The 81,420-nt window shown below is 66.1% G+C and carries 76 protein-coding genes and 1 pseudogene; 41 read left to right on the top strand and 36 right to left on the bottom strand.

The window, feature by feature from the left end:
* The coding region (locus PY310_RS16605; protein WP_275213968.1) for a phage holin family protein at positions 1 to 181 on the bottom strand (181 nt) is incomplete at its 3' end.
* Positions 178 to 1,113 (bottom strand): hypothetical protein, encoded by a 936-nt coding sequence (locus tag PY310_RS16600; protein ID WP_275215573.1) that lies wholly within the window; start codon positions 1,111 to 1,113, stop codon positions 178 to 180. The genes PY310_RS16600 and PY310_RS16605, both read right to left, overlap by 4 nt.
* A 364-nt stretch (positions 1,114 to 1,477) precedes the next feature.
* Between PY310_RS16600 and PY310_RS16595 the strand changes: the two genes are divergently transcribed.
* Complete coding sequence (locus PY310_RS16595; RefSeq protein WP_275215572.1) at positions 1,478 to 1,954, top strand: MarR family transcriptional regulator; 477 nt, start codon at positions 1,478 to 1,480, stop codon at positions 1,952 to 1,954.
* A gap of 90 nt (positions 1,955 to 2,044) precedes the next feature.
* Here the strand turns inward: PY310_RS16595 and PY310_RS16590 are convergent, their stop codons facing one another.
* Positions 2,045 to 2,617: an MOSC domain-containing protein gene (locus PY310_RS16590; protein WP_275215571.1), complete on the bottom strand. Its 573-nt coding sequence runs from the start codon at positions 2,615 to 2,617 to the stop codon at positions 2,045 to 2,047.
* Positions 2,618 to 2,743: 126 nt separating this feature from the next.
* Between PY310_RS16590 and PY310_RS16585 the strand changes: the two genes are divergently transcribed.
* The gene (locus PY310_RS16585) at positions 2,744 to 3,553 is read left to right on the top strand and encodes an IclR family transcriptional regulator (RefSeq protein WP_275215570.1); all 810 of its coding nucleotides are present in this window, start codon (positions 2,744 to 2,746) and stop codon (positions 3,551 to 3,553) included.
* Between the two features lie 129 nt (positions 3,554 to 3,682).
* Here the strand turns inward: PY310_RS16585 and PY310_RS16580 are convergent, their stop codons facing one another.
* Positions 3,683 to 4,912 carry an aromatic ring-hydroxylating oxygenase subunit alpha gene (locus PY310_RS16580; RefSeq protein ID WP_275215569.1) on the bottom strand — a complete coding sequence of 410 codons (1,230 nt, stop codon included), beginning with the start codon at positions 4,910 to 4,912 and terminating at the stop codon, positions 3,683 to 3,685.
* A 75-nt stretch (positions 4,913 to 4,987) separates the two neighbouring features.
* A complete protein-coding gene (locus PY310_RS16575; protein WP_275215568.1) occupies positions 4,988 to 6,178 on the bottom strand; it encodes an NAD(P)/FAD-dependent oxidoreductase in 1,191 nt (396 codons plus the stop codon).
* Between the two features lie 248 nt (positions 6,179 to 6,426).
* Here PY310_RS16575 and PY310_RS16570 point away from each other — a divergent pair, with 248 nt between their 5' ends.
* The 5 genes from PY310_RS16570 to PY310_RS16550 all read left to right on the top strand — a co-directional run bounded on the left by PY310_RS16570 (position 6,427) and on the right by PY310_RS16550 (position 13,799).
* Complete coding sequence (locus PY310_RS16570; protein WP_275215567.1) at positions 6,427 to 6,777, top strand: bifunctional 3-phenylpropionate/cinnamic acid dioxygenase ferredoxin subunit; 351 nt, start codon at positions 6,427 to 6,429, stop codon at positions 6,775 to 6,777.
* Between the two features lie 31 nt (positions 6,778 to 6,808).
* Positions 6,809 to 8,707: a BCCT family transporter gene (locus PY310_RS16565; protein WP_275215566.1), complete on the top strand. Its 1,899-nt coding sequence runs from the start codon at positions 6,809 to 6,811 to the stop codon at positions 8,705 to 8,707.
* A 9-nt stretch (positions 8,708 to 8,716) separates the two neighbouring features.
* Positions 8,717 to 9,679, top strand: coding sequence for a formyltetrahydrofolate deformylase (gene purU / locus PY310_RS16560; RefSeq protein WP_275215565.1), 963 nt, complete (start codon positions 8,717 to 8,719; stop codon positions 9,677 to 9,679).
* A 37-nt stretch (positions 9,680 to 9,716) separates the two neighbouring features.
* The gene (locus tag PY310_RS16555) at positions 9,717 to 12,224 is read left to right on the top strand and encodes a GcvT family protein (RefSeq protein ID WP_275215564.1); all 2,508 of its coding nucleotides are present in this window, start codon (positions 9,717 to 9,719) and stop codon (positions 12,222 to 12,224) included.
* A gap of 159 nt (positions 12,225 to 12,383) precedes the next feature.
* Positions 12,384 to 13,799, top strand: coding sequence for an HNH endonuclease signature motif containing protein (locus PY310_RS16550; protein ID WP_275215563.1), 1,416 nt, complete (start codon positions 12,384 to 12,386; stop codon positions 13,797 to 13,799).
* 162 nt (positions 13,800 to 13,961) lie between these two features.
* Here the strand turns inward: PY310_RS16550 and PY310_RS16545 are convergent, their stop codons facing one another.
* Both PY310_RS16545 and PY310_RS16540 read right to left on the bottom strand, forming a co-directional pair.
* Positions 13,962 to 14,933 (bottom strand): matrixin family metalloprotease, encoded by a 972-nt coding sequence (locus PY310_RS16545; protein WP_275215562.1) that lies wholly within the window; start codon positions 14,931 to 14,933, stop codon positions 13,962 to 13,964.
* 130 nt (positions 14,934 to 15,063) lie between these two features.
* The gene (locus tag PY310_RS16540; RefSeq protein WP_275215561.1) at positions 15,064 to 15,348 is read right to left on the bottom strand and encodes a DUF427 domain-containing protein; all 285 of its coding nucleotides are present in this window, start codon (positions 15,346 to 15,348) and stop codon (positions 15,064 to 15,066) included.
* 308 nt (positions 15,349 to 15,656) lie between these two features.
* On the opposite strand from PY310_RS16540, the gene PY310_RS16535 reads away from it, so the two are divergent.
* Both PY310_RS16535 and PY310_RS16530 read left to right on the top strand, forming a co-directional pair.
* On the top strand, positions 15,657 to 16,784 hold the full coding sequence (locus PY310_RS16535; protein WP_275215560.1) for a metallophosphoesterase family protein: 1,128 nt from the start codon (positions 15,657 to 15,659) through the stop codon (positions 16,782 to 16,784).
* A 116-nt stretch (positions 16,785 to 16,900) separates the two neighbouring features.
* Positions 16,901 to 17,935, top strand: coding sequence for an LLM class flavin-dependent oxidoreductase (locus PY310_RS16530; protein ID WP_275215559.1), 1,035 nt, complete (start codon positions 16,901 to 16,903; stop codon positions 17,933 to 17,935).
* 28 nt (positions 17,936 to 17,963) lie between these two features.
* Here PY310_RS16530 and PY310_RS16525 read toward each other — a convergent pair whose 3' ends face one another.
* Positions 17,964 to 18,887: an AraC family transcriptional regulator gene (locus tag PY310_RS16525; RefSeq protein WP_275215558.1), complete on the bottom strand. Its 924-nt coding sequence runs from the start codon at positions 18,885 to 18,887 to the stop codon at positions 17,964 to 17,966.
* Between the two features lie 309 nt (positions 18,888 to 19,196).
* On the opposite strand from PY310_RS16525, the gene PY310_RS16520 reads away from it, so the two are divergent.
* The 7 genes and pseudogenes from PY310_RS16520 (at position 19,197) to PY310_RS16485 (ending at position 25,324) form a co-directional block, all read left to right on the top strand.
* Complete coding sequence (locus PY310_RS16520; protein ID WP_275215557.1) at positions 19,197 to 20,543, top strand: ABC transporter substrate-binding protein; 1,347 nt, start codon at positions 19,197 to 19,199, stop codon at positions 20,541 to 20,543.
* 26 nt (positions 20,544 to 20,569) lie between these two features.
* Positions 20,570 to 21,538 (top strand): carbohydrate ABC transporter permease, encoded by a 969-nt coding sequence (locus PY310_RS16515; protein WP_275215556.1) that lies wholly within the window; start codon positions 20,570 to 20,572, stop codon positions 21,536 to 21,538.
* Positions 21,535 to 22,463 (top strand): annotated as a pseudogene (locus tag PY310_RS21675) (carbohydrate ABC transporter permease). The gene PY310_RS16515 and the pseudogene PY310_RS21675 overlap by 4 nt, the downstream one beginning before the upstream one ends.
* A 36-nt stretch (positions 22,464 to 22,499) precedes the next feature.
* Positions 22,500 to 23,576: an NAD(P)-dependent alcohol dehydrogenase gene (locus PY310_RS16500; RefSeq protein WP_275215553.1), complete on the top strand. Its 1,077-nt coding sequence runs from the start codon at positions 22,500 to 22,502 to the stop codon at positions 23,574 to 23,576.
* Between the two features lies 1 nt (position 23,577).
* The gene (locus PY310_RS16495; protein ID WP_275215552.1) at positions 23,578 to 24,237 is read left to right on the top strand and encodes a PfkB family carbohydrate kinase; all 660 of its coding nucleotides are present in this window, start codon (positions 23,578 to 23,580) and stop codon (positions 24,235 to 24,237) included.
* Positions 24,132 to 24,551 (top strand): carbohydrate kinase family protein, encoded by a 420-nt coding sequence (locus tag PY310_RS16490; RefSeq protein WP_275215576.1) that lies wholly within the window; start codon positions 24,132 to 24,134, stop codon positions 24,549 to 24,551. Before PY310_RS16495 ends, PY310_RS16490 begins: the two co-directional genes overlap by 106 nt.
* A complete protein-coding gene (locus PY310_RS16485) occupies positions 24,551 to 25,324 on the top strand; it encodes an oxygenase MpaB family protein (protein ID WP_275215551.1) in 774 nt (257 codons plus the stop codon). Before PY310_RS16490 ends, PY310_RS16485 begins: the two co-directional genes overlap by 1 nt.
* 161 nt (positions 25,325 to 25,485) lie before the next feature.
* Here PY310_RS16485 and PY310_RS16480 read toward each other — a convergent pair whose 3' ends face one another.
* The 7 genes from PY310_RS16480 to PY310_RS16450 are packed head-to-tail and all read right to left on the bottom strand — an operon-like array spanning position 25,486 to position 35,049.
* The gene (locus PY310_RS16480) at positions 25,486 to 26,298 is read right to left on the bottom strand and encodes a bifunctional allantoicase/(S)-ureidoglycine aminohydrolase (protein ID WP_275215550.1); all 813 of its coding nucleotides are present in this window, start codon (positions 26,296 to 26,298) and stop codon (positions 25,486 to 25,488) included.
* Between the two features lie 14 nt (positions 26,299 to 26,312).
* Positions 26,313 to 27,626, bottom strand: a complete 1,314-nt coding sequence (locus tag PY310_RS16475) for a DUF6986 family protein (protein ID WP_275215549.1) — start codon at positions 27,624 to 27,626, stop codon at positions 26,313 to 26,315.
* A 3-nt stretch (positions 27,627 to 27,629) separates the two neighbouring features.
* Positions 27,630 to 29,243 (bottom strand): malate synthase A, encoded by a 1,614-nt coding sequence (aceB, locus tag PY310_RS16470; protein WP_275215548.1) that lies wholly within the window; start codon positions 29,241 to 29,243, stop codon positions 27,630 to 27,632.
* Positions 29,244 to 29,294: 51 nt separating this feature from the next.
* Positions 29,295 to 30,203, bottom strand: coding sequence for a factor-independent urate hydroxylase (gene pucL / locus PY310_RS16465; RefSeq protein WP_275215547.1), 909 nt, complete (start codon positions 30,201 to 30,203; stop codon positions 29,295 to 29,297).
* Positions 30,204 to 30,219: 16 nt separating this feature from the next.
* Positions 30,220 to 31,068 carry a xanthine dehydrogenase accessory protein XdhC gene (xdhC, locus tag PY310_RS16460; protein ID WP_275215546.1) on the bottom strand — a complete coding sequence of 283 codons (849 nt, stop codon included), beginning with the start codon at positions 31,066 to 31,068 and terminating at the stop codon, positions 30,220 to 30,222.
* A 1-nt stretch (position 31,069) separates the two neighbouring features.
* Positions 31,070 to 33,538 (bottom strand): xanthine dehydrogenase molybdopterin binding subunit, encoded by a 2,469-nt coding sequence (gene xdhB, locus PY310_RS16455; protein WP_275215545.1) that lies wholly within the window; start codon positions 33,536 to 33,538, stop codon positions 31,070 to 31,072.
* Complete coding sequence (locus PY310_RS16450) at positions 33,538 to 35,049, bottom strand: xanthine dehydrogenase small subunit (protein WP_275215544.1); 1,512 nt, start codon at positions 35,047 to 35,049, stop codon at positions 33,538 to 33,540. Before PY310_RS16450 ends, xdhB begins: the two co-directional genes overlap by 1 nt.
* A gap of 76 nt (positions 35,050 to 35,125) precedes the next feature.
* Between PY310_RS16450 and PY310_RS16445 the strand changes: the two genes are divergently transcribed.
* Complete coding sequence (locus PY310_RS16445; RefSeq protein ID WP_275215543.1) at positions 35,126 to 36,106, top strand: aldo/keto reductase; 981 nt, start codon at positions 35,126 to 35,128, stop codon at positions 36,104 to 36,106.
* A 15-nt stretch (positions 36,107 to 36,121) separates the two neighbouring features.
* On the opposite strand, the gene uraH is transcribed toward PY310_RS16445, so the two are convergent.
* Together uraH and uraD are read right to left on the bottom strand one after the other, a co-directional pair.
* Positions 36,122 to 36,460 (bottom strand): hydroxyisourate hydrolase, encoded by a 339-nt coding sequence (uraH, locus tag PY310_RS16440; protein ID WP_275215542.1) that lies wholly within the window; start codon positions 36,458 to 36,460, stop codon positions 36,122 to 36,124.
* Positions 36,457 to 36,954: a 2-oxo-4-hydroxy-4-carboxy-5-ureidoimidazoline decarboxylase gene (gene uraD, locus PY310_RS16435; protein WP_275215541.1), complete on the bottom strand. Its 498-nt coding sequence runs from the start codon at positions 36,952 to 36,954 to the stop codon at positions 36,457 to 36,459. The genes uraH and uraD overlap by 4 nt, the downstream gene beginning before the upstream one ends.
* Positions 36,955 to 37,237: 283 nt before the next feature.
* Between uraD and PY310_RS16430 the strand changes: the two genes are divergently transcribed.
* A complete protein-coding gene (locus tag PY310_RS16430; protein ID WP_275215540.1) occupies positions 37,238 to 38,611 on the top strand; it encodes an MFS transporter in 1,374 nt (457 codons plus the stop codon).
* Between the two features lie 55 nt (positions 38,612 to 38,666).
* Complete coding sequence (locus tag PY310_RS16425) at positions 38,667 to 39,440, top strand: 1,6-dihydroxycyclohexa-2,4-diene-1-carboxylate dehydrogenase (protein ID WP_275215539.1); 774 nt, start codon at positions 38,667 to 38,669, stop codon at positions 39,438 to 39,440.
* Here the strand turns inward: PY310_RS16425 and PY310_RS16420 are convergent.
* Positions 39,397 to 40,170 carry an alcohol dehydrogenase catalytic domain-containing protein gene (locus PY310_RS16420; RefSeq protein WP_275215538.1) on the bottom strand — a complete coding sequence of 258 codons (774 nt, stop codon included), beginning with the start codon at positions 40,168 to 40,170 and terminating at the stop codon, positions 39,397 to 39,399. The genes PY310_RS16425 and PY310_RS16420 overlap by 44 nt on opposite strands.
* Positions 40,171 to 40,477: 307 nt before the next feature.
* Positions 40,478 to 40,675 (bottom strand): hypothetical protein, encoded by a 198-nt coding sequence (locus tag PY310_RS16415; protein ID WP_275215537.1) that lies wholly within the window; start codon positions 40,673 to 40,675, stop codon positions 40,478 to 40,480.
* Positions 40,676 to 41,090: 415 nt separating this feature from the next.
* Between PY310_RS16415 and PY310_RS16410 the strand changes: the two genes are divergently transcribed.
* The 4 genes from PY310_RS16410 to PY310_RS16395 all read left to right on the top strand — a co-directional run bounded on the left by PY310_RS16410 (position 41,091) and on the right by PY310_RS16395 (position 44,264).
* Positions 41,091 to 41,423, top strand: coding sequence for an ArsR/SmtB family transcription factor (locus tag PY310_RS16410; protein WP_275215536.1), 333 nt, complete (start codon positions 41,091 to 41,093; stop codon positions 41,421 to 41,423).
* A 12-nt stretch (positions 41,424 to 41,435) separates the two neighbouring features.
* Complete coding sequence (locus tag PY310_RS16405; RefSeq protein ID WP_275215535.1) at positions 41,436 to 41,936, top strand: SRPBCC family protein; 501 nt, start codon at positions 41,436 to 41,438, stop codon at positions 41,934 to 41,936.
* Positions 41,937 to 42,043: 107 nt separating this feature from the next.
* A complete protein-coding gene (locus tag PY310_RS16400; protein WP_275215534.1) occupies positions 42,044 to 42,571 on the top strand; it encodes a hypothetical protein in 528 nt (175 codons plus the stop codon).
* 4 nt (positions 42,572 to 42,575) lie between these two features.
* The gene (locus PY310_RS16395; RefSeq protein WP_275215533.1) at positions 42,576 to 44,264 is read left to right on the top strand and encodes a long-chain-fatty-acid--CoA ligase; all 1,689 of its coding nucleotides are present in this window, start codon (positions 42,576 to 42,578) and stop codon (positions 44,262 to 44,264) included.
* Between the two features lie 140 nt (positions 44,265 to 44,404).
* Here the strand turns inward: PY310_RS16395 and PY310_RS16390 are convergent, their stop codons facing one another.
* Both PY310_RS16390 and PY310_RS16385 read right to left on the bottom strand, forming a co-directional pair.
* Positions 44,405 to 45,046 (bottom strand): NADPH-dependent F420 reductase, encoded by a 642-nt coding sequence (locus tag PY310_RS16390; protein ID WP_275215532.1) that lies wholly within the window; start codon positions 45,044 to 45,046, stop codon positions 44,405 to 44,407.
* A 111-nt stretch (positions 45,047 to 45,157) separates the two neighbouring features.
* Complete coding sequence (locus PY310_RS16385) at positions 45,158 to 45,877, bottom strand: molybdate ABC transporter substrate-binding protein (RefSeq protein WP_275215531.1); 720 nt, start codon at positions 45,875 to 45,877, stop codon at positions 45,158 to 45,160.
* A 232-nt stretch (positions 45,878 to 46,109) separates the two neighbouring features.
* On the opposite strand from PY310_RS16385, the gene PY310_RS16380 reads away from it, so the two are divergent.
* Entirely contained in the window at positions 46,110 to 46,703 is a 594-nt protein-coding gene (locus PY310_RS16380) for a DnaJ family domain-containing protein (protein WP_275215530.1), read from the top strand.
* 51 nt (positions 46,704 to 46,754) lie between these two features.
* On the opposite strand, the gene PY310_RS16375 is transcribed toward PY310_RS16380, so the two are convergent.
* Entirely contained in the window at positions 46,755 to 48,908 is a 2,154-nt protein-coding gene (locus tag PY310_RS16375) for a transglycosylase domain-containing protein (RefSeq protein ID WP_275215529.1), read from the bottom strand.
* Between the two features lie 224 nt (positions 48,909 to 49,132).
* Between PY310_RS16375 and PY310_RS16370 the strand changes: the two genes are divergently transcribed.
* Positions 49,133 to 49,771, top strand: a complete 639-nt coding sequence (locus tag PY310_RS16370) for a PadR family transcriptional regulator (protein ID WP_275215528.1) — start codon at positions 49,133 to 49,135, stop codon at positions 49,769 to 49,771.
* 24 nt (positions 49,772 to 49,795) lie between these two features.
* On the opposite strand, the gene PY310_RS16365 is transcribed toward PY310_RS16370, so the two are convergent.
* The 6 genes from PY310_RS16365 to PY310_RS16340 all read right to left on the bottom strand — a co-directional run bounded on the left by PY310_RS16365 (position 49,796) and on the right by PY310_RS16340 (position 56,636).
* Complete coding sequence (locus tag PY310_RS16365; protein WP_275215527.1) at positions 49,796 to 51,520, bottom strand: CocE/NonD family hydrolase; 1,725 nt, start codon at positions 51,518 to 51,520, stop codon at positions 49,796 to 49,798.
* The gene (locus tag PY310_RS16360) at positions 51,513 to 52,481 is read right to left on the bottom strand and encodes an MBL fold metallo-hydrolase (RefSeq protein WP_275215526.1); all 969 of its coding nucleotides are present in this window, start codon (positions 52,479 to 52,481) and stop codon (positions 51,513 to 51,515) included. Before PY310_RS16360 ends, PY310_RS16365 begins: the two co-directional genes overlap by 8 nt.
* Positions 52,478 to 53,410, bottom strand: coding sequence for an alpha/beta hydrolase (locus PY310_RS16355; protein ID WP_275215525.1), 933 nt, complete (start codon positions 53,408 to 53,410; stop codon positions 52,478 to 52,480). Before PY310_RS16355 ends, PY310_RS16360 begins: the two co-directional genes overlap by 4 nt.
* Positions 53,411 to 53,415: 5 nt before the next feature.
* Complete coding sequence (locus PY310_RS16350; RefSeq protein ID WP_275215524.1) at positions 53,416 to 54,558, bottom strand: FAD-dependent monooxygenase; 1,143 nt, start codon at positions 54,556 to 54,558, stop codon at positions 53,416 to 53,418.
* 61 nt (positions 54,559 to 54,619) lie between these two features.
* Positions 54,620 to 55,573, bottom strand: coding sequence for a phosphotriesterase family protein (locus PY310_RS16345; protein WP_275215523.1), 954 nt, complete (start codon positions 55,571 to 55,573; stop codon positions 54,620 to 54,622).
* 52 nt (positions 55,574 to 55,625) lie between these two features.
* The gene (locus tag PY310_RS16340) at positions 55,626 to 56,636 is read right to left on the bottom strand and encodes a phosphotriesterase family protein (protein ID WP_275215522.1); all 1,011 of its coding nucleotides are present in this window, start codon (positions 56,634 to 56,636) and stop codon (positions 55,626 to 55,628) included.
* A 246-nt stretch (positions 56,637 to 56,882) separates the two neighbouring features.
* On the opposite strand from PY310_RS16340, the gene PY310_RS16335 reads away from it, so the two are divergent.
* Genes PY310_RS16335 through PY310_RS16315 form a run of 5 tightly spaced genes read left to right on the top strand, consistent with a single transcriptional unit; the run spans position 56,883 to position 61,867 of the window.
* Positions 56,883 to 58,610 carry an MFS transporter gene (locus PY310_RS16335; RefSeq protein WP_275215521.1) on the top strand — a complete coding sequence of 576 codons (1,728 nt, stop codon included), beginning with the start codon at positions 56,883 to 56,885 and terminating at the stop codon, positions 58,608 to 58,610.
* 56 nt (positions 58,611 to 58,666) lie between these two features.
* The gene (locus PY310_RS16330) at positions 58,667 to 59,839 is read left to right on the top strand and encodes a cytochrome P450 (RefSeq protein ID WP_275215520.1); all 1,173 of its coding nucleotides are present in this window, start codon (positions 58,667 to 58,669) and stop codon (positions 59,837 to 59,839) included.
* A complete protein-coding gene (locus PY310_RS16325) occupies positions 59,836 to 60,030 on the top strand; it encodes a ferredoxin (protein ID WP_275215519.1) in 195 nt (64 codons plus the stop codon). Before PY310_RS16330 ends, PY310_RS16325 begins: the two co-directional genes overlap by 4 nt.
* Entirely contained in the window at positions 60,027 to 61,214 is a 1,188-nt protein-coding gene (locus PY310_RS16320; protein ID WP_275215518.1) for an NAD(P)/FAD-dependent oxidoreductase, read from the top strand. Before PY310_RS16325 ends, PY310_RS16320 begins: the two co-directional genes overlap by 4 nt.
* Before the next feature lie 38 nt (positions 61,215 to 61,252).
* On the top strand, positions 61,253 to 61,867 hold the full coding sequence (locus PY310_RS16315; RefSeq protein WP_275215517.1) for a TetR/AcrR family transcriptional regulator: 615 nt from the start codon (positions 61,253 to 61,255) through the stop codon (positions 61,865 to 61,867).
* Positions 61,868 to 61,870: 3 nt separating this feature from the next.
* Here PY310_RS16315 and PY310_RS16310 read toward each other — a convergent pair whose 3' ends face one another.
* Together PY310_RS16310 and PY310_RS16305 are read right to left on the bottom strand one after the other, a co-directional pair.
* The gene (locus tag PY310_RS16310; RefSeq protein WP_275215516.1) at positions 61,871 to 63,214 is read right to left on the bottom strand and encodes an ammonium transporter; all 1,344 of its coding nucleotides are present in this window, start codon (positions 63,212 to 63,214) and stop codon (positions 61,871 to 61,873) included.
* A 287-nt stretch (positions 63,215 to 63,501) separates the two neighbouring features.
* On the bottom strand, positions 63,502 to 63,738 hold the full coding sequence (locus PY310_RS16305) for a DUF2630 family protein (protein ID WP_275215515.1): 237 nt from the start codon (positions 63,736 to 63,738) through the stop codon (positions 63,502 to 63,504).
* A 101-nt stretch (positions 63,739 to 63,839) separates the two neighbouring features.
* Between PY310_RS16305 and PY310_RS16300 the strand changes: the two genes are divergently transcribed.
* From PY310_RS16300 to PY310_RS16275, 6 genes are all read left to right on the top strand, one after another.
* Entirely contained in the window at positions 63,840 to 64,238 is a 399-nt protein-coding gene (locus PY310_RS16300; RefSeq protein WP_275215514.1) for a DUF3592 domain-containing protein, read from the top strand.
* A gap of 63 nt (positions 64,239 to 64,301) precedes the next feature.
* Positions 64,302 to 68,012: a nitrate reductase subunit alpha gene (locus PY310_RS16295; RefSeq protein WP_275215513.1), complete on the top strand. Its 3,711-nt coding sequence runs from the start codon at positions 64,302 to 64,304 to the stop codon at positions 68,010 to 68,012.
* Entirely contained in the window at positions 68,012 to 69,718 is a 1,707-nt protein-coding gene (gene narH, locus PY310_RS16290) for a nitrate reductase subunit beta (RefSeq protein ID WP_275215512.1), read from the top strand. Before PY310_RS16295 ends, narH begins: the two co-directional genes overlap by 1 nt.
* On the top strand, positions 69,715 to 70,335 hold the full coding sequence (gene narJ, locus PY310_RS16285; RefSeq protein ID WP_275215511.1) for a nitrate reductase molybdenum cofactor assembly chaperone: 621 nt from the start codon (positions 69,715 to 69,717) through the stop codon (positions 70,333 to 70,335). Before narH ends, narJ begins: the two co-directional genes overlap by 4 nt.
* Before the next feature lie 2 nt (positions 70,336 to 70,337).
* The gene (gene narI, locus PY310_RS16280; protein ID WP_275215510.1) at positions 70,338 to 71,189 is read left to right on the top strand and encodes a respiratory nitrate reductase subunit gamma; all 852 of its coding nucleotides are present in this window, start codon (positions 70,338 to 70,340) and stop codon (positions 71,187 to 71,189) included.
* Between the two features lie 39 nt (positions 71,190 to 71,228).
* Positions 71,229 to 72,455 carry an MFS transporter gene (locus PY310_RS16275; protein ID WP_275215509.1) on the top strand — a complete coding sequence of 409 codons (1,227 nt, stop codon included), beginning with the start codon at positions 71,229 to 71,231 and terminating at the stop codon, positions 72,453 to 72,455.
* Between the two features lie 15 nt (positions 72,456 to 72,470).
* On the opposite strand, the gene PY310_RS16270 is transcribed toward PY310_RS16275, so the two are convergent.
* From PY310_RS16270 to PY310_RS16260, 3 genes are all read right to left on the bottom strand, one after another.
* Complete coding sequence (locus tag PY310_RS16270; protein ID WP_275215508.1) at positions 72,471 to 72,809, bottom strand: DUF202 domain-containing protein; 339 nt, start codon at positions 72,807 to 72,809, stop codon at positions 72,471 to 72,473.
* Positions 72,810 to 72,812: 3 nt separating this feature from the next.
* On the bottom strand, positions 72,813 to 73,235 hold the full coding sequence (locus tag PY310_RS16265) for a YidH family protein (protein ID WP_275215507.1): 423 nt from the start codon (positions 73,233 to 73,235) through the stop codon (positions 72,813 to 72,815).
* Positions 73,236 to 73,332: 97 nt separating this feature from the next.
* Positions 73,333 to 73,716 carry a YnfA family protein gene (locus tag PY310_RS16260; protein WP_414004237.1) on the bottom strand — a complete coding sequence of 128 codons (384 nt, stop codon included), beginning with the start codon at positions 73,714 to 73,716 and terminating at the stop codon, positions 73,333 to 73,335.
* 233 nt (positions 73,717 to 73,949) lie between these two features.
* Here PY310_RS16260 and PY310_RS16255 point away from each other — a divergent pair, with 233 nt between their 5' ends.
* The 3 genes from PY310_RS16255 to PY310_RS16245 all read left to right on the top strand — a co-directional run bounded on the left by PY310_RS16255 (position 73,950) and on the right by PY310_RS16245 (position 76,586).
* Positions 73,950 to 74,153: a hypothetical protein gene (locus PY310_RS16255; RefSeq protein ID WP_275215506.1), complete on the top strand. Its 204-nt coding sequence runs from the start codon at positions 73,950 to 73,952 to the stop codon at positions 74,151 to 74,153.
* Positions 74,154 to 74,287: 134 nt separating this feature from the next.
* Entirely contained in the window at positions 74,288 to 75,385 is a 1,098-nt protein-coding gene (locus PY310_RS16250; protein WP_275215505.1) for a ferredoxin reductase, read from the top strand.
* A 13-nt stretch (positions 75,386 to 75,398) separates the two neighbouring features.
* Entirely contained in the window at positions 75,399 to 76,586 is a 1,188-nt protein-coding gene (locus tag PY310_RS16245) for a fatty acid desaturase family protein (protein ID WP_275215504.1), read from the top strand.
* Positions 76,587 to 76,688: 102 nt separating this feature from the next.
* Here the strand turns inward: PY310_RS16245 and PY310_RS16240 are convergent, their stop codons facing one another.
* Positions 76,689 to 76,946, bottom strand: coding sequence for a metal-sensitive transcriptional regulator (locus PY310_RS16240; RefSeq protein WP_275215503.1), 258 nt, complete (start codon positions 76,944 to 76,946; stop codon positions 76,689 to 76,691).
* Positions 76,947 to 77,101: 155 nt separating this feature from the next.
* On the opposite strand from PY310_RS16240, the gene PY310_RS16235 reads away from it, so the two are divergent.
* Positions 77,102 to 78,502: an MBL fold metallo-hydrolase gene (locus PY310_RS16235; RefSeq protein WP_275215502.1), complete on the top strand. Its 1,401-nt coding sequence runs from the start codon at positions 77,102 to 77,104 to the stop codon at positions 78,500 to 78,502.
* Between the two features lie 117 nt (positions 78,503 to 78,619).
* A complete protein-coding gene (locus PY310_RS16230) occupies positions 78,620 to 79,900 on the top strand; it encodes an MFS transporter (RefSeq protein WP_419095508.1) in 1,281 nt (426 codons plus the stop codon).
* Between the two features lie 20 nt (positions 79,901 to 79,920).
* Here PY310_RS16230 and PY310_RS16225 read toward each other — a convergent pair whose 3' ends face one another.
* Together PY310_RS16225 and PY310_RS16220 are read right to left on the bottom strand one after the other, a co-directional pair.
* A complete protein-coding gene (locus tag PY310_RS16225) occupies positions 79,921 to 80,757 on the bottom strand; it encodes an alpha/beta fold hydrolase (RefSeq protein WP_275215501.1) in 837 nt (278 codons plus the stop codon).
* Positions 80,758 to 80,885: 128 nt separating this feature from the next.
* Positions 80,886 to 81,083 carry a hypothetical protein gene (locus PY310_RS16220; protein ID WP_275215500.1) on the bottom strand — a complete coding sequence of 66 codons (198 nt, stop codon included), beginning with the start codon at positions 81,081 to 81,083 and terminating at the stop codon, positions 80,886 to 80,888.
* Between the last annotated feature and the right edge of the window lie 337 nt (positions 81,084 to 81,420).

The raw sequence follows: 81,420 nt of genomic DNA, 5'->3' as shown, positions 1-81,420 counted from the left end.
TGCCGCCGCCTTTGCCGGTTTTGGTGGCGGATTCTTTGAGTTCGGCCTTGGCGAGTTCGACTTCCTGGCGCATCAGGGTGGACAGGTCGCGGGTGACTTCTCCGAGCAGGTCACCGAGCGAGGTGTTATCCGCCTTCACATGCGCCTCCGAGGGAGGCGGCTCCGGAATGTGGTTACTCACAGGTGGCGTCCTTCCCCTTCAGCGTCCGGGTCCGTGGACGGACGGCGCGCAGGATCATCGAACGTGGGCTCACCGAAGGCCGGTTCGCCGTACGGGGGCTGGGCCGCACTCGGCTCACCGTACGCCGGCTCACCGAAGGCCGGTTCGCCGTACTCGGGCTGGGCGGCACCCGGCTCACCGAAGGCGGGCTCGCCGTAGGTGGGTTCGGCCAGACCCGGATGGCCCACGGCGGGCTCGTCATAGAACGGCGCACCAACTCCGGCCGCTACGCCCGGCTCGGTTACGGCCTGTCCGGTTAGGCCCTGTCCGGTGGTTGGGTATGCCGCGGGGTAGCCGGGCTGCTGGACTGATGGGGTGGAAGTCCCGGTGGAGGCGGGGGCGCCGGCCTGCAGGCTGCGGCCCAGGCGTCCCGCCAGCACACCTGCGCCTGCGGCAAGCAGAAGGAAGGTGCCGGGGCGGCGGCGGGCGAAGGTCTTGACTTCGTCCAGGAGTGATCCGGGATCGCGGCCGTCAAGCCACGACGCCACGGAATGCGACCGGTCGGCGGCCTGGCGCACCAGGTCCGACGCCACGCCCGGCTCATGGGAGGCGTCCGCCATGGCGCGCAGTTCGGTGGAGATGGAACGCATCCCCTCCGCTACTTTCTGCTGCTGCGTGCCGGCCTGGCTGGTGAGGTCCGATTTGGCCTGGTCCAGGAGGTCCCGGGCGTTCGTCTTCACTTCGGCGGCTACGTTGGCAGCCTCCGTCTTGGCTGTTTCAGCCACGTCCTGTGCCGCACCAGCTGCCTGGTTGGCCACGCCTGAAGCCTCTGTTTTGGCGGCGTCCGTTTTTGATGCGGTGCCACCGGGTGCTCCGGCCGGCATGGCCGGGGCCGGGTCCCCGTACTGGTCGAGGGTCGACGGCGATGTCTGGGGCCATTGGTTCTCAGTCATTTGTCGCTCTCTTTCGATGGATCACGTTCTCAATGGATCGCTCTGGCGAGATTGCCGGCGGGGGCCGGCTCGGAACGAATAGTAAGCAAGATTATTATTCGATACTAAGCACACTTGCCATCCGCTTTGCAAGGGCTGGTTTTTCCCTCGCTGCGGATCCGGGCAGGGGAGTGGGGTCATCCGGGAGGGAATGCAGCCGATGCCTGACGCGAATTGCGGGCCAGCTTGCCAAGGGGATGATAAGCATGCTTATTGTAGGGGCGTGAACCATGCGTAATCCGCCGACGACGTGCACCGCCGTCGAAGGCACAGACAGCATCGACGTCACTGCGTCGTGTGAACGTCAGAGGCAAGGACGGTTCAGATGAAGAGCAATTCAGAGAGTGATATCCGGGATGGCTACCGCCTCCTCGTCTTGGCAGCACGGTTATTGCAGCGCCGCCAGGATGAGGTGTTGGCGCCCTTGGGGCTGACCCGGGCCGCGGCCATTGCCATGGGCGGCCTCGCTAACGGGCCCCTCAACCAGGAGCAGCTGGCAACATCCATCCATGTCAAAAGCCAGACCATAGGCAGGGTTTTGGAGCGACTCCAGGCTGCGGGCCTGGTCACCAGGACACGCCACCCGCGGGACCGCCGCCAATTCACCATTGGGCTCACGGACGAGGGCCGCGCCCTGCTGCAGTCCGCCCGTGATGCGCAGGCCAACGCCTTCCCCGCCGACGCCCAGGGGTGGCTAAAGCTCCGCACGGAACTTAACAGATTCGTGGACAGCCTGCAGAACCCCGTCTCCACCCCGCCCCGTTCAGCCTCAGGGATGCCCAGTCAATGGGCCAACAAATGACAGGTCCGGCAGGACGGGCAGGCGGCCACTAACCCGCTCCGGGCATTCCTTAAGGCAGCCGTCATTCCACCTGGCGGCCTCACGCCTTCCCTAAGGAAGCCGTGACGCCTTCAACCTGGCGGCCTCGCCTGCCAGGCGGGGCTCCAGGGGCACCGGACTAAGCAGCACTGCCGGACCGCGGTGCAGGAACCCGCCCGTGAGCGGCTGGCAACGTACGCCACCGCGGCCGCGCATCGCTTTGTGGGCGCCGGGAGCGAGCATCTGGTCCATCCACGCGCACGGGTTGGCGGCCCGGCCGGCCCTAAAGCGCACCTCTTGTCCCTGGGATTCCAGCACGAACTCCCCACCAATCAGCGGTGCCAGCTGCGCGCCCCGAAGGACAATATTGCGCCGGGTCAGCAGCGGGTCGAACGGCGCAGCACCCAGTTCCGCTGCCATCGCTTCGAGCGCCTCGATGGAAATCAGTGTGACTGCCGCGTCCATATGCGCTGCCTTGCCGAAAAACCGGTCACCCACGATTCCTTTGCCCGCCACCAGCTCGACAGTTTCGGCGTCCCTGGTGGGGACATCCGCCGCCCCCTCCCGCGCGCGGCCGAAGTAGGCGTGCGAAGGGGACACCAGAAGATGCAGGATGTCGACGTCGTACCGGTGCGTTGCAGTCATGTCCTAAAACTAACCCTCGTTCCCTGGACCTCGCATAGGATCGGAAGCGTGGAACTAACCGAGAGGGAGCTACATGGTCCTTCTGAGGCGGGCAAGCAAGCCGCACACTAGTTGAGAGTATGAATCATGGCTTCGAAAAATGACCGCGAATCCGACGTTGACGCGGATGCGGGCCAGCACGGCGGCGTGCAGTCGGTGGACCGGGCCATTGCAGTCCTTGAAATCCTGGCCCGCGACGGCCACGCCGGCGTAAGTGACATCGCCGAGGAGATGGGGATCCATAAATCCACGGTCTCCCGGCTTTTGGGATCGCTGGTGAGCCGCGAGATGGTTCACCAGAACAGTGACCGCGGAAAGTACCAGCTCGGCTTCGGCATCCTGCGGCTGGCCAGCTCCATCCCGGGCCGGCTGAGCCTGGTCCAGGAAGCGCGGCCGGTGATGGAGAGCCTGGCTGACCAGTTCAAGGAAACCGTGAACCTCGCCGTGCTGCGCTCCAACTACGCCGTCAACGTGGACCAGGCAATGGGGCCTTCCACGCTGGCAACGTACGACTGGGTGGGCAGCCTGACCCCGCTGCACGCAACCTCAAGCGGAAAGGTCCTGCTGGCGGCGCTGTCCGCGGACGAACGGGACCGGATCCTGAAAGAGACAGGGCTGCCGGCAAGGACCCCGCGGACCATCACCAACCGGGCCAAGCTTGAGAACGAACTGATCAGCATCGCCCGCAACGGCTACGGCGTCACGCTGGAGGAATTCGAGATCGGCATCAACTCCCTGTCCGTACCGGTGTACAACCACCAGGGAACGGTCATTGGCGCCATCAGCATCTCCGGCCCCGCCTTCCGCTTCGACCCCGAGAAGGAGCCGGGACTCGTCGAAGGAATGAAGGAGGCCGGCATCCAGGTCAGCGCGAGGATGGGCTACACCCGGCGCTAACTGCATGCCGCGCCCGGAACGCAGATAAGCACCCCGGACAGAAGTCCGGGGTGCTTATCTGCGCAAGGCACCGCCGTCGGCGAAGCCAGCTCGACGAACCCTGGCTGCCAACGGTTGGCTTGGCGAACCCTAGGAGGCGCGGCTTGCCGGTGACTCGTACCGTTTGAGGGTTTCAGCCCGTTCCTCCAGCGGCGCGGTCTCGGCGGTGAGGCCTATCCGCACTTCACCGGTCGGGGCGATGTCACCCACCTTTTCCTGAACCCAATCGTGGAAAGCGGCAATGTGGTGCTCGCTCGGGACCAGTACGCCGCCCTTGGCGTAGGTCTTCGAAGCCATGCCGGGCTGGCAGCGTTCGCAGGCGTCGAAGTCCTGCATGTTGACCCGGTGGAACAGTTCCACCGAGGCTGTGACATCCTTGCCGCTCTCAACCACCGAGGGCAGGTACAGCCAGTCGCATTCAACAATGGTGTGGTCTGCGGACATCGGGAACATGCGGTGGATGATCACGTGGTCCGGCACCAGATTCACAAACACGGTGGGCTTGATGGTGATGGCGTAGTAGCGCCGGTCCTGGTCCTCGCCCACGCCGGGAATGATGTCCAGGCCTTCGGAACCGTCGATGGTGAAGCCCTTGATCTCGTCCCCGAACTCCGCGCCGTGGCCCACGAAGTACTGGGCGGCCAGGCCGTCGGCGAACTCCGGCAGGACCTCGGTCAGTTCCGGGTGGATGGTGGCACAGTGGTAGCACTCCATGAAGTTCTCGATGATGAGCTTCCAGTTCGCCTTCACGTCGTAGCGGATGCGGCGGCCCAGGCTGAGGTTGGCCACGTCGTAGCCTTCGATTGCCTTCAGATCGCCGAGCCGCTCCTCAATGGCGCCCATGACTTCCTCTTCGAACGACGGCGGCTCATCGGCCAGGCACACCCACACGTAGCCGAGGTACTCGCGGATGTGCACTTTCGCCAGGCCGTACTCGTCCCGATCAATATCGGGCATCTTGGTCAGGTTGGGCGCGGCGATGAGCTTGCCCTCAAAATCGTAGGTCCAGGCGTGGTAGGGGCACTGGAACGAGCGGGCGGCTTCACCCTGCTCCTCCATGCACAGCTTCACGCCGCGGTGCCTGCAGACGTTGTAGAACGCACGGATGGCGCCCTTGCGGGTCCGGCTGATCAGCACACTTTCCCGCCCGATCTGCACGGTTTTCCAGGCACCCGCCTTGTCCAGGTCCGCGGACCGAATGGCGCAGAACCACATCTGTTCGAAGATCCGCTCCTGCTCGGCCCGGAATACGGCCTCATCCACGTAGGTGTAGCCGGGCAGGGTGGGGATCAGACTCGGGGCACTAACCTCAACAGACAATTTGTCCTCCTTACGAACAAAAGATCAACAGCAAAACTTGGTGGGTAGGTATTGGTACGGGGGTGGAATTGGCAGTTAATGCACGACGGCGGCTCCCACGAGTGCGGGGGCAGGCGCCGCAAGGCTGCGGCGCCACTTGGTAAAGAGCCGGGGCTGGTTCATGCCGAGGACGGCAATTGGAACATCGGCCCGGTAGTAGACGGCGAGGCAACTGTGAGTTTGCGGGTCGCCGGCCTCGATCTCGAGCCGGTCGTACCCCGCTGAGTGGCCGGCGAACTGCAGCTTGACGCCGTGCTGGTCGGACCAGAAATAGTGTGGTTTCGCCGGTTTTGGCGTGGCGCCGGCGTCCAGCAGGGCTTCAACGGCAACGGCCGGCCGTTCCAGGGCGCAGGTCCAGTGCTCCATCCGGCGGTGCAGCCCCACCTCGGCGTCGAACCAGGCGGCGCAGTCACCCACGGCAACGATCCCCGGCGCGCTGGTACGGCCCATGGCATCGCACACCACCCCGCCGCACAGCTCCAGGCCGGAGCCTTCAAGCCACTCGGTATTGGGTTCGGCGCCAATGCCTACCACCACAACATCGGTGCCCACATAGCGCCCTCCCTGCAGCCGGAGGCCTGTCACGTTGCCTTCGCCGCTGTAGAAGTCCTCAATAACGGCGGAGGAAATGAGTTCCACCCCGTTTGCGGCGTGAAGCCCGCCCACCAGCCCGCCCATCTCAGTTCCGAGTTGGGCTGCGAACGGTACCGGCTTGGTGTCGATGATCGTGACGTCCATGCCCCGCGATGCGGCCGCGGCGGCAACCTCCGCGCCGATGAAGCCGGCGCCGATGACTGCCATTCTGCTGCCAGGCACCAGTTCGGGAGCAAGGTCCTGGGCGTCAGCGAGCGTGCGAAGGGTAAAGACGTTGCTGAGCCCGGCCAGAGTGGGGAGCTGCCGCGCCCTTGCCCCGGTGCTGATGACGATGCCATCGGCTTGGACGGTGCTGCCGTCTTTCAGGCGGATGCTCCGGGACCCGGCATCGAGGGAGGCTGCTCCGCTGCCCAGAAGCCATTCAGCTTCCAGCCCGTCGTCGTCGCACTCTAAAGAAAGGTCCTCTGCCGTCACCCGGCCAAGCAGGAACTCCTTGGAGAGCGGGGGTCGATCGTACGGCCGGTGGGGTTCATCGCCAATGATGACCAACCTGCCGGTGAAACCTTGGGCCCGGGCGGCCCGGGCGGCTGAGAGGCCTGACAGGGAAGCCCCCACAATAGCTAGCGTCTTCATTTCGACGTCCTCTTTCAATTGCTTCTTACGCAACAACAATCGCCATGTGCAACAGAGTGAGCTACGCCACCGCCGCTGTCAAGGGTCCGCGCAATAAGCGCCGGGCCCTGCGCAACAGAAGGGAAAAGCCTTGACAAGCAGTGTGAGCTACCCCACTCTGTTGCTTATAGCGATTGCTGTTGTCCAATGCGGAACACCCGCGGACGGCAATTGCGTATCGAGATCCCCCAACAAAGAAGAGGTCCCTCATGCACAAGGCATGCCCGCTCAGCGAACTGGCGCCCGGGGAAGCGCTCCGCCTGAACACCTCACCGCCCATCGCCGTCTTCCACACTGAAGAAGGCGAACTCTTCGCCATTGACGACACATGTACCCACCAGGATGCGTCCCTGGCCGACGGCTGGGTGGAGGACTGCTGGGTTGAATGCCCGCTCCATGCGTCACGGTTCAACCTCCGCACCGGGAGCGTCGACGCGCCGCCCGCCAAGCTGCCGGTCCGTTCCCACGAAGTATCAGTGATCGATGGCGACATCATGATCACCGAATCCACGGAGGCCCCCAACCTTCCCCCCGGACTGACAGTGGACGGCCACGTCTAGCAGCCCATGAATCCGAACAAAGGACTTGCTCATGGCTTTGAACAGTGAAACCCGGCCGGACAATGACGTCTTGGACGAATCAGACCTCCTCCCCACATACGGCCCAGGGTCGGAGGCAGAGAACACCGAACTGATCATGCAGGAACTCCGCCGGACCCGCGCCGAACAGGCTGTGGCCAAGCGGCGGAACAGTAAACTCACCCTCGACAAGGCAACCTTCGGCATCACCGGTGCCGTTGCCCTGGCCTTCGTGGCCTGGGGCTTCCTCGGCCGGGACAGCCTGGCCGCCACCTCTACACTCGCCCTCGACTGGGTCATGGAATACACCGGCTGGCTCTTTATGGTCCTGGCCTCGTTGTTTGTTGTCTTCGTCCTCTGGCTGGCCCTGGGTAAATGGGGCAACATCCCGCTGGGCAAGGACGGCGAAAAGCCCGAGTTCAAGACGGTCTCCTGGATCTCGATGATGTTCGCGGCCGGCATGGGCATCGGCCTGATGTTCTACGGCGTCGCGGAGCCGCTCTACCACTACATCTCGCCGCCGCCCGGAACCGTGGACGGGCGCACTCCCGCAGCCATCCAGACGGCCATGGCCACGTCAATCTTCCACTGGACCCTCCATCCCTGGGCCATGTACGCGGTGGTTGGCATCGCCATGGCCTATGGCACCTACCGCCTGGGCCGCCGGCAGCTGATTTCCGCGGCCTTTACATCCCTGTTCGGACTCCGGGCAGTGGAAGGGCCGGTGGGTAAGTTCATCAACATCCTGGCGATCTTTGCCACGCTTTTCGGTACGGCAGCCTCCCTGGGCCTTGGCGCACTGCAGATCGGCAGCGGCCTGACATCGAACGGCTGGATCGGCGAAATCGGCACCCCCGTCCTGGTGGCCATCGTCGCCATCCTGACGGCCTGTTTCGTTGCCTCGGCCGTGTCCGGGATCAGCCGCGGCATCCAGTGGCTCTCCAACATCAACATGGTCCTGGCCGTGGTCTTGGCAGTCATCGTCTTCATCGCCGGGCCCACCCTGTTCATCCTCAACCTCATCCCCGCCGCCGTGGGCGACTACGCAAGGGACCTTGCCGAAATGTCCTCCCGCACCGAAGCAGTCGGTGACGAGGCGCTGCGCAAGTGGATGTCCGGCTGGACCATCTTCTACTGGGCCTGGTGGGTGTCATGGACTCCCTTTGTCGGCATGTTCATTGCCCGGATCAGCCGGGGCCGGACCATCCGCCAGTTCGTTACCGGCGTCCTGCTGGTCCCCAGCATTGTCAGCGTCATCTGGTTCGCCATCTTTGGCGGCACGGCCTTCCATGTCCAGCAGGAAGCGGACAAAGCCGGCACCCCCGGACTGGTTTCCATGGCCAACGGGACGCCGTCCATCGACTTTGACGGAGCACTGTTCGACCTTGTGAAGAACATGTCCATGCCTACCTGGCTGACCGCCGCGGTCATCATCCTGGCCATGGTCCTGGTGGCCATCTTCTTCATCACCGGTGCCGACTCGGCGTCGATCATCATGGCGTCACTGAGCTCCAACGGTTCCGCCGACCCGAAGCGTGGCCTGGTCATCTTCTGGGGACTCCTCACGGGTGCGGTGGCGGCAGTCATGCTGCTGGCCGGCGGCGATGAGCCCTCCGAGGCGCTGTCCGGACTGCAGCGGATCACCATTGTGGCGGCCCTGCCGTTCGTGCTGGTCATGCTGCTGCTGTGCTTCGCCATCGTCAAGGATTTGCGCCGGGATCCGCTCTCACTCCGACGGCGGCTGGCTGACTCAGTGGTGGAGCGCGCCATCCGCACGGGCGTAGACCAGCACGGCGGAGCCCAGTTCGATCTCGTGACCAAACACGAATGCGGCGAACGCTGCCCGGACGGCAGCCGCTGCCCCGGCGATGCCCCCAACGCCGAGTCCGCCACGCCCACCCCCACCCTGTAGGAGCAAACCGTGACCATCCTTCTTGAGAGCCGGGCCCCGGGCAACGCCACCGCCGCGGCCGGCACCGCAACGGCAGCAGCCACCACCCGCCCAGCCCAACTCGTTCTCACGTTGTCCTGCCCCGAGCAGCCCGGAATCGTCCGTGCAGTGACGGCCTTCCTGGCGGACCGCGGCTTCGACATCGTGGAGCACCAGCAGTTCGACGATCACGTCAGCGGGAAGCTGTATCTGCGCACCGCCTTCACTGGCGGCGGTTTCGAAGAGCCAAGCCACGGGGCGGAGGGGGACAGCCACCAGAACGTGGACATCCTCATCGCGGCCTTCGCACCCATCGCCGGCGAGTTCGGCATGGACTTCACCATCTACGACGGCCGGCCGCAGCGCCTGCTGGTGATGGTCTCGAAGTTCGGGCACTGCCTCAATGACCTCATCTTCAGGTGGCAGGCAGGCAGCCTCGGTGCGGAGATCGCCGTCGTGGTTTCCAACCATGAGGACCTGCGCCCCATGGCGGAGGCCGCCGGACTGACCTTCCTCCACGTCCCGGTGACGGCAGCCACCAAACCCGAAGCCGAGGCCCGGCTCCTGGAACTCGTGGCCGAGTACGACGCTGACCTGGTGGTCCTGGCCCGCTACATGCAGGTGCTCTCCAACGACCTCTGCACCAGCCTCCGCGGCCGCGCCATCAACATCCACCACTCGTTCCTGCCCGGCTTCAAAGTTGCCAAGCCCTACCACCAGGCCTACGACCGCGGCGTGAAGCTCGTCGGAGCCACCGCGCACTACGTCACCGCGGACCTGGACGAGGGTCCCATCATCGAGCAGGAAGTCTTCCGGGTGGATCACAGCCTGGACGCCGACGCCCTGGTGACCGTGGGCCGCGACGCCGAAACACAGGCGCTGTCCCGGGCGGTCAAGTGGCACTGCCAGCACCGCGTCCTGCTCAACAACACCCGCACCGTCGTCTTCCGCTAACGCGGGCGTCCGCCAAAGCCAAACAGGAGAACTACTTATGAGCGCATCACCACGCGTTGTCATCATCGGCGCCGGCATCGTCGGCACCAACCTCGCGGACGAACTGTCCACCCGCGGCTGGACCAACATCACGGTGGTCGAACAGGGGCCGCTGGAACTCGCGGGCGGGTCCACCTCGCACGCGCCGGGCCTGGTGTTCCAGACCAACCCGTCCAAGACCATGACCGAATTTGCCAGCTACACCGTGGACAAGCTGCTCTCCCTCACCGCTGACGGAGTGTCCTGCTTCAACCAGGTGGGCGGGCTTGAACTGGCCACCACGGAGGCGCGGCTGGAGGATTTGAAGCGCAAGCTGGGCTACGCCACCTCTTGGGGCATCGAAGGCCGGATCATCGACGCCGACGAATGCGAGAAGTACTACCCGCTGCTGAACCCGGGCGCGCTTGCCGACGGCCGGCGGGTTCTGGGCGGACTCCTGGTGCCCTCGGACGGCCTGGCTTCCGCGGCCCGCGCCGTGCAGCTGCTGATCAGCAAGACCCGTGCCGCCGGCGTCACGTACCAGGGTTCCACCGCCGTGACCGGCATCGAGCAGGCAGGTGGCAAGGTCACCGGCGTGCAAACGGCCGACGGCGTGATCCCCGCGGACATCGTCGTGTCCTGTGCTGGGTTCTGGGGCCGCGAACTGGGCAAGATGGTGGGATTGAAAGTGCCGCTGCTGCCGCTCGCACACCAGTACGTCAAAACCACTCCGCTGGACTCGCTGCGAGGCGTGAACGAGCTGCCCAACGGGGCCAGCAAGCCCATCCTGCGCTACCAGGACCGCGACCTGTATTTCCGCGAACACGGCGACCGGATTGGCATCGGCAGCTACGCACATAAGCCCATGCCCGTGGACATGAACGCGCTGCCGAAGGTCGGCGCGGAGGACATGTCCGATCACAACATGCCGTCCCGGCTCGACTTCACCCTGGAAGACTTCGCCCCATCCTGGGAGGACTGCCAGGACCTGCTGCCGGCGCTGCACGGAACCCGGATCGAGGATGGCTTCAACGGCATCTTCTCCTTCACTCCCGACGGCGGGCCGTTGATGGGGGAGTCGCCGGACCTCGACGGCTTCTTTGTGGCCGAGGCAGTCTGGGTCACCCACTCCGCCGGCGTCGCGAAGGCGATGGCCGAGCTTCTCATCGAGAGCCAGTCCCGCACCGACCTGCACGGCTGCGAGCTGACCCGCTTCGAGGAGGTGCAGACCTCTGATGCGTATGTCAGCGAAACGTCGCAGCAGAACTTTGTGGAAATTTACGACGTCCTGCACCCGCTCCAGCCCAGGGAATCCCCGCGGGACCTGCGCGTCAGCCCGTTCAACGTCAGGCAGAAGGAGCTCGGGGCGTTCTTCCTGGAGTCCGCAGGCTGGGAGCGCCCGCACTGGTTCGAGGCCAACCGCAGCCTGCTTTCGGAACTGCCCGTCGAGTGGCAGGCGCCGGAGCGGGACGAGTGGTCCGCGATGTTCTCTTCCCCGATCTCCGCGGCCGAAGCGTGGAAGACGCGCACCGCCGTCGGACTTTATGACATGACGCCGCTGAAGCGGTTGTCCGTGGTGGGGCCCGGGGCCGAGGCGCTGCTGCAGCGGCTCAGCACCGGAAACATCGCCAAGAAGCCTGGTGCCGTGACGTACTGCCTGCTGCTGGCGGACGACGGCGGCATCCGCAGTGACGTGACCGTGGCGCGCCTGGCGGAGGAAGAGTTCCAGCTCGGCGTGAACAGCAACGTGGACTTTGACTACCTGCGCGTGGAGGCACGTCAGCAGTCTTTGGCCGACTCTTCGCAGTGGGTGCACGTTTCCGACATCACCGGCAGCACCTGCTGCATCGGCCTCTGGGGACCGCTTGCCCGCGAGGTGATGGGCAAGGTCAGCACGGACGACCTGACCAACGACGGACTGAAGTACTTCCGGACCAAGGAGATTTCGGTGGGCGGCATCCCGGTCACCGCCATGCGGCTCTCCTACGTCGGCGAGCTCGGCTGGGAGCTGTACACCACTGCCGAGTACGGGCTGAAGCTGTGGGATCTGCTGTTCGAGGCAGGGCGCGAGCACGGCATTATCGCGGCCGGACGCGGCGCGTTCAACAGCATGCGGCTGGAGAAGGGCTACCGGCTGTGGGGCACGGACATGACCTCACAGCACCAGCCGTACGAGTCGGGCCTGGGCTTCTCCGTGGCCAAGGACAAGACGGGTTTTGTGGGTGCCGAAGCTTTGGTTGCCCGCAAGGAGCAGCCGGCCGCCCGGGCGCTGCGGTGCCTGACGGTCGACGACGGCACATCCCTTGTGTTGGGCAAGGAGCCTGTGTTTGTGGGCGGCTCCGCTGCCGGCTATGTCACGAGCGCCGCCTACGGCTACACGGTCCGCAAACCGATCGCGTACGCCTGGCTGCCGGCCTCCGTATCGGTCGGTGATCCGGTGGAGATTGAGTATTTCGGGCGCCGCGTGGCCGCCACCGTCACGGCCGAGCCGCTGTTTGATCCCGGTATGGAGCGGCTGCGCGGCTGAGCTTTCTACCCCTCGAGAGGGCACTTGGCGGCAGTCCCGTCGTGGGACATTGCCGTCAAGTGCCCTCTCGCGGGGCAACTTCGTGGGCCGCACTTCCTGTTCGTCACTCGTGGTTGAAGACGATCCTAAAATGTCGGACCCCCTTGTCATGATGGGTTTATGGGGAAGACGGCGGTGGCACAAGCATTTGCGGACATCGAGTCCGCTGTTGCTGTGCTCAATGCCGAGGCGGAGGGGCGGGGTTCGGAGCCGTTCTCGGCTGCTGATCCGCTGGCCGGTCTGGCTGATGGGTGCCTGGACATTCTGGCGGGCGCGGCGAGCGTCCAGGCCAGAGTGTCGGGATTGATGGCCAACGCCGCCGTGACCTACGCGGACACTGCCCAGGCGGCGGCACCTCCGGATGCGTCGGTGCCGGCCCAGGAGATGGCGGTGACCGCGGAGGTCGCGTGTGCCCTGAGCATCGGTGAGCGGGCCGCGGGGTCGTTCCTGGCCGTTTCCCACGCCCTGGCCACCAGGTTGCCGCTGACGTTCTCGGCTGTGCAGGCGGGGAGTCTGTCCTGGCAGCATGCCCGGGTCATGGCGGACGAAGCCGCCACCCTTGATGCCGAAGGTGCAGCTGCGTTGGAGGCCCACTTCCTGGACCCGGACGCACCGGACGCCGCCCGGGGCTGTCCCGCCGGGGAAATGCCGGCGTCCCGGTTCCGTCACCGGGCCCGTACCTGGCGCGAACGCCACCACGCCGAGAGTATTGAGACGCGCCACGCCAAGGGTGTCCTGGACCGGCGGGTTGAGTGCTGCCCGGACCAGGACGGGATGGCCTGGGTCACGGCCTACCTCCCCGGGGACCAGGCAGTCGCCATCTGGAACCGGACCACTGCGATAGCACGCGGGCTGCAGGGCCCGGCGGAGCAGCGGACCCTCACCCAACTCCGCGCCGACGTGTACGCCGCCGCCCTCCTTGGCAACGGACACCCTGAATGCAGCGATCCGGGGCAGGTCCTGTCGCCGCGGGCCCAGGTGCTGGTGACCGTGCCGGTGTTCTCGCTGCTCGGTGCCACCGAGGAGCCGGCCATGCTGGACGGGTACGGTCCCATTCCGGCGTCGATGGCCAGGGACCTGGTGGCGAACGGGGCCGAGTCGTTCCACCGGGTCCTGATTGACCCGCGCGACGGGGCGCCGCTGGAAATCGGCCGCACCAGCTACCGGCTGACCAAGGCCATGCGGCAATGGCTGCGGCTGCGGGACGGCAAATGCCCCTTTCCGGGCTGTTCGAACAACTCACTGGACAACGAAGCCGATCATCTCCTCGCCTGGGCCAACGGCGGCACCACCGGAGTTTCCAACCTGGGACAAACCTGCCCCAAACACCACCGGCTCAGGCACACCAGCACCTGGCAGCCCACCCCCGCCACCCGCGACCAACCCCCGGGCTGGATCTCACCGTCCGGCCGACACTACAAAAGCGAACACCAGGACTGGGAACCACCCCACTGGCCCGACCATCCGGACCGCGTCCACCTTGGAGTATCCCTGGGAGAAGAGGACCTGGACCGATTCCTCCACGCCCGGGCCTGACACCCATTCACGGGGACATCTCCTTGCCCAGCTCCGCCGTGTTTTAGCCAACACCGACTTCTGAGCAAGACCGACTTCTGGCCCAGCACCGACGCGCTTGGCCAGCGCCTCCTGCGGGAAGGAGCGAGCAATCCACCGTGCGCCTCACGGCAGCCCGGCGCGTCACAGCCGCGGGACGCAGGACCCGGTTCCCAGGAGGGCGAGTCCGGCCCGGTCTCCCGCGGCGAAGTCGAACTGCCCGGTGTTCTCCTCGTACATCAGCTGCGTGGGATCGTCCACGTGGTCCAGCCCCAGGACGTGCGCGAGTTCGTGCATGATGATGGCGCGGACCAGCAGGGAACCGTCGGAACGGCTGAGGATCTCCTGCAATCCCGGGGCGTCAAGTGTCACTTGGCCAGCCACCAGGACGTAGGGTTCTCCCGGGATGTGGGCATAGGAGCTGCCCCCGGTTCCTGCCACCTTGCCGATCAGGTCCGGTGATTCTTCGGGCGTGGACCAGGCGATGAGTACGGGAGCCCATTGCTTGCCGTACCGGTCCGGCTGGAAAGTTTCGCGCGTTTTCGACGGCGCCTCAGCCGTGGCGCCGTCGTACACGAACTGCAGCCCGGAGGCCGCGGAGACCACGGACACGGCCTGTTCGATCAACCGCTCGGTCCCCGGCGGGGCGTTGTCAGGGCGGACCACGTAGTGCACGGGGCGGCAGGGGTCGTAGGCAGCAAACGGCTGGCCGGGGTCGGGCGACTTCTGCAGGACGTAGGCGCTCGATCCGTTGGACGCCGGCGGTATGCCCAGCGGAGCGGACGCCGCCTCGAAGCCGGGCGGCGGAACCTTGGCTCCCGGCAGGTACGGCAGGGCTGCGGGCAGTACATATCGTTCAAAAAGTGCCGGTATGAGGTAGAGGCCCACAACCAGGGCGATGCCCAGGACAGTTGCGGTTCGCTTCCTCCACCTTCGCCCGCGGATCTTCTTCCGGTTGGCGGTCCGCCTTGCTGAAATCTGCGATACGGGGGGAGCCCGCCACGGATCGGCGCCCTCGGATTTGCCCAGTGCTTCATCAATCGCCCACTGCGGAACACGCCCGCTGGGCGAACGTCGGATCCTCGGAAGACCGTCGTCGCCGGAATCCGCTCCCAATATGTCCCCCTTGTGCCGCCACGCCCATCTCCGTTGATGGTCAGATCAGCATAATGCAGCCATTGAAGCGGACGACGCCGGCCCTCCCGACGACCTCCGCCTGCCCGAAGTGCAGCGCTATGCCGGAGCGCTATTCCTCGATAGTGACGCCCCGCCAGAAGGCGACGCGGCCCTCGATGGGCTTTGCCCGTTTTGTTGTCTGCGGGTAGTACCAGGCGGCATCAACGTTCAGCTTCCCGTCGACTTCCAGTGTGTGGTAACTGGCTTCGCCCTTCCACGGGCAGACGGAATGCAGTCTGCTGTCACGAAGGTACCGGTCCTTCACGGCGTCGCGGGGAAAGTAGTGATTGCCTTCAACCACCACCGTGTCATCAGAGTCCGCAATGACTCTTCCGTTCCAGACAGCCTTGACCATGTGGTTCCTCCCTGCTGTGCGTCCCGGTAGGTACGAGCCCAGCGGATGCTGGCCCGGTCCCTGTGTTTATCCGGGATGTGGACTGTTCGTTAGGTATTCCAACCGCATGTTCCGTGCGCTTGTTCCCGCTGCCACGTGGCTTCCGCAAGACGCAGCCCACCCGGGACAGCTTCTGTTCATGGCCCCGAAACCGGGCGGTCCCGGGACGTTTGCCCGCAGGGTGAAGTCTGTTAAGGCCCACGCTCAGCGCAACGCCAGGGGTTCCCCGGTCACCTGAGCAGCCATTGACCGGAACGAGGAGTACCCCTGTGTTCGTAAGAAGCACCATCACCGCTTTGGTGGCCCTGATGTCCGTGACCGGACTCGCCGCCGCGCCCGCTGGACCATTCGCCGCCGGCAATTCCGCCGGCAACATGTCCGCAATCAGTGCCACGGCAATCAGTGCCACCTCGAATGTCGGACCAGCCTCCAGGACCCAGGCACCCGCAGATAACCAGGCGTTCAGCTTTGGTGTCATCGGCGACATTCCGTACGGCGCCGCTGAAATCGCCAAGTTCCCCGCCCGCATCAAGGACATCAACGCGGATACCGACCTGAAGTTCGTCACGCACGTGGGAGACATCAAGAACGGGTCCACAGTCTGTTCTGACGAGTACTTCCAGTACATCCGCACCGAGTTCGATACGTTCGAGCACCCGTTGGTCTACACCCCGGGCGATAACGAATGGGTGGACTGCCACCGCACCAACAACGGGGCCTACAATCCGCTGGAACGGCTGGACAAGCTGCGCGAGACATTCTTCAACGAACCCGGCAAAACGCTCGGCCAGTCCATGCCGGTCAAGTCCCAGGAAGCCCTCGGCCTGCCCGAGAACGTCCGCTTCACCCGGAACCGTGTGGCTTTCTCCGTGCTGAACGTTCAGGGCAGCAACAACTCCCTTCAGCCGTGGACGGGCCTGGGCGAGACCGCTGCGACGCCTGAGCAGCTGGCGGAAGTGGAACATCGTACGGCGGCCGTGCTGGAGCAGATCCGCGCCACTTTCGCTGACGCCACACGCCGAAACGACCGCGCTGTGGTCCTCATGACCCAAGCCGACATGTTCGACCCCGCCCTGCTCGACGAAGCGCTTGCCAGCCCGGAAACAGTCTCCGGATTCCGCGACATTGTCCGGACTATGATCGCCGAGACCAACCACTTCGATGGCCCCGTCTACCTCATCAATGGTGACAGCCACGTCTATGCAGAAAACCAGCCGCTCGCCGCCGGCTCCCCATGGCTGGCCGTCTACGGCCAGGACACCGGCGCGGACCAGCTGCAACGTATCACCGTGGACGGATCGGCCAACGCCACCAACTACGTCAAGTTCCACGTCGCCGCGAACAGCTCACCGGGCGCCGAAATCCTGACCTGGGAAAAGGTCCCCTTCAGCGGGTAATCCGCTGCGGTGGAGCGGACGACGGCGGCGCCTCCTCCCGCCGTCGTCCGCTTCCATTTTCCCCTCCGAAGCACTGCCCCGGGAATGAATCCCCTGACTTGAATGTTCAAGCAAATATGGACTTTGGCATCTTTACCTTCGGCGAACTAACCCGCAGCGATACCGGCAGCGCCCTCTCACCGCATCAGCGGCTCAAGGAAATCATCGAGCTCGCGAAACTGGCGGATCAGGCAGGCCTCGGCTTTATGGGCCTGGGCGAGCACCACCGGCACGACTTCGCCCTCTCGGCTCCGGAAATCGTGCTGGCAGCCATCGCCCGCGAAACCACCAACCTCCGGCTCAGCACCGCCGTTACCGTGCTGTCCACGCAGGACCCGGTGCGGCTCTTTGAACAGTTTGCCACCCTGGACCTCATCTCCGACGGACGTGCCGAGATCATTGCCGGACGCGGTGCCTTCATCGAGTCCTACCCGCTTTTCGGCCACGACACCGCCGACTACGACGGCCTGTTCGACGAAAAACTGCGCATGCTCCTCGAACTCCGCAATAACGCGGTCCTGGACTGGAAGGGGAGCCTGACCCAAAGCATTCCCGGCATGGACATCGCGCCCCGGCCCCTGCAGGACAAGCTTCCCGTCTGGGTGGGCGTCGGCGGCACACCTGCCAGCTTCGCCCGCGCGGGACGGCTTGGGCTCCCGCTGTCCATCGCCCTGCTCTCCGGCCCCGAGCGCTTCCGCCGCCTCGCTGAGCTGTACCGCCAAAGTGGCGAGGAAGCCGGTCATGATGCCGCAGCCCTGCCGGTGGGCGTGGGCGGTCACTTCTACGCCGCGGCCACATCCCAGCAGGCACGCGATACCTTCTACCCCCACTACCGCGCCTACTTCGAGCAGAACATGCCGCGCAATGTGGACCATTTTCCCCGCTCCACGTTCGATGACTGGAGCGAGCCCGGCGGCGGCCTGCTGGTGGGAAGCCCGCAGCAGATCATCGAGAAACTCCTGGTCATCCAGCAGACACTCGGCAACACCCGCTACATGGCGCAGATCGGGCTCGGCGGCCTGCCGTTCGCCGAAACCGCGCGCTCCATCGAACTGCTCGCCACCGAAATCATGCCTGCCGTCAACCGCGAACTGGGCCTCCTGGTCCCGTAGCACTAGCCCTGGACCTGACCCTGCGTTGTCAGCCGCGCGTCCGCTGCCGGTACTGGCGGGGCGTTTCACCGGCGTCATTGAGGAAGTGCCTATTGAAGTTGGACAGGTTGGAAAACCCCACTTCGTAGCAAACGTCCGAGACTGCCTTGTCGCTGTGCTCCAGCAGGCGGCGGGCGTGGGCGAGCCGAAGCTTGCGGACCAGGTCGCTGAAGTTCTGCCCCGTGGCGCGTTTGAAGTATTTGGAAAATGTCGGTTCAGGCATGCCCACCAAGGCCGCCGCCTCGGCCATCTTCACGTTGCCGGCATGGTTACTGAAGACATACTCGAGGACGATATCCACCACGGCAGCAGCCTGGCCGTCCAGCTGTGGCCTGAACCAGTCTTCCGCCAGGTAGCGGCGCTCTTCCTCCGGCGCGCGCGAAAGCACCGCAAACAGTTCCATAAGATGGTGCAGCCGGGCCAGCCCGCTGGAAACCCCCATGGCTTCAATAGCAGCCGCCGCGGCCTCAGCGGTGCGGCCCAGGAACTCAATCCCGCGTGCCGACTGCTCCAGCAGGGGCTTGACCTCGGCCAGTTCCGGAACAAGCTCAGCGGTCTGCTCCACCCACTTGCCATCGAACTGGATCAGCGCGTCCCTGCCCTCAATGACCTCACCGGGTTCAAGATCGCTCACCCAGTCGTGGGGCAACCCCGATCCCACCAGGGAAACATGCCCGGCCTCGAAGGTGCCGATGTGGTCCCCCACGATGAACTTGCCGGTGCCCTTCCGGATCAAATGAATCCCAAATTCCGGGTGGTAGTTCCAGCGGGCCGCCGCGGTGGGGTAGTCGTGCTCATGCCACCGGACCGAATGGTTGGGGTCGGGCGGGATGACCTCCCTGCTGGCACGCATCCCCAGCAACCTTTCGGCCAGCCTGGCTGTGGCTCCGTCGGTGGGAACTGCCGTGCTCATGCGTGTACTCCCGGCATCCGAGGTTATGAAAAATGGACAGCACTGCGGGGTGCCTTCCCAGAGTAGCGCCAGCGGCGCACCGTCCGGTAGGGAAAATTTGTATCAGAAACAGGCATCCACGGCGCTAGTTGTGCCCTATCCCACACCCCTACAGTTGAGGAAGACCAGCAGCGGCCCATCGGAATTCCGGATAGCCGGCCCCGCAGCCCATATGCCGATAAACGCCGTATGCCGCTAAAGCCGGTACGTCGATAAAGCAGTCGACGCACCGGAAGGCTGTACACCCCCTCAAGAACAAAGGAGTCCTCAATGCGCCCAAAAATGCGCGCTGCGACCCTCGCCGCCGGTGCTTTGTGCATCGCCCTGAGCGCCACGGCCTGTGCCGGCGCCGGCGGAGGCAACGCCGCCGGAGACCCGAACAGCATCAATGTGCTGATGGTGAACAACCCCCAGATGGAGGACCTGCAGCGGCTCACCGCTGAGAACTTCACCAAGGAAACCGGCGTCCGGGTCAACTACACCATCCTGCCTGAGAACGATGTCCGCGCGAAGATCAGCCAGGAGTTTTCCAGCCAGGCCGGCCAGTACGACGTCGCCTCGCTATCCAACTATGAGATCCCGTTCTACTCCGCCAACGGTTGGCTCGCACCGCTGGACCATGTGGCCGCGGACGCCGGGTTTGACCAGGGCGACATCCTGCCGGCCTACACGGCATCCCTTACCGGCACGGACGGCAAGCTGTACGGCGAACCCTTCTACGGCGAATCGTCCTTCCTCATGTACCGGAAGGACATCCTGGAAGCCAAAGGCCTCACCATGCCGGAAAAACCCACCTGGGATCAGGTGGCGGACATCGCCGCGAAGGTGGACGGCGCGGCCCCGGGTATGAAGGGCATCTGCCTGCGCGGCCAGCCGGGCTGGGGCCAGGTCTTCGCCCCGTTGACCACCGTGGTGAACACCTTCGGAGGCACGTGGTTCGACAAGGACTGGAACGCAAAGGTCAATAGCCCCGAATTTACGGCCGCCGTGGAGTTCTACACCAAGCTGGTCCGCGAGCATGGTGAAGCGGGCGCCGCGCAGGCAGGCTTCACCGAATGCCTCAACAACATGAGCCAGAGCAAAGTGGCCATGTGGTACGACGCCACCTCTGCCGCCGGCGCCCTGGAAGCCGTTACATCCCCTGTGAAGGGGAAGATGGGCTACGCCCAGGCGCCGGTCAAGGAGACCAAGTCCTCCGGCTGGCTGTGGACCTGGTCCTGGGCCGTCCAGGCCGCCTCCAGGAAACAGGATGCTGCCGGCAAATTCATCACCTGGGCGAGCTCAAAGAAGTACGAGGAACTCGTGGCCGCCAAGCTCGGTTGGGCGAAAGTTCCTTCCGGCAAGCGCATCTCCACCTATGAGAATGCCGAATTCCAGAAGGCGGCGCCGTTCTTCCAGGCCGAACGCTTCGCCATTGAAAACGCTGACCCGAAAAACCCCGGCACCCAGCCGCGTCCCGCCGTCGGAATCCAATTCTTCGGCATCCCGGAGTTCGCGGCCCTCGGCACCAATGTGTCCCAGGGCGTCAGCTCCGCCATCGCAGGCCAAGGCACCGTGGCCGATGCGTTGGCCAAGGGCCAGGAAGCCGCCCAAAAAATCGGCAATAAGTACAAGTAGCAGTAACCGAACCGCAGGAGAACCTCATGACTACCGCAACGGCGCGCATCTCCCGCCCGGGACACACCGCAGCCAAACCCGCACGAACTGCCAAATCGCGCGAACGCGCCCTGGCCTGGGCCCGGCGTGCACCGCTGCTCCCGGCCCTGATCTTCCTCATCGTTGTCACCCAGCTTCCGTTCGTGGTGACGCTGATCATCTCGTTCCTGAACTGGAACAGCCTGAGCCCTGGCAAGACCGCCTTTGCCGGACTGGAGAACTACGCCACGGTCCTCACCGACCCGGACATGCGCCAGGCGATCTTCACCACCATCCTCCTCACCGTGGCAGTGGTACTGGCCAGCCTGCTCATCGGCCTGGGCCTTGCCCTGCTGCTGGACAAAAAGTTCATTGGCAGGGGCCTGGCCCGGACCCTGCTGATCGCACTGTTCCTGGTGGTCCCCGTTGCGGCGGCCCTCATCTGGAAGCACGCCCTGCTCAACCCCACCTACGGCCTGATCAACGGCATCCTGACCTGGATCTGGTCACTCTTCGGCAGCGTGACACCGCCCCAGCTGGACCTGCTCTCACAGGCACTCCTGATGGCCGTGATCATCTCGCTGGTGTGGCAGTGGACCCCGTTCATGATGCTCATCCTGCTCGCGGGCCTGCAGTCACGTCCCATGGACACCGTGGAAGCAGCGCAGATGGACGGCGCCACACCCTGGGCGATCTTCCGGCACCTGACGCTGCCCCACCTGCGCCAGTACCTGGAGCTGGGCGGCCTGCTCGGAGCCATCTACATCGTGCAGAACTTCGACGCCGTCTTCACCCTCACCGCCGGCGGACTGGGCACTGCCAACCTGCCGTACGCCATCTACCAGACGTTCTACTTTGCCAACGAGTACGGCCTGGCCTCCGCGGCCGGCGTCGTGGTGGTCATCGGCACCATCATCGTGGCGACTTTCGCCCTCCGCACCGTATTCTCGCTCTTCAAGAAGGAGGCAGCACGATGAGCACGCTCAGTCCTGCCGCACCCCGCAACACAGGCTCAGCCCGGTCCGCATCAGGGATCTCCCTGAACCCCGGCACCCGCAAGCGCAGCAAGTCACGCATGGACCCCACCCGCAACAACACCGCCGCCGGCCTCGCGGCCTGGCTGCTCGCCCTGCTGTTCGCCTCTCCGGTGGTCTGGATGATCCTGACCTCCTTCCACTCCGAGACGGACGCAGCCACGAACCCGCCGTCCATCGCCGCGAACCTCACCCTCGACGCGTACCGGGAGTTCTCGGGGAAACCTCCGGCGTCAGCCCGTGGCCCTCGCTGATCAACTCCGCCACCGCCTCGATCCTGTCCACGGTCCTTGTCCTGGTCCTGGCCATCCCGGCGGCCTACGCCCTGTCCATCCGGCCGGTGAAGAAGTGGACGGATGTGATGTTCTTCTTCCTCTCCACCAAAATGATGCCGGTGGTGGCTGCGATCCTGCCGCTCTACCTCTTCGCCAGGACGGTGGGAGCGCTGGACAATATCTGGTTCCTGATCCTGATGTACACCTCCATGAACCTGCCCATCGCGGTCTGGATGATGCGGTCCTTCCTCGCCGAAGTCCCGGCGGAAATGCTCGAGGCTGCTCAGATCGACGGTACCGGACTGCTCCTGACACTCCGCAAAGTGGTGGCCCCCGTGGCAATGCCCGGGATCGCGGCCACCGCCCTGATCTGCTTCATCTTCAGCTGGAACGAACTCCTCCTGGCCCGGGTCCTCACCGGAGTAGTGGCCGGCACAGCCCCGGTCTTCCTTACCGGCTTTGTCTCCGGTGAGGGCCTCTTCCTCGCGAAGGTCTGCGCCGCCGCCGTCGTCATCTCGCTGCCGGTGCTGTTCGCCGGGTTCGCCGCCCAGGACAAGCTGGTCCAGGGGCTGTCCCTCGGTGCCGTGAAGTAACGCCGTCCACTCTCGAATATCTAAAGGATTACTCCCATGAACACCTCAGCCACCCACGCCCCGTCGTCGGCCCACGCACACCCCGCGCTGCCAACAACCATGCGCGCCAACATCCTGAAATGCCAGGGTGACATGGCAATGGAAACCCTGCCCGTCCCGCACCTCGACGCCGACCAGGTCCTGGTGCAGGTCGCCGCCGTCGGCGTCTGCGGCAGCGACGTCCACTACTATGAGCACGGCCGGATAGGCCCCTACGTGGTGGACCACCCGCTGATCCTCGGCCACGAACTCTCCGGCCGAATCGCCGCCGTCGGAAGCGCCGTTGATCCGGGCCGCATCGGCAGGCGCGTCGCCGTCGAGCCCCAGCGCCCCTGCCGGACCTGCAAACAGTGCAAGGCCGGCCGCTACAACCTCTGCCCGGACATCGAGTTCTACGCCACCCCGCCGATCGACGGCGCGTTCGCCGAGTACGTGACCATCCAGTCCGACTTCGCCTTCGACATCCCGGACAATGTCAGCGACGAGGCAGCAGCTCTCATCGAACCGCTCTCGGTGGGGCTCTGGGCCTGCGAACGCGCCGAAATCAAGCCCGGCAGCCGCGTCCTGATCGCCGGCGCCGGCCCCATCGGCATCATCGCCGCCCAGGCCGCCCAGGCCGCCCGGGCCTTCGGGGCAACGGAAATCTACATCAGCGACATTGCCGAGGACCGGCTCGAGTTCGCCCTGCGGCACGGCGCAACACACGCCCTGAACGCCAAGACGGACAGCGTGGAGGGACTCGACGTCGACGCGTTCATCGACGCGTCCGGCGCCCCGCAGGCCGTCCGGTCCGGGATCAAGGCCGTAGGCCCTGCGGGCCGGGTGATCCTGGTTGGGTTGGGGGCGGACGACGTCGAGCTGCCCGTCTCGTATATCCAGAACCGGGAGATCTGGCTTTCCGGTGTCTTCCGCTACACCAACACCTGGCCGCTGGCGATCCAACTGATCGCCGACGGAAAAGTGGACCTGGACATCCTGGTGACCGGCAAATTCACCCTCGCCGAGTCTGAGGAAGCCCTGAAAGCGGGCAAGCAGGCGGGCCAGCTCAAGGCCGTCGTTTACCCGGGCCGTTGACATGATCACGGTCATTGGTGAATCCCTGATGGACATCATCGTCGACCCGCACCGGCGGGCGCCGGGCGAGGAGACTTCCACGCACGAGACTTCCACGCAGGCGTACCCTGGCGGGAGCCCGCTGAATGTGGCGGTGGGCGCTGCCCGCCTTGGCCTGGAGACCAAGCTCGTGACGCACTACGCCGGGGACCCCTTCGGTGAGCTGATCGAAGGGCACCTGAACGCCAACGGCGTCACCGCGATCAGGGGCGGCAGCGCACCGACGTCGACGGCCACCGCCACGCTGGGTCCCGACGGCGGTGCCTCCTATGCGTTCAACATCAGCTGGGACATCAACGGGGCAGCCCTTCCTGCCTTGGAGGCGGTGCAGCGTTCCCGCCATGTCCATACGGGGTCGATTGCCGCCACGGTTGCACCCGGCGACCAGGCCGCGCTCGCACTCCTGTCCGCAGCAGCGGAGCACGCCAGCATCAGTTACGACCCGAATTGCCGGCCGGCGCTTGGCCCTGATGCGGTGGCGGCGCGCGCGCGGAACGCTTCGTGGCCGCCAGCCACATCGTCAAAGCCAGCGACGAAGACCTGGCCTGGCTCTATCCTGACCGGCCGCCGGCGGCAACCCTGGCTGCGTGGCTGGAACTCGGCCCCGCAATTGTGGCCATGACCCGGGGTGCCGCCGGTCCGGTCCTCCTATCACGCAACGTAAAGGTGGAGCTGGCAGCCGAACCCGTCGCCGTGGCTGACACCGTCGGAGCGGGGGGACTCCTTTATGGCGGCGCTCATCTCCGGCCTGGATCAGCTCGCAGCACTTGGCGCTGCCGGCCGGGCACGGCTGCGTGCCCTGACCGGGGAGGACCTGCAGGCGCTCGCCGCCTACGCCAACCGTGCCGCGGCAGGCCACCTAACGGATCACGACGCCGAGTAGCGGCTACCCCCGCTCCTGTACCGCCCGCGGGCATTGTGGGTATCGTGTGGTGATGGTGCGCAACGTGGCTGACATCGGAGCGGAAGGCGTTCTGCTCGCGGGGGCCGGCCGCGCCATTTTGCTCCAGATCGCCAATCCGGCGGTTGGCCACGGAGTGGCCGAACACAGCGACTTTGCCACCCGGCCGTTCGACCGCTTCCGGGCCACCATCACCTACGTTTACGCGGTGCGGTACGGCACCGACGCGCAGGTCGCCGCGGTGCGCCGCAGCGTGAACAAAGCGCATGGCCCCGTGCGCGGGACCTCCGACGCAGGCTCCCGCGGCTACAGCGCCTTCGACGCCCAGGCCCAGCTGTGGGTGGTGGCGACCCTCTACGACACCGCGGTCATCATCTACGACAAGATCTATGGCCCCTTGGATGAAGAGTCCGCCGAGTTGATGTACCAGGAGTACGCCAAGCTCGGCACGGTCCTACAGCTGCCGGCGGGTCTGTGGCCGCCGGACCGGGCAGCGTTCAGGACGTACTGGTACCCGCGGCTGCGGTCCCTTGAGCTGGACGGCGTGGCCATCCGGGTAGGCCGCGACCTGCTCTACCCGCCAACCGGCCCGCTCTGGCTCCGGATGAGCATGCCGCTCATCCGGTTCATCACCGCAGGCCTCCTGCCCGATCACCTGCGGCGCGGTTACGGGCTGCCCTGGAGTGAGCGCCACCGCCGCCTGTTCGACCTCACCACCCGCTGGTCCGCGCTGGTGTATCCGCGGCTGCCCCGGCACGTCCGTCACTTCGCCAAGGACTACTGCCTGGGCCGCCTACGGGCTTCCTAGGAACCCTCCCGGCTTCCCAGGGACAGTGCGAAAATTTCAGTGCCGCCACACAGCCGTCGCGGGGCATTTTGGCCGGGTCGTCGTCGTATGTGGAGTCAGCAGCCGGTGTGTCCGTGTCGAAGTGCCCCGTTTCAGGCGCGCCGGTGAGTCGCGGGACGCTGCTAGGTGAGGCGGACCTGCCGGTTCACGTCTTTGTAGAGCAGGTAGCGGAACTGGCCGGGGCCGCCGGCGTAGCAGGCCTGGGGGCAGAAGGCGCGCAGCCACATGAAGTCCCCGGCCTCCACTTCCACCCAGTCGGTGTTGAGCAGGTACATGGCCTTGCCCTCCAGGACGTACAGGCCGTGTTCCATCACGTGGGTTTCCGGGAACGGGATGACCCCGCCCGGCTGGAACGTCACGATATTCACATGCATGTCATGGGCCAAGTCATCGGGATCCACAAAGCGGGTGGTCTTCCAGGCACCGTTGGTGTCCGGCATCGAGGTGGGTTCCACGTGCAGATCGCTCGTGACGAACGACTTGGCCTCGTAGCCTTCCAGCCGTTCGTAGGCCTTGCGGACCCAGTGGAACGAGACAATGTCAGCCGAGACGTTCTCCACTCCCCACGCGGATCCGGCGGCCAGGTAGGCGTAGCCGCCCTCTGCAAGCTGGTGGAGTTCGCCGTCGAGGGTCAGGTTGACCGTGCCCTTGGTGACGAAGACGACGCCTTCCACGCCGGCTTCAAACTCGGCCTTGGGAGCCCCGCCGCCGGGGCCGATCTCCACGATCAGCTGCGAGAAGGTGGTGGCGAAGCCGGAGATGGGACGGGCGATGATCCAGGAGCGCGTCTTGGAAAATCCGGGCAGGTTGGACGTGACAATGTCCGTCATGACGCCCTTGGGAATGACGGTGTAGGCCTCGGTGACGATGGCCCGTTCGGTGGTGAGGTGGGTCTGCGGCGGCAGGCCGCCCGGCGGGTAGTAGTACTTGCCCATGGATGGAGCCTTCCTTACGTCGGGGCGGACTGGGACTGGAAATCGGGATTCGGCTTCGAGGTGGACGGTGCCAGCCTCGGGTGCGCCAGTGCGGTGAGTTGGGGCATTCCGACGCCGGCCAGCGCCTGGATCTCTTCGGCACCGACGGCGCCGCACTGGACGCCGCGGAGGACGAAGGCGGCCAGGGCGCGGGCGGTGGCGGGTTCGTCCATGACGCCGCCGTCGGTGCGTTCGACGTAGTTGCGGAGTCGGGCTGCGGCAGCCGGGAGGCCTTCGCGGTAGAAGGCGTAGGTGGCGGCGAAGCGGCTGGACAGCTGGGCCGGGTGCAGGTCCCAGCCCTGGTAGAAGCCGCGTTCCAGCGACCGGCGGACCAACCGGCCGTGCAGCTTCCACGCATCCTCGACACCGCTGCCCACGGGGATGATGTTGGTGGACCCGTCCGAGAGGCGGATGCCGGTGCCGGCGACGGCCAGCTGCATGATCTCCTTGGCGAAGTCCGCCACAGGGTGGTCCATCGATTGGTATTCGGCCGAGATCTGCAGCGACGCCGAGTAGTCGTACGTCCCGTAATGCAGCCCGGAGATCCGGCCGGGAACAGCGTGCGGCAGCTGCGCCACAGGGGAGGTGCCCTCCGGGCCGAGGATGAGCTGCGGTGTTTCCACCTGCACCTCGAAGCGCAGCCGGCCGGCGGGAAGCGAATGGACTTCCTCCAGCCGGGACACCGCGTAGGCCATGGCCTGGACCTGGGCCACGGTGCTGACCTTGGGAAGGGTCAGAATCAGGCCATCCGGCAGTTCTCCGGCGGTCGCCAAGCCGGACACAAACAGGTCCAGAGTCCGCAGACCCCGGGCGCGGGACGGGGCCTCGAAGCACTTGAAGCGGATACCGATGAACGGGGGAGCCGTTCCGGCGGCCACCGCCGCAGCCACCGCGTTGGCGGCAGCAACGGCGTCGGCATCTTCGGCCCCGTCCCCGCGGTGGCCGTAGCCGTCCTCGAAGTCCAGGCGCAGATCCTCGATCGGTTCGCGTTCCAGCTTCGTTTCCACCCGCGCGGCCACTGCCGCAGCCAGGCCGGTGTCCTGGCCCAGCAACTGCCCCAACCGGGTCAGGCCCCCGTGTGCTGCCGCCGTCGCAAGCGCCTGCGCACCCCAGTCGGCCGCGAGCGACGGCGTGAACCGGTCCGCGGGCACGTACACCGTATGCACGGGCTGGCGGGAGCCGTCGTCGCCAGGGTAGTTCCGCTCCAGCAGTTCGTCCGTGGCCGCCAGCCGGGAATCGATGTGGGCGATGTCCGCCGCGGACAGTGCAGGTGTGGGGGACACCGCCATACCCTAATCCACCAGCTCGTAGGCGGGCTCGGTAAGGAAATCGGTGTACTCCTCGGACAGGCAAATGCTTCTGATCAGGTGGCTGGCGGGCTCGTAGTAACCCGTGAACGCGTCCTCGCCGACCTCCCCCCGCAGCCGTTCCGTTTCCTCACCCAGAATCTGCTCCACCAGTTCGCGGGTGACGGTGTTTCCGGTGTCGGCCAGGACGGACTTGTTGCGGATCTGCTGCCAGACCTGTGAGCGGGAAATCTCCGCGGTGGCGGCGTCTTCCATCAGGTTGTGGATGGCCACGGCGCCGTTGCCGGACAGCCATACCGCGGTGTAGGCGACGGCGACATACAGGTTCAGGCGGAGGCCCGCCTCGGTGACCTGGCCGCCTGCTGAAGCGATGTCCAGCAGCTGATCGGCCGTCACGGAAACGTCTGGCCGCTGCCTGTCCAGCTGGTTGGGGCGGCCGCCCTTTTCCGGGTCGCCCAGCACGGAGTCGAACACTTCCTGGCAGGTGGACACGAGGTCCGGGTGCGCCACCCAGGAGCCGTCAAAACCGTCGATGGCCTCACGGGTCTTGTCCGCGCGGACCTTCTCGAACGCGGCGGCCGTGACCTCGGGCTCCTTGCGGTTGGGGATGAAGGCGGCCATGCCGCCCATCGCGAAGGCGCCGCGGCGGTGGCAGGTCTTGACCAGCAGTTCGGTGTAGGCGCGCATGAACGGGGCGGTCATGGCTACGGAGGCGCGGTCCGGGAGGACGAACTGTTCGCCGGCGTCGCGGAAGTACTTGATGATGCTGAACAGGTAGTCCCAGCGGCCGGCGTTCAGGCCGGCGGCGTGGTCGCGGAGTTCGTAGAGGATCTCGTCCATTTCGAAGGCGGCCGGGATGGTTTCGATCAGGACGGTGGCCCGGATGGTGCCCTGCGGGATGCCGAGGTGGTCCTGGGCGAAGACGAAGACCTCGTTCCAGAGCCGGGCTTCGAGGTGGCTCTCCATTTTGGGTAGGTAATAGTACGGGCCCTGCCCGTTTTCGATCAGCTGTTTCGCCACGTGGAAGAAGTGCAGGCCGAAGTCCACCAGCGCACCCACGGCGGGTTCGCCGTCGAGCAGGACGTGTTTCTCCGGCAGGTGCCAGCCGCGCGGGCGCATCACCACCACGGCGAGCGGGGCGTCGGTGCGGAGGGTGTATTCCTTGCCCTCGGGCGCGGTGTAGCTGAGGGTGCCGCGTGCGGCGTCGCGGAGGTTCAGGACGGCGTCAATGACGTTGCCCCAGGTGGGTGTGCTGGCGTCCTCCATGTCGGCGAGCCACACCTTGGCGCCGGAGTTCAGGGCGTTGATGGCCATCTTGGCAGGTGACGCGGGGCCGGTCATTTCCACCCGGCGGTCCTGCAACGCTGCGGGTGCCTGCGCTACTTTCCAGTCGCCGTCGCGCACGTCCCGGGTTTCCGGCAGGAAATCCAGCTTCCCGGTCTCTGCCACCCGCTGCCGCTTGGTCCGGCGGGCGGCAAGCAGCTCATTCCGGGTGCCGGCGAAGCGCTGGTGGAGTTCGTCGATGAACGCCAGCGCCTCCGGGGTAAGGATTTCCTCTGAACGGTCAATCGGCTGCGGGTCTGTGAGGGTGATGGCCATTTGCTGGTCCTTTCGTGGCTGGTCAGGCTGTGAAGTCAGGTTGGCTGGAATCTAGCAGAAACCGGTGATGCCGGCCCACGCAAGGTCGGCAGGCACGGTATCGTCGCGCTGGACGGTGGCCTCGATCAGGCCGTAGGGCCGGTCCGCCGCGAAGAAGACCTCATTGGGGTTATCGAGGCCGAACGGCGAAAGGTCCACCAGGAAATGGTGCTTGTTGGGCATCGAGAACCGGATCTCGTCGATCTCCGGGTGGGCTTCGAGGACCTTGGCGCCCATGTCGAACAGGGTCTGCTGCAGGGCGTGCGAGTATTTCTCCGTGAAGGCCTCGAGCAGGAGGGCTTTGATGTCCGCGTAGCTCTTGTTGAAGTCCACGGCGGTGAAGTCGGTGCCGGTCTTGAAGCGCCAGCGCGCGGAAACGTCGGTGGCCAGGATACGGTCCGTGGTTTCCGGGAGCGTGGTGTATTTGTCCCGGTCGAAGCCCACAAAGCCGGACTGGGTGGATTTCAGGACGGTGAGGTCCGTGAGCCCGGAGATCAGGTGGGCGGCAGCGCCGTCGCGGACCAGGACGGCCGTGCGGACCTCCTGGCCGGTGCGCACAAAGGAGTGGTGGTGCCCGGAGCCGTGGGCCTGGATGCGGTCCCAGCCGTAGGATTCCGCTTCCCAGCGGCCGCCCGTCACCCAGTCGAAGCTGGACGTGAAATGCTCGCCCAGGCGGAGCAGGAAGGCCTCCGGGGAGCCGATGCCGTCACGGGCGAAGGCATAGATGGTGTTCTTTTGGGTGTCCGTGGCCACCACGTGGGTGTTATCGCCTTCAAGGTGCGCGGCTTCGAAGTCACCGCGGAGCTGCGAGGTGACGTTCAGGTCCTCGATCTCGTGGCGGCGGGTGTCGCGGGTGATCTTAACAACCCGGACTTCGGCTTTCCCATACTGGTTCTGGCCGAGGACGATATTGCTGCTCATATTCAGATTCCCCACTTCATGAGTTGGTTCCCGGCGTTGACTGGCTGGCTGATGGGCTGACCCGCGGAACGGCGGTCACCGGGGCGCGGAGCAGGTCCGCTGCGGCGCTCACGGCGATGACCGCCGGCGCTTTCCCGCTGACCTCCGGAAGCCCGATCGGGCACTGGATCCGGTCCATCTCCGCGTCAGTGAATCCTTCCGCGGCCAGCTTTTGCCGGAACCGGATCCACTTGGCCCGCGAGCCGATCAGCCCCACCCTTCCCAGGTCCGGCCGTCGCAGGGCCGCATGGCAGAGCAGGAAGTCCTCGGCATGGTCGTGGCTCATGATGAACACGTGCGCGCCCGCCGGAAGGTCGCCAATGAAGGAGTCGGGAACCGGGGTGTGCACGGCACGGACGTCGGCCACAGCCGAGGTCACATCAGCAAGCCGGGCCGCAGCAAGCTGTTCCCCGCGGCTGTCCACCAGGTACAGGGTCATGGGGATCCGGGAGAGGATGCGGCCCAGTTCGTAGCCAACGTGCCCGACGCCGAAGATCGCCACCGTGGGCAGCGACAGGAAGGGTTCGAGCAGCACCCGCACCTTTCCCCCGCAGCACTGCCTGCCGTGCTCTGTGGCTGCGTGCTCGTTGAGCGCGAACTCGGTGGTCTCCGGCGATGTGAGGCCCCGGGCCATCATGTCCCTGGCCCGGTCCACCACGGTGGCCTCGAGGTTCCCGCCGCCGATGCTGCCCCAGATGGACTCTGCCCCCACCACCATTTTGGCGCCGGCCTCCCGCGGCGCATGGCCGCGCACCTCGGACACGGTGGCCAGGACCCCGGGCAAACCCGCGGACCTCAAGTGCTGCAGGGCGTCCAGCCAGTCCATGTCAGGTCGCCGCCGTCGGGACTGGAGGCGGAGTGGCGGGAGACGGTGTGGCGGGAGACGGGGTGGCCGGGGCGGATGCTGCATCCGGCGTTGACGCGGCATCTGATCCGGACGCGGCATCTGATCCGGACGCGGACGTTTGGGAGCCGGTGACCCGTTCGATCGCCCAGAACACCGCCTCCGGAGTTGCCGGACTCGCCAGTTCCACCGAAATACCGCCCGGACCGAAGGCCGCCACCGCCGCCCGCAATGCCTCCCGGACGCTGATGGCCAGCATCAGCGGGGGTTCGCCCACAGCCTTGGAGCCGTACACCACGCCGCTCTCGGTGGCCCGTTCGAAGAGGTGCACGTTGAACTGTTCCGGCATTTCGGAGAAGCTCGGCAGCTTGTACGTACTGGCCGACTGGGTGGTCAGCCGTCCCCGCCCGTCGCCGTCGGACACGTCCCACCGCAGGTCCTCAAGGGTCAGCCACCCCGCACCCTGCACGAAACCTCCTTCGATCTGCCCAACGTCGATCAACGGCGAAAGGCTGTCGCCGACGTCGTGCACAATGTCTGTGCGCAGCTGCCGGTAGGCGCCCGTGAAACGGTCCACCTCCACCTCGGTGACCGCCGCTCCGTAGCTGAAGTATTTGAACGGCTCGCCCTGCATCCGGGTGCTGTCCCAATGCAGCCCCTCGGTCCGGTAGAAACCGGCCGCCCAGAGCGGAACGCGCTGGAAGTAGGCGTCCAGGACCACCTCGGCGAAACTGAGATCACGGTCGTGGAACCCGATCCCCGTCACCTTGCCGGCTTCGAACCGCACGTCGTCCGGGTGGATGTTCAGTCGCCGGGCGGCCACCTCCGCCAGCCGCGAACTGATCTGCTCGCAGGCGTTCTTGACGGCGCCGCCGTTAAGGTCGGCGCCGGAGCTTGCCGCAGTGGCCGACGTGTTGGGCACCTTGTCGGTGCGGGTGGGAGCCAGCCGGATGAACGCGAGCGGCACGCCCAGCGCGGTCGCCGCCACCTGGCGCATCTTGGTGTGCAGGCCCTGTCCCATCTCGGTGCCGCCGTGGTTGATCAGGACGGACCCGTCCTTGTAGACGTGGACCAGCGCCCCGGCCTGGTTGAACGCGGTGAGGTTGAACGAGATGCCAAACTTCACCGGGGTGATGGCCAGGGCCCGCTTGATGTTCGGGTGCGCTGTGTTGAACGCCGCGATGTCCTCACGCCGCCGCGCCACTTCGGCGCGGTCCAGCAGCAACTCCCAGATCGCGGTGAGCCGTTCAGCGTGCCGGACGGGCTGGCCGTACGGTGTGCTTTGTCCCGGTTCGTAGAAGTTTCGACGCCGGAGCTCGGCCGGGTCGAGGCCCAATTCCGGCGCGCAGCGGCCCAGGATGTCCTCGATCACCAGCATTCCTTGCGGGCCGCCGAAGCCCCGGAACGCCGTTTGCGAGGTTTTGTTGGTCTTCGCGACCCGCCCGTGGACCTCAATGTTGGGAATGTAGTAGGCATTGTCGATGTGGCACATGGCCCTCGCCAGGACCGGCTCGGAAAGGTCCAGGCTCCAGCCGCCGTCGCTGGTGATGGTGGCCCTGAGCGCCTGGAGGCGCCCGTCGCCGTCGAATCCGGCTTCCCAGCGGGCGTGGAACGGGTGGCGTTTGCCGGTCATGGTGATGTCCTGGGTGCGGTTGAGGCGGAGCCTCACAGGCCGGCCGGTGAGGCTGGCGCCCAAAGCTGCCACCGCCGCGAAGCCGTGCGGCTGCATCTCCTTGCCGCCGAAGCCGCCGCCCATCCGCAGGCACTGCACCGTCACCTGGTGGCTGGAAAGCCCCAGCACGTGGGCCACGATCTCCTGCGTCTCGGACGGATGCTGGGTGCTCGAATGGACAAAGACCTGTCCGCCCTCATCGATGTAGGCGAGGCACGCCTGGGTCTCCAGGTAGAAGTGCTCCTGGCCGCCGAACTCGAACTCGCCGCTGAACCGGTGAGCCGCGTCCGCCAGAGCCTGGTCCGGCTCACCCCGGGCAACGGTTGGCTGGTTGCCCTGGAAGCTTTCCGCGGCAATAGCTTCGGTGAGTGTCAGCAGCGACGGCAACGGCTGGTACTCAACGGTCACAGCAGCTGCGCCCAGCCGCGCCGCTTCCAAGGACTCGGCGAGGACCCAGCACACCGCCTGGCCGTGGAACATGACCTCGCCGGGGAAGAGCGGTTCGTCGTGTTTGGTGCCGGAGTCGTTGATGCCCGGAACGTCCGACGCCGTCAGCACCTTAACCACGCCGGGAACCTTGAGCGCGGGCTGGGCCTGCAGCGCTACGACCCGCGCATGGGCGTGCGGTGCCTGGACCGGCCAGGCATGCAGGACATTCCGGGATCGGACCACCAGATCGTCAGTGTAGAGGGCAGTGCCCGTCACGTGGGCCGCTGCACTCTCGTGGGACACCGGGACCCCTACGACGGGGTTGACGGGGCGCTCGGCAAGGGATTTCATCACGCCACCTCCACGGGAGCATGTTCGGCATGGAACTTCAGCAGCGCCTGCCGCAGCATCGCCGAACGGTAGAGCGCACTGGCCCGCATATCGTCGATCGGTGTGCCCTCGCCCGCCATCACGGGACCTGCCGCGGCCGCCGTGTCCGCGGTCCACGGCCGGCCCACCAAGGCCTCTTCGGTTGCGGTGGCACGAATGGGTGTGGCGGCAACTCCGCCCAGGCCGATCCGGGCCGAAGCCACGGTGCCGTCCGTGACCTGCAGCGCGATCGCCGCAGACACGCTGGAGATGTCATCGAAGCGCCGCTTGGCGATCTTATAGAACGCCGCGTTTTCGGCCAGCGGCAGCGGAATCCGCACTGCGCTGAGCAGTTCGCCGGGCTTCCTGACACTCTGCCGGTACCCGGTGTAGTACTCCGAGAGCGGAACCTCGCGTTCGCCGCCGGTAGAGGCCAGGACCACCCGCGCGTCCAGGGCGAGGAGCACCGGAGCGGAGTCGCCGATGGGCGACCCCGTGGAGAGGTTCCCGCCGAAGGTGGCCGCGTTGCGGATCAGGCGCGAAGCGAACTGTGGAAACAGCTGGCCAAGAAGCGGCACCCTGCCGCGAAGGCCGCGTTCGGCCTCCGACAAGGTCAGGGCCGCACCGATCTCGACGTGTCCGGCGTCGAACTTTAACGTCCGTAACTCCTCGAGGCGGTCGATGGCGAGGACCAGCGGCGGCCGGGAATGCCGGAGGTTCACCTCGACACCAAGGTCCGTGGCGCCTGCGACCAGCCTGGCCTCCGGGTTCTCCTGAAGGAGCCGGAGGGCTTCGGCCAGCGTTCCCGGACGAAGGAACCCTGCGCCGTCGTCCGCTCGGGTGTGTTTGGCCGCCGGGGCCTGTCGGTTCTGCCTTTCGAGCAGTGGATCTGTTCCCGGCGGGGTTCCGAGTGCATAGGCGGCGTCCCGAATGGGCCGGTAGCCGGTGCACCGGCAGAGATTCCCGCTCAGGGCGTGCAGGTCAAAGCCGTTGGGCCCGCATTCATGGTCGGTGGCATGCTCTTCGCCTACGGCTTCGGTTCCTGTTTCCTGCTGCGAATGCGCCTGCGCACCCTCCCGTGCCGGGTTCCGGTCCGGCCGGTAGTACTCGGCCGCCATCGAGCAGATGAAGCCCGGAGTGCAGTATCCGCATTGCGACCCGCCCCGGTCCGCCATTTCCTGCTGCACAGGATGAAGGTCTTCCCGGGCAGCGCCCGGGACGGACACGGTGCCCAGGCCTTCCGCGGTGATGATTTCCTGGCCGTCGAAAGCGAGGGCGGCCGGCAGGCACGAATTCAGCGAAGTCCACCGGCTGTGATCGGGGCCGTCCGGCCGCGCCACCAGGACTGCACAGGCCCCGCATTCACCCTCGGCACAGCCTTCCTTGGCACCGGTCAGGCCTTCTGCACGCAGCCAGTCAAGAAGCGAGGTGTGCGGGCTGGCGCTGCTGCAGTCGCGGGGCTGCCCGTTGACGACTACCCTAATTCCGTCCATGCTCCATCCTTGCCGCGTGCACAACGGAAAGCCAGAGCTTCGCCGTCCCGCGTGTCCCGGGCCCTATAGTCGAGGGATGGAACAGCGGATTTTAGGCAAGACCGGACGTAACGTCTCCGTCGTGGGACTCGGCACCTGGCAGCTCGGCGCCGATTGGGGCAACGTTGACCAGGCGGAGGCCCAAGCCATTCTGGCAGCGTCCGTGGAATCCGGGGTCACCTTCTTTGACACAGCTGATGTCTATGGGGACGGCAGGAGCGAGCAGGCCATCGGGAAGTTCCTCGCGGACAATCTGGGCCTGGAGATCACCGTGGCCACCAAGATGGGCCGCCGCGTGGACCAGCAGCCGGAGAATTACACCCTGGCCAACTTCCGGCAGTGGGTGGACCGGTCGCGCCGGAACCTGGGCACCGACACCCTGGACCTGGTCCAGCTGCACTGCCCGCCCACGCCGGTTTATAGCAGCGCCGAAGTTTATGACGCGTTGGACACCTTGGTGTCCGAGGGTGCCATCCGCAACTACGGCGTCAGCGTGGAGCGCACGGATGAGGCGCTGGAAGCAATCCGCCACGGGGGGACCGCCTCCGTCCAGATCATCCTGAACGCGTTCCGGCTCAAGCCCCTGGATGAGGTTCTCCCCGCCGCGAAGGCCGCAAACGTTGGCCTCATCGCACGGGTGCCGCTCGCATCCGGGTTGCTCTCGGGCAAGTACACGAAGGAAACGACCTTCGCGGAGAACGACCACCGGAACTACAACCGCAACGGTGCTGCCTTCGACGTCGGGGAGACGTTCGCGGGGGTCGACTTCGAATTGGGCCTCAAAGCCGTGGCCGAGTTTGAACAGCTGATCCCTGCCGGCGCCACCTCCGCCCAGGCGGCCATCGCCTGGATAACTGCGCAGGACGGCGTCACAACGGTGATTCCCGGCGCCCGGAACGCAGACCAGGCGAGGGCGAACGCGGCAGCGGCTGCCGTGGATATTACGGAAGAGTTCGACGCCGGCGTCCGCTGGATCTACGACCACTACTTCCGCGAAGCCATCCACCCGCGCTGGTAGCGGGCAATAGGCAGCTCAGCTGCCGCGGTAGGTGGAATACGCGAACGGGCTGAGCAGAAGCGGCACGTGGTAGTGCTCCTCGGAACCCACGCTGAAGGTGAGCGTCACCTCGGGGTAGAACGCTTCGGTGCCGCTGGCGGCGAAGTACGTTCCGGTGTCGAAGGTCAGACGGTAGGTCCCCGACGGCAGGCGCGCCGGCCCCAGTTCTTTGACGCGTCCGTCCGAATCCGTCATGCCCTCGGCAATCCTGGTCCAGCCTGCGTCCTCAAGCCTGTGCAGGGATGCCGGGACGTCCTTTGCCGGCCGGCCGGAACCGGTGTCAAGGACGTGCGTGGTGACGTGGGAAGTGCTCATATGCTGATCAGTCCTTCGAGCCGGAGCACTGCGATTTCCCGCAGCTGCTGCCCAATGATGGATTGTTCCTGTTCTGCCGTGTGGGTGAGCCTGATGTTGAGGGCGGTGAGGATCTCCGCGCGGCTGCGGCCGGCGGCGCGGATCAGGAAGACCTGCCCGAATTTCTCCTCGTAGAGCCGGTTGCCCTCCGCCAACTCCTCGGCGACGGCTTCATCGGCCGCCCCCAGCGCCGCCTGCTCCGCCCTGGCCAGCCGCGCTCCCGCGCTGTCGCCCTGCGCCCGCTCACCGATCCGCGGGTGATGGGCGAGAGCCCCGTCGATTTCCGCGCGCGTGAACGGATTCGCGGCGGACCCGGCCGTTGCCAGAAGCTCGTCGGGACTGGAATACGGCCGTCCTGCGACCAGCTCGTCGATCCAGCGCGGGATGTCCAGGCAAGGGCGGAGGAAATCGGCAGCCTCCGCGCGGCCACTCGAATTGAACTGTTCAAGCTGCATGGCTTCAGCATATGTAACCGGCCGGCCACCGCGTCTGTTGCTGCCACGCCGGGCCGCCAAACGGAGCATTCCCGCAAGTCCACAGAATTCATAGGTAATAGCTCTCAATAGAACATGAATCAGTATTTTTGATTGCTCAATTTTTACCCTAAGGTTGCCGATGTCGCGGACGTGATGCCAGGCACAACCGACGCCTGTTGCAGTTGTCCGCCAACCTCAACTCCTCGGCTACCCAAGCCCGGATGGGCTCCCATGCCCAGAAACATGTGAAAGAGAGTCAACGTTGACTAAAGCTGCCTATAATGTCCAGGACGTTATCGACAACACGCCCATGGGGGTGAAGCGCTGGTCCGTCGTGGCGCTGTGCTTCGTGATCGCCTTGCTGGACGGGTTCGATACCCAATCCATCGCCTTCATTGGCCCGGCCATAGCCGACGACTTCGGCCTGCAGGCCACCGACATGACTTGGGTCATCACGGCCAGCACCATCGGCATGTGCGCCGGGGCCATGACGTTGGGAACCTTCGGCGACAGGATCGGCCGCAAGAAGACCATTCTGCTGGCCCTGGTCCTGTTCGGCGTTTTCTCCCTGGCCGGCGGCTTCGCACAGACGCTGGAGCAGATCATCGTCCTGCGCTTCCTGATCGGCCTGGGAATGGGCGGCGCAACACCGGCACTCCTTGCCCTGACGGCCGAATTCAGCCCGAAGGCCCGCCGCGGCACATTTATGACCCTGGTGCTGCTTGGCCTTCCGGGCGGTGCACTGCTTGGCGGCCTGGTGGCTGCGGCCTGGCTTCCGGTCATGGGCTGGCGCGGCATCTTCCTGGTGGGCGGCGTGCTTCCGCTGGCGCTGCTCCTGGTGTGCCTCAAGCTGCTCCCCGAATCCCCGGTGTTCCTCGCCACCAAGCGCACGCCTGCTGCGCAGGCTGAGGCACGCAAGATCATGGCAGCCGTCTCCGGAAAGCCGGTGGACCCGGACGTTGAGCTGGTCACCGAGGACAGGAAGGAAGAGAAGAGCTCCGTCTCCGCACTGTTCTCCGCGAAGTACCGGATGGTCACCATCGCCGTGTTTGCCACTTACCTGTTGAACTGGATCGCCTGGTACCTGCTGCTCCTCTGGATGCCCACGGCCCTGAAAACGCTGGGTCTGGCAGCTTCGCAGGCCGCCATGGGTACCGTGACCGTCAACGGCGCGTTCATCCTCTTTGCAATCCCGCTGTCCATCATCCTGCCGAAGGTCAACGCGCGGAAGCTGCTGCTGGTCATGTTCGGTGCCGGCATCCTTGTGGCGCTGGGCCTGGGGCTGGCCGGTTCCAACTTCGCCCTGGTGTTCATCCTGATCGGCTTGGCCGGCTTCGGCATCGGCGGCCAGCAGCTGGCCCTGAACTACCTGATCGCGAACGCTTACCCCACGCAGCTGCGCGCCACGGCCACCGGCTGGGGCATTGGGATCGGCCGGCTCGGCTCGATTGTGGGCTCGGCCCTCGGCGGGCTCATCCTCGCCGGGTTCGGCGCCTCCGGGTACTTCATGACACTGGCTGTGCCGCTGGTCCTCGCCGCCCTGGCCACTTTGCTGGTGCGCAACTCGGTTGCAGCGGCAGCGGGAGAGGCTGAAAGCGAACCGGCCGCAGCGCTGAATCGCGAACCGGCCCTTTAGGCGGGCGGAGACGCACAGGCAACCTACGAAGAAGACGAAAGAAGGACACAAGGCGATGCGCTTTACGGACAAAGTTGTGGTGGTGACCGGAGCCGCCCAAGGAATTGGCGCCGTCGTCGCCCATCAGGTTGCCGCCGAGGGCGGCACGGTGGTGTTGGCCGACCGGTCGCAGCTGGTGACGGAGGTGGCTGCGGGAATCGCTGCGGGCGGCGCCGCCTCCCGGCATCACCTCTGTGACCTCGAGACCTACGCCGGCGCATCGGAATTGATGGCCTATGCCGTGGCGGAGTTCGGGCGGATCGACATCCTGATCAACAACGTGGGCGGCACCATCTGGGCCAAGCCGTTCGAGCACTACGAGGCGGAAGAGATCGAGGCCGAGGTGCGTCGTTCGCTCTTCCCAACCCTGTGGTGCTGCCGGGCCGCGCTGCCGCACATGGTGGAGCGCGGGGCCGGCGTCATCGTCAACATCTCCTCCATCGCCACCCGCAGCCGTAACCGCGTGCCGCATGCCGCCTCCAAGGGCGGCGTCAATGCCCTGACGGCGTCGCTCGCGTTTGAAGCCGCGTCCAAGGGCATCCGCGTGGTGGCCACTGCGCCCGGCGGCACGGAAGCCCCGCCGCGCAAGGTGCCGCGCAACCCTCACGAGCAGTCCGCGCAGGAAGCCCTGTGGTACCAGGAGATTGTGGACCAGACCACGGAGAGTACCCTGTTCAAGCGCTACGGAACGCTGGCTGAGCAGGCCGCGCCCATCCTTTTTATGGCATCGGATGACGCCAGCTACATCACGGGCACCGTACTTCCGGTGGGCGGCGGCGACCAAGGCTAGTGCTCTTGCCTTGAGGGCGCAAAACAGAAGCGGACGACGCGGGAGGTACCGGCGTCGTCCGCTTCAGTTTTGCCTGAGGTGCTGGGGAACTTAGTCCTCGTATTTTGCGATGAAGCGGCCCACAACGCCGCCCGTGCGCAGCTTGTCGATTGCCTCCGGGATGTCCGCCTGGGTGATGAGGTTCATCGGCGGGTTCAGCTGGCCCGACTTCATGAGGGCGTAGAGGTTCTCGAGGTCCCGCGACGCCGGCCAGGCCGATCTCGTCAGCGAGCTTCTGGGTCTCCGGATTAACTTCAGCGCCGTAGACCTCCGCACCGGCGATGACGGCAACGCGGGCGCCGATGTGCCCGAGGCCGCCGAGGCCGATCACACCCACCTTCATGCCTGCCTTGGCTCCGCCCACGGCCATGACGGCGTGGTACGCGGTAAGGCCGGCGTCCGTCGCCATCGCGCCGAGTTCAAAAGTGACCTCGTCCGGCAGCTTGACCAGGTTGTCGTCCGTGGCGAGCAGCTTGGGGCCGAAGCCGCCGTCCCATTTGCCGTAGCCGAGGGCGTCGCCGTCGCTCATCACGGGGGAGAGGCCCACGCGGTCGCCGACCTTCCAGTGGTCCATGCCTTCGCCGACTTCGGTGATGACGCCGGCATTTTCGTGGCCCATGGTGCGGGGGAGTTCGGGGAACAGCGGCATCCAGCCGGCATCATCAAGGGCGGTGACGTCGGAGTGGCACACCCCGGCGGCCTTGACGCTGACGACGACCTGGCCGGGACCGGCCGTCGGCTCTGCTACCTCGTTGAGTTCCAGTGGTTTGTTGGTGCCGTTGAACTGTCATGCCTCCATGGGGCATTCTCCTTCGTCGATCCGTCATATTCATGCATTTGCATGCACTAAGCTTCACCATACTCCTCTCTCCGGGAGTCGGCATGCCAGTGTGATCCAACTATCCCCCCGACGCCCCGCGGGCCTCAAACAGAAGCGGGCGATCGCCGGAACCAAAGGAGGTTCCTGCGATCGCCCGCTTCTGTTTTGGTGCTGAGCCTTAGGCTGTGACGAGCTGGTGGTCGTCGCTGCGGACGCTCAGCGTGAAGGTGTTGGGGCCGCTGGCGTGGACGGCAATGCGGCATTTGGTGGTGTTCGCCTTGGCGGAGAGGTCCTGCGCTGCTGCGTCAAGAGTGTGCTCAATCGCGGACCGGTCCCAGATTTTGAGGGACACAGAGTGGTGGGATTCAAACGTCATTGTCATTACTTTCGCTCATGCAGTTGACGGCCAGGTCATCCTTGAAGCGGCCGCATCCTCGTCGGTGAGGATTGCTGATTCAGGTGTGCGGGGAGCATAGCCCCCTATTCATGGTTCATGGTGAGCCGCGAATTTGACAACCGAAAAGGCGAAAGTGTGATCGATTGCACGTTCGTTATGAGGTGCTCAGTAGAGGAAAATGTCGATCCACTCACGGTCGTGGGACAGGACCGCCTGCAAAAGATTGGCCTGCCAGTCCGGCGGGTGCCGCCGCAGCGGAGCGGCCTGGCTTCGCCGAGTGTGCACTTCGCGGCAGTGTTCCGCCCCGGGACCAGCGCCAAGTGCACTCTCGTGGAGAGGGTCAGGGGAGGAACCCGTTGACACTCCCGGAGCGCCCGGCGTATCGTACAACCAAATGGTTGTAGATCAGCTCAGTGATGCGGACGTTGACCGCCTGTTCCAGGCCCTCGCGGACGGAACCCGCCGTGACATCGTCCGGCGGGTGACCGTCGCGGAGTACTCCGTCTCCGGCCTTGCTGCGCTCTATGCCATGAGTTTCGCCGCCGTCCAGAAGCACGTGGCGGTGTTGGAGCGCGCATCCCTTGTCGCCAAGGAAAAGCGCGGAAGGGAGCAGATCGTGCGGGGCAATCACGAAGGGTTGCAGAAGGCCCGCCGGCTGCTTGATGAGTACGAGGCGATCTGGCGGCAGCGCGCCGGGCGGATCGCGGACATTCTGGCTGAAGGATAGGAAGGTACGGCAATGCCTGTTATCGGTACCACCAAGAATCTCGAGGCACTCAGTCTCACGCTCGTCGCGGAGTTCGACGCCGCCGTCGACCGCGTCTGGCAGGTCTGGGAAGACCCCCGGCAGCTCGAGCGCTGGTGGGGGCCGCCCAACTATCCGGCCACGTTTGACCGGTTCGACTTTCAGCCCGGAGGGAAGGCCGACTATTACATGACCACCCCTGAAGGCGAGAAGCCCCGCGGATGGTGGCGGTTCACCGCCATCGAGGCGCCGCGGAGGCTCGAGTTCGATGACGGCTTCGCTTACGAGTCCGGCGCGCCCGTGGACGCCATGGGAACCGCCCATGCAGCCGTGGACCTCGAAGACATCGGCGGCCGCACCCGGATGACCATCCTGTCCACCTTCGAATCCGAAGAGCAGATGGAGGAAATGGTCAAGATGGGCATGGAGGAAGGCCTCAAGGAGGCCGCAGGCCAGATCGACGCCGTCCTCGCGGCATCTGCCCGCGCGGTGTAGCGGCCGGCAGGGCCCGGCGAAGGGGCGGCCAAAGCGCGTTTTAGCGGCGGCGGGCCGGTGGTGCAAGAATCAACGTGAACCGCCGCCGTCGAGCCGAGGAGCGCCACATGTCTGAATTGCCGGATCATCTCAACGAATGGGCCGTGCTGTGGAGCCGTGTCCGCGGCGCCGGGCCCGCCGCCAACGGTTCCGCTGTTTTTGTCCCCGCGGAAGCCGATGATTCCGAGGCGCGGACGCAAGCCCAGGAGCGGGGACTCCCGCTCCTGGGCGATTACCTCTTCCTGACGGCCGCCACGGCCGAGATCGCCGCGGCCCACTCCCTTCCGGAAAATGCCCAGGTGGCTTCGGCTCCCATGGAGGACTACGACGTCGCCGAGATCTCCGTGTTCGACCATCCCGTGGGCGGCGGCCGCATCAGTGTCGGCGAGCAGGCCGCGGTCATCGGCAACCTCAGGTTCGAGACCGCGCAGGACCGGGACGCGTACCAGCCGGCCCTGCTGGCAACCCTCGCCGAGGAAGCCTTCCTTCACGGTGCCCGCACGCTGATCCTCATTGTGGACCCGGACGAGGCCGCCCGCTTCCTGGCCTCGGGCTGGACCGCGGCGGGGCGAGTGCTCAGTTTCGGGCAGGCCTGAAGCCGTGGAAGACGTGGATGTGCAGCCGTGGGTGAAGAACTACCAGCCGGGCGTGCCGGCAGAGATTGAGCTGCCGACAGAGTCCCTGACGGCCATGCTGGAACGCTCCGTGGCCGAAGCCGGCACTCGCCCGGCGCTGGAGTTCTTCGGCCGGCGCACCAGCTATGCGGAACTTGGGGAGCAGGTGGACCGTGCCGCCGAAGGCCTCCGGCTGCTGGGCGTCCGGGCCGGGGACCGTGTGGCCCTGATCCTGCCGAACTGTCCCCAGCACGTGGTTGCCTTCTATGCCGTACTCCGGCTGGGCGCGGTGGTGGTGGAGCACAACCCGCTGTACACCTCGCGGGAGCTCCGCCACCAGTTTGAGGACCACCAGGCGAGGGTGGTCATTACGTGGGACAAGGCGGCCGCTGCCATCCGGGAGTTTCCGGCCGACATCGAGATTGACCATGTTGTCTCGGTCAACCTCCTGGCGGCGTTCCCCGCCATCAAACGCCTGGCGCTGGGCCTGCCCGTAGGGAAGCTGCGTGACACCAGGGCGTCCCTGACGGCCCCGGCTCCGGGCACCATGCCGTGGAAGCACCTCCTGGACCACGGCCGGATTGACCCCGCCCACCCGGGGCCCGCGGTGGAGGATCTGGCGGTCATCCAATACACCTCCGGGACGACGGGCAGGCCCAAGGGCGCCATGCTCACCCACTTCAACCTCTACGCCAATGCCCTCCAGGGGGAGGCCTGGATGCAGGGCGCCGAATACGGCAAGGAGATCCTTTACGCCATCCTGCCGATGTTCCACGCGTTCGGCATGACCCTGTACCTGACGTTCGGCATCCGCAAGCAGGGGCTGCTGGTGCTCTTCCCCAAGTTCGACACTGACCTGGTGCTCGCCGCCATGAAGAAGTCGCCGGCCACCGTCTACTGCGCGGTGCCGCCGATCTACGAACGGACCGCGATGGCGGCGAGGGAAAAGGGGGTTTCGCTGCGCAGCTGCAAGTACTGCATCTCCGGGGCCATGAACCTGCCGGACCACGTGGTGGAACTTTGGGAGTCCGTGTCCGGGGGCCTGCTGGTGGAGGGCTACGGGATGACCGAATCCTCACCGGTAGCGATGGGCAACCCTTTCCACCCGAGCCGGCGGGCGGGGACCATCGGCGTCCCGTTCCCGTCCACCCTGATGAAGGTGGTGGAGCTCGATGACCCCGGCACTGAGGTGGCGCCCGGCCAGCAGGGTGAGCTGCTGATCAGGGGCCCGCAGGTTTTCAAAGGCTATTGGAACAACCCGGAGGAAACGGCCAAAACGCTGACTGCCGATGGCTGGCTGCGGACCGGAGACATTGTCACGGTCGATGCGGACGGTTTTGCCACCGTCGTGGACCGTGCGAAGGAGCTGATCATCACGGGCGGGTTCAACGTCTCGCCCAGTGAGGTGGAGTCCGTCCTGCGGCTCCATCCGGACGTGAAGGACGCGGCCGTGATCGGCAAACCGCTGGAACGCGGCGGCGAACTGGTCGCGGCGGCCGTTGAACTCGAACCGGGCACAGCACTGGATGAGGAAGCCCTGCGCGCCCACTGCCGGGAGCACCTGGCCGGGTACAAGGTGCCCCGCCGCATTGTGGAAATCCAGGACATGCCACGTTCCATGCTGGGCAAGATCCTCCGAAGGCAGGTCCGGGACCAGGTGCTTCCGCAGCTTTAGCAGCCCCTAACCACGTTGCCGGGCGCCCGGAGGGCAAGCCCCGGGCCCGTCTCGTGCTCCGGTGCCTCAGCTTCCGGAACAAAAAGGAAGGGCACGACGGCGGGAGGTCCCGCGCGTCGTGCCCTTCCTTTTGGGTTTGGCTACTTGGTGATGGCGAGCCCGGTATCCCAGTTGAAGTCCGCGAACGCCGGGTTGGCCTGCATGGTCATGACGACGAACTGGAAGCCCTCGAGTTCACGGGAGCGCTTGAGCGGGCCCACTACCAGGGGGCGCATGCCCGCGGCGCTGACGAAGCTGCTGACGGCCTGGGTGGCCTCGGCGTTGTCACCGGCGATGAAGACGTCCAGCGGCTTACCGCCGGACTCGCCCGCCACCAGGGTGCTGGCGAAGGTGGTGTTGAACGCCTTGACGACGTTGACCCCGGCCGGGGCCAGTGCCGCGATCTCCTCGGCAGCCGAGGAACCCGGCTCCACCACGAGGGAATCAAAGGTTTCGAAGTTCACGGGGTTGGTAATGTCCACCACCGTCTTGCCGGCGAGCTGGTCGCCGTAGGCGCTGACAACAGCCTTGGCCGCATCGAACGGGACGGCGAGGACCACGATGCTGCCCTGCGGGGCGCCGGCCGTGGTGCCGAAGCTGACGTCTGCGCCGAGTTCGTTGGCGAGAGCCTGCGCCTTGGCGGCGTCCTGGCCGAGGATTTCGACCTTCTTTCCTGCTGCGATGGCGCGGCTGGCGATGCCGCGGGCCATGTTGCCGTTGCCGATGATGGTGATGTCAGTCATGGTGTTCTTCTTTCCGAAAAGGCGGGCGAGGAAGTTTTGCATCAGATTCTGTTCTGCTTGAGGATTACTACTTGAAGCTACAACTAAATATAGATCTATAAAGTTGAACCGTCAAGCTTTTTCGGAAAATGCTTCCAGTCCGTTTGCCGCGTAGGCTGTGCGCGCCTCGGGGCCGTGCAGGAACGCACGCAACTCCTGGCCTCCCGCCGCCAGGGATGCGGCCCCCAGCGCTGTGGAGAAGTCGGTGTACTCCTGGATGTCCTCCGGAAGCGGGCCGACAATAGTGGCCTCGGGAACCAGGATCAGCTCGCTGAGTTGATGGATGGCAAGGTCCGCGCGGCCGTCCAGGAGCGCCGCTGCGGTGGGCCCGGAATCAACCACGGTGGCCCTGGCCTTCACCTCTCCGGCAATCCCCAGCCGTTCCAGCAGTCCGGCGAAGTAGATGCCGCTCGGGCCGCTGCGGGAATAGGCCACCGAGCGGGCGCTGGTCACGGCGCTGGCGAAGGCATCCACGGTGCTGATGTCCGGAACCGGCGCGTCCGGCGGAACGGCCACGCCCACCCCTGTCCGGGCGAGGGGGCGGAGCCCGGTCACGATGTGCGATGCAGCCAGGTCCGCGAGGGTGCCGGTGATCCCTGCCATCACATCCGGGCGGGCGCCGGCCTCGATCCTGGTCAGCAGCCTGAACGTGGGTTCATAGACTGCCTCCACCGGGTGGCCGCCCGCTGCGATGTATGCGGGAAGGATGGTTTGCTCCACTGCCTGTTTCAGCGCAAAGGCGCAGAACAGTGTGAGGGCGGGGGTGTCGGGGCCGGCAGCCGGGGTGTTCATCGGGGTCCTCATCTCGTCAGTGGTCTTCGAAGCATCGCACGCTTACACCCGGAGTTGCCCTTCGGTACCGCGTCCGGCCACTCATAAAGGCAATGGCGCACCTTCACCGCCTCCGGCTGGAAAAGTATGCTGGCTTTGTGATCCTGATGGGCAGGCTGGCGGGGTGGATGCCGGGCCCCCGTTCGGCGGTGAGTGGCGCCGTGGGGGTCGGCGCGGAGGGAGCGGCAGTCTTATGAGCGGCGGGACGGGATCCTTCCGGCGCCGGCTGGAGCGGGCCGCCGAGCTGCGGTCCTACCGCGGCGCCGGCATCAGCGCCGAAGAGGAGGCCGCCCTTGAAGCGGCCGAGGCGCGGGAACGGGAAAAGCGCAAGAAGGTGGACGATGCCCGCCGGGTGGAATACCTGATCCGGGATGCCATGGCGCAGGGCAAGTTCGACAACCTCAAGTATGCGGGAAAACCCATTCCGGGGCTGGGGGAGGCTTACGATCCTGACTGGTGGGTCAAGGGGCTGATCCAGCGTGAGAATCTCAGCGGACTCGGGCCCAAAGCCATCCTTCTGCGCACTGAGGACGCCGGGCTGGACGGCCGGCTCGATGCCCTGTTCACCGAAAAGCAGGTCCGCGACATGCTGGCTGACTTCAACGCCCGGGTGATCGACGCCCGCCGCCAACTCCAGGGCGGGCCTCCGGTCATCACGAAAACCCGGGACGTGGACACCGAGGTGGCCCGCTGGCACGAGCGCCGGGCATCCCGTGCCGCGGCGGCTGTGCCCGAACCGGAGCCTAAGCCGTCCTGGTGGCGGCGCCTCTGGCGCGGTACCACCTAGCTCAGTTCTACCTAGCGCAGTTTACCTAGCGCAGCACTACCTGAGTGGGCGCTACGGTTTGGTCATGGATGCCGGCGGCGGCGGGAACGGGTTTGCCGGATACAGCGGCGTTACCTGCACCATGTAATTGGCCCATTGCGGCCCGGCGATCATCCAGCCGTCCAGCCGGGGGTAGAAGGTTCCATTGATGGTCACGTTCTGGCCCGAACGCTTCTGGCCCTCCAGCGCATCCCCGAAGAACGACGCGGTGGCCAGGCCCGAGGTGTAGCCCACCACCCAGGTGGAGCCATTGTTGTTGGAGGTGCCGGTCTTGGCCGCCGTGGGCCGCTTGTCATGGACCTTCGGGTTGATCCAGACGCCGGAGCCCTTGGTCAGCACATCCTGCAGTACCGCGTTGACCCCGCGTGCCACGTCGGGTTTGACGGCATCGCGGCATTCGCTGGGTTGCGCCGGGAGCTTGCCGCCGGCAGCATCAGTGACGTCCACCAGCGCCACGGGGGCGCAGTATTTGCCGTCATTGGCGAAGGTGGCAAAGGCGTTCGCCAGATGGAGCGGCGCCACGCCGGTGGCACCGAGCAGGTTGCCCAGCTGGTGCATGTTGATCTGGGCACCGTCCAGCCCGCTGTGAAGGCCCACGGCGTCCACCATCTTCTGGATACCGCAGAAGTCCAGCTGGGCGGCCGCGGCGAACGTTGCAGTGTTAATGGAGTTGTACAGCCCATAGTTGACCGGCATGGGGCGGTAGAAGCCGTCCTCCGCGTTCTGCAGGTCGTCCGCGGCGCCCAGCTGCGGGTTGTTCTGCGCCGTGCTGTAGGCCCCCAGAACTTTTCCGCAGCTGGACCGCCACGGGAAACCCAGCGGATACACCCGCCGGGACGCGTCCACCACGGCAGTCATGGACTTCCCTTCGTTGAGCCATTCAGCAAAGGTAAACGGCTTCATTGTTGACCCTGGCTGGAAGCCGCCGGCGCCGTTAAGGTCATTGCCTTGAGGGTCCTTGGCGTCAACGTTGAAATTCAGCTGGGTGTCGAACTTTCCGTCCGCGGGCAGGAATACCGTGTTCTGTGCCATGGCCAGGATCTTCCCGGTGCCAGGTTGAACCGTCACCAGGGCTGCCCCCCAATGGTCCGGGTTGGGCCCCGCCGTGCCATCCACCTGCGCCTGTGCGGCGGCCTGCAGCCTGCTGTCCAGGGTGGTGGTGATGGTGAGCCCCCCGCGGTAGAGCCTTCGCTGCCGCTCGAGCAGGCTCGACCCGTAGGCGGGGTTATTGAGGATCAGGTGCGAGATGTAATCGCAGAAATAGGGTGCCATGGCCGCATTGGCGCACCCCTGCCGCTCCGGCGTGATCTTCAGCTCTATGGGGGCGGCCGCAGCTTCATCGTGCTGGGCCTGGGTGATTTTGCGGTGTTTGAGCATCTCGTCGAGCACCTGGTTGCGGCGGGCCTTCGAGTTCTCCGGGTTAACTGCGGGGTTGTAGAACGTGGGGCTATTGACCAGCCCGGCGAGCAAGGCCGCCTGCGGAAGCGTCAGATCCTTGGCGGTGGTGCTGAAGAAATAGCGGGAAGCTGCTTCCACGCCGTAGGCGTCGCTGTTGAAGAAGACGATGTTCAGGTAGCCCTCCAGGATCTGGTCCTTGGTGAACTTCTTCTCCAGTGCGACGGCCAGCTTCATCTCCCGCAGTTTGTCGCCCATGTCCTTCTGGCCGCTGAGGATGACCTCGTTGCCCTTGTCCTGGGACAGCCGCGCTTCGTTGATGACATTGGTGACGTACTGCTGGGTGATGGTGGACGCCCCTTGCTTGCCCCCGGACGTCACATTGGAAAGGAAGGCCCGGAGGATGCCTTGGGGGTCAATGCCGGCGTGCTCGTAAAAGCGGCTGTCCTCGATGGCCACGATGCCGTCCCTGATGAACGGTGACATGTTGGCCAGCGGGACACGGACCCGGTTTTCGGCGTAGAACGTGGCGATCGTCTGACCATCGGACGTGAGCACCCTGGTGGTTTGCGACGGCGGCTGGACCGTGAGTTCCTCGGGGAGGCTGTCAAAGAATCCGATGGAGGTGCTGACCCCCAGGCCTGCGGCGGCGACGGCCGGGGCCACCAGGCTGGCGGCAAGGACGCCGCACAATGCGCTCGCAGTAAAGAAACCGAGGATCCTTCCCAGGGTCCCCGCCAGGCGGTGCCCGTGCTTCCTTTTCTTCGCCATTCTTCAGCCCTCAAGCTTGCGACGTGTGATCAGGATACGCCGCTGAACCTGCCGCATCCAGATGCCTGCTGAACTGTTGGCTGCGCGGAAAATTCTTCGCCGGGGACCCCCGCCGACTCTTGCCGTTCCCATTATTACCGATATATCGTTAACTATCGGTGATAGGTTCACCGGTGCGAAAACCGACCACAAGAAAATCACATCAGCGAAGGGACGATGCCACCATGAAAGGCATTCACGATGACAAGTGTTTGGAACCCCCCTTCGGGCGGGGAAAGTTCGGGCGCGGAAGAAGCCGGCGCGGGCCGCACGGGCACCGCGGCGCAGGCTTTGGCCCGGGATTTGGGCCGCGCGGCGGATTCGGGCCGGGATTCGGCCCGGGGTTCGGGCCCGGCGGAGGCTTTGGCCCCGGGTTCGGACCAGGTTTCCGGCGGGCCGGAAGGGGCGACGTCCGCTGGGCGATCCTGTCACTTCTGGCTGAAGCCCCCTCCAATGGCTACGGCCTGATCAAGACCATCGCCGAAAAAACCTCGGGTGCGTGGCGGCCCAGCCCGGGATCCGTCTATCCCACGCTCCAGCAGCTGGTGGATGAGGAACTGATCACGCCCCTCAGCGAGGGCCGGCGGACCGACTTTACGCTCACGGATACCGGGAAGGCCTACGTGGCCGAGCACGCCGAGGAGCTGGAGAACGCCTGGAACACCGAGGCTGAAGGATCAGGGCCGGCGTTCCACCAGAGTGTGGGAAAGCTGATGGGCGTCATCCATCAGTTCCGGAGCGCCGCCACCGAAGAGCAGCGCACCGCCGCAATCGAGAAGCTCGACGAAACCCGCCGCGCTCTCTACCGGATCCTGGCCGATTAGCCAGGATCCGGCGTCGGGCGCTGTTTACAGGCCCTTGCGCGCGGTGTACGGCAGGACCAGCCGGGAGGGGTGGGCGGCGTCGCGGTAGATCTTGTGGGTGACGGGCCGCCCCACCGGAAGGTGGAAAGCGTCCGGCGGCAGCAGGGCGTTGTGCTCGTCGGCAAGTGGTTCGTCGTTGGACAGCTCCACCACCAGGCGGTGGCCCGGCCTGAAGGTGTTCGCGAACGGGTAGAGCCGCAGCACGTACTCCTCGATCGTCCCCGGCTCCACCGGCACTGAGCGTGTGTGCGGGTGGTACGGGTTGCCCGCGGTGGTGCGCTCGTCGAGCTCGCGGTGTGAAGCCTTCAGGTAGCCGCTGGTGATCAGCTGCCGCTTGCCGTTGGGGGCGTAGTCCCACAGGCGCATGATGAAGTTCGTGTCCGGCTGGTCGATTTCCGCGAAGATGTGCGCCGCGCCGGTGCCGATCAGCTCCGTGTCCGTCTCGAACGTATCGGTGCTCCAGGAGAGCATCTCCACCTTGTCCGTCACCGTCAGTGGGGCCTGATAGAAGCCGTCCGGGGCAGCGTATTCGGCACCCATCGGCTCGGACTCCGGCGACAGCTTGCCCCTCGGGCGCAGATACAGGGGCTTGTATTCCACTTCCTTGGGCGGCCACTGGTCAGCGGTGACCACCTCGCGGGAGCCTTCCACGAAGACACTTACGGGCGGCTCGTCCATCACCCCGTTGTTGATGCCCTTGATCCAGTAGTCGTACCACCGGAACATCTTGTCGTGCTCCTCGATGAAGGGCCGCGACTGCATGGGCGGGTAGGGGCCGATGTCGAGTTTCTTGGGCCCCTTGAGCGCGTTGTACAGCTCGATGGTGCCGTCCAGGGTCCAGCCGCGGCCCTGGTCGAGCTGCAGGTAGACGGGGATGTCGATGTTCGGGGCCAGAGTGATCGGGTTGCGCTCCTCGTACCAGTCGCCGTCGAGCTCGTTCATCACGATGTCGAACCAGGCCTCGTGGTTCTTCGGGTAGTGCAGGACGTGGACCAGGTTGGGCCATGCTGCGACGTCCGGATCCTGCAGGCGCTCGGCCACGAGCTTCTTCAGTTCATCCGGGGAGTACTTTTCGATCATGCGGGACTTGACGCTGTCCGTGAACGCCCAGCCTGAGTCGCCGCCGCGGCCTTCGCGCGCGGCCCGGGGCATGAACCACATGACGCCGCCGTGGTACGTGGTTTCGTAGAAGTCGTAGTGGCCGCCGGAGACGAAGATCGCCTTCAGGTGCGGCGGGCGTTCGGCCGCGGCCAGTACCTGCATGGAGCCGAAGTAGGAGATGCCCACCATGCCGACGTTGCCGTCGCACCAGGGCTGCGCGGCGACCCACTCGATGAAGTCATACGCGTCCTGGCCAAGGGAAACCCCGCCGGCGTTGTAGTTGCCGATGTGCTCGCCTTCGGACGCGCCGGAGCCGCGCAGATCGCCGATGACGTGGACGTAGTCCTCCTTGACGATCCGGGCGATGTCGCCGGCCTCGATGCAGCCGTCCCACATGGGGCTGGGCCGGCGCTGCGGCGGGGTGGTCAGCGCGAGGGCCTGAAGTTCCTTGCCGTAGGGGCTCAGCGCCACCAGCGCGGGACGCGGCTTGTCATCGGTGCCCTGGTAGGCGTCGGCGGCGAGTTCGATGCCGTCGCGCATTGGGACCCGGAGGTCCTTGCGGACGGCGATCTGATTGCCGCCGGCATTCACGAGCTGGAAGTCATCCACGAGTGCTTATCTCCTCATCATCGGTCAATCGGTCGAACGTGCTGCGGTAGCCGTGCAGCGTGGTGAAGAACGGGGACGGCTCCAAAGTGGGGTCCCCCTGGTAGCCGAGGTCTTCGGCCACGCGGGCGAACGGTGAATACGGCGAGTCCGAATCCTGCAGTCCTTCCTCTAGGCAGGTGCAGGCCGCTTCCTTGACGCGGGCCTCAATCTCCAGGCTGCCTTGGAGCGCTTCCCGGGCCTGATCGGCGTCGAGCTCCACACCGTAGGGTGTGCCGTCCGCGGTCCGGTACGGATGCCCCAGGTAGAGGTGCCGTGGACGGATTTCCCCGGCAAGGTACTGCAGGCTCGAACGGTATCCGGCCGGGTCCACAAACCCGGGGAAACCGTTGGCCGCGCCGTGGACCTGGACGGCGTCACCGACGAACACGTCGTTCTGGCCCTCAATCACATAGGCCACCGAGCCCGGGGTGTGGCCCGGAATCGAATGAACCGAGACGGAGACGTCCCCGCCGAGGGAGATGGTTTCGCCCCCGCGCACCAGCAGGGTGGGCTCCATCTCCCCGGAAATCACCGCGTGGGTGGCCGCCGTCAGCTTTGCCTCGCCATCCGGGTCATTCAGGTACTGCGCCCGCCCGGACAGATATTCGTCCACATGGGCCCGGCGCGAACGGAGCATCGGCGCGTCGGCCTCGTGGATGACCACCTGCGCCCGGCGACCGGTGAGCTCCCACAGCGCGTAAGCGCCGCCGATGTGGTCGATATGGCCGTGGGTCAGGAAGATCCAGCGGACGTCCTCGATCCGGCGGCCGATCGCCTCCAGCGCCGGCACCATGCCTTCGGCCGGCGAGGACGCAATTCCCGTGTCCACGATGGCAGGCTCCGGCGCGTCGATGAAGAAGCTGTAGAGTCCGAACCGGCCCCAGGGGGATACCAGGGGATGGACGGCCACTGATTCCGTCACTGCCCGGCCCTGGTGTTCAGAAAGCCCGCTGCCTCATGGAACGGACGGTAGAACTCCGGGATCCAGGAGAAATTCTGGACGAAGCCGTGGTTTGCCCCGGCGTACCGGCTGACGGTGGCGTCCACGCCGGCCTCCCGCAGGCGCCGGGCGTAGAGCTCGCCTTCGTCCCGCAGCGGATCGTGCTCGGCCGTAATGATGAGGGCCGGCGGCAGGCCGCCGAGATCCCCGCGTTTGATCGGGGAGACCAGGGGATCGGCAGGATCCGCGCCGCTGTTGAGGTAGAACGCGTTGAACGGCTTCAGACCCGCAGTTTCGAGGCCAAACCCGACGGCGTTCTCCCGCAGCGAGGGATACCGGTCTTCAGCGAAGTCCAGGTCCACGGACGGGTAGAACAGGATCTGGTGCGTGACGCCGTCGAACCCGTCTTCGTGGGCCTTGGCGGCGACGGCGGCCACAAAGTTCCCGCCCGAGCTGTCACCCGCGATGGCCAGGTTCCTGCCATCCCAGCCCAGGGCCTGGCCTTGCTCGGCGGCCCACCGGACCACCGCATAGCAATCCTCGAGCCCCGCCGGGAAAGCGGCCTCGGGCGCCAGCCGGTAGCCCACCGAGATGACTTTGTAGCCGGTTTCCTTCGCCAGGGCCCGGGCGACGTGGTCGTGGGTGTCCAGGCTGCCCAGGAAGAACGCGCCGCCGTGGAAGTACACCAGGACCCCATACGCGCCCGCCTCGGCGGGCGTGTAAATGCGGACCGGCACCTCGCCGGCCTTGGTGACTGCCGTGACGTCTTCGACGGCGTGAAGCGGCAGCCGGTCCGCCGGCGCGGCTACGTGTGCGGCCTCGGCCGCCCGCATGGCCGCGGGGTCAAGCGGCGATCCGTCGGGAGCCGGGATGGCGGCAAGGACTTTGGCGATTTCGGGATGGATGGTCATAACGTTCAGGCCTTCGCCTCTACTGGTTCGTTTGCGGCCGCGGGCTGCTGGGACGTGGGCTTCTGGCCCGGGAAGACGTCGTTGACTTCCTCCTCGCTCCAGCCCTGGCGGGAAATGCGCTGCAGCTCGTCCGTGACGGGTTTGCGGGTCGCCTGGAACAGGGCCAGGGCCTCCTTGACCGAGCCGGCCTGGGCCAGGGCGTCGGCCAGGGCTCCGGCGTCCTCAATGGCGGAGTTCGCACCCTGGCCCTGGTGGTGCAGCATGGAATGCGCCGCGTCACCCATGAGGACCACGGAGTCGGTGTGCCAGGTGTCCACCGGGTCGATGTCGTAGACCGCGCGGATGTTGACGGTGTCCATGTCCAGGCCGCGCGTGATGGCCACGATCCGCTCGTCGAAGCCTTCCACCGTCTTGAGGAGGTCTTCCTTGGTGATGGCGGGCGCCCAGGTGCCGTCCGGGTTCAGGGCGGTGATGTCGAAGGACATCTGGTTGCGGTGGCGCAGCGGCAGGAGGTAGACCTTCGTGCCCTTGCCGATGTACATGCGCAGGTTGTCATCCGTCACCATGCCGTGGGCGTCGTCGGCGGAAATCACCACCCGGTAGGCGTGCTCGCCGGAGAACACCGGGCCCTTGTCGCTGAAGAGCTGCTCGCGCACCGAGGACTTGATGCCGTCGGCCCCGACCACCAGGTCCGCCTCGGCCGTCTCGCCGTTGGCAAAGGTCAGGACGGAGCGGCCGCCCTTGTCTTCGATGGTCTCCAACCTGTGGCCGAGCTTGACCATGCCCTCGGGGAGGACGCTGAGGAGCGCTTCGATGAAGTCGCGGCGGTGGATGAGGTACGTGTTTTTCTCCTCGCCGAACTCCGGCCAGGTGTCCTTCATGATCGGCTCGCCGGTGGCGGTGAGGATCTCGAAGTAGTCGCTGGCCGAACTCACGTTGGCGATCGCGTCGAAGATGCCCCACTGGCGGAACCGGGCCATGGTGGCGGGGCGCAGGCCGATGCCGGCGCCCACCTCACCCATTTGGGGAGCCTGCTCATAGACCGTGACGTCTGCACCGAGCAGGCTCAGGGCCTTGGCCGCTGCGGCGCCGCCGTAGCCGGCGCCGACGATGGCGATCTTGAGGTTCTTGATGTCTTCAGCCTTCATGGGGGAGTCTCTTTCTTGAGCCAGGCTGCGCCTGGGGAGGTTTTGGTGGTTTTGTCCGGGGTCAGGCGTGGAGTGACAGGAAATCGGCCGGGTTGTCCTCGAGCAGGAGTTTGAGCGTGGCGTCGTCGATGCCGGCCGCGCGCATGTCCGGGATCATGTCCTCGAAGATGTAATTGATGGTGTGTCCCTTGACGCCCGGCCAGCCCAGCGGGCTGCAGTTGGCGTCGGCTGAGACCAGGAGCTTGTCCGCGTACCCCTTGTTGACGAGGTTGACGAAGTGCTCCATGCGTTCGGCGCGTTTACGGCCCCAAAACGGGGGATCCGGAAGTTCGAGGTCGTAGCCGAAGGTGTCGAACCCGATCCGGCCGCCCTGCTCGTAGATCCAGTCGTGCGGGGTGATGGGAGCGTTCAGGCCGTCGTCGGCGTGGCCGAAGAGGACACGGTCGAGGGGTAGCCCCTCCTCGTTGAAGATGGTCACCGCCGGTTCGGGGTCGATGGCCAGGTGGGTGAGGATCGGGGCTCCGGTGACGACGGCGGCGCGGGCCGCGGCGCGGTAGATGCGCTTGTCGAGGTCGGTCATCCGTCCGCCCCGGCTGACGCCCACCTTGATGACGCCGGCCTTGGCGCCGGTGTCGCCGATGCCCACGGTGATCTCGTGAATGAAGACCTTCGTGAGGTAGTCCACGGTGGCGCGGGAGAAATGCGGGAGGGCGGTGTCGCCGCCGACGAAGCCGGTGCTGGCCACGATGTGCACGCCCGTTTTCCGGGACAGGGACCTGTAGTAGTCCACGTCGCGGCCGTTGCAGATCCCGGTGGCATCCACGAAGGTGCCGCCGCCGTATTCGCGGAACTTCCGCAGCTTCGGCACGGTTTCCTCGTAGGCCTGTTCCGGTGTCTTCCACCACTTGGTGTCCAGCTCGGACCCGGGCATGCCGTAGCCGATGTGTTCGTGGACCGCCACGATTTCCAGTTCTTCGGCCGGGATGGTTCCCAGCACGGTGTTGACCTTGGTCATTCGTTCACCTCAGGGGTTTGAAAGCTTGTTGGGGGCTTGGGCGGGCCGGTGCTTAGCGCACGGTCAGCAGGTTGCGGGGGTTGTCCTCGAGGATGCGCCGGGCATCGTCTTCACTCAGGCCGCGGGACTTGAGGAACGGTACAAACGTCGTCAGCACGTGGCTGTAGGGCAGGTTGTAGTCCGGCAGGCCCTTGGCCACGCCGATCGAGTTGCCGGACAGGATGATCCTGTCCGCATGCCCGGCCTTGACCAGCTCGAGCACCAGGTCGGCGCGCTCCTGGTCCGTGACGTAGTCCGCATGGTCGTTGAGTCCCACATGGTCGATGCCCACGAACGCTCCGCGGGCCGCCACCTCGCCGGCGGAGCCCTTGGCGTCCCGGCGGTCGAGATCCCCCACGAGTATCCGGTCGGCCGCAATCTGTTCGTCCAGGACGATGTCCAGGTCGTGCAGGACGTCCGCGCCGAAACGGATGGAGACCGGCACACCGGTGTCCTTAGCGGCGCGGGCCGAGCCGCGGAACAGGCTTTCCTCGGTCGGGGTCATGCCGGCGCGGTCGGCGATGGTGGCCACGATGCCGGCAGCGGCCCGGCGCTCCACCCGGGGAACCACCATTCCCTCGGTGACCTCCTTGCCAAAGAGATCTGCGAACTTCTCCGCCGGCCACGGGGTGGGCGGGTTGGTCTGCGGGGTCAGGAAGTAGCCGCCGAGTTCCTCCTCCGGGCCGAGGCCCGTCGAGGCGACGATGTGGACACCGGTGGAGCGGGACAGTGCCTCGTAGAGCTTGAGGTCCCGGCCGTGGAACATGCCGGTGCTGTCCACGATCGTCCTGCCGCCGTGGGCGCGGAACTCCTTCAGCTTGGCGGCCAAGGCGTCGAAGATCTCCGCCCGGTCCATGGAGATATCCGGGGCGTACTGGGCGCCCGGGAGAACTGACAACAGGGCCTCATGGACCGCGACGACGCCCAGCTCAGAAGCGGGGACGGGACCCAGAACCGTATTGACAGTGGGCCCGGCTGGCCGATTGGATGCCTGGCCGTTAGCGGCGGGTGCGGTGTGACTCACTTGGCTTCTCCCTTGAAGATGTGGGGCTGAATGCAGGGGCGCCGCGGAGTTCGGTCCGTGCCGCGACTCCGTTGCAATGTAGCCAGCATCACACAATTCTTTACACAGTGTCAAGGAATTGAACATGACGTCTTAATCGAAGAGGTCATGACTTAATCATGAAGTAGACACTCTTGACATTGTGTAAAGATTGCGATCAGACTGTGGGGAGCGCCACACCTATCCGGAAACAAGGGAGTTTCGTTGATGAACCAGAGCATTCCAGGGACGAGCCGCGGCTCGGTCCGGGCCACCTTCATAGCGGCCTACAGTGCCGTCACCCTCGCGCAGATCACCAACGCCCTGCCGGGCGCCCTGAGCGGTACCTTCGCAGTGGAATTTCACACCTCAGGGGCGGGCCTGACCTGGATTGCGGGCATGTTCCTGATGGGCATTGTGGTGTTTGAGCTCAGCTGGGGACTCCTGGGCGACATGTTCGGACGCAAGAAGCTGCTCTACGTCGGCGCCGTGGTCAGCGTTATCGGCTCTGTGCTGGCCGCACTGGCGCCGACCACCGAAATGATGATCGTTGCCCAAGCTGTCGGCGGCATCGGGGCGGGCATCCTCTTCCCCATCTCGCTGTCCATGATCGCGGCGATCACCCCGGACCACCGGGCCAGGGCAAAGGTCATCGCCACCTGGGCAGGGTTTCTGTCCCTCGGCGCGGTGATTTCACCAGTGCTCGCCGGCTTCACGGCGCAGGTCTTCACCGTGCCGGGCGCTGCTCCGGGTGCGCCCAATGAGTTCAGCGGCTGGCGGGCGGCCTACCTGGTTGCCGCCGGCATTGCCGTGCTGGTGCTCCTCGTCGCCCTCCGGGCGAAGGACTCTGCAGCCGCAGAAGGGCGCAAGCTGGACCTGCCCGGCCAGTTCACGCTCGCACTTGGCCTCATCGCCGTTCTTTACGCCACGGTGACAGCGGTGGATGCCGGCTTCGGCAGCGCCCAGGTGATCGCAAGCTACCTCGCCGGTGTGGTTCTCCTGGCCGCCTTCGTCGTCATCGAATCACGCACGGCGGAGCCGCTCATCCACCTGTCCCTGTTCAAGAACAGCGCCTACTCGATCACCGGCATTGTGGCGGTCACGGGCATGTTCGCGTTCCTCGCCATTTGCTTCAGCACCAGCGTCGCCGTCAGCGGACTCGCCCTGGCCGAAACCTGGAAGATCGGCGTGCTCTTCGTCTTCATCCAGGGTCCCGCCTTCGCCTTTATCCCGGTGGTGGGATGGCTCATCCACCATGTGGCCCCGCGCTGGGTCCTCACCGCTGGATTCGCCCTCATGGCCGTCGCCGGTTTCTGGCTCTCGACATTCGCCCTCGGCACCCCCGAGGCCTTCGGCGGCACCCCGTGGACCGCGTTCATTCCGCCGCTTCTGGTGCTTGGCATCGGGTTCGCCCTGACGGTCGGGTCCGTCACCGCCGTAGCCATCAACACGGTCCCGCCCCGGCAAATCGGCATGGCCTCGGCAACAACCAACCTGCTGCGCGACCTCGGCTTCGCCCTCGGCCCCGTAGTCGGCTCAGCGATCGCCTTCGGCATTGGAGCCACCGCCTTTGCCGGACCCCTTGCCGGGATCCTCAGCGGTGCAGGCTTGCCGGCGGAAGCCGTCAGCGGGCTGTCAAACGTGCCGCCCCTGGGTTTCCTCTCCGGCTGGGACGGCGTCATCGCGCAGTTCGCCGGCCAGGCAACGGCCGGCGGCGCGCCGGCTCAGGCGGTCGACGGCATGGTCCAGGCACTCGCCTCGGCCCAGCCCCGGATCCAGGGCGTGGCGGGGACCTCCCTCGGCCAAGGCTTCCAAGCTGTGTACTTCGCAGCCGGCATCGCTGCCGCACTCTCTGCCGTCCTTACCCTCTTCATTTCCGCACGGTCCTCGGCGCCGTCAGCCGATGACATCGCCGTAACCACCGCAGCACACGCCGAGGCCGCCGTCGTCGACTGACGGAAGCCGGCATCGACCACCACCCACCTGCCACCATGATCCGCAAGGAGAACACCATGACTGCACCGATCGAATCAGACATCGACATTTGGGCTGACGATATCCTCGTCGATCCCTACCCCACCTACGCCGAGCTCCGCGAGCAGGCTGCGGTGGTCCACCTGCCCAAGAATGACCTCTACGTCCTGACCCGCTATGACGTCATCCGCGACGCCCTCGCCGATCCGGAAGCCTTCTCGTCCACCAGCATCGGCTTCAACCCCATGGTGAACGAGGCGCTGCAGGGCACCTCGCTGGCCTCCGATCCGCCCGTGCACACACAGCTCCGTGCCACGCTCTCGCAGAACCTCACCCCGCGGGCACTCCGCGGCCTGAAGGTGGTCATCGACGACAAGGCGGACAGGCTCGTCGCGGGGCTCGCCGGCAGCGGGAGCTTCGAGGCCATCGACGCCCTGGCCCGGGCGTTCCCGATCGAAATCGTTGCCGACCTCATCGGTTTCCAGGGACATGTCAAGGACAACATGCTTCGTTGGGGCCAGGCCGCCATGCAGGTCATCGGCCCGCTGAACCAGCGCACCCAGGAGAGCTTCCCCATCGCCGGCGAGCTCTATGGCTGGTGCTCGTCGGTTACTGCCGAAGACCTCGCCCCCGGCTCCATCGGCCGCGGGATCTTCGACGCCGAGGGCAGGGGTGAGATTCCCGCCGGCACCGCAGGCCACATCATCCATCAGTACCTCGGCGCCGGCGTGGACACCACCATCGCCGCCATCGGCAACATCATTGCGCTGTTTGGCCGCCACCCGGAGCAGTTTGAGCTGGTCCGGGGGAACCCGGAGCTCGTCCCCGCGGCCTTCGCCGAGGTGCTCCGTTACTGGGCACCGGTCCATATCTGGGGCCGCAAGGCAACCCGCGACGTCGAGATTGACGGCGTGACCATCCCCGCTGGCGCGCAGGTGGGCATCCTCTTCGGCGCCGGGAACCGGGACCCGCGGCACTACGAAAATCCGGACACCTTCGACATCGCGCGCAACCCGGTGGACCACCTGAGTTTCGGCTACGGGCCGCACGGCTGCGCCGGCCAGGGCCTGGCCAGGCTTGAAGCGCACGCCATCATTGAAGCCCTGGCACGACGGGTTCAGTCATTGACCATCGGGGAAGCGGTTCGGGAGCCGAGCAACATCACCCGGAGCATCGAGAAGCTCGAGGTAGTAAAGGTAGTGGCAGCATGAGGATCGAACTGGACCGGCCGCGCTGCGAGGGCCACGGCCTCTGCGAGGAAGCCGCGCCCAAGCTCATGCACCTGGATGACGACGGCGAACTGGTCATCGATGTGCCGGAGGTTGACGGAGTGGAGCTGGAGGCCGCGAAGGCCGCCGTCAGGATCTGCCCGGTGGCCGCACTGCGTTTGGCCGCGGCATGAGCATGCGCCGGATCGTGGTGGTGGGCAACGGGATCGCCGGACTCACGGCGTGCGACGCGCTGCGCACCGCCGGCTTCGACGGTGAGCTGACCGTTGTGGGCGCGGAGCGGCACCAGCCCTACAGCCGGCCTGCCCTGTCGAAAGCCCTGCTTCACGGGGACGAGGACCTGCAGGCCCACGAACTGCCCCAGCCCACCCACGAAGCCACCGAGATGCTCGGCGTCAGCGCCATCGGCCTGGACGCCGACGCCCGGCTGGTGCGCCTGGAAGGGGGCGGTGAGCTGCCGTATGACGGCCTGGTCATCGCCTCCGGATCCCGGGCGAAGCGCCTGGGCTCCGCCCGCGCCGGGTCCGGGCCGCATGCCCGGGAGCTCACGCTGCGCACCATCGAAGATGCGGTCCTGCTGAAGGAACGCGTCGCCTCGCAGCCGTCCGTCATCATCATCGGCGGCGGCCCGCTGGGCATGGAGGTCGCCTCCGGGTGCCTCCACGCGGGCTGCGAGGTCACCCTCGTCTCGAACGCGATGCCGCTGTCACCTCAGTTGGGCGGGCACCTCGCCGGGATCTTCACCTCCGCCGCCATCCAACGGGGACTGCGGGTGATGGAAGGAGGCGCGGCCCGCATCGCGGATTCCGACGGCGGCCCGCGGGTTGTCCTTGCCGATGGCACCACGCTGACGGCTGACCTCGTGGTCACCGCCATCGGCGACGAGCCGAATACCGGGTGGCTTGCCGGCTCCGGTCTCCTGGCCGGGGGCTCAGTGCGGGTGGATTCACGCGGGCGGCTTCGGCCGGATATTGTGGCCGCCGGGGACGTGGCGTTCTTTCCCACCACCCGGGGTGTTCAGCGCATCCCGCTGTGGACCAGCGCCATCGACCAGGCCAAGGCCGCCGCCGTCGGCCTGCTCCAAGGCGACGCCGCACCCGAATTCAGCTTCCAGCCGTACTTCTGGACGGAGGGCTTCGGCCTGTCGCTGAAGGCGGTGGGCTTCACCCCGGTGGCCGGGAGTCCCGATTTCTGTGAACCCGGCGACGGTGCGGACTCCATGCTGCTGCGCTGGGACAACGGGGACGGCTCCGGCACAGCCGCGGCGATCAACTATCGGATCCCCATCCCGAAGCTGCGCCGGCTGGCCAACACGGGCCCGGAAACGCTGCGGCGGACCGTGCCGGCGGGGGTCTGATGTGTCCGGCTGCCGCACCCCACCGATAGGATGGACGCATGTCGTCGCTGCGAGAAGCCCAGAAACAGCTGACCCGGGACGTCATCGTCGAACGGGCGCTAGAGCTGTTCACCGAGAAGGGCTACGCCGCCACCACCATCGATGAGGTTGCCGCGGCCGCCGGAACCACGCGCGCCACCTTCTACGCTTACTACCCCTCCCGCAGTGACCTGATGCGTGACTTCATGGCGCGTGTCAACGCTTTCCTGGACCGATCGGATGCCCCTGAACAGGGCACCACCGCCCCGGAGCTGGTGGACGTGGTGCGGGAAGGCGAACTGTCCGGGGTACTGGCGTGGCTGGAGTCACGCGCGGCTCTGTGGCCGGTTTTCCGTCCGTACCTTGACGTGCTGGACGAAGCGGCGGCTGTGGACCGTGAAGTCCGCACCATGCTCGAGGAATGGCACGAAGAGGTCATCTCGGACCTCGTCCGGGGCATGCAGCTGGCCGGCCGCTTCCCGGAAGAAACCCGCCACATCCGGGGAACCCTCGCCTTCACCGCCCTTGATTACGTGGCGACCCTCTGGACGCGGCGCAAGTTCGAACCCAACCGGGAACATGCGCTCGAGATCCTGGCGGAGAACTGGTACCACCTGCTGTGCGATGAAGGCTGACGCCTAGGCGAAGGTATCTTCCCGGGCCTGAACGGGCCGTGCGGAAGGTTCGACGCCGGCACGCACCGCTGCGTCGGACGCCGCGGGCACCCGGTGGCCCAGCGGGTTGAAGTGGCCCGCGAGGATCTCACCCAGCGAGTAGGCAGTCTCGGCGTGCTGGGACAGGTCCACGCCCACCGTCTCGGCCTCGTGGCTGACACGGAAGCCGACGAACCGGTTGATGCCCCGGCCAATGATCAGGGTGACAACGCCGGACAGCAGCACGGTGACCACCACGGCCGCGGCCTGCGCCACCAGCTGCTGGAAGCCGCCGCCGTAGAAGAGGCCGCCGCCCTCACCGTCCACCGGGAGGGCGATGAAGCCCAGGGCCAGGGTTCCGATCAGCCCTGCGCCCAGGTGGACACCCACCACGTCCAGGGAATCATCCAGGCCGAAACGGTACTTGAGGTCCACGAACACGCAGCAGGCCGCCCCGGCTACCAGGCCCAGGCCGATTGCGGCCACCGGGCTGATGTTGGCACAGGAGGGCGTGATGGCCACCAGCCCGGCGACCACACCGGAGGCTGCGCCCAGTGAGGTGGGGTGGCCGTGGCGGACCTTTTCCACCACCAGCCAGCTGAGCATGGCCGCGGCCGGGGCAGCCAGGGTGTTCACCCAGATCAGGCCGGCCTGCTCCGCCGTGGTGGCGGCGCCGCCGTTGAAGCCGAACCAGCCGAACCAGAGGATGGCTGCGCCGAGCATGATGAAGGGGACGTTGTGCGGGCGGTGGCTGGGGTCCTTCGCAAAACCGTGGCGCTGCCCCACCACCAGGGCCAGGACGAGGGCGGCCGTGCCCGAACTGATTTCCACGACGGCGCCGCCGGCGAAGTCGATCACCTGGCCGAAGACCGCGGTCATGGCACCGCCGGCGCTCATGAGCCCGCCGCCCCAGATCATGTAGGCGAGCGGGCAGTAAACCAGGGTGACCCAGACCGGCACGAACAGCGCCCAGGCGCTGAACTTGGCCCGGTCCGCGATGGCTCCGCTGATCAGGGCCACGGTGATGATCGCGAACGTGGCACTGAAACCGGCCTTGATCAGATCGGGGGAGCCCATGAGGTTCTGCAGGCCGAAGTTGGCGAACGGGTTTCCGAAGATGCCCAGGAAGCCTTCGCCCGTGGTCATGGAATAGCCCCACAGGACCCACACAACACCCACGATGCCCGCGGAGATGAAGCTCATCATGATCATGTTGAGGGCCGCCTTGGCCCGGGTCATGCCGCCGTAGAAGAGGCCCAGCCCCGGGGTCATGAACAGCACCATGGCCGCCGCGATCATCAGCCAGACGTGTTGCGCAGTGATTGCCACGGCGTCCCTTCCCATCGATCCACATCACCGGGCCTTCTGCCCGGGCAATGCCCCTGATCAATGGTGATGGTGCCGTGTTTCGTTCTGTGCCGCTGCACGTTGCGTGCTTGTTACGTAACGGGCGGTTGCGTGAAGACCGCGTGACCGGCATGTTTCGGGCACGTTACATGGCTGCCCGCCGGAGCGGAAAAGCCCTGTGACGGCCCCGGGGCAGGAGTCCATATTTCCTCAACGTCACCGGCAGCTCACATCCGGCGGCTCACAACCGGCAGTTCGCAACCGTCCGGCTACTGCTTGTAGCCCTCCACCTCGCGGACTGAGCGGGTGGACGCCTCGTTCGGATTCTCGCCGGACTCCAGCTTGGCCCGGCGCTGCCGCAGCAGGTCCCAGCACTGGTCCAGGCTCTCTTCCAGATGTTTCAGCCTCGACGCATCCGGTGCCTTGCCGGCTCCGGAGGCTTCGCGGAGCTCATGCTCCTCGGCCACCAGCGCCTCAATGCGGCCCAAGATGTCCTGATCACTCATGGCTTCTCCTTTGTTCCATGGCAGGTTCCCTCAGGCTAACCAGTGCTGCCCGAACTCACCAGCGATCCGTTCCGGAGCCAACCACCGGTACCATCATTTCCATGCCCACCGCGCTTGAAATGGCAGGTCCCATCCTGGAGATCCTGACCTGGCTGTGCCTGCCTGCCGGGCTTGCCCTGCTCTTCTACTCCGGCATCCTGCGCCGTTTTGTGCACCCGTGGTCGGTGGCCGAAGCCGTGGTCTACGCGGACGAGAGCGGAACGGGGTTCCGCTGGTTCGACCGCAAATTCCAGGTGCACCACGCGCCGATGTCGCCGTACGACATCAGGGATCTGGCCGTCGGTGACACCCTGCCGATCTACTACCACCCCAAGCGCCCCACCCAGTGGCAGACCGCCACGCCCGAGGACGTGGGGAGGACCGCCGTCGTGCTTGGCCGGGTCCTGACCGGAATCGGCGCCGCGGCGTTCATCGTTGGGTTCTTCCTGCCGATGTTCTGACCCCGTCAGGGAAGAGGGGCCAGGCTATGGCCATATGCGGAGCCATGGCCTAACGTGTTGCCCATGGCTGCTGGACCCAACGCGGGGTTAGACGGACCCGCCTCTGATGCAATGCTGAAGCTGGGCCGTTTCTTCACGAAGTGGGACCAGACCGAGGACGGCCGGGCGGTGTTCCGGGAGGGCGGCCGCCAGGGTGACATCTTCTACCGCGACCGGTGGAGCCACGACAAGGTGGTCCGCTCCACGCACGGGGTGAACTGCACCGGCTCCTGCTCCTGGAAGGTGTACGTCAAGGACGGCATCATCACGTGGGAATCCCAGCAGACCGATTACCCCTCGGTGGGACCCGATAGTCCTGAATACGAACCTAGAGGCTGCCCCCGTGGGGCAGCCTTTTCGTGGTACACGTACTCACCCACGCGGGTCCGGTTTCCATATGCCCGCGGAGTGCTGGTGGAGATGTACCGGGAGGCCAAGGCCCGGCTCGGTGACCCGGTGCTCGCCTTCGCGGAGATCGCGGCGGACCCGGAAAAGCGCCGGCGCTACCAGCAGGCCCGCGGCAAGGGCGGCCTGGTCCGGGTCTCGTGGCAGGAGGCGATCGAGATCGCCGCCGCCGCCCATGTGAACACGATCAAGACTTACGGCCCGGACCGCTGCGCCGGTTTTTCGCCGATCCCGGCCATGTCCATGGTTTCGCACGCGGTGGGAACGCGCTTCATCCAGCTGATCGGCGGGGTGATGACATCCTTCTACGACTGGTACGCCGACCTGCCCGTAGCCAGCCCGCAGGTCTTCGGCGACCAGACCGACGTCCCGGAGTCCGGGGACTGGTGGGACGCCCGCTACCTGATGATGTGGGGCTCCAACGTTCCCGTGACCCGGACACCTGACGCGCACTGGATGGCGGAGGTCCGGTACCGCGGCACCAAGGTGGTCACGGTCAGCCCGGACTACGCGGACAACGCCAAGTTCGCCGACGAATGGCTCCCCGCCCAGGCCGGCACCGACGCCGCGCTCGCCATGGCCATGGGCCACGTCATGCTCAAGGAATTCTTTGTGGACCGCGAGGTCCCGTTCTTCACGGACTATGTAAAGCAGTACACGGACCTGCCGTTCCTGGTCCGGCTGGTCAGGAACGACGACGGCGCGCTGACGGCGTCGAAATTCCTCACCGCCGCAGACCTCCCGGCGGAGTCCGGGGCTGAGGATGCGGCGTTCCGCACCGTGCTGTTCGACAAAAAAACGGGGCGCCCCGCTGTTCCGAACGGCTCCATGGGGTTCCGGTATTCCGGCACCGGCGAGGGCAAATGGAACCTAGACCTCGAGGGGATCGAGCCGGCCCTGTCCCTGCGTGAAGTGTCCGGGGAAAGCGCCGAGATCCTGCTGCCCTGCTTCGAGCAGGCGGACGGCACGGGCGGCGTGCTCCGCCGCGGGGTCCCGGTCACCGAGGTGGAAGGCCAGCTGGTGACCACCGTGTTCGACCTGATGCTGGCCCAGTACGGGGTGGGCCGGGAAGGGCTGCCGGGGGAGTGGGCCGCCGGCTACGACGATTCCTCGACGCCCTACACCCCGGCGTGGCAGGAGGAGATCACCTCCGTTCCGGCGCAGGCCTGCATCCGGGTGGCGCGTGAATTCGCCCGGAACGCCGAGGAATCCAAGGGCCGCTCCATGATCATCATGGGCGCCGGGATCTGCCAGTGGTTCCACGGCGACACGACCTACCGGGCCGTGCTGGCGCTGGTCATGCTGACCGGCTGCATGGGCCGCAACGGCGGGGGCTGGGCGCACTACGTGGGGCAGGAGAAGACCCGGCCGGTCACCGGCTGGCTGTCGCTGGCCAACGCCCTGGACTGGGCCCGGCCGCCGCGCACCATGATCGGCACCGGGTACTGGTACATGCACACGGACCAGTGGCGCCAGGACGGCTACTCCGCGGACGCCCTGAAATCCCCGCTGTCCACCGGCGCCTTGGACGGCCTGCACACGGCGGACGCGATGGCGCAGTCCGCGAGGCTGGGCTGGATGCCGTTTTATCCCCAGTTCGACCGCAACCCGCTGGACCTCGCGGACGAGGCGGAGGCCGCCGTCGCCGTCGGCGCCGCGGCGGACACCCCCAGTTATATTGCGGATGCCCTCAAGAACCGCACCCTGAACCCTGCCATCGAGGACGTGGACGCGCCGGAGAACTGGCCCCGGACCCTGGTGCTGTGGCGCTCCAACCTGTTCGGCTCCTCGGCCAAAGGTAACGAGTACTTCCTGCGGAACCTGCTGGGCACCCACAACAACGTCCTGGGCAAGGACCACGCCGAGGGCCTCAAGCCCAAGGACGTGAAATGGCATGAGCAGGCGCCGGAGGGCAAGCTGGACCTGCTGGTCTCCGCCGATTTCCGGATGACCTCCACCACGCTGCTGTCCGACGTCGTGTTCCCCGCGGCCACCTGGTACGAGAAACACGATCTCTCCTCCACGGACATGCACCCGTTTGTGCACGCGTTCAGCCCGGCCATCGATCCGCCGTGGGAAACCAAGACGGACTTCGACACCTTCCACCTGCTGGCGCGCGAGTTCTCCCGGCAGGCGAAGACCCACCTGGGCGTCCGCCGGGACCTGGTCAGTGTGCCGCTGCAGCACGACACCCCGGGCCAGCTCGCCCAGCCCGGCGGGATCGTGCGGGACTGGCGGCAGACGGACATCCCCGCCGTGCCGGGGCAGAACATGCCCGTCTTCTCCGTGGTGGAGCGGGACTACACGGCCATCGCGGACAAACTCGCCGCCGTCGGACCGCTGGCGGACAAACTCGGCTTCACGGTCAAGAACGTCACGTACAAACTCGCCGGACCCCTGGACCGGCTCAGCCGCTCCAACGGGGTGATGCTCGGCGGTGCCGCGGACGGCCGGCCGGCCATCGACACGGACGCGAAAATGGCCGAAGCCATCCTGGCCTTCTCCGGCACCACCAACGGCGCGCTGTCCGTGCAGGGCTTCAAGGACCTGGAAGTCCGCACGGGCCGCAAACTCGTGGACCTGTCCGAAGGCTCCGAGGAAAAGTTCATCACCTTCGCCCAGACCCAGGCCGGCCCGGTCCCGGTGATCACCTCGCCGGAATGGTCCGGTTCGGAGACCGGCGGCCGCCGGTATGCCCCGTTCACCATCAACATCGAACGGCTCAAGCCGTTCCACACCCTGACCGGACGGATGCATTTCTTCCTGGACCACGACTGGATGACGGACATCGGCGAGGGGCTGCCGATCTATCGGCCGCCGCTGGACATGCACCGGCTCTTCGGTGAGCCCAAGCTCGGCGGCAACGGGGAACTGGAGGTGGTGGTCCGGTACCTGACGCCGCACTCCAAATGGTCCATCCACTCCGAATACCAGGACAACCTGCTGATGCTCTCGCTGTCCCGCGGCGGGCCGACGGTGTGGATGAGCCCCGCCGACGCCGAGTCCATCAAGGTCCGGGACAACGACTGGGTGGAGTGCCTGAACATCAACGGCGTCCTCGTGGCCAGGGCGATCGTCAGCCACCGGATGCCGGCCGGGGTGGTGTACGTCCACCACGCGCAGGAGCGCACCATCGACGTCCCCAAGTCCGAGGCCACCGGCCGGCGCGGCGGCATCCACAACTCCGTCACCAGGCTCCTGGTCAAACCCTCGCACCTGATCGGCGGCTACGCCCAGCTGGCCTACGCGTTCAACTACCTTGGCCCCACCGGGAACCAGCGCGACATGGTTGCCACCGTCCGTCGTCGTTCCCAGGAGGTGCAGTACTGATGCGTGTTATGGCTCAAATGGGCATGGTCATGAACCTGGACAAATGTATCGGCTGCCACACGTGTTCGGTGACCTGCAAACAGGCCTGGACCAACCGTGCCGGCACCGAATATGTCTGGTTCAACAACGTGGAGACCCGGCCCGGACAGGGGTATCCCCGCCGGTACGAGGACCAGGAGAAGTGGCAGGGCGGCTGGGAGCTGAACAAGCGCGGCAAGCTGGTCCTCAAGGGCGGCGGCCGCGTGAAGAAGCTGTTCGGGATCTTCGCCAGCCCGGTCCAGCCTGAGCTCAAGGATTACTACGAGCCGTGGACGTACGACTACAAGACGCTGATCGATTCACCCCTGGGCGATGACTTTCCGGTGGCACGGCCCAAGTCGCTGATCACGGGGGAGGACACCAAGATCACCTGGTCCGCGAACTGGGACGATGACCTGGGCGGTTCCACCGAGCACGGCCATTTGGACCCGATCGTGGAAAAAGTCCGCCGTGAGTCCGAGGACAAGATCAAGTTCGCATACGAGCAGACGTTTATGTTCTACCTGCCGCGGATCTGCGAGCACTGCCTGAACCCGTCCTGCATGGCTTCCTGCCCTTCCGGCGCCATCTACAAGCGGGTGGAGGACGGCATAGTCCTGGTGGACCAGGACAAGTGCCGCGGCTGGCGGCAGTGCGTCACTGGCTGCCCCTACAAGAAGATCTACTTCAACCACAAGACCGGCAAGGCGGAGAAGTGCACCTTCTGCTACCCGCGCGTGGAGGTGGGACTGCCCACGGTCTGCTCCGAGACGTGCGTGGGCCGGCTGCGGTACCTGGGGCTGTTCTTGTACGACGCCGACGCCGTCACCGCCGCCGCGTCCGTCACGGACCCGCAGGAACTCTACGACGCCCAGATGGACGTGCTGCTGGACCCGAACGACCCCGAAGTCCAGGCCGAAGCCCGCGCCCAGAACATCCCCGAGGACTGGATCGACGCCGCCCGGCGCTCGCCGGTGTACGCCCTGGCCAAGGTCTACAAGGTGGCCCTGCCGCTGCACCCCGAGTACCGGACCATGCCGATGGTCTGGTACGTCCCGCCGCTCTCCCCGGTGGTGGACCTGCTGCGGGACCAGGGGCACGACGGCGAGGACCACGGCAACCTGTTCGGCGCCATCGACGCCCTCCGGATCCCGGTGGAATACCTCGCGGAGCTCTTCACCGCGGGGGACACAGGCCGGGTCACGGACGTGTTGCGGAAACTGGCCGCCATGCGCTCCTTCATGCGCGGCATCAGCCTGGGCAATAATCCTGACGATTCCATTCCGGAGTCGGTGGGGATGGACAGCCAGACCATGTACGAGATGTACCGGCTGATGGCCATCGCCAAATACGACGAACGCTATGTGATTCCCAAGGCCCATGTGGAGCAGGCGCACGACCTGGAGGAGATGGGCTGCTCCCTGGATTTCGACGGCGGCCCCGGCATGCAGGACTCCTCCCCGTTCGGCGAAGCCAGCGGAAGGCCCGTCCCGGTGGCGGTGGAAACCTTCAACGCCCTCCGGGACCGGCAGACCACGGACGAGATGGGATCCGGCTCCGGCCTCAGCGGCCGGGTCAACCTGTTGAACTGGGACGGACGCGGGGCGCCGCCCGGGCTGTTCCCGGGACGGTCGCGCCCCGAGCCAGGTTCTTCTGCAGACAGCGTGCCGGCGGAGGAGCTGCCGTGAGCCGGCGCGTTCAGGTGGTGTATCTGGCCGCTGCCTGGTGCCTGTCCTACCCGGACGAGGACCTGCTGGCAAAAGTTCCGCTGATCCGCGCCGCGCTGGCCGAATTTCCCGGCGCCGGCCAGGACTTCGACGGCGTCCTGAACCTGCTCGAAGCCTCGGAGCCGATGGACATCCAGGCCCATTACGTCCGTGAGTTCGATCTGGGCCGGCGGCACGCGCTGCATCTGAGCTATTGGACGGACGGGGACACCAGGCGCCGGGGCGAAGTCCTGGGCAACTTCAAAAAGGCCTACCGGCAAAGCGACATTCTGGTGGACACCCAGGGTGAACTGCCGGACTTCCTGCCCATGGTTCTCGAATATGCCGCCCGGGTTGACCTGGCAGCGGGCCGCGACCTGCTGATCCGTTACCGGGCCAGCCTCGAGATGCTCCGCTTCGGCCTGCTGCGCGACGAGTTGCCGCACGCGCGCATCCTGCAGGCCATCTGCGCCACGCTGCCCGGCAAGTCGCCGGCCGACGAGCAGGCCGTGATGCGGATGGCCGGCTACGGGCCACCCACCGAGGCCGTAGGGCTGGACCCGTATGATCCCCGCCTGCTGCCAGTGAAGGGGGCCTGACGATGCTGAATCTCGAAACGGCGCCGGGAGCCGCCGTCGAAATCACCGCATGGGACATTGTCCTCTGGGGTGTCCTGCCCTACGTCATGGTGGTGGTCCTGGTGGGCGGCAGCATCTGGCGGTACAAGTACGACCAGTTCGGCTGGACCACCCGGTCCTCCCAGCTGTACGAGTCCCGGCTGCTGCGGATCGCCTCCCCGCTGTTCCACTTCGGCCTGCTCGCCGTGATCGCCGGCCACTTTTTCGGCCTGGTCATCCCGATGGCGTGGACCCAGGCCGTGGGTATGAGCCAGGAGTTCTACCACTTCAACGCGCTGCTGGTGGGAGGCATCGCCGGGGTGGGAACCCTGGGCGGAATCCTGCTGCTGATTTACCGCCGCCGCACCACGGGGCCGGTTTTTATGGCCACCACCAAAAACGACAAGAGCATGTATGTGGTGCTGACCGCGGCCATCCTCTTCGGCCTGTGGACTACGCTGGCCAGCGTCTTTGAGGGCGAACACGGGCACAACTACCGCGAAACCGTGGCGCCGTGGTTCCGCTCCCTGTTCATCTTCCAGCCGGACATTGCGGCCATGGCGTCAGCGCCGTTCTCCTTCCACCTGCACACGCTGGTGGGCATGGCGCTGTTTGTGATCTGGCCTTTCACCCGGCTGGTCCATGCCTTTACGGCGCCGCTGCATTACCTGTTCCGGCCCTACATCGTCTACCGCTCACGCGACCGTGACCGCGGACCCGGGCAGCCCAAGCGCAAGGAAACCGCCGGAGCTTCCGCCGCCCGCACCACCGGTACGCCAGCCCGCCGCGGCTGGTCCGCCGTCGGAACCCGCGACCGGGACACCCGGAACCGCTAAACGAAACCCAGCACCCAAAGTAGAGGAAAGAGGAATGCCGTGGCCGGATCCGCCGCTCCAGCCCGGCCGGCACCAGCCGGCCGGACGCTCAATCTTGTGCTCGCAACCTCCGCCTCGGTGGTGGGTTTCTGGGCGTGGAACTCGGTGGCAACCCTGGGTTCGTTCTACACCCAGAACCTCCACCTCAACCCGGCGGCCACCGGGGTGCTGGTGGCGATGCCGGTCTTCGTCGGCTCGCTCGGCAGGATCGTTGTCGGCACCCTGACGGACAAATACGGCGGCCGGGCGATGTTCACCTTTGTGCTGCTCGCCTCCATCCTGCCGATCCTCCTGGTCTCAGTCGGCGGGCTTCTCAGCTCATTTGCGCTGGTGCTCGGGGCCGGCCTGGTGCTCGGGGTTGCCGGCACGGTGTTCGCCGTGGGTATCCCCTTCGTCAGCGCCTGGTACGAACCGTCCCGGCGGGGCTTTGCCACCGGCGTCTTTGGTGCCGGCATGGGCGGCACGGCACTGGCGGCGTTCCTGAACCCGCGGCTGGTAGCCGGCATCGGGTATTTCCCCACGCATCTGCTGATCGCCGGGATCCTGGCGGCAATGGCAGCCCTGGTGTGGTTCCTGATGAAGGAATCGCCGGGCTGGACCCGCAACAACGCCCCCGTGCTGCCCAAGCTCCTGGACGCCGCCAAAACACCGGTCACATGGAAGATGTGCTTCCTCTACGCGGTAGTCTTCGGCGGCTTCGTTTCCTTCGCCACCTACCTGCCCACCTACCTGCGGGACGTCTACAGTTTCGATCCCAGCGGCGCCGGCGCCCGAACCGCCGGATTCGCGCTCGCTGCCGTGCTGGCAAGGCCGATCGGCGGCGTCCTCGCCGACAAGTTCGGCTCCAAGCCGGTGGTGCTCGCGTCCCTGGCAGGGGTGGCGGTGCTCGGCTGGGTGGTAAACCTCCAGCCCGACGGCGAAGTCCCCGCCGGCCTGACCTTTGTGGCCATGGCGGCCGCGCTGGGGTTGGGGACCGGAGGCGTGTTCGCGTGGGTGGGCGTACTCGCTCCGCCCGGCAAGGTGGGCAGCATCAGCGGAGTGGTCAGCGCCGCAGGCGGCCTGGGCGGCTACTTCCCGCCGCTGGTGATGGGCGCAACGTACGACGCCGCCACCCGCAGCTACTCCATCGGGCTGCTCCTGCTGGTTGCCACCGCCCTGGTGGCCCTTGCTTTCACCGTCCTGGCGGTGCGCGGTCCCTCGAAAACCGTCCAGGCGGTCAAGGCCTGACAAAGAGCCCGCCGTTTAGCCGGCCAGCACCACGGCGATCCCGAGGGCGCCCAGCGCAACCCCCGCAAAGGCGGTCCAGAGCACCGCGGGGGCATCGGCGTCGGCCCTTTCGTGCACAATGCCATGGGAGCTCGCCAGGTACCGCCGCCGCTGGGTCAGATAAATAGCCAGGGCCGCGCCCGAGGAGACGGCGAAGAGCAGCAGGATGGGAAAACCGTGGTGGGGGAGCCACCGCAGGAAGATGGCGCTCACGGTTGCCAGCGCCATCATGGTGCGGCCCCAGGCCAGGGTGGTTCGTTCGGGTTGGAGCCCCGGGTCTCCGTGCGGGCTGACCGGCTGCGGTGCGGTGGACACTGTTCAGCGCACCAGAACGGAGACCACAACCACCGCGGCGGCGAGTGCGCCGGCAGCGGCCATGAGCGGCACCACCAGCGGCAGCGGAAGCGGGGTCTTGTTGCGCATGCTCCGTTCCACCCGGACCCAGCGCACGGCCGCGCCCGCGCTCAACAGCATGCCCAACAGGAGGAGCAGTACCGCCAGCATCTTCCGGACGGGTTCGCTGAAAAGGTCGGAGGTGAATGCTTCAATCGCGATTCCGCCCGCCAGCAGCGCAAGGGAGGTGCGGATCCAGGCGAGGAAAGTCCGCTCGTTGGCCAGCGTGAACCGGGGATCGGGTTCGGTGCCGCCGGGCAGGAGCCGTTCAGCTAATCTTCCGCGCGGAGGCAGGGGCGGGGTCGACGGCGGTACGGGGCCGCTGGGCGGTGGCTGGTTGCTGGACACGGGGACAGTTTAGCCGCCGGGAACCGTATGGCTGCCGGGAAGCGTTTAGCAGCCGGGAACCGTTTAGCCGCCGGGAACCGGGGCGCCAGGGGGCGGCTCAGCCGGCGTTCCGGGGCGCAAACATGATGACGGCGACGCCCACAAGGCAGATTACGGAACCGGCCACGTCCCACCGGTCAGGCCGGAAGCCGTCAAAAATCACGCCCCAGGCCAGCGAGCCGGCAACGAAGACGCCGCCGTAGGCCGCCAGGATTCTGCCAAAATGGGCATCCGGCTGCAGGGTGGCCACAAAGCCGTAGACGCCCAGGGCAATAACGCCGAGCCCGGCCCACCACCAGTCCTTGCCTTCACGGACGGCCTGCCAGACCAGCCAGGCGCCACCGATTTCGGCCACGGCGGCCAGCACAAACAGCACACCCGTTTTGGCTACCGACACCGTTTCAGCAGGAATGTTCACAGATTCATCATGCCAGCAGGTCATGCAGCCCCTGGCGGGGACGTGAAGCCACAGGCGGCGCATCGGATGCCCTCCTCCGGCCACTGGGGCCCAGGATGCCGGGATCGGAGCACGGCCGATTGCTGGGTCCCTCGGGCGGCGGGCAGAACGTCGAAAACGGCCGGACCCGGCTGGGTGATCTGCCGCGGACGTAATACCCTAAGAGCAACCGGGGCATCGCTTATTCCGGTCCTGCCGCGCTGCACGAAAGGTTCGCTATGTCCGAGAAGCTTCATCTGACGCCGGAAGACGATTTCCCTGAGGATCTTTCCGCCCTTCCCAACCAGGACCTCCAGGTTCTGGACAGCCAGGTGCAGCGCCAGCTCGACTACGAATACGTGGCCGAGGGCGAACCCAATCCGGAGACCGAGTTCAGGCGCGATGACCTTAACGAGGAATTCGAGGAGCGGGACCACCGCTGATCCGGGAACCATCCACAGGCTGCAGCCGTTAGGCTTATAGCGGGCTTGGGGGAACTAACTGCCCTCTATTACAGCATGGCTGCGCAACGGTCAGGAGAGAGAAACATGGCTCGCGCCGCTCAAGGTACAACTGCATGATCCGGCTACGTCAGCTGGCCCAGGCGGCATCCGTCCTGACCACGCCTTTGTCGCCGGAAGATGTCCTGTCACTGTTTAACCCGGTCTTCTCCGCGCGCCAGCTGCGCGGCGTGGTGACCCGGGTGGTCCAGGAAACCGCGCAGTCAGCCACCATCTTCTTCCGCCCCGGCCGCGGCTGGCATTCGCACCTCGCCGGCCAATGGGCCCGGATCGGGGTTGAACTCGACGGCGTTCGCCACTGGCGTTCCTATTCGCTCAGTGCCCCCGCGGGCAAAGATCCCGCCATTACCGTCACTGATGTCGGCGCCGTTTCCGGCACCCTGGTCCGCACCACCAAACCCGGCGATGTCCTGTTCCTCGCCCCGCCGCAGGGCGATTTCATCCTCCCGGAGCATCCCCGCCCGCTGCTGATGGTCACCGCGGGAAGCGGCATCACTCCGGTGATGTCCATGATCCGCACGCTGGTCCCGCGCCGCCCGGATGCCGACGTCGTGCTTGTCCATTCGGCCCGCACCCCCGGCGACAGCCTCTTCCACGAGGAGCTTGCCGAACTCGCCGATCAGTTCCCCAACTTCCGCCTGGCCCACTGGTACACGGGTGAGCAGGGCCGAATGGACCTGACCACCACGGCGGAACTGGACCGGATCTGCCCGGACTGGAAGGAACGTGCCGCCTACGCGTGCGGCCCGGACAGCTTCCTGGATGACGCCGAGGCCCTGTGGAAACAGGCCGCGCTCACCACTGCCGCCCCGGGTTCGGACGTCGCAGTAGCCGGTGACCCCGGCAACCTGATGATCGAACGCTTCAACACCACCTTCGCCGGGGGTGTGGGGCACGACGGCGGCCTCGTCACGTTTGAGGCCTCTGACCGGGAAGTTGATGCCGACGGCGACACCCCGCTGCTCGATGTCGGCGAGGATGCCGGGGTGCTGATGCCCAGCGGATGCCGGATGGGAATCTGCCACAGCTGCCTTACTCCGCTTCTGGCCGGGCAGGTCCGTGACCTCCGCACCAACGAGATCCACGGCGAGCCCGGCCAACTGATCCAAACGTGTGTCTCGGCAGCCGCCGGACCCGTCAACCTCGAACTCTGAGGAGCCTCACCGCATGTCAGTAGTTTCAGAAAGCAAGACAGTTTCCGAAGGCAAGACCGCCCCGGCCGGAGCGTCAAGGACGCGCCCCGGGGCGTTGGCCGAGTCCGGCAGCCCTTCCGTCCGCCCGCCCACCGCCGCGCACCTGTCTGACGAACAGGTCGCCGAGCTGGGCCGGGAACTCGACGCGATCCGCGACGATATCCTCGCCAAGCGCGGTGCCTCCGATGCCGCCTACATCCGGCGCATCATCAAGGTCCAGCGCGGCCTGGAGATCTCCGGCCGCGCCGCCCTGCTGGTCAGCAAGAACAAGGCAGCCTGGGTCACCGGCACCACGCTGCTGAGCCTGGCCAAGATCCTCGAGAACATGGAGATCGGGCACAACGTGCTGCACGGCCAGTGGGACTGGATGCGGGACCCGGATATCCACTCCACCACGTGGGAGTGGGACTTCGTCACGCCCTCGCGCTCATGGCAGCACACCCATAACGACCTCCACCACCGCTGGACCAACGTGGTGGGCAAGGATAACGACGTCGGATACAACCTCCTGCGTATGGACGAGAGCCAGCCGTGGGTGCCCGCGAACCTGGGCAACCCGCTGTACAACGCCATCCTGGCACCTCTTTTCGAGTGGGGCATCGCCATCTACGACCTTGAGTTGAACGATTTCAAGGAGGGCAGGAAGTCCAAGGAAGCCCTGCTCAAGGACCTCAAGGCGCTGGGCAAGAAAGTGGTCACCCAGTTCACCAAGGACTACGCCGCCACGCCCGCCGTCGCCATGCTCACCGGTTCCGGCAAGCAGGCGCTCTACGGCACCCTGACGGCCAACGCCGTCCGCAACGTCTGGGCGCACGCGGTGATCTTCTGCGGTCACTTCCCCGAAGGCACTGACACCTTCAGCGAGGAAATGGTGGAAGGCGAAACGCGCGGAGACTGGTACGTCCGCCAGATGATCGGCTCGGCCAACATCTCCGGCTCCAAGTTCATGCACCTGATGACCGGCAACCTCTCGCACCAGATCGAACACCACCTCTTCCCGGACCTGCCCTCCAACCGGTACGCCGAGGTGGCGCCGCTGGTCCAGGAAATCTGCCAGCGGTACGGCCTGAAGTACACCACGGGTCCGCTGCTCAAGCAGGTGGGGTCAACCTGGGGCAAGATCTTCCGGCTGGCACTGCCGGGTAAGGCCGCCAAGGCCTAAGGCAGGGCAGCACAACAGCAGACAGTGGAGGGGCCAGGCGAACGCCTGGCCCCTCCACTGTCTGCTTTTAACCCGCTGTCTTCTGGCGCTCACCAGGGGGTGTTAGGCCAGGGAGAGGAAGAGCTTCTCCAGTTCTTTCCGGTCCATCGTGGTGTCTTCACGAACGATGCACTGCTCCAGGCCGCTGGCGATGATGGCGAAGCCGGCACGGTCCAGGGCCTTGGACACGGCGGCGAGCTGCGTGACGATGTCCTTGCAGTCCCGGCCTTCCTCCAGCATGCGGGTGACAGCTGCGAGTTGGCCCTGGGCCCGCTTGAGGCGGTTGATCACCGGTGTCAGTTCAGTCGAATCGAGTTGCATGCGGTCTCCAATGGTCGTGTTCCTTCGGTTAATCATATACCCCTCCGGGTGTTTGACTACCCCCGGGGGTATCTGTGATACTCGAAATGTGTCCGGTGGTTCATTGCCGGCTTCCCGAACTTTCCCCATCCCCTGAGTCTGAAGGAGAGCACCAGATGCTTATCGAGCGTATTTACGATGAAGACCTTGCCCAGGCCAGTTACCTGATCGGCTGCCAGGCCAAGGGTGAAGCGATCGTGGTGGACGGCCGCCGCGACATTGCCGTGTACCAGGATCTGGCTGCGAAGAACGGCATGAAGATCGTGGCGGTCACCGAGACCCACATCCACGCCGATTACCTGTCCGGCACCCGGGAACTGGCCGCGGCCACGGGCGCGACGATCTATGTTTCCGGCGAGGGCGGACCGGACTGGCAGTACCAGTTCGAGGGCGAGCGGCTGCACGACGGGGACACCATCACCCTGGGCAACATCACCATCCAGGCCGTGCATACCCCCGGGCACACGCCGGAGCACCTGTCCTTCCTGGTCACCGACGGCGCGTTCAGCGACCAGCCCGGCTACCTGCTCTCCGGGGACTTTGTCTTCTCCGGGGACCTGGGCCGCCCGGACCTGCTGGATGAGGCCGCCGGCGGGATCGACACCCGCTTCGTGGGCGCCAGGCAGCTCTTCGCGAGCCTGCGGGAGAAGTTCCTGACCCTCCCGGACCACGTCCAGGTCCACCCCGCGCACGGTGCGGGCAGCGCCTGCGGCAAGGCCCTGGGCGCGATCCCGTCCTCCACCGTGGGCTACGAACGCCTCTACGCCTGGTGGGGCCCGTACCTGGCCGCCAACGATGAGCAGGGCTTCATCGATGAACTCCTCGACGGCCAGCCCGACGCGCACGCCTACTTTGGCCGGATGAAGCGCGAAAACCGGGAAGGCCCGGCCATCCTGGGCGACCGTGCCCCGCTGCCCGAGCTGTCCGCGGAGATCGTTGCCGCGGGCCTGGCGGAGGACACCCTGACCTTCATTGACACCCGCTCCAACACCGAGGTCCATCAGGGCACGGTGGCCCGGTCCCTGAACGTTCCGGCCGGCAAGTCCGTGGCCAGTTACGGCGCCTGGGTGGTCAACCCCGAGACGGACACGAATCCGCTGGTGCTCCTGGCTCCCGGCCAGGCCGCCGCGCAGGAGATGTGGGACCACCTGATCCGGGTGGGCATCGATAACGTCGCCGGGTATGTCACCGGCATCGAGGGGCTGCCCGGTTTCACCCCCACGCTGATCCAGCCCGAGGAACTCGAGACGTTCGACGCCGCCATGGTCCTGGACGTCCGGAACAAAACCGAGCACACGGCCGGGCACATCCCCGGCTCGCACCAGCTCAGCGGCGGCCGCGTCATGTGGCACCTGGATGAGCTGCCCGCGGGCGGCACCATCGTCTCCTACTGCCAGTCCGGTGTGCGGAACTCCGTCGCCGCCAGCGCCCTGCGCCGCGCCGGGTACAACGTCGTCGAACTCGACGGCAGCTACGCCGCCTGGAACGCCCGGCAGAACAGCGTCCCCGCCGCCTAACCCGGTGCCGTCACCACCCCAAGACCGCCCGGGCAGGACCCCCCTCCTGCCCGGGCACCCGGCCCGGGCGTGCCCCCACACGCCCGGGCCACCCCGTGCCTACAGAAAGAAGCAGGAATGCGGCCCCACACCTCCGCCTCCGGACCTGCCGGTTCAACCGCCGCCGTACTGGGCCTGCGGCAGAACCTCGCCCAGTTCATGCTGTTGGTTGCCGTGAACGCCCTGGTGGGCGGGACCCTGGGCCAGGAACGCACTATCCTGCCGTTGCTGGCCGGACAGGTTTTTCAGCTGGACCTCTACACCAGCGCCCTGACTTACATCCTGGCGTTCGGCGTCGCGAAGGCGGCCACCAACTACTTTGCCGGCACCTTCTCGGACCGCTATGGCCGCAAACCTGTGCTGGTCACGGGCTGGCTGGTGGCCCTTCCGGTCCCGTTCATGCTGATCTTCGGGCCTTCGTGGGGCTGGATTGTTGCTGCCAACGTGGTCCTGGGCATCAGCCAGGGCCTGACGTGGTCCACCACGGTCATGATGAAGATGGACCTCGTCGGGCCCGAACGCCGAGGCCTGGCCATGGGGCTGAACGAGGCCGCAGGCTACCTCGGCGTGGCCGGCACCGCACTGGCCACCGGCTACATCGCATCCACCTACGGGCTGCGCCCCGGCCCGTTCCTGCTGGGAGCGGCGTTCATCGCGGTGGGACTTGGCCTGTCCGTGCTGACGGTCCGCGAAACACGCCACCATGCCGGGACGGAGGCGGCCGCCCACGTCCCGGTGCACAGCGGTACCCATGCCGGACTGAGCAGCCGTGAGGTCTTTACCCTGACCAGCTTCCGGGACCGCTCACTCTCCTCCGTCTCCCAGGCCGGCATGGTGAACAACCTCAATGACGGGCTGGCCTGGGGCCTGTTTCCCGTGCTCTTCGCCGCCGCGGGACTCAGTATTGAACGTATCGGCGTCCTGGCCGCGGTCTATCCGGCCGTCTGGGGTGCCGGACAGTTGATCACGGGTGCGCTGTCGGACCGGATCGGCCGCAAGCCGTTGATCGTCGCGGGCATGATCGTCCAGGCCGCAGCGCTGGCAATGGTGGCCGTCGGCGCAGACTTCGGGATCTGGCTGGCTGCCGTCATCCTGCTCGGCGCCGGCACGGCGATGGTTTACCCCACCCTGCTGGCGGCCATCGGCGACGTCGCCCACCCACACTGGCGGGCACGCTCAGTAGGCATCTACCGGTTGTGGCGCGACGGCGGGTTTGCCGTCGGCGCCCTCCTCTCCGGGGTCATCGCCGATGCCTATGGCATTCCGGCCGCCGTGGGCGTCGTCGCTGCCCTGACGGCAGCATCCGGCATCCTCGTGGCCGTTCGAATGCGCAGGGCGGACCATATTTCCGCGGGATAAGCACCCGTCAGGCGAAGCCGCTACTTCTTCAGGAAGGCGAGCAGGGCCTCATTGACCTCCGCAGAGTGCGTCCACAGCATGCCGTGCGGGGCGCCGTCGATCTCCAGGTACTCGGCGTCGGGCAGTGCCTTGGTGAACCGGCGCCCGGTCACGTCGATGGGCAGGATCCTGTCGGCGGTGCCGTGGACGATCAGGACCGGGACGTCGATCTTGGGGATGTCTGCACGGAAGTCCGTCAGCCACGTGGGCTGGGCTGCGACCAAGGCAGTGGCACCCGCCGCGGCCGCAACGTTCCAACTGGCATCCACGGCCTCCTGGCTGAGCCGCGGGGTGCCCAGGAACGTGTCCGTGTTGTAGAAGTTCTTGAAGAATTCCCTCAGGAACGCGTACGGATCGGCGGTGACGGCTTCGGTGAGCCCATCAAAAACGTCCTGCGGAACGCCGTCGGGGTTATCTCCGGTCTTCAGCACAAAGGGTTCCAGGGATCCCAGGAACACGGCCTTGGCCACCCGGGACGATCCGTAGGTGCTGATGTACCGGGCCACCTCGCCGGTGCCCATGGAGAAGCCGGCGAGCACCACCTCGTTCAGGTCAAGGGTGGTCAGGAGGGCGTCGAGGTCCGCCGCGAAGGTGTCATAGTCGAAGCCGTCGGCGGGCTTGCTGGATTTGCCGAAACCGCGGCGGTCGTAGGTGATGACCCGGAAGCCGGCCGCCAGGAGTGCGGCCGTCTGCTTCTCCCAGGAGGCGCCGTCCAGGGGATAGCCGTGGATCAGGACCACCGGCTGTCCGGTCCCGTGGTCCTCGTAGTAAACCTCAATGTCCGTGCTGTTCTCGGTTCCAACGGTGACGTAGGCCATCAGGTCCGTCCTTTCGAGGGTTCGGAAATCAGGTTCGGGCGGCGCGAAAGGCACCGGGTAGTCCCTACTCTAGGGAACGCCCGCGCGGGCTCCAAGGAGCAGGTCTCAAGGAGGGGCGTGAGGGAGGGCTACTTGGACGGCTGGGGCAATTCGCACTCAACCTTGGGGTTGACGCCCATGTAGTTCAGGGGACCCGCGACGATGGTCACTGCCACCGTGCCGGCCTGGGCGCAGTTCCCGGGGGCGCTGCCGAAGTAGCCGCGCTGCCAGGCGGCGATTCCTCCGATGATCAGCCAGATGACAATCAGTGCTCCGAGAAACTTCATGGTGTCCTCCCATGGCCGTGGCCGCCTGTGCGTTCAAGTATGCGCCGTTAACCGAAATCGATACAGCACCGACCCGCCTCGCCCCGCCCCGCCCCGCCCCCGGACCCCCGGGACGCTCTCTCACTTAATGTGGCTTAATTCCTGATGCTCTCTCACTCTCTTGAGGAAAGTGAGAGAGCATCGCTCGAAAACCCACATTAAGTGCGAGAGCTGGGGTTACCCGCAAATCGTGGACAGTCGATCAGGCGGCTTGTGCCGGCTGAGGTTTATCCGTGGTGAGGAGTCGTTCGTGTTCCACGGGTGTGGTGTAGCCGATGGCTGAGTGGAGCCGGGCACG

It is taken from the genome of Pseudarthrobacter naphthalenicus, from assembly GCF_029076445.1.
In the GTDB taxonomy this organism is placed as follows: domain Bacteria; phylum Actinomycetota; class Actinomycetes; order Actinomycetales; family Micrococcaceae; genus Arthrobacter; species Arthrobacter naphthalenicus.
This window is presented reverse-complemented; position numbering and strand designations above follow the sequence as displayed.

Excerpts from the sequence above, each read along its gene's own strand:
- PY310_RS16600 (WP_275215573.1), bottom strand. The coding sequence starts at position 1,113 with ATGACTGAGAACCAATGGCCCCAGACATCGCCGTCGACCCTCGACCAG.
- PY310_RS16595 (WP_275215572.1), top strand. The coding sequence starts at position 1,478 with ATGAAGAGCAATTCAGAGAGTGATATCCGGGATGGCTACCGCCTCCTC.
- PY310_RS16590 (WP_275215571.1), bottom strand. The coding sequence starts at position 2,617 with ATGACTGCAACGCACCGGTACGACGTCGACATCCTGCATCTTCTGGTG.
- PY310_RS16585 (WP_275215570.1), top strand. The coding sequence starts at position 2,744 with ATGGCTTCGAAAAATGACCGCGAATCCGACGTTGACGCGGATGCGGGC.
- PY310_RS16575 (WP_275215568.1), bottom strand. The coding sequence starts at position 6,178 with ATGAAGACGCTAGCTATTGTGGGGGCTTCCCTGTCAGGCCTCTCAGCC.
- PY310_RS16570 (WP_275215567.1), top strand. The coding sequence starts at position 6,427 with ATGCACAAGGCATGCCCGCTCAGCGAACTGGCGCCCGGGGAAGCGCTC.
- PY310_RS16565 (WP_275215566.1), top strand. The coding sequence starts at position 6,809 with ATGGCTTTGAACAGTGAAACCCGGCCGGACAATGACGTCTTGGACGAA.
- PY310_RS16555 (WP_275215564.1), top strand. The coding sequence starts at position 9,717 with ATGAGCGCATCACCACGCGTTGTCATCATCGGCGCCGGCATCGTCGGC.
- PY310_RS16550 (WP_275215563.1), top strand. The coding sequence starts at position 12,384 with ATGGGGAAGACGGCGGTGGCACAAGCATTTGCGGACATCGAGTCCGCT.
- PY310_RS16540 (WP_275215561.1), bottom strand. The coding sequence starts at position 15,348 with ATGGTCAAGGCTGTCTGGAACGGAAGAGTCATTGCGGACTCTGATGAC.
- PY310_RS16530 (WP_275215559.1), top strand. The coding sequence starts at position 16,901 with ATGGACTTTGGCATCTTTACCTTCGGCGAACTAACCCGCAGCGATACC.
- PY310_RS16525 (WP_275215558.1), bottom strand. The coding sequence starts at position 18,887 with ATGAGCACGGCAGTTCCCACCGACGGAGCCACAGCCAGGCTGGCCGAA.
- PY310_RS16520 (WP_275215557.1), top strand. The coding sequence starts at position 19,197 with ATGCGCCCAAAAATGCGCGCTGCGACCCTCGCCGCCGGTGCTTTGTGC.
- PY310_RS16515 (WP_275215556.1), top strand. The coding sequence starts at position 20,570 with ATGACTACCGCAACGGCGCGCATCTCCCGCCCGGGACACACCGCAGCC.
- PY310_RS16500 (WP_275215553.1), top strand. The coding sequence starts at position 22,500 with ATGAACACCTCAGCCACCCACGCCCCGTCGTCGGCCCACGCACACCCC.
- PY310_RS16495 (WP_275215552.1), top strand. The coding sequence starts at position 23,578 with ATGATCACGGTCATTGGTGAATCCCTGATGGACATCATCGTCGACCCG.
- PY310_RS16485 (WP_275215551.1), top strand. The coding sequence starts at position 24,551 with ATGGTGCGCAACGTGGCTGACATCGGAGCGGAAGGCGTTCTGCTCGCG.
- PY310_RS16480 (WP_275215550.1), bottom strand. The coding sequence starts at position 26,298 with ATGGGCAAGTACTACTACCCGCCGGGCGGCCTGCCGCCGCAGACCCAC.
- PY310_RS16475 (WP_275215549.1), bottom strand. The coding sequence starts at position 27,626 with ATGGCGGTGTCCCCCACACCTGCACTGTCCGCGGCGGACATCGCCCAC.
- aceB (WP_275215548.1), bottom strand. The coding sequence starts at position 29,243 with ATGGCCATCACCCTCACAGACCCGCAGCCGATTGACCGTTCAGAGGAA.
- pucL (WP_275215547.1), bottom strand. The coding sequence starts at position 30,203 with ATGAGCAGCAATATCGTCCTCGGCCAGAACCAGTATGGGAAAGCCGAA.
- xdhC (WP_275215546.1), bottom strand. The coding sequence starts at position 31,068 with ATGGACTGGCTGGACGCCCTGCAGCACTTGAGGTCCGCGGGTTTGCCC.
- xdhB (WP_275215545.1), bottom strand. The coding sequence starts at position 33,538 with ATGAAATCCCTTGCCGAGCGCCCCGTCAACCCCGTCGTAGGGGTCCCG.
- PY310_RS16450 (WP_275215544.1), bottom strand. The coding sequence starts at position 35,049 with ATGGACGGAATTAGGGTAGTCGTCAACGGGCAGCCCCGCGACTGCAGC.
- PY310_RS16445 (WP_275215543.1), top strand. The coding sequence starts at position 35,126 with ATGGAACAGCGGATTTTAGGCAAGACCGGACGTAACGTCTCCGTCGTG.
- uraH (WP_275215542.1), bottom strand. The coding sequence starts at position 36,460 with ATGAGCACTTCCCACGTCACCACGCACGTCCTTGACACCGGTTCCGGC.
- uraD (WP_275215541.1), bottom strand. The coding sequence starts at position 36,954 with ATGCAGCTTGAACAGTTCAATTCGAGTGGCCGCGCGGAGGCTGCCGAT.
- PY310_RS16425 (WP_275215539.1), top strand. The coding sequence starts at position 38,667 with ATGCGCTTTACGGACAAAGTTGTGGTGGTGACCGGAGCCGCCCAAGGA.
- PY310_RS16415 (WP_275215537.1), bottom strand. The coding sequence starts at position 40,675 with ATGACGTTTGAATCCCACCACTCTGTGTCCCTCAAAATCTGGGACCGG.
- PY310_RS16410 (WP_275215536.1), top strand. The coding sequence starts at position 41,091 with ATGGTTGTAGATCAGCTCAGTGATGCGGACGTTGACCGCCTGTTCCAG.
- PY310_RS16405 (WP_275215535.1), top strand. The coding sequence starts at position 41,436 with ATGCCTGTTATCGGTACCACCAAGAATCTCGAGGCACTCAGTCTCACG.
- PY310_RS16400 (WP_275215534.1), top strand. The coding sequence starts at position 42,044 with ATGTCTGAATTGCCGGATCATCTCAACGAATGGGCCGTGCTGTGGAGC.
- PY310_RS16390 (WP_275215532.1), bottom strand. The coding sequence starts at position 45,046 with ATGACTGACATCACCATCATCGGCAACGGCAACATGGCCCGCGGCATC.
- PY310_RS16385 (WP_275215531.1), bottom strand. The coding sequence starts at position 45,877 with ATGAACACCCCGGCTGCCGGCCCCGACACCCCCGCCCTCACACTGTTC.
- PY310_RS16380 (WP_275215530.1), top strand. The coding sequence starts at position 46,110 with ATGAGCGGCGGGACGGGATCCTTCCGGCGCCGGCTGGAGCGGGCCGCC.
- PY310_RS16375 (WP_275215529.1), bottom strand. The coding sequence starts at position 48,908 with ATGGCGAAGAAAAGGAAGCACGGGCACCGCCTGGCGGGGACCCTGGGA.
- PY310_RS16370 (WP_275215528.1), top strand. The coding sequence starts at position 49,133 with ATGAAAGGCATTCACGATGACAAGTGTTTGGAACCCCCCTTCGGGCGG.
- PY310_RS16355 (WP_275215525.1), bottom strand. The coding sequence starts at position 53,410 with ATGACCATCCATCCCGAAATCGCCAAAGTCCTTGCCGCCATCCCGGCT.
- PY310_RS16350 (WP_275215524.1), bottom strand. The coding sequence starts at position 54,558 with ATGAAGGCTGAAGACATCAAGAACCTCAAGATCGCCATCGTCGGCGCC.
- PY310_RS16345 (WP_275215523.1), bottom strand. The coding sequence starts at position 55,573 with ATGACCAAGGTCAACACCGTGCTGGGAACCATCCCGGCCGAAGAACTG.
- PY310_RS16335 (WP_275215521.1), top strand. The coding sequence starts at position 56,883 with ATGAACCAGAGCATTCCAGGGACGAGCCGCGGCTCGGTCCGGGCCACC.
- PY310_RS16330 (WP_275215520.1), top strand. The coding sequence starts at position 58,667 with ATGACTGCACCGATCGAATCAGACATCGACATTTGGGCTGACGATATC.
- PY310_RS16325 (WP_275215519.1), top strand. The coding sequence starts at position 59,836 with ATGAGGATCGAACTGGACCGGCCGCGCTGCGAGGGCCACGGCCTCTGC.
- PY310_RS16320 (WP_275215518.1), top strand. The coding sequence starts at position 60,027 with ATGAGCATGCGCCGGATCGTGGTGGTGGGCAACGGGATCGCCGGACTC.
- PY310_RS16315 (WP_275215517.1), top strand. The coding sequence starts at position 61,253 with ATGTCGTCGCTGCGAGAAGCCCAGAAACAGCTGACCCGGGACGTCATC.
- PY310_RS16305 (WP_275215515.1), bottom strand. The coding sequence starts at position 63,738 with ATGAGTGATCAGGACATCTTGGGCCGCATTGAGGCGCTGGTGGCCGAG.
- PY310_RS16300 (WP_275215514.1), top strand. The coding sequence starts at position 63,840 with ATGCCCACCGCGCTTGAAATGGCAGGTCCCATCCTGGAGATCCTGACC.
- PY310_RS16295 (WP_275215513.1), top strand. The coding sequence starts at position 64,302 with ATGGCTGCTGGACCCAACGCGGGGTTAGACGGACCCGCCTCTGATGCA.
- narH (WP_275215512.1), top strand. The coding sequence starts at position 68,012 with ATGCGTGTTATGGCTCAAATGGGCATGGTCATGAACCTGGACAAATGT.
- narI (WP_275215510.1), top strand. The coding sequence starts at position 70,338 with ATGCTGAATCTCGAAACGGCGCCGGGAGCCGCCGTCGAAATCACCGCA.
- PY310_RS16260 (WP_414004237.1), bottom strand. The coding sequence starts at position 73,716 with ATGACCTGCTGGCATGATGAATCTGTGAACATTCCTGCTGAAACGGTG.
- PY310_RS16255 (WP_275215506.1), top strand. The coding sequence starts at position 73,950 with ATGTCCGAGAAGCTTCATCTGACGCCGGAAGACGATTTCCCTGAGGAT.
- PY310_RS16250 (WP_275215505.1), top strand. The coding sequence starts at position 74,288 with ATGATCCGGCTACGTCAGCTGGCCCAGGCGGCATCCGTCCTGACCACG.
- PY310_RS16245 (WP_275215504.1), top strand. The coding sequence starts at position 75,399 with ATGTCAGTAGTTTCAGAAAGCAAGACAGTTTCCGAAGGCAAGACCGCC.
- PY310_RS16240 (WP_275215503.1), bottom strand. The coding sequence starts at position 76,946 with ATGCAACTCGATTCGACTGAACTGACACCGGTGATCAACCGCCTCAAG.
- PY310_RS16235 (WP_275215502.1), top strand. The coding sequence starts at position 77,102 with ATGCTTATCGAGCGTATTTACGATGAAGACCTTGCCCAGGCCAGTTAC.
- PY310_RS16230 (WP_419095508.1), top strand. The coding sequence starts at position 78,620 with ATGCGGCCCCACACCTCCGCCTCCGGACCTGCCGGTTCAACCGCCGCC.
- PY310_RS16225 (WP_275215501.1), bottom strand. The coding sequence starts at position 80,757 with ATGGCCTACGTCACCGTTGGAACCGAGAACAGCACGGACATTGAGGTT.
- PY310_RS16220 (WP_275215500.1), bottom strand. The coding sequence starts at position 81,083 with ATGAAGTTTCTCGGAGCACTGATTGTCATCTGGCTGATCATCGGAGGA.